A 115,343-nucleotide genomic window follows, 5' to 3' on the forward strand; every position below is an offset into this window, starting at 1 on the left:
AGGACGACAGTCCACGACCGTCTGCGCCGAGTGCCTTCGACCCGAGGGGCGACCTCCGGCTGTGCTCCCTGGCGCCAGCCCACGCACGGCGCGGCGGGAGACGGGCAGGGTGCGTGACCGCGCGGCCCAGCCGTCTCCTGGAGTGGTCGTTCCCGCCGGACGGGTCTGGGGCGCACGAGGGTGCCGGTCCCGAGCACCGCCGTCAGGCCGTCGCGCACCGAGGGCCGAGCGGTCTGCGTCAGAGGCTGCGGCGCGCCTTGCTCTGTCGGGCGGATCAGCCGATCGCGGAGGCGATGGACTCGTCGAGCATCGGCTCGAGCGTCGTCATGTACGTCTGAGTGACGTGCTGGGCCAGGTGGTAGACCAGCACGTCACCGATGACGGCGGGGCAGGTGCCGTCCTGGCAGAAGTACGGGGTCAGGTCGACGACCCCGGCGCCCGGGAACCGCTCGGCCGCTGCCACGAGCGGGTCGGGCAGGAGGCTGCGGCTCTGCGGGGTCGCGCAGCTGTCCGCACCGCTCTCGGCCACGCAGACGGGCGTGGCGTCGACGCCGCCGGCTGTGGGGTCCGGGTCGTCGCGGATCGCGATGACGCGGGTGTCCGGGCCGGCGAACCTGCTCCAGGCGTCGAGGAAGCCCTGCTCGGCGTCGCCGCGGTACTCGGTGCCGGCAAGTGCCGACGTGAAGACGTAGGTGTAGTCGGCCTTCGCCAGCTGGTCGAGCACGTTGCCCTGCCAGGTGGCACACGCGGACTTCGTCGCGCCGGTGCCCGCAGGCGGGGTGGCAGACAAGGGACAGCCCGAGCGCAGGTACGTCGTGAGCTCCCAGCCGCGTTTCGTCGCGACCGCGGCCAGCGCAGGGGTCCACTGGGCGGCGTGCGAGTCCCCGACGAGTGCCACCCTGGTCCCACCCGGTGTCCCGAACGTGCAGGTGGCCGGCTCGGTGACGACGCCGCGCAGCTGACATCCCGCGTTCTGCACGCCGAAGTCGTCGCTCTCGGCGATCACAGGGTCGGGGTGGATCGGCCCCGTCGACGCCGGTTCGCAGGGTGCCCCCGGGACCAGCGAGGCCGCACCGAGGCAGGGGTCGGGGGCGGCCAGGGTGTCCTCGAGCGACACCCACGCGGCGGCCTTCTCGGCGACGACCTGCTGCTTCATCACGAGTGCGGGGACGCAGACGAGCAGCATCGCTCCCACGACGCAGATGGCCACGGTGGACTTGCGTCGCCAGAACGAGCCGCCCGTGGGCCGGTAGCGCGCGAGGAAGGGGACCTCGACGAAGCGACGGGTCAGGTAGGCGAGCGGGAACGCGAGCGCTACGGCGACGACCCGCCCCTTCAACCCCGGTGTGGTGTGCAGGGCGTAGGGCAGCAGCACGATCAGCGGCCAGTGCCACAGGTAGAGGGCGTAGGACATGTCACCGGTGGCTTGCACGGGGGACCAGGACATGAGACCTGACGGGCTCCATCGCTCCCGCGGCAGACCCGCGGCGAGGATCAGGCAGGTGCCGACGACCGGCACGGCCGCGTGCCACCCCGGGAACGGGGTCGCGGCGTCGAACGTGAGCGCCGCGTACGCGATCAGCGCCACGCCCGCCCAGCTCGCCGCGGCGCGGACCGGGCTCGGCACGGTGAGCAGGCGGTGCACGACGAGCCAGAGCACCCCACCGGCCGCGAACTCCCAGGCCCGGGTCGTCGTCGCGAAGTACGCGGACGAGGGTTCGTGGTTCGTCGCGTAGATGGACCAGACGAGTGACGCGAGCGCGAGTGGGACCAGAACGGCCAGGTACGCGCGACGCCAGCGCGCCCACCGCACGGCGATGAGCTGGCCGAGCACGAGGAGCGCGGGCCAGGCGAGGTAGAACTGCTCCTCGGCCGAGAGCGACCAGAAGTGCTGCACTGGGCTGACACCCGCCGCAGGTGCCGAGTAGTCGGTCGCGTTGCCGGCAAGCACCCAGTTCTCGACGTAGACCGAGCTGGCGGCGATCTGCTCGGTGAACGTGGGCCACAGGGTGCGGGGCACGACGAGCCACGTGGCGACGAGCGTGAAGAGCAGGACGAGCATGGCCGCGGGAAGCAGTCGGACGGCCCGGCGCGCGTAGAAGCCGCCGAACGTGAACCGCCCCTGGCGCAGCGGCCGCGCGATGTGCGCCGTGATGAGGTAGCCGGAGATGACGAAGAACACGTCGACACCGATGAAGCCGCCGGACAGGCCCTTGGGTGCGACGTGGAACGCGAGGACGAGCAGCACGGCCCCGGCGCGCAGCGCCTGGATCTCCGGGCGGATCGTGCGGGCGACCTCGGGAGCACGCAACGCCGAGGGGCTGGTGGTGACGCTCACCGGACGCCTCCCCTCGAGTCAGGGCGCAGGTGCGCCACCAAAGCCGCGCCGTGCACGAGATCGAAACGGTACAGGCGTGCGGAGCGGCTCAGGGGCGCATCGTGCAGATTTCGCCCGGTATGTCCGCCCTCGCCGCAGCCCGCGCCGCGCACGATGGACGCTGGCGTCCGGGCCCTGGCACCATGGGCCTCCCGCCGAGGACAGGAGAGCCGTGCCGTCGCTCCAGCTCTATCGCAAGGGCGCGGGGCTGTTCGCCGCTTTCCTTGCCGGCCGCGTGCCCAACCTGAGGTTCCGCCACGCCGTCTACCGCTTCCTCGGTGTGACGATCGCGAGCGATGCGGTGGTGCACTGGCGAGCAGTGTTCTTCGGACCCGCCGGCGTCGTCGTCGGCAGACGGTCGATCGTCGGGAACGACGCGTTCCTGGACGGTCGCAAGGGGCTCACGATCGGTGCCGACGTCAACATCGGCGGACACGTGCACATCTACACGATGGAGCACGACCCGCACGACGCAGGCTTCGCCGCGACCGGCGGACCCGTGGTCATCGGGGACCACGCGTACGTGGCCACCCGGTCGACGATCCTGCCCGGGGTCACGATCGGCGAGGGTGCCGTCGTCGCGGCGGGTGCCGTGGTGACGAAGGACGTCGCACCGTTCACGATCGTGGGAGGCGTCCCCGCCCGCGTGATCGGCGAACGCAGGCGCGACCTCACCTACCAGCTCGGAAGGCACATGCCGTTCCAGTGACCTGGTGCAGACAACGCCGACGGGCCCCCACGCTGCGCGTGAGGGCCCGTCGGACGTCGTGACCGATCAGATGTTGCTGCGTCCGACGATCGCGCCGTCGTCGTACGTGTTACCGCGCAGGTCGAGCGCGTAGTCCGTCGGGATGCGCACGGCGCAGCCCGCGTACTGCATGCCCCGACCGAACACGTTGTTCGCGACCGACATCCCGGCCGGCGAGCCGTACGTCGCGGCGGAGATGTTGATGGTGCACGCTCCGCCGTCGAGGTAGTTGTCCGCGATCGACAGGTTCGTGACGGGCGCGGCGCCCTGCGTGACCATGAACGCCGCGTTCTTCGCGCCGGTGATCGTCGAGTGCCGGACCGTGATGTTCGCGCCGCCCTGGATCTGCACCGAGTCGCTGTGGCTCGGGCCGCCGTTCCAGTTCGGGTCGTTGTAGTAGTGCGCGTTGTCGTGCAACCAGGAGTCCTCGACGAGGACGTTCGGGCCGTGGATGTGCACGGTGTCGATCACGTTCGAGATCTCGACGCGGCGCAGCGTGAAGTTCCAGCCCTTGACCCCGTCGACGTTCGGGCTCATGGTCTGGGCGACGAGCGTCGAGTCCTCGATGGTCACCGAGTAGGCGTCGTTCTGGACCCGGACGAGGTCGTTCGCCTCAGGGACAGCCGCACCGCGGATGTAGGAGTTGCGGATGACGACGTTCTTGGCCCTGACCGACACGTAGCCGCGGATGTCCCAGCCGTCGATGACGGTGCCGTCCGTGGTGATCGTGACGTTGCCGTCGACGACCTTGTTGATCACGGTGCCGTTCGGCACGCCGGTGTTGTCGGCGCCGGGCATCCCCACGGGCGTGGGCTGCGGCACGACGGTTCCGTCACCGGCCGCGGAGGAGGCGGACAGGACCTGGAAGTCGCTGTAGGAGGCGGTCATCGGGATCGCGGTGACGTTCGAGGCGACGTACGCGCTGAAGCCCACCGAGCCGGCGCTCTGGAGGCCTGCGGTCGAGCTGGTCCCGGTGACCATCCACGCGGCCGGCTCCGTCGTGCCGACGGCCCACGCCTTGGCGCGCACCGTGGTCGGGCTGACACCGGTCACGTTGACCCGGACGTTGAGCTTGGTGCCGGGTGTGTAGGTACCGAGCGAGGCGGAGCTGAGGGCGGTCGAGTTGTCCATCGCACCCAGGGTCGCCTTGCCGTCGGACGTGAGCTTGATGCGCGCGCCGTAGGAGTAGTTGCCGACCTTGCGGCCCCAGACGCTCAGGCTGCTGCCCGAACCCGACTGCGGCTTGTCCACGGCGACCGTGACGCGAAGGTCCGCGTCCGTCGTCGACACGTCGTGCAGCTCGCTGCTGCGGGTCGAGCCGGCCGTGGTCACGACCTGGCGCCCGACGCTGCCGGACGTCGAGTAGTTGCCCACGAGGCCCGCGTGCGTCCACGTGCCCCCGGTGATCGCGTTGCCCCAGCCGTTGGTGCGGGCCGTGGTGAACGTGTCGCTGGCGACAGTCACGATCGCCGGCGCCGGTGCCGAGGCGACGACGGTGCCGACGAACCGACCCGTCGCACCCTCGTTGTCGGTGACGATGAGGGTGACCGTGTAGGTGCCCGGCGTGGCGTAGGTGTGCGACGTCGAGACGCCCTCACCTGCGGCGCCGTCACCGAACGTCCAGGCGTACCCGACGAGGGACCCGTCGGGGTCGCTCGAGGCGGCCGCGTCGAACGTCGCGGACAGTGCGCTGACCTTCGGTGTCATCGCAGCGGTCGGCGCCTTGTTGGGCACCCGGACCGTCACGGCTGTCGTGGTCGAGTGCTTCGCGCCCTCGTTGTCGGTGACCGTGAGCGTCACGTTGAACGTGCCGGCCGCGGCGTAGGTGTGCTGCGCGTTCGCGCCGGTGCCGGTCGTACCGTCGCCGAAGGTCCAGGCGTAGGACGCCAGGGTGCCGTCGGGGTCGGTCGAGGTCGAGCCGTCCGCGCTGAGCGCCAGGCCGTTCGCGCTGGACGTGAACCGCGCGGTCGGCGCCTTGTTGGGCTCCTTCGCGGTGACGGAGGTGGTCGACGAGGCGGTGGCGCCCTCGTTGTCGGTGACCGTCAGGGCGACCGTGTAGGTGCCGGCCTTGGCGTAGTAGTGGGTCGGCTTCGCGCCGGTGCCGGTGGTGCCGTCGCCGAAGGTCCAGGCGTAGGAGGCCACGGTCCCGTCGGAGTCCGTCGAGGTCGTGCCGTCCAGGACGGCCTTCAGGTCGGTCGTGGACGCGACGATCGCCGCGGTCGGCGCCTTGTTGGGCTCCTTGACCGTGACCGAGGTGGTCGACGAGGCGGTGGCGCCCTCGTTGTCGGTGACCGTCAGGCCGACCGTGTAGGTCCCGGCCTTGGTGTAGCTGTGGGTCGGCTTCGCGCCGGTGCCGGTGGTGCCGTCGCCGAAGGTCCAGGCGTAGGACGCCACGGTCCCGTCGGAGTCCGTCGACGTCGTGCCGTCGAGGACGGCCTTGAGGTCGGCCGTGCTCGCGACGATCGCCGCGGTCGGCGCCTTGTTGGGCTCCGTCACGACGACCTTGGACGTCGTGGTGCTCGACGCGCCCTTGTCGTCGGTGACCGTCAGGGTCACGTCCTTGGTCCCTGCCGTCGCGTACGTGTGCGAGGTCTTCGCACCCGTGCCGGTGGCTCCGTCGCCGAAGCTCCAGGCCCACGACGCGATCGTGCCGTCGACGTCGGTCGACGCACTGGCGTCGAGAGCGGCGCGCAGATCCGTGACCGCTGCCGTGAACTGGCCCGTCGGCACGAAGTTGCCGACCTGCTCGGGCCTGGTCGTCGTGACCGCGAAGTCGTCGAACGTGTACGTGATCGGCGCGTTGGTGACAGAGCCGGTCAGGTACGCGGAGACGCCCACGGTGCCGGCCTGCGTCCCGGTGCTGGTGCTCGTCCCCTCGAGCATCCAGTCGGTCGGCTCGGGCGTACCCGCGATCCAGGCCTTGGTGCGCAGCGTCGTCGGCGCGGTCCCGGTCACCTGCGTGCGCACCATCAGCTTGGTACCGACGCCGATCGTGCCCGGCACCTTCACCAGACCGATGCTCTGAGCGCCGTCCAGCAGTGAGACGGAGGCTGTCGAGTCGGCAGTGAGGCGGACCTTCGTGCCGACATCGACAGTTCCGACGCGACGGCCGACGACGGACAGGTAGCTGCCCGAGCCGGTCTGGAGCTTGTCGGCGGAGACCGAGACCGTGACGTCGGTGTCGGTCGAGGCCACGCCGTCGAGGTAGGACTTGAGCGTCGAGCCGGCCTTCGCGACCGTGATCGTCCCGGCGGAGCCGTTGACCTGGTAGTTGGTCAGTGCCCCGGCGTGCGTCCACGTGCCTCCCGCGTCCGCCGTGCCCCAGCCCGCCGTCGACGTCCGGGTGAAGGCGTCCGCCGCCACCTGGGGCCACTCGTCGTGGTAGACGACCGGCGGCTGCGTGGCTGCGGTCGCGCACAGGGGTGCAAGGACGACGGTTCCGACGGCGACGGCTGACACGAGCGTGCTCGTGAGCGATCGACGGAAGGTTCGAGGCATGTGGAAGCTCCGTAGTGGGGGGACATCGGTCGAGTTGGGCGAACTCGTCGCCCTTGGGTGGTTCTGTCGTCCTCATCGGCAGCTCGTCCCGTTTTCGGATGGGCCGAAGGTCCTGGTTCTTGTCGGTTGCCCGGCGGTGCCCTCAGCGACAGACGGAGCCGCAGGTCACGCGCCGGAACTCTCGCCGATGTGACGTGGGCGACTTCGTGGGGTGAATATCGCTTCCGACGGGCTCTGGCCGGCGGATCGGCGACTAACCTCCAGGTGGACTGGTGACAAATCGGGCGCGTCGGCGTGGCCGGCGTGCACGACGCACGGGCGAGAAGCTCGTGCACAGGAGGGGGCCGTCATGTCGGAGCGAGGAGCTCTCTCGATCGCGATGGTGGGCACGCGCGGCGTGCCTGCCAGGTACGGCGGGTTCGAGACCGCCGTCGAGGAGGTCGGCCGACGACTCGCGGACCGCGGCCACGACGTCGTCGTCTACTGCCGTGCTGCGGACGGGTCGGACCTGGCCAAGGACGCGCCGTACCTGGGCATGCGTCGGGTCAGCCTTCCCGCCATGCGCAAGCGCTCGCTGGAGACCCTCAGCCACACCGCGCTGTCGGTCGGGCACCTGCTCGGGCACCGGGTCGACGCGGCGTTCGTCTTCAACGCAGCCAACGCGCCGCTCCTGCCGGTCCTGCGCGCAGCCCGGATCCCCGTCGCGACGCACGTCGACGGTCTGGAGTGGAAGCGAGCGAAGTGGGGCGGCGGGGGTCGTCGCTACTACCGCGGTGCGGAGTCGGCGGCCGTGCGGTGGTCGGACGCGCTCATCGCGGACGCGCCGGGGATCGCCGCCTACTACACGGACGAGTTCGGCGCCGAGACGCGGCAGATCGCCTACGGTGCCCCGATCATCGAGCAGATCGGCTCCGACAAGCTCGCCGAGGTCGGGGTCCGGTCAGGCGCCTTCCACCTGGTCGTCGCGCGGTTCGAGCCCGAGAACCACGTGGACGTGATCGTCGACGGCTACGTCGCCTCCGGTGCCACCCTCCCGCTCGTGGTGGTCGGCGCGGCTCCGTACGCGCAGGAGTACACGGATCGGATCCGTTCCGTCGCGGCCGGGGACCCCCGCGTGCACCTCGTCGGCAGCGTCTGGGAGCCCGAGCTGCTCGACCAGCTGTACGCGCATGCGCTCACCTACGTGCACGGGCACAGCGTCGGCGGCACCAACCCCTCGTTGCTGCGTGCCATCGGGGCGGGGACCGCGACGATCGCCTTCGACGTCGCCTTCAACCGTGACGTGCTCGGGGACCTCGGCCGCTACTTCACCGACCCTGCGGACGTGGCACGCGAGATCGCCGACATAGAGCGCACGCCCGCCCTGGCGCTCGAGGTCGGCACCCAGCTGCGAGAGCGCGCGCGCTCGTACGACTGGGACGAGGTCGCCGGCGGGTACGAGGCGCTCGCTCGTGACCTCGTCGCCCGGAACGTGCCTGGTCGCCAACGCGGTCGACGTCGCCGGACCTCCACGCCGCCCGCTGCCGAACCGACAAGGAGCCTCGTTCCGTGACCGAGCGAACGGCACAACGGGCGGCTCGCCCCGACGAGTCCTACCGAGAGACGGTCGGCCGGCTCGCGGCCGCGCAGAAGGTCGCGGCCCGCGGTGCGCCCGCCTACTCCCGTTACGTCAACCGCCGGCTCGGCAAGTACCTCGCGGCGTGGGCCTACCGTCGGGGGATCTCGCCGAACGGCGTCACGGGTCTGAGCGCTCTCGCCACCTTCACGGGCATCGCGCTGCTGCTCTTCGTGGCGCCCGGTGCCCTGCTCGGCATCCTCGTCGCGGCGCTCCTGGTGCTCGGCTACGCCCTCGACTCGGCCGACGGGCAGGTGGCGCGTCTCACCGGGACGGGCAGCCCGGCGGGGGAGTGGCTCGACCACGTCGTCGACGCCACCAAGATCGTCTGCCTCCCGCTGGCCCTCCTGGTCGGGCTGTACCGCTTCGAGACGGTCAGCGTGCCCTGGCTCGTGGTGCCTCTGGTGCATGCCGTCGTGTGGTCGGTCCTGTTCTTCATGATGATCCTGACGGAGCAGCTGCGCCGGGCGCGCGGAACCCAGAGCGTCGCCGACACGAGCGGCCGCCTTCCGTGGCTGCGGTCCGTTCTTGTGGTACCCACGGACTACGGCCTGCTCTGCCTGGTGTTTGTGCTGATGGCAGCCCCGACGGTCTTCTTCGCGGCCTACACGGTGATCGTCGCGTGCACGGCGCTGTTCCTCCTGGCGGCCTCCGTCCGGTGGTTCCGGGAGATCTCCGCCTAAGCACATCGCGGCATAGAGGACAACTCGGGCTCCGCCGATCGAGTGTGACGGACGTCACATCGGGCCGCCCGCCGTGACCTGTTCGTGATGTAAACCTGCAGATAGCGGACCCTTTCGCGCGATACGCACCCTTCGGCCGGTACCGCCCGTTTCCTGCGCCCGATCTGGTCAAGTGTTCACTCCATCGGGCGTCACCCATAGGCTCCCCACAAGCAAGGCGGCGGAGCCCCCCCTCCGCCGGTCCGACTCAGACGATCGTGCTGACGCCGAGCAGGAGCCACGACATGACGCCTCGACCCCCCCGCCGCAACCTCTTCATCGCAACCGGGCTGGCTGCCGGGATGATCGGTGCCACGCTGGGCGGCATCGTCGCGCCACTCGCGTCGAGTGCCGCGTCCACCACCGCGAACGTCGTGGTCCTCGACCACAAGGTCATCAAGCCGGGTGGCTCGTACGTCGTCCCGCTCCCGGTCAGCGCCGACGCGACGAGCGTCCGCATGGTCGTGGCGGCCCAGCTCGCCTGGCGTCCCACGAAGGTGTCGGTCTGCGCCGGGTCCACCGTCACCGCCGCCTGCAAGGCATCGCCCGTCCTGACCACCCCCGTCACCAAGGCGGCGTTCGCCAACGTCAAGCTCGGCATCGTCGGTGCGGACCGCAAGGTGGTCGTCTACAACTCAGCGGCGAGCGCCAGCATCACGATCCGCCTGGTCGACTACGTGCACGGTCCCGCGCCGCAGCCCACGACGACCCCGCCGCCCGTGACGGTGACGCCGAAGCCCGCGCCCGCCCCGGCCCCGGCCCCGGCGCCCAAGCCGACCCCGACGGCGACTGCGCCCGCCCCTGCTCCCGCGCCGGCGCCGGTTCCCGCGCCGACCTCTGCTCCGGCACCCGCCCCGGCTCCGGCACCCGCCCCGGCTCCGGCACCCGCCCCGGCGCCTGCTCCCGCACCCGCCCCGGCACCCGCTCCGGCCCCGGCACCGGCCCCCGTCCCCGCGCCGGCCCCGCCGGCTGGCGGCCGCCCGGGCGCTGGGAACACCGGTGTCCCCCGTGGCACGCCGCTCACGCTGATCGACGGTGACCTGACCGTGCAGACGCCCGGCCAGGTGATCGACAGCGCGGAGATCCGCGGCATCCTCCGGATCGAGGCGCCGGGCGTCGTCGTCAAGCGCACCCTCATCACGGGTCGGCCCCTCACCGCCAGCATGGGTCTCATCTACATCGCCCCCGGTGGCTCCGTCACGGTCGAGGACTCCGAGCTCTACGCCAAGGACCCGTCCCCGAACGTCCGCGGCATCATCGGAGCGAACTTCACGCTGACCCGCGTGAACATCCACGACGTCACCGACCAGCTGATGATCACGGGGGACAACGTGCGGGTCCAGGACTCCTGGATGCACGCCAACCTGTACTACGCGCAGGATCCCAACTGGGGTGGCAAGCCCACGCACGACGACAACGTGCAGATCTCCCACGGCACCAACCTGATCTTCACCAACAACACGTTCGAGGGCTCGCACAACGCGGCCTTCCAGGTGGCTCAGAGCGGCGGCCAGGTGTCCGGAATGACGATCTCGGGCAACTCGCTCGGCAACGGTGCCTGCTCGGTGAACCTCGCGGAAGCGGGACTCGGCGTGCTGAAGGGCATCACCATCAAGGACAACGTGTTCCAGCCGACGCAGACGTTCAAGAACTGCGCCATCGTCTCGGACCCGACGTCGATCTCGTCGCTGGTGCTGAAGAACAACGTGTGGGCCAGCGGCGCTGCCGTGGCGGTCACCTCGCGGGTCGGCTCCTGAGCGACTCGAGGATCGTCACGATCTGGTTGGCGTAGCGCTCGCGGCTGAAGCGAGCGCTCGCGTCGACCAGACCGTGGCGGGCGAGGTCTGCGGCCAGCCCCGGGTCGTCGTCGAGCCGGGCCACCGCAGACGCCAGTGCGTGCACGTCGCCCGGCGGGACGAGCAGCCCGTTGTCGCCGTCGCGCACGATCTCGGCCAGGCCCTGGGTGTTGCTCGCGACCACGGGGCGGCCCGCGAGCAGCGCCTCCACGGCGGTGTTGCCGAACGGCTCCACGAGCGAGGGCACCAGGACGACGTCCGCGTCGGCCAGCTCGGGCCACGTCGGGTGCACGAAGCCGAGCAGCTCGACCCGGTCCTCCAGGTGGTCGCGGACGATCTGCTCGCGCAGCTGCTCGCGGAACCACTCGTAGCCCTCGAACACGTCACCCGCCAGGCGCAGGACGACGTCGTGGCCCCGGTCCACCAGCTCGGCGACAGCGGACACGGCGACGTCCGAGCCCTTGCGGGGGGAGAGCCGGCCGACGAGGACGAGGCGCAGCGGAGCCCCCGGCACGCGTGATCGCACAACCGGCGGCTCGGGCGGTCCCGGCACGCCGTTGTGCACCACGGTGGTGCGGCGGCCGAGGGCGTCGATCGCCCGACCCGTGGCGCGACGCGACGCCTCGCTGTTGGCGATGATCCGGTGGGCGAGCAGCAGGGGTGCGGTCAGGCCGGCCGTGATGACGGTGGACTGGTCCTCCTCCGCCTCGTGGACGTGGCAGACGACGGGCACCCGGGCCGCGCGGGCCGCCACGATCCAGGACGGGATCGTCAGCGTGTTCACGTAGACGGCGTCGACGTGGGACCGACGCAGCCACCGCGCCGTCTGCCATGTGGACCTCGCCATCGTGACGCTCAGCGCGGCCAGACCGCGCGGTGTGAGCAGCGACTTGCGCAGGACGGGGAACGGCGCGAGCCGGACCGTCGCGCCGGCCGCTGTGAGCCGCTCGGCGAGCGGACCGTCTCCCGGCAGGACCGCAAGGACCTCCCAGCCGGCCCCGACCGCGGCAGCGACGGACTCCACGAGCTGCAGGTCGGACCCGTACAGCTCCGTCGACGGGTGCGCGACGACGAGGCGGCGCGTCACGCGTTCGCCCACGGCGCGCGCCGGCGGGCGGCGTACCACGCGCCTGAGGCAGTTCCGCGAGCCGCGGCGATGAGGGGCCCGGGTCCGCTCAGCAGCTGGCGCCGACCGCCGCGCTTGACCACGCGCCAGCCGTAGCGTGGCGACCCGACGATCCACCGGGCCCGCGCGGGGGCCGGGAGGTGGTGGGCAGCGAACACGAGCCGTCCCCGGCAGTTCTGCGCGTAGTACAGGTCGGACTTGCGACGTGCACCCGCGTGCTCCTGCGTACCACCGACGTCGTGGACGGCCTCGACATGCGGATGCACGACGAGCACCAGACCTTCCATCAGGGCACGCCAGGACAGGTCGACGTCCTCCCAGTACAGGAAGAACCGCGTGTCGAACCCGCCGAGCAGAGTCCACGCCTCGAGAGAGACGGCGAGGCAGGCTCCGGTCAACCAGTCCACCCGGCCGTCGTCCGCAGGAGTCGAGCGTGTGACGCCTCGTGCCAGGTCGATCGTGCCGCCGCGCGACCACACGGACCCGTCGGGCCGCCGGACCACGGGGGCGACGAGGGAGCGAGGGTCCGCGAACGCGGCGTCGAGGAGCGCCTGGGCCGCCTCCGGGGTGATCGACAGGTCGGGGTTCACGATCAGGACTGCGTCCGCACCGAGCTCTCGGGCGCGTTCCACCCCGCGGTTCACGCCGGCGCCGAAGCCGTCGTTCGGGCAGGTGACCAGGTCCCAGCCGTTCCGTTCGGTCACCGCGCGGGCCGCGTCGGTGGCGGCCGTCGTCGAGGAGTTGTCGACGACCACGACGTGTGCGTCGAGGCCCTCCACGGTCGCCCGCAGGTACACGTCGAGGAGCTCTGCCGAACCGTGGTTCACGACGACGAGCGCGGTCTGAGGGGCCATTCCGTACCTCCAGGAGCAAGGGATGAAAACCGCACGGATGGCGAGGTCAGGACTGCACGGATGGTAGCCCAGCGGGTACTGTCCGGACCGGGACAAACCGGGTGAACACTTTCTGAGGGGCGGCGTGTGACGGCAGGGCGAGACGAGCGGGACGGGGCCCAGGTTCGCGTGCTGCAGTCGTTCCGTGAGCCGCGCACCACGACCAACCCGTACCTCGTCCAGCTCCGGGAGTCGCTCGACCCGCTCGTCGAGGTCGAGACGTTCTCCTGGCCGCGGGCTCTGCGTGGTCGCTACGACGTGCTGCACGTGCACTGGCCCGATGCGCTCGTCGCGCGGAACAACCGGCTCCGGCACTGGGTTGCCACGGCGGCGTTCGCGGCCACGGTGCTCCAGGCCTCGAGACGGGGCCGCGTGCTCGTCCGCACGGCCCACAACCGTGTGCCGCACGCCGACGTCGACCGGCCCACGAGGTGGGTCATGGCGTTGTGCGACCGCCGGACGGCGGCATGGATCCGCCTCAACGACCACACGCCCACGCGGCCGGGCGTGCTGGCGCACACCGTCCTGCACGGCGACTACACGGCGTGGTTCGCCTCCGTGCCCCGGAGCGAGGCGGTCCCCGGACGACTTGTGCATGTCGGCCTGATCAAGCCGTACAAGGGTGCTGAAGAGCTGTTGAGCGCCTTCGCTGACCTCGGCGACCCAGGTGCCAGCCTCGTCGTGGCTGGTCGGCCGACCTCACCGGCTCTCCGCGACGCCGTCGAGTCGCTCGCCGCGACCGACCCGCGGGTGCACATCGAGCTGAAGCACATCGACGACGCAGACCTCGTCGCGTGGGTGACGTCGGCGGAGCTCGTCGCGCTGCCGTACCGGTCCATGCACAACTCCGGCGCCGTGCTGCTGGCGCTCTCGCTCGGGCGTCCCGTGCTGGTGCCGGACAACGAGGTCAACGCGGACCTCGCCGCCGAGGTGGGGCAGGTGTGGGTGCGCCGGTACGACGGCCCGCTGACCACCGAGGTGCTCGCTGCGGCGCTCGAGGACCTGCGGGCACACCCCGCAGTCGGCGCACCCGACCTGTCCGCACGACAGTGGCCGGCCCTGGGCGTCCAGACCGTCGGTGTCTACGAGGAGGCGCTCGCGCGCGCCGCCGGACGTGCTCCGGCCGCGGAGGTGGCGCGATGAGTGCTGTCGTCGTCGCGATGCTCACCTACCGTCGCCCGCGGGACCTGGCGGTGGCCGTGCCGGCGTTCCTCGCCGAGGCGAGGCTGCACGGCGGCTCCGTGCTGATCGTGGACAACGACCCGGACGCGAGCGCCCGCGACTACGTCACCGGTCTGGGGGAGCCCGACGTGCGGTACGTGCACGAGCCTCGACCGGGCATCGCCGCTGGGCGCAACCGGGCGCTCGACGAGATGAGCGACGAGCTGCTCGTCTTCGTCGACGACGACGAGCGCCCGGTAGACGGCTGGCTGAAGGCGCTGCTCGACTGCCGCACGGCCACGGGCGCGGCAGTGGTCGTCGGCGCCGTGGTGTCCGAGTTCGAGGTACCTCCCCCCGACTGGGTGGTTGCCGGCGGGTTCTTCGACCGGCGACGCCTGCCGACCGGCACGAGCGTGGACGTGGCGGCGACGAACAACCTGCTGCTCGACATGGCTCGCGTGGGCCCGACCGGGACGCGGTTCGACGAGGCGTTCGGGCTGAGCGGGGGCAGCGACACACTGTTCAGCCGGACGCTGGTGCGCCACGGGCTGGCGATGGTCTGGTGTGACGAGGCGGTCGTGATCGACATGGTGCCTGCGACGCGCATGACGCGCGAGTGGGTCCTTGCCCGTGCCCGCCGCAGCGGCAACTCGGCGAGCAGGGCGGAGCTCGAGCTCGCGACCTCCACGGGCACCCAGCTCGGCGTGCGCGGGCGCTACGTGGCCCGCGGTCTGGTCCGGATAGCGGGTGGCTCCGTCCGGATCGTGCTCGGCGCCCTGCGGCGCCAGGACGTCACGCAGCTCACCGGTCGACGCAACGTGCAGCGCGGGCGCGGCATGATCTCCGGCGCCCTCGGCCACGTCGTCTACGAGTACAAGAGACCCAGCTCAACCGCGGCGTAGCGCGGCCTTGCCTGCCCTTCGCAGCACCGCGACGTCCCGCCGCATGGGGGGAAGCACCAGGACCACCATCGCGACGGCCGCGAGGCCCGCGAGCCCACCGGCGCAGACCTGCCACCACGGGCTCTCGTCACGCAGTGCCCAGGACGCGGCTGCGGACGCGGTCCCGGCCACCAGTCCGACGACGAGGATCCGGGCGGCCCCGCTGTACAGCGCGCCGACCTTCAGCCGGGTGGAGCGGCTCAGCCACCACAGCGACAGGGGCCACGCGAGCGCGGGCGCCAGCGCGTAGCCGGCGGCGACGCCGACGACACCCCAGGTGCTGCCGCCGATCACGCACGCGATCCGGATGGCCGCCGACATCAGCGTGTACTGCAGGAGCTCACGGGTGAGCCCGCGCGCGAGGTACACCCAGTACCCGACGTAGGCGAGCGTCTGGAAGATCCCCGCGATGGCGAGCAGTCGCAGGATGGGCGGCACCTGCTGCCACTGCGGGCCCAGCATGATGGCCACCGTCGGTTCCGCGACGCCGGCCAGCAGCGCGAGCCCGATCGTGATCGGGTAGCCGAGCACGAGCTGCCCGTTCCACACGATCGAGTCGAACTGCGGCGTGTCGCTGGCCCGGCTGAGCACGGGCAGCGCGACCGTCGTGCTGGGCGCCCGGACCTGGTTCAGCGGGTTCATCAGGAGCTGGAACGCGCGGTTGTAGAGACCGAGCGGCGTCGCGCCGAACCGGTGCCCGATCGTGAGCGAGTCGACGTTGTTGGCGACGTAGCCGATGATCTGCGAGCCCAGCAGGCTCCCCCCGTACGTGTAGAGGCGTCGCATCGGTGCCGTGCGGTCGATCCGCTGCGGCAGCCAGTGCGCGATGAACGCCGTCCCGACCAGCGCGGTGAGCGCCATCACGATCTGCTGCGAGACCAGGGCCCAGTACCCCGCGCCGGCGATCGCCAGCACGACCGCGACCACGAGCGCCGCCGCAGGAGCGACGACGTCGATCGTCGCGACGACCTTGAACCGCATGGCCCTGACCAGGTCGGCGCGGTACTGCGTCGACATGCCGTTGAGCAGGAACGTCACCGCGACGGTGCGGGCGATCGGCACCAGCGCCGGCTCGTCGTAGAAGTTCGAGATCGGTACGGCGAGCGCGAACATGACGATCCCGAGCAGGAACCCGATCGCCGTGTTGGTCCAGAACAGGTTGGACCGCTGCGCGAACGAGAGCTCCTTCGCCTGGATGGCGGCGGAGCTCAGACCGAAGTCGCGCAGGATGTCGCCGATGCCCGCGATCGCCAGGACCATCGCGACGAGCCCGTAGTCGCGCGGGGCGAGCAGGCGCGAGAGCACGACGACGGTGCTGAGCTGGATGACCAGCCGGATGATGAGCCCGACGCCGGTCGAGAGCGCACCGCGCGCTGCGCGGCCTCCGAGATCGGTCGTGGTCATGAGCGGTGGGCTGCGCCCCCTCGGACGCGGCGGAACGTTCCGCGGGCGGTCCGGACACTGTCGCGTGCCCTGCTCACCGCGAGCCGGACCAGCCCGAACCCGCGGTACCTCGGAAGCCGCGCACCGGCCAGCCGGGCGCCGAGGAGCCGACCGGCCAGGGTGCTGCGGCGGTTGCGCTGCAGCGGCTGGACCCCGGCGACCTCGTCGGCCGAGATCTCCCGTACCTCGATCACCCCGGCTGCGATCGCGCGCCGGACCACGTCCAGCCCGCGCGGCGTACGGGCGATGAGGGCGCTGAAACCGTCGGTCTCCGTGAACACCGGGTACCCGCGCTCGTCGCTGCGCCAGAAGTCGCCTGCGGTGATGTCGCTGCTCTCGCCGATCCCGTCGGGGCAGATCTTGCACCGCCACTGGACGGTCGGCCCGAGGGTGCCGCCCCAGGACTCGTCGTACGAGGCGGAGACCTCGCGGCCCCCGGTCTGCGCCGTGAACCGCCCGGGCCAGCCCCGGCCCCGGTACCAGAGAGCGTCCACCGTCTCGTCGGCACCGACACCGAGCTGGTCGAGCATCGCGTCGGTCGCCAGGGCCGACGGTGTCCCGGCGCAGAAGAACGACATGATCAGCGGGGCGGGCTCCTCACCTGCCAGCGAGCGCAACGCGGCTGCCTCGCACGGCTTCCCGACCGTCACGCCGTCGGGGTCGAGCGCCCGCGGGTGCGAGGCGACCGCGACGGGTGCGTACCTCGAGCCGGCAGCGTTCAAGGCCTCGTCTCGGGACTGGATGGTGACGGGCACGGTGCGCCGGGGCTCATCGGTGTCTGCGGACGCGCCGACCGCACGGACCGCCTCGCCGCTCTCGACCAGCCATGCGGACAGTGCGGTGAGCACGCCACCACTGCTCCCACGGTGCCGGGTCGTCGGATCGGTCGCGGCCGCCTCCCAGCACCCCGCCACGGGCCCGAGGACCGGGTGGTAGGCGGACCCCTGCGGTCGCTGCGCACGGACGATGCGTCCGGGGCAGGCGCGGCCGAACTCGCGGGCCGCGTGAGGAGCGGCGGTCGAGGCGCCCACCCGCTCCGGACGCAGGTAGCCCTCCTCCGAGAGGCGCATGGCGAGACCCTCGTCCAGCAGCGTGCACGCCCCGCACCCGGTGCACCGACCGGTCTGCACGACCTGCCGGACCTGCTCGTCGAGGGTCACTCCACTCATCTGAGCGTCCGCAGGGCCGCGACGGCAGGCTCGAGCAGCGCGTCCGCCGTGGCGAGCAGCTCGGCGACGTCGGCGGTGAGGTCGGCCTTGACCAGGGCGAGCGTCTCCTCCGCAGGTGCCGACGAGGTCCGCAGGTCCACGGTGTGCGACCAGCCGAGGTCGCGCAGCAGCGGGTCGAACTTGCGTGAGTACGCCAGCGGCACGGCGGGTGTGCCCGTGGAGAGTGCGTTGAGGCAGGCGTGCATCCGGGATCCGACGACGACCGCGGCCGACGCCGTGACCTCGCGCACCTCGTCGAGGCTCTGCGGCAGGACCACCTCGACGTCGCCGCCGAGGTCCGCGGCCAGCTCGCGGATCGCGGGCACGTCGTTGTCGGCGACGGGGGAGTCGATCACGTGGGCGAGGAGCGCGAGCGAGCGTCCCTCGTCGGCGAGGCCCTGGCACAGGTCACGGACCGTTCGGCGGTAAGCCGCGTGGTCGACGTGCGGGTTGGGCGTCCAGAGCAGTCCCGAGACGTTGAGCACGACGTCCCGGGTCCCGGTGCGCACGGGCCGGGGGAGTGCGAAGACCACATCTGTCGTGCGCACGTCGACCGGATGACCGAGCGACTCGGCGAACTCGGCACTCACGTGGTCGCGAGCCATGACGACCTTGGCGGTCCGCATCGACCATCGTGCGAGTGCGCGGCCGCGGCGGCTCGAGAAGGGCCCGATCGTCTGCGGACCCATGGCCACCGGTGTCCCGGCGGACCGCGCGAGGTAGGCGAGCACGCTCTGGTTGAGCAGGCGCGAGCGTCCGTAGATGTCCGCGAACGAGTCCCCCGCGCGCATGTCCAGCACGAGGTCGAAGCCGGCGAGCCAGGTCCGCAGCGGGTCGTTCCGGGTGACTCGCGCACGCAGCAGCCGACGCGTGTCGCCGACCCGCGCGGGCAGCCCCTTCGTGCCGTAGCTCGCGAAGGACACCTCGCAGCCGGGGTAGGCACTCTCGGCGAGTGCCGCCGCACCGCGTGCGAGCGCGCGAACACCGAGGTTGGACGACTGGTCGTCTGCATAGAGCACGAGCACCCGCACGGAGCCTCCAGGTGAGTGACGGACCGGGCTCGCTCGTGGCGCAGCGCACCGGCTCCGCGGAAGTTTAGGCGGCGCGGGACCCCGTTCGGGTGGCTCTGAGCAGGAGATCACCCGAGTGCGTTCTGTCACGTTCGTCCCGGTCTGGGTTAGCGTCGGAGCCTGCCTGCGGTCTGCCCCGGGCATCCGTCGTGAGCGAGGAGTGTGTGTGGACGCCGATCCCGGCACTGCTGTGGGCGCTCCCACCCGCACCATCGGCCCGACGGGAGACGTCCTCGCCGACCCCTCTCCGCGGCCCGAGCCCGCGCCCGTCTCGCCGTCGCTCGCGCCGCCGCCCGCCCGCGCACGGATGGAGTGGATGGACACGCTGCGCGGCGCTGCGATCCTGCTCATGCTCACCTGGCACGCCACGTCGGTGCCCTCGCTGCTGCACGGTGAGTACGTGCCGGCGTGGCTCACGGCCACGAACAACGCGCTGCTGCCCTACCGCATGCCCTGCCTGATGTTCCTCTCCGGCCTGCTGCTCCCTCGGTCGATGAGCAAGCCGCTGGTCCACTACTACCGCGGCAAGCTCGCGCTCATCGCCTACCCGTACGTGCTGTGGGTGATCGTCTTCTGCCTGACCATGGGTGCGGACCGCCCCTACTGGGACCCCAGGCTCTACATCGCCAAGGGGTACCTCTGGTACCTCTTCTACATCGCGGTGTTCTACCTCGTCGCACCGCTCCTGCGCCGCGTCCCGCCGTACCTGCCGCCGCTGGTGTTCCTCGTGGCGGGAACCGTGGTGCACTCCCAGATCCCGCACCGGATGCTCTTCTTCGCCGTGTTCTTCTTCGCGGGGTCGTGGGCCGCGCAGCGCGTGGGTGACATCCCGTCGCGGCTTCGCAACCCGTGGCTGATCGCGGCGCTCCTGGTCCCCACCATCGGGTTCGCGATCGTCTCGGCGACGCACAAGGTCAACTACCAGCCGCTGCTGGCACCGTTCTCGTTCGCGGGGATCTGCGTCGCGATCGCCGCCGCGTCCTCTCTGAGCTCCGAGCGCACGGCGAAGCTGCGCTTCGTCGGCCGCAACTCGATCGTGTACTACTGCGTGCACTTCCCGGCGATGGTGGCTGTGCTCGCCGTGCTCGTCACGGTGGGTGCGCCCTGGTGGGTGACGATCCCCACGCTGATACTGGTCGGCGTCGGGGTCGGAACGCTCGCGGCGGTCCTGCGTGACCGCCCTCCGGTGAGGTGGCTGTTCGAGGCGCCCTTCCTGGGCAACGCCCCCAAGCCCGCCCCAGCGGCCGCCGGACGAGGGTGAACCGGGCGGAGCCGACCGCGGTCATGGTCGGCGTGGCCATACTGTCAGCCCACGTCCGTGAACCAGCTGGAGGTACCGCGAGATGACTAACGGCGAGCCCACAGGCGCCCCCGTCGACCCCGTCGACCCGGACGCCACGAGCAGCCGCAGGCGCCTCGCGCTCCTGATCGGAGGCGGCGTCCTCGCCATCGCAGGCGGGGTCCTCGTCGTCGCGATCGTGCTCGCCGCGACCCAGGGATCGGGTGAGGACACGGTCGCGCAGAGCCCGTCGGCGTCCCTCACGTCCTCGTCCGACGCCGAGCCGTCGACACCGGCACCCGAGTCGCCGACGTCGAGCGCGTCCGGACCCGCGGAACCCGCGAACCCGACCGCGGCGCCGGTCCCCACCGCCGTGCCGTCGCCCGTGCCCGTCCCGCCGATCGACTCCCGCCCGCCCGTCGTGGTGCCGCCGGACGAGGTCGCGGTGACGGGTGACGTGCAGGTCGAGATGACCGGGTTCACGTCCGTCACGAACAAGGGCGAAGGCCCGGGCGAGATCTCCGGCCCTGGTGTCGAGGTCGCCATCTCGGTCAAGAACACCGGGACCTCGAGCGTCGACCTCGCCGCTCTCACCGTGAACGTCTACCAGGGTGCCGAGGGCATCCCGCTGGCCACCGTCACCTCTGACCCGGGCAACCGTCCGACTCCGGCGACCGTCAAGCCGGGGGAGACCGTCAGCGGCACGTACCGGTACTCCACGACCGGTTCGGCCGACGAGGTGTATGCGGTCAGCATCGACGTCGCCCCGGACCTGCCCCCGGTGATCTACCAAGGCGTTCACCCTTCTTGACGAGCGTCCGGGTGAATCCCCGGGCGCCCGTGGGTGAAGTCCCCGCACCCTAGGTCTGCGCTGGTCGTTTAGCGGTTAATGTCCGCTTTGGCCAACTATGACCAGCCGCGACCGACGCGGCCGAAGGGTGAGGGGACACATGTCCAGGACCAAGCTCATCTCCCGACGCCTCGTTGCCATCGTGGCCGCGGCGGGACTGCTCAGCATCGGGCTCGGGACGGCGGCGTCGGCTGACACGGCACCCACCGACCCGGCCGACCCGGCCTCCCCGCCGACCGCGGCCGCGGACGTGCTGCCGGCGCCCCAGATCAACGGTGTCGTCTGGTCCCAGACGGTCGTCGGCGACACGGTGTACGTCGCGGGCAAGTTCACCAACGCGCGGCCCGCGGGGTCCGCTGCGGGTGTCAACACCGTGCCCCGGTCCAACCTCCTGGCGTTCAGCATCAGCACCGGGCAGCTGCTGCCCTGGGCGCCGGTGGCCGACGGCCAGGTCCGGTCCATCACGCGCTCGCCCGACGGGTCGCGCATCTACATCACGGGTGACTTCAACCGGATCGACGGCGTCTACCACGTGCGCATCGCGGCGTTCGACACCGCGACCAACGCGATCGTCGCCGGGTTCAAGCCGACCCTGGCCTCTGCGGGTCTGGCGATCGCGGCGTCGAACACCACCGTGTACGCGGGCGGCAACTTCCTCACCGCCGCGAGCACGACGGGCGGAACGCTGGTCCCGCGCGCTCACGTCGCGGCGTTCAGCGCGGCGACGGGTGCCCTGACCCCGTTCGTCGCGGACACCAACGACGCCGTCGCGGCCCTGGCGGTCACGCCCGACGGGCAGCGGGTCGTCGTCGGTGGTCGGTTCACGAGCCTGAGCGGGAGCCCGTTCTACGGCCTCGGCTCGGTGAACCCGACGACGGGTGCCCCGGTCTCGTTCCCTGCGAACGACCAGATCCGCAACGCGGGTGCCGAGTCGGGCATCACGAGCCTGTACGCGGACGCGACGGGGATCTACGGCACCGGCTACCACTTCGGTGGCGGTGGCAACGACGAGGGCCCGTTCCGGATCAACGCGACGACCGGTGAGCTGACCTGGGTTGCGGACTGCCACGGTGACAGCTACTCCTCGTTCCCCATCGGGGGCGTGGTCTACGTCGCAAGCCACGAGCACTACTGCGGCAACATGGGCGGCTTCCCGCAGACGGAGCCGTGGAGCGTCTACCACGCGACCGCGTTCACCAAGGTGGCCACCGGGGTGAACACGCCGGACATCTACGGCTACCCGGACCACGACGGCGAGCCGTCCCCGACGCTGCTCAACTTCTTCCCGACCTTCTACACCGGCACGTTCACCGGGCAGGGGCAGGCGGGCTGGAGCGTCACCGGCAACAGCGACTACGTCGTGTACGGCGGTGAGTTCCCCGGCGTCAACGGGGGAGCCCAGCAGGGGCTCGTGCGGTTCGCCGTCTCGAGCAAGGCACCCAACAAGCAGGGGCCGATGCTGTCCGGCACGGGCTGGTCGCCGACCGTCACCTCGCGCGTCCAGGGTCAGGTCAGGATCTCCTACGCGACCAACTGGGACCGGGACAACGAGACGCTCACCTACCGCCTGTACCGCGGTACGGAGAACTCGACGCCGCTGCAGGTCGTGACCATCAAGACGCCGTTCTGGAAGCCTCAGACGACGCTCTTCACGGACAAGACCGCACCCGCGGGTTCGACGCAGCAGTACCGCGTGACCGCGACCGACCCGTTCAACAACGTGTCCAAGAGCCCCTGGGTCTCGGTGACCGTGAACTCGACGGATGCGCTCAGCCCGTACGCCACGAAGGTCCTCGACGACGGAGCGGCGTCGTACTGGCGGCTCGGTGAGACCTCGGGAGCCACTGTCGAGGACTGGGCCGGCGGTGCGACCGCCGTGGCCAGTGCAGGGGTGACCCGTGGCACGACCGGCGCGATCGGCTCCGACACCAACAAGGCGTCGACGTTCTCGGGCAACAACGACGGCCTCGTGGCGACGCAGACCCCGATCGAGGGGCCGCAGACGTTCAGCGTCGAGGCGTGGTTCAAGACGACCACCACCGGCGGCGGCAAGATCGTCGGCTTCGGCAACGCGAACACGGGCAACAGCTCGAACTACGACCGCCACGTCTACATGGAGAACTCGGGACAGGTGACGTTCGGCGTCTACCCGGGAACCTCCCGGACCGTGACGTCGTCCCAGGCGTACAACGACGGCACCTGGCACCACGTCGTCGGGACGCTGAGCTCGACCGGCCAGAAGCTCTACATCGACGGTGCACGGGTCGCGCAGCGGACGGACACCACTTCGGCGCAGCCGTACTCGGGCTACTGGCGGATCGGTGGCGACTCGCCATGGGGCGGCAACGCGTACTTCGCCGGCTCGATCGATGACGTCGCGGTCTACCCGACCGCACTGGACTCGGCTCAGGTCGACGCGCACTGGGTGAGCGCCGGGCACGCGACGACGCTCGTCACGCCTCCGGCCGACGCCTACGGCGCCGCGGTGTTCGGGCTCGCGCCCGACATCTACTGGCGTCTCGGCGAGGCGTCGGGCTCGACGGCCAAGGACTCCGGTCCCTCGAAGGCTGACGGCACCTACGTCAACACGGTGGGGCGCGGGGTGACCGGTGCTCTCGCGGGCGTCGCGAACAAGGCGGTGTCGTTCTCCGGCTCGTCGGACAACCTGGTCGTATCGAACGGGACGTACTCGAACCCGACGGTCTACAGCGAGGAGCTGTGGTTCAAGACGACGACCACGAACGGCGGGAAGCTGATCGGCTTCGGCAGCTCGAACAGCGGGACGTCGGGCGGCTACGACCGGCACGTGTACATGGAGAACGACGGGCGCCTCACGTTCGGCACCTGGACCGGCTTCACCAACACGATCACCACGCCCCTGTCGTACAACAACGGCGCGTGGCACCAGCTCGTCGCGACGCAGTCCGCCGACGGCATGAAGCTGTACGTCGACGGTGTGCTGCGTGGCACCAACGCGCAGACCCAGGCGCAGGACTACACGGGCTACTGGCGGGTGGGTGGTGACACGACCTGGGGACCGCAGCCGTGGTTCCAGGGCTCGATCGACGAGGTCGCGATCTACTCCAGCGCGATGTCGGGTGCCGACGTGATGCAGCACTTCCAGCTGGGCACCAACACGATCCCCAACATCGACCCGGTCGCTGCGTTCGCGATGACCGTGACCGACCTGACCGCCGACGTCGACGGCTCCACGTCGACCGACTCCGACGGCCACGTCGAGGACTACGCGTGGTCCTTCGACGACGGGACGACGCTGACGGGTCCGACTGCGCACCACGTCTTCACCACGCCGGGTGACCACACGGTGACCCTCACGGTGACCGACGACGACGGTGCGACGGCGACGACCACCAAGACGGCGACGTTCACGGCTCCGAACGTCGCCCCGACGGCGGCGTTCACCGTGGCGCACACCAACCTGACGGCTCAGCTCGACGCCACGGGCTCCGCGGACACGGACGGCACGATCGCGTCCTACACGTGGACCTTCGGCGACGGGGCGACCCTGACCGGTGCGAACGCGACACCGTCGCACCTCTACACCGCGGCCGGCACCTACCCGGTGACGCTCGTGGTCACCGACAACGACGGGGCGACCTCCTCGACGGTGACGCACGACGTCACGGTCACCCAGCCGCCGAACGTGCTGCCGACGGCGTCCTTCACCTCGTCGGTGGCGGCCAACGGTCGCACCGTGAACGTGAACGCTGGGGCGTCCGCCGACCCGGACGGCACCATCACGTCGTACGCCTGGACGTTCGGCCCGAGCGGCACCGGTACCGGCGTGACCTCGTCGTACACGTTCCCGGCGGACGGGACGTACACGATCGGTCTCACGGTCACCGACAACCGCGGTGGTACGGCGACCACGAGTGCGTCGGTCACCGTCGCGGCCCCCGTCAACACACCGCCCAACGCGGTGTTCTCGGCGGCGGTGCAGGCGGACGGTCGCACGGTCAACGTGACCGGCGCGGCGTCGAACGACCCGAACGGGTCGATCACCGGGTACGCCTGGAAGTTCGGGCCGTCCGGCACGGGCACCGGTGTGACCTCGTCGTACACGTTCCCGGCAGACGGGACGTACACGATCGAGCTGACGGTCACCGACAACGGTGGTGCGACCGGGACGGCGAGCGCGCAGGTCACGGTGGCTGCACCGGTCGGTCCGCCGATCCTCGCGACGGACACCTTCACGCGGACCTCGGCCAGCGGGTGGGGTGCCGCCGACCTCGGTGGGACGTGGGCACTGACCGGTTCGGCGTCCCTGTTCTCCGTGCAGGCGGGCGTCGGCAGGCTGAGCGTGGCACCGGGCTCGACGCCGCGGGCACGGCTGCCGATCGTTCAGCAGGACGTCGACGTGACCACCGGTCTGACGCTCGACCACCTGTCCGACGTGGGCATCGCCCGCTCGTTCCTGGCGGTGCGCTCCACGGCGGCCACGACGGACTACTACCTGATGGTCAGGCACGCCACGACGGGTGCCGTGTCGCTGCAGCTCCAGCGCAGGATCGCTGGGGTCGAGACGACGCTCGGGACCGCCTCGGTTGCCGGGACGACCGCCACCGCGGGCCAGCGGCTGAACGTTCGTCTGCAGGCGCAGGGCGTCTCGCCGACGACCTTGCGGGCGCGGGTGTGGCTCGCGGGACAGCCGGAGCCGACCACCTGGCAGCTCACGGCCACCGACTCGGCGCCTGAGCTCCAGGTGCCCGGTGGCATCGGGATCGGCGGCTACTCGCCGGCGGCGACCGGCAACGGCCCGATCGTCTTCAGCTGGGACGACATCAGCGCTCGCGGAATCGCCTAGTCCGCACGCACGTCGTACGGCCCCTCGTCTCCTGAGGCCGAGGGGCCGTACGCACCACCACCGGAACCCACTGGGTGAACTCCGGACCCGCACCGCCTCAGATGGACCGATATGCGACTAATGTCCCGTTTTGGCTGGACGTTGACCGCCCCCCACAGCGCCGCCGGAAAGTAGGGACTCAATGTCCAGGACCAGTCACATCACCCGACGCCTCGTGGCCGTCGTGGCCGCGGCGGGGCTGATCGGCGTCGGCCTCGGCACCGCAGCCTCCGCCGACACGGCCCCGACGGACCCCTCGGACCCGGCGTCCCCGACGACCGTGTCGGCCGATGCGTTGCCGACCCCGCAGATCGACGGCGTGGTGTGGTCCCAGACCACGGTCGGCGACACCGTCTACGTGGCGGGGAGCTTCACGACCGCACGTCCGGCGGGAGCCGCGGCGGGCGTCGACACGGTGCCCCGGTCCAACCTCCTGGCGTTCAGCATCAGCACGGGGCAGCTGCTGCCGTGGGCGCCGGTGGCCGACGGCCAGGTCCGCTCGATCACGCGCTCGCCCGACGGGTCCCGGATCTACGTGACGGGTGACTTCAGCAAGATCGACGGCGTCTACCACGTGCGCATCGCGGCGTTCGACACCGCGACCAACGCGATCGTCGCCGGGTTCAAGCCGACCCTCGCGGCGAGCGGGCTCGCCATCGCCGCGTCGAACACGACCGTCTACGTCGGCGGCAACTTCAAGTCCGTCGCGAGCACGACGGGCGGCACCCTGGTCCCGCGCCTGTACCTCGCGGCGTTCAGCGCCTCGACGGGTGCCATGACGCCGTTCGTCGCCGACACCAACGACGCGGTGACCGCCCTGGCGGTCACGCCCGACGGGCAGCGGGTCGCGGTCGGCGGCCGGTTCACGAGCCTGAGCGGGAGCCCGTTCTACGGCCTCGGCTCGGTCGACCCCACGACGGGCGCACCGGTGTCGTTCCCGGCGAACAACCAGATCCGCAACGCCGGCGCCAGCTCGGGCATCACCAGCCTCTACGCCGACGAGTCGGGCATCTACGGCACGGGCTACCACTTCGGCTCAGGCGGAAACGACGAGGGCCCGTTCCGGATCGACGCCACGACGGGCGAGCTCATCTGGGTCGCGGACTGCCACGGCGACAGCTACTCCTCCTTCCCGGTCGGCGGCGTCGTCTACGTGGTCAGCCACGAGCACTACTGCGGCAACATGGGTGGCTTCCCGCAGACGGACCCGTGGTCCACCTACCGCTTCACCGCCTTCAGCAAGGCCGCGACCGGGGTGAACACGCCGGACATCTACGGCTACCCGGACCACGACGGCGAGCCGTCCCCGACGCTGCTCAACTTCTACCCGGACTTCTACACCGGCACGTACACCGGGCAGGGGCAGGCCGGCTGGAGCGTCACGGGCAACAACGACTACGTGGTCTACGGCGGGGAGTTCCCGGGTGTGAACGGTGCACCCCAGCAGGGCCTGACGCGGTTCGCCGTCTCGAGCAAGGCGCCGAACAAGCAGGGTGCGCGGGTCTCGAGCACCGACTGGGCGCTGTCCGTGACGTCGCAGGCGATCGGCAAGGTCCGGATCTCGTACCCGACCAACTGGGACCGCGACAACGAGACGCTGACGTACAAGCTCTACCGCGGAGCGGACAACACGACGCCGCTGCAGACCGTGACGATCAAGACGCCGTTCTGGAAGCCGCAGATGACGTTCTTCACGGACACCACCGCGCCCCCGGGCAGCGCGCAGCAGTACCGCGTCACGGCGACCGACCCGTTCAACAACGTCACCAAGAGCGCGTGGGTCCCCGTGACCGTCAGCTCCGACCCGCTGAGCTCGTACGCGTCCGCCGTCCTGAACGACGGCGCCTCCTCCTACTGGCGGCTCGGTGAGCCGTCGGGGACCACGATGGTCGACGACTGGGCCGGCGGGGCGTACGCCATCGCCGGTGACGGTGTGACCCGTGGAGCGACCGGCGCGATCGGGTCCGACCCCAACGCGGCGTCGACCTTCTCCGGGACCACCACCGGGCTCGTCGCCACGCAGACCCCGGTCGAGGGCCCGCAGACGTTCAGCATCGAAGCGTGGTTCAAGACGACCACGACCGCGGGCGGCAAGATCGTCGGGTTCGGCAACAAGAACACCGGCAACAGCGGCTCCTACGACCGGCACATCTACATGGAGACCTCTGGCCAGGTGACGTTCGGCGTCTACCCGGGCCAGAAGCGGACCCTGACGTCGTCCAAGACGTACAACGACGGCTCTTGGCACCACGTGGTCGGCACGCTCGGCCCGACGGGCGAGAAGCTCTACGTCGACGGCGCGCGGATCGGTCAGCGCACCGACACCACCGGGGCGCAGGCGATCCCGGCCGGCTACTGGCGGATCGGTGGCGACTCGGCGTGGGCCGGTGCGCCGTACTTCAACGGCTCGATCGACGACGTCGCGATCTACCCCACGGCTCTCACCGCCCAGAAGGTCGACGCTCACTGGGTGAGCTCCGGACGCAGCTCCACGTTCCCGGCGACGCCGGCCGACGCGTACGGCGCAGCGGTCCTGGGGCAGAGCGGCGAAGCGCCGGAGTACTACTGGCGTCTCGGTGAGGCCGTCGGTACCACCGCTGCAAGTGCGGGGCCGTGGGCGTCTGACGGCTCCTACGTGGGCACGGTGACCAAGAACGTCGCCGGTGCGCTCACCGGCGTCTCGAACACCGCGGTCTCGTTCTCGGGCACGTCGAACAACTTCGTCGTCGCGAAGTCGAGCATCTCGAGCCCGGCGGTCTACAGCGAGGAGCTGTGGTTCAAGACGACGACCACCACCGGGGGGAAGCTGATCGGCTTCGGCAACCGGAACACGGGAACGTCCACCAGCTATGACCGGCACGTGTACATGGAGAACAACGGGCGCCTCACCTTCGGCGTCCGCACCGGCGGGTCGAGCACGACCACGATCACCACGCCGAGCTCCTACAACAACGGGCAGTGGCACCACATGGTCGCCACGCAGGCGTCCGAGGGCATGAGGCTCTACGTCGACGGCGTCCTGCAGGCCTCGAGCCCGCAGGCGGGGGCGCAGGTGTACACGGGCTACTGGCGCGTCGGTGGCGACACCACGTGGGGTCCGCAGGCCTGGTTCAAGGGCTCCATCGACGAGGCCGCGGTGTACTCCACGGCCCTGCCGGCCGGCGTCGTGCTGCAGCACTTCCAGATCGGCACGAACACCGTGCCGAACCTCGTGCCGGTCGCGGCGTTCACCAAGACCGTCACCGACCTGTCGATCCACCTCGACGGCTCGACGTCGAGCGACCCTGACGGGACGATCGCGTCCTACTCGTGGGCGTTCGACGACGGCACCACGCTGACCGGCGCGGTCGTTGACCACGCCTACACGACACCGGGCGACCACACGGTCACCCTCACGGTGACGGACAACCGTGGTGCTACGGCGATGCTCGCTGCCACGGACACCTTCACCAGCCCGAACGGGCCGCCGACCGCAGCCTTCTCGTGGTCGAACACCGACCTGACGGCGCAGCTCGACGCCGCGGGCTCCGCGGACTCCGACGGCACGATCGCGTCGTACACGTGGACGTTCGGCGACGGGGCCACCGTGACCGGTGCGAACGCGAGCCTGACGCACCCGTACACCACGGCCGGCACCTACCCGGTGACGCTCGTGGTCACGGATGACGACGGTGCGACGTCGGCGCCCGTGACCCAGGACGTGACGGTCACCGACCCGCCGAACGTCCTCCCGACGGCGGCGTTCACCACGGTGGTCGCCGCGGACGGTCTCACGGTGAACGTGAACGCGTCCGGGTCTGCCGACCCGGACGGCACGATCGCCTCGTACGCCTGGACGTTCGGGCCGAGCGGCACGGGCACCGGGAAGACGTCGTCCTACACGTTCCCGGCCGACGGGACGTACACGATCGGGCTCACCGTCACCGACAACCGTGGTGGCACCGCGACGACGAGCGTGCCCGTCACGGTTGCCATGCCGGCGAACGTGCCGCCCAGCGCGGTCATGTCGGCGGCGGTCCAGCCGGACGGTCGCACGGTGAACGTGAGCGCGTCAGGGTCTGCCGACCCGGACGGGTCGATCGTGTCGTACGCGTGGGCGTTCGGGCCCTCGGGTACGGGTACGGGTGTGACGTCGTCGTACACGTTCCCCGCGGACGGGACGTACACGATCGGCTTGACCGTGACGGACAACCGTGGGGGCACGGCGACGTCGAGCACGTCGATCACGGTGGCGGCGCCGACGGGTCCGCCGATCTTCGCGACGGACACGTTCAGCCGGACCTCGGCGTCCGGTTGGGGTGCTGCGGACTTCGGCGGGACGTGGGCGCTGACGGGTTCTGCATCGCTGTTCACGGTGCAGGGCGGCGTGGGCAGGCTCAGCGTCGCGGCAGGGTCGACACCGCGTGCTCGGTTGCCGATCGTGCAGCAGGACGTGGATGCGACGGCGTCGGTCACGCTGGACCACCTGTCGGACACGGGGGTCGCGCGCTCGTTCGTGGCGGTCCGGTCGGTGGCCTCGACGACGGACTACTACCTGAACATCAAGTACGCGGTCACCGGTGGCGTCTCGTTGCAGCTGCAACGCCGCGTGGCGGGCGTGGAGACGACGTTGGGCTCGGCGACGGCCGCCCAGACGGGTGCGACCGTCGCGGGGGGTCAGAAGCTGAACGTGCGGGTCCAGGCGCAGGGCGTCTCGCCGACGACAGTGCGGGCCAGGGTGTGGATCGCCGGTCAGCCGGAGCCGACGACGTGGCAGGTGACCGGGACGGACTCGGCGCCTGAGCTGCAGGTTCCGGCCGGTATCGGGATCGGCGGTTACACGCCGTCCTCGACCGGCAACGGCGCGATCGTCTTCAGCTGGGACGACGTGAGCGCCCGCGGCATCGCCTAGTAGCCCGGGGCTGCACGTCGAACGACGTGCAGCCCCAGGGCTCCTCGACACCCTCAGGGCCGTACGTCACACTGACCCCTTCCGTGTCCGGCCGTGGTGAGGAGATCGTCGATGCCTGCGGCGGGTGAGATCGACTCCATGGCGTTCATGCTCGTCCTCGCCGCGCTCGGCCTGACGCTCGCGGTGGCGGTCCGCGCGCGCCCGCAGTGGGGTCTCCTGGCGTTCGTGGTGATGCTCTGCTTCGTCCCCCCGTGGCTCGGCGTCACGCTGAAGGTCTTCCTCACGCCGCTGACGCTGGTCGCCATCGTGATGGTCGTCGCACTGTGGCGCGGTGAGCGGATCCCGCTGCGCGTGTACGACGGCGTGATGGCGCTGGTGCTCGGGCTCATCGCCGTCTGCTTCATCGTCGGCTACGTCGACCTGGTGCAGACGTACGGCGCGATCATCGGCTGGGGCATCCCGTACCTGGCCGGACGCGTGGCGGGCGCCCGGATCGACGCCCGGTTCGTGGCCACGTGCATCGCGCTGTTCTTCGGCGTGGTCTCCGTGCTGGCGATCGTCGAGTTCGTCACCGCCAACAACCTCTTCTCCCAGCTGCACTCGAGCAACCCCGCCTATGCGCGGTGGAGCGGGATCCGCATCCGTGGCGGGGTCCCGCGGGTCGAGGGCGCGTTCGGCAACTCGATCGCCCTGGGGGGCGCGCTGGCGATGTCGGTGCCGTTCGCCTGGACGAGCCGGCTGCACGCGGGTCTCAAGGCGCTGATCCTGGTCCTGATCGGTACCGCGTCGGTCCTGACGTTCAGCCGCATCGGCATGGGCTGCACGGCATTCGCCGTCGTCCTGTGCATGACCGTCCTGCGGGGGGAGGTGTCCAAGAGCTTCCGGGCCTGGACGGCCGTCGCCGCGGTCATCGGCGTCGGCATCGCGATCTCGTTCGCGAGCGGCATCTTCTCCAGCGCGGGTCAGGAGGCGGAGGGCAGCGCCGAGTACCGCAGCGACCTGACCTCGCTGATCCCCGCGATGAGCTGGATCGGGCAGTCGGCATCGACGTCTCGCGACTCGGCGGGGACCACCTCGTACGGCGACTTCGAGTCGATCGACAGCGCCATGATCCTGGTCGGGCTGAACTACGGGATCCTCCCGCTCGTCGTGCTGCTGGTCAGCGCCGTGGTCTCCATCGTCGCCCTCCTGCGGGGGTACCGGAGCGCCTCGCTGGTCAGCGTCGTCGCACTCATCCCCGGTCTGACGAGCGTGGCCTTCATCACACAGTTCACGACGTTCTTCTGGTTCGTGGTGGGTATGGCGGTAGCGCAGACTGCTCGCACCGGACCTTCCGCCGAGGTCAGAGCCGAAGAACCACCCGCTCGTCACGCCGAGCTGAGCGGCGTCGGGGCGTTCCGGAGTGATTCAATCGATGGTCTGCCGCGCGTCGAGAGGAGTTCAGGTGTCACTGGTCGACTTCCTGACCGCCGCGCGTAAGCACTGGTTCTGGGTCCTGATGCCCGTGCTGCTGCTCGGGGGGATGGTCGGTTACCTCTCGTCCAACGCGACGCCGGTCTACCGCGCGTCAGCGAGCATGTACGTCGCGCTGACCGCCGGTGACTCCGCGTCCGACCTCAACCAGGGGTCGAGCTACACCCAGGGGCAGATGCTCTCGTTCGCCCGGCTGACGACGCTCCCGATCGTCCTGACGCCGGTGATCGAGGAGCTCGGGCTCGACACGTCGGCCAAGCGTCTCGGTCACCGGATCGTCGCCGCGACACCGCAGAACACCTCGATCCTGACGGTCTCGGCAACGGGTACCGACCCGGAGGCCACGGCCGCGCTCGCCAACTCCGTCGCGGCGAACACCGCGGACGTGATCGAGAGCCTGGCCCCGGCCAACGAGAGCGGCGAGGCCACCGTCAAGGTCACCATCGTCGACGAGGCCGACCCGCCCCAGAACCCGATCGCGCCGAACACGAAGCGCAACGTGATGGCGGCACTGTTCGCGGGCCTTCTGCTCGGCCTGATCGCCGCCTACCTGCGCGAGGTCCTGGACACGCGCGTGCGCCGCCCTGAGGACGTCGAGCAGGCGATCGACGTCCCGGTGGTCGGAACGCTGCGTGCCGACAAGCACGCGGTCCGCACGGGGCCCATCGAGGCCGTGCTCGCGGGCGGTCCGCAGGCCGAGGAGATCCGCCGCATCCGCACCAACCTCCAGATGATCGGACGCGTCGGCGTCCCGAAGTCGTTCGTCTTCTCCTCCGCCATCGCCGGTGAGGGCAAGTCGTACACCTCCGCCCGGGTCGCCGCGTCGTTCGCCGCTGCCGGTGACCGGGTCCTGCTGATCGACGCGGACCTGCGACGGCCGACCATCGCACGTCAGCTGGGGCTCGAGGAGGCCGTGGGCCTGACCGAGGTGCTCGTGGGCCGGGCGACCGTCCAGGAGGTCTACCAGCCCGTCGGCACGAGCCTGGTCGTCCTGGCGTCCGGCGCGGTGCCGCCCAACCCGAGCGAGCTGCTCGCGTCCCGTGACTTCGAGGAGCTGCTCGACTGGGCGTCCAAGGAGTTCGACACGGTGATCATCGACGCGCCTCCGCTGCTCCCGGTGGCTGACGCCGTCGTGATCTCGCGCATGACCACCGGCCTCCTGCTCGTGATGGACGCGTCGAAGGTCCGGCGGGCCCAGCTGCGCAAGGCGGTCGCGTCGGTGCGCCTCGGCGGCGGGCGGATCGTGGGGTCGGTCCTCAACAGGGCGAAGGTCGCAGCGTCGGACAGCTACGCGTACGAGCAGCGGGCGTCGCGTCCGAAGCGGTACCGCAAGGACAAGGACGGGGCTCGCGACATCACGCCCGAGACGGCGTGGATCGAGTGGCCGCGCACTCCTGAGGATGTGGCGCTCGCCGCTCGCGAGGAAGGCGAGCTGTCGGCGGCACCTGGCGAAGCCAAGCCGTCGCTGACACCTGACGACGCCGAGCCGTCGGTGGGTCGTGACGACGTGAAGCCGGCGCCTGACGACGGTAAGACGTCGGCTGCAGCCGACGATGCCACGCAGTCGGTGGCACCTGACGACGTGAAGCCGTCGGTCGCGCCCGGCGAGGTGCCGCAGTCCGGTGCGCCACGGGCCGGTGAGCCGGTGGCCGCCACGACGCCGCCAGACGCGTCCCTGCCCCCTGCGACGCCTCAGCCGGCGGTCGCCGATGCGCGCACGGCCGAGCTGCGCTCCGAGCCGGTGCCCGGCGGGGGAGGCCTCGACGAGGAGCTCGCCCTGTCGGGCGGGGACCCGCTGGGACTCGTCGACCAGGCCCGCGAGCGCCCGACGGACCCGCCCGAGCCGTCGAAGGACCAGCTCTCGCTCCCCACCGTTCGCCCGTAAGGGGCCGGTTCGCGCACTTCTGTCCGGCCGAGCGGGTGAACCTGCACCGTGGCCGCACTATTTCGCCCGGTCGGCCATGTCTGATCTGAGGGGTTCTGTCCTACATTGATCCCGGTGCGCGACCCCGCGCACCAGCGGTCCCTCACTGGCGCGGGCACCCGGACTGCGAACCTCGGGAGGTCACGTGTCGCGGATCGTCGGCTACGCGCCTGGTGCGTACGACCTGTTCCATGTCGGACACCTGAACATCCTTCGGCACGCGAAGGACCACTGCGACTACCTCATCGCCGGTGTGGTCGACGACGCGGTGCTCGAGGTGACCAAGGGCCGGCGTCCCGTGATCCCGCTGCACGAGCGCATGGAGATCGTCAGCCACATCTCCTACGTCGACCAGGTTCACGCGGAGACCCTCCTGGACAAGCTCGACACCTGGAGAGAGCTTCCCTTCGACGTCTTCTTCAAGGGCGACGACTGGCGCGGCACCCCGAAGGGCATCGACCTGGAGAAGCGGTTCGCCGAGGTCGGGGTCGAGGTCGTGTACTTCCCGTACACGGTGCACACCTCCAGCACCGCCCTGCGCCGCGCGCTGCTGACCCTTGACGGGGTCCAGGGCGACGGAGCCACGCGCGACTTCGCGAGCGAGCTGGCCTGACCGTTCGCCTCCCTTTCAGGGAGCGGCGCGGCGGACGCGACGAAGAGCACGGCGGGCCGCCACGCGAGCCAGTCGGGGAACGTCGCCGACGGTTCGCCTGGGGCTGTGGGCGCGCTGCTGCTCGGTCATGGCCGCCAGGACCGTCTGACCGTCGTCACGGTTCGCGACGAGCCCGCGGTCGGCCCAGAGGTCGGCGAGCATGGCGCGGGCGTCGTCGTCGAGACGCGGGAGCGCGTTGCGGTGCACCGAGAAGAACGGAGAACGGCCGGTGCGCGCGGCATCGATGGTCCGTGCCACGCGTTCGGCTGTCGCGCCGCCGGGCCACACGACCGGTGACGCAGCACCGGAGAGGTCGTAGCGCTCCTCCAGCGTCCCGTCCTTGAGCTGCCAACCCGCGTACAGGAAGAACTCCGTGAGGTCGTTGCGTGCGAACTCGTCGGCGAACGTGCGCGTGGTGCTGAGGCCGTCGAGGAGGGAGAGGACGACCCTCGTGTCGAGGAGGTACGGAGTCACGGTCGCCGGGAAGTGGCTGACGTGCGGCTCCGGGTCCAGGCCCAGGTAGGTCAGGACGTGCCGCAGCGACGGCTGCAACGGGTGGGTGGCGTAGCTGTACGACGTGACGAGCGCGCGGCCGTCGGCAGCCTCGAAGAAGTCCGGGCGGGCGGGCGCGATGAGGTGGTTCTTGGCGTCGAGCGCGACGTAGCGCGACGACGTGATCCGCCGCGCGACCTCGAGCTTCAGGATCTGCTGCGTCCGCCACCCGGCAGCCGACGGCAACGGGGCGACGTCCCCCGCACGGACCACCTCGACGCGGTCGGCGAGTGCGCCGTACGCGGGGAGCAGCCGGTCGACGAACGCGGGCGCGAGCCCCGACCGCGAGTTGTCGAGGAGCAGCACGGAGGTGACGTGCTCCGGGTCGAGGTACAGCCCGAGCGAACGTGCCTGCAGCTCGACCATCTGGAGCTCGGCTTCGAAGCAGACGGTCACGACGGTGACAGGTTCCACTGTGTGTCTTCTCCAGGGCGGTCCGGTGGCTGGCCGAGCGTTGTCCGAGGTTAGCCCGTCGGTGGGGGCTCGTAGACTGGTCGGCACCCCGGGTTCGATGGATCTGGGGCCTGTTCTGCTGCCCTCCAGCCCGTACCCGAAGGACCTCATGGACCTCTCTGGTCTGCTTCCCGCCCTGCTTGCTGATCCTGCTGCCGCCGAGGCGCTCGACTCGGTCCGAGCCCGTGGGGAGCTCGACGTGGTCGGTCCCGCAGGGATCCGCCCACCGCTCCTGGCGGCTCTCGCCCAGCAGCGTCCGCTGGTCGTGGTCACCGCGACCGGGCGCGACGCCGACGAGCTGGCCGCAGCGGTGCGCTGCTACCTGCCGGCGGACGACGTCGCGGTCCTGCCCGCGTGGGAGACGCTGCCGCACGAGCGACTCTCGCCGCGCAGCGACACGGTGGCCCGGCGGCTCGCGGTCTTCCGGCGGCTGGCGCACCCCGAGGGTCAGGGCTACGCAGGGCCGGTCCGCGTGCTCGTCGTCCCGGTGCGGGCACTGCTGCAGCCGGTCGTCGAGGGCCTGGGCGACCTCGAGCCGGTGGCGATCAGCACCGGGGACCGCGTGGACCTGGGAGCGCTCGCGGAGAGACTGGCGGCCGCGGCCTACACGCGGGTCGACATGGTGGAGCGGCGCGGCGAGTTCGCGGTGCGCGGCGGCATCGTCGACATCTTCCCGCCGACGGAGGACCACCCGCTCCGGGTGGAGCTCTGGGGTGAGGACGTCGAGGAGATCCGCTGGTTCTCGGTGGCGGACCAGCGCAGCCTCGAGGTGGCCGAGCACGGCGTCTGGGCGCCGCCGTGCCGGGAGATCCTCCTGACGGACGCGGTGCGTGCGCGGGCGCTCGAGCTCATCCCGCAGCTGCCCGCCGCGACCGACATGCTCGACCGGCTCGGCCAGGGGATCGCGGTCGAGGGCATGGAGTCGCTCGCGCCGGTGCTGGTCGACCGGATGGTCCCGGTGCTGGACCTCGTCCGCGACGAGAGCCTGGTCGTGATGGTCGACCCCGAGCGCGTGCGGCGACGTGCGCACGATCTCGTCGCGACCACGCAGGAGTTCCTCGCGGCCGCGTGGACGTCGGCGGCGGCAGGTGCAGCGACGCCCCTGGACCTGTCGGCGGCGAGCTTCGCGTCGTTCGCCGAGGTGCGCGCCCTCTCGGCCGTGCGCGGGCTGGGGTGGTGGACGCTGAGCCCTTTCACGCTGGACGTCGACGCCGCGCAGGATGCGTCGCCCGAGACCGAGGACTTCTCCGAACGGTCCACCACGGGCACGGGGCACACCGCCGCCCGCAACCAGGCGCCCGCCGAGCTCGCCGGCATCGCCGACGACCTGGCGGGGACGGCGCGGACCGTCGTGGTCGCCGCGCGTGACGTCGAGCGGTACCGCGGCGAGGTCGACAGGGCCGTCGCCGACGTCCGCCAGCTCCAGCAGGCGGGGTGGCGGCTGGTGCTGGCGACCGAGGGCCACGGGCCGGCGCAACGCATGGTCGAGCAGCTGCGCGCCGCCGATGTCCCCGCGAGGCTCGTGGCGTCGATCGAGACGCAGCCCGAGGGCGGCGTCGTTCTCGTGGTGCCGGCGCCCGTGGGTACGGGGTTCGTGGCCGAACCTCTGCACCTGGCGGTGCTCTCCGAGGCGGACCTGACGGGGCGCGCGGGGACCAGCACCCGGGACATGCGGCGGATGCCGAGCCGGCGGCGCAACGTCGTCGACCCCCTGCAGCTGCGCCCGGGCGACCACGTCGTCCACGAGCAGCACGGCGTCGGCCGGTTCGTGGAGCTCGTGCAGCGCACCATCGGCTCCGGCTCCACCGCGACGACCCGCGAGTACCTCGTGATCGAGTACGCGAGCTCCAAGCGCGGCCAGCCGGGCGACCGCCTCTTCGTGCCCAGCGACCAGCTTGACCAGGTCACCAAGTACGTGGGCGGCGAGTCGCCGACGCTGTCGAAGATGGGCGGCGGTGACTGGGCCAAGACCAAGGGCCGCGCCAAGAAGGCCGTCAAGGAGATCGCAGCCGAGCTCATCCGCCTGTACAGCGCGCGGATGGCGACGGCCGGGCACGCCTTCGGCCCGGACACGCCGTGGCAGCGCGAGCTCGAGGACGCGTTCGCCTACGTCGAGACGCCCGACCAGGCAGCCACGATCGACGAGGTCAAGGCCGACATGGAGAAGCCGATCCCGATGGACCGGCTCGTGTGCGGCGACGTGGGCTACGGCAAGACCGAGATCGCGGTGCGTGCCGCGTTCAAGGCGGTCCAGGACGGCAAGCAGGTCGCGATCCTGGTGCCGACGACGCTGCTGGTCCAGCAGCACCTCGACACGTTCACCGAGCGGTACAGCGGGTTCCCCGTCAACGTGCGGGCGCTCAGCCGCTTCCAGACCCCCAAGGAGTCCAAGGAGATCGTCGCCGGCCTTGCCGAGGGCACGGTCGACGTCGTGATCGGCACGCACCGCCTGATCACCGGCGAGGTGCGGTTCAAGGACCTCGGGCTCGTGGTGGTCGACGAGGAGCAGCGGTTCGGCGTCGAGCACAAGGAGACCCTCAAGGCGCTGCGCACCAACGTCGACGTGCTCTCGATGAGCGCGACACCCATCCCGCGCACGCTGGAGATGGCGGTCACGGGCATCCGGGAGATGTCGACGCTGGCGACCCCTCCGGAGGAGCGGCACCCGGTGCTCACGTTCGTCGGCGCGTACGACGAGAAGCAGATCACCGCGGCCGTCCGGCGCGAGCTGCTGCGGGAGGGCCAGGTGTTCTACGTGCACAACAAGGTCGACTCGATCGAGCGGACGGCGTCGCGGCTCATGGAGCTCGTCCCGGAGGCCCGGGTCGCGGTCGCGCACGGGAAGATGAACGAGCACCAGCTCGAGCAGGTCATCGTCGACTTCTGGGAGAAGCGGTTCGACGTGCTCGTGTGCACGACGATCGTCGAGACGGGTCTGGACATCTCCAACGCGAACACCCTGATCCTCGAGCGGGCCGACCTGCTGGGTCTCTCGCAGCTCCACCAGCTGCGCGGGCGCGTGGGCCGCGGGCGCGAGCGCGCGTACTCGTACTTCCTCTACCCGCCCGAGAAGCCACTCACGGAGACGGCCCACGACCGCCTGCAGACCATCGCGGCGAACACGGACCTGGGTGCGGGGATGGCGGTCGCGATGAAGGACCTCGAGATCCGCGGCGCCGGCAACCTCCTGGGCGGCGAGCAGTCCGGCCACATCGAGGGTGTCGGCTTCGACCTGTACATCCGCATGGTCGGCGAGGCGGTGGCGAACTTCCGCGGTGACGTCGAGGAGGAGGTCCCCGACGTCACGATCGAGCTGCCAGTGGATGCGCACATCCCGCACGACTACATCGCGCACGAGCGCCTGCGGCTGGAGGCCTACCGCAAGATCGCCGCGGCGCTCGACACAGCGACCTTGGGCGACGTCCGTGCCGAGCTCGTCGACCGCTACGGCCCGGTTCCGTCCGCCGTCGACAACCTCTTCGAGGTTGCCGAGTTCCGGCTGCACGTGCGCGGCGCGGGACTGTCCGACGTCACCGCGCAGGGCAAGTTCGTGCGCTTCGCGCCGGTCGAGCTGCCCGAGTCGGCGCAGCTGCGGCTCAAGCGGCTCTACCCGGGCGCGGTGCTCAAGCCGACCGTCCGCACGGTGCTCGTGCCCTGGCCCATGACCGCCCGGATCGGCGGCAAGCCCGTGCAGGGGCGCGAGGTCATGCTGTGGGCGAGGCAGTTCATCGACGCGGTCGTGCGTGGGGACGTCTCGGCGGCGGCCGCGGTGGGGTCCAGGCGGGCCTGAGTTCCGCGCAGTGGCCCTACGATGAGGCCCGATCGACGAGCGACGACGCAGGAGGTCTCGGTGACGGTGCACGGCAGGCGCTCGGTGGTGGGTGCCCTCATGGCTCTCGTGACGGCAACGGTCCTGTCGGCCTGCGCCGGGCAGCCCGGTGCGGCGGCCGTCGTCGACGGGACCGGCATCCCCGCCTCGGACGTGCAGGTCGTCCTCGACGAGCTCGGCCCGTACGTCCAGGGTGCGTCGCCGGCGGCGATCCTGGGTGTGCTCGTCATCGAGCCCACGGTCACCGAGATGGCTGCCGAGGCGGGCGTCGCAGCATCCGACGAGGACGCCGAGGCGTTCCTCGACCAGGTCGTCCAGCAGACGACACCGGACGCGCACCCCACCTTCAGCCCAGCGTCGCTGGCGATCGCCCGGTACTTCGCCGCCGTCACCAACCTCGCGAGCCTCTCGAGCCAGGAGCAGGTGACCGCCGACATCACCGAGCGTGTCGCTGACCTCGACGTGGAGGTCAACCCGCGGTTCGCCACGCTCGGCAAGGGCAACACGATCACCGATCCCGTCCCCCCGGCCTGGGTCATCGACCCGGCGACCCAGGGCGGCGCGTCGAGCGGCGAGCCCGGTGACGGCCCGGCGCCCAGCCCGTCGGCCACGCCCTGAACGCCGCCTCCGTCCCTGACCCGGTGACCGATGCGCTGCGCGACCTCGTGCGCGTCATGGACCGTCTCCGCTCGCCGGGCGGCTGCGCGTGGGATGCCGAGCAGACGCACGAGTCCCTCGTGCCGTACGCCCTCGAGGAGGCGTACGAGCTCGCGGAGGCAATCGAGACCGGTGACCGGACCGGGTTGCGTGAGGAGCTCGGCGACGTGCTGCTGCAGGTCGTGTTCCATGCGCGCATCGCGGCAGAGGACCCGCAGGACCCGTTCGACGTCGACGACGTGGCCGCCGACCTCGTCGCGAAGCTGGTCCGCCGCCACCCGCACGTGTTCGAGACCGCGGCCGTCGAGGCGGAACGATCAAGCCCAGACCTGCACGTCCAGTGGGACAAGCTGAAGAACTCGGAGAAGTCGCGGGCCTCGGCCCTGGACGGCATCCCGATCGCCCTGGGCGCGCTGGCACGGGCGCAGAAGGTCGCGGACCGAGCGGCGCGTGCGGGCCTCGACGTGTCGGCCCCCGACGGCACCGACGGTGACCTCGGGGCGCGGCTGCTCGCACTCGTCCTGGAGGCGCGCGCCACCGGGGTGGATGCCGAGGGTGCCCTGCGCCGGACGGCGGCCGCATGGGAGCACGCCCTGCGGGCGCAGGAGCCGACGACCGCACCCTGAACGGCACGACCTCGGACGCCACCCCCGGCTTGACGACGAAGGAGCGCATCGCGATGCAGATCGGCATCCCGACGGAGAGTCGGGTGGGTGAGCGGCTCGTGGCGGCGACGCCCAAGACGGTGGCCCAGCTCGTGGGCCTCGGTTACGACGTGGTCGTCCAGCGAGGTGCCGGTGACGGCGCCACGTTCGACGCTGCGGCCTACGAGGCGGCCGGTGCGCGCACGGTCGACGCGGCCGAGGTGTGGGCCAGCGACGTCGTCGCCAAGGTGAACCCGCCCACGAGCGCCGAGGTGGAGACCCTGCGGCCCGGAGCGACCCTCGTGGCGATGCTGGCACCGGCAGCTCGACCCGAGCTGGTCGAGCAGCTGCACGAGCGCGGAGTGACGGCGCTGGCGCTGGACGCGGTGCCCCGCGTCTCCCGGGCGCAGTCTCTGGACGTGCTCAGCACGCTGTCCAACGTCGCCGGCTACCGTGCGGTCGTCGAGGCGGCTCAGGTCTACGGCGGGATGTTCACCGGTCAGGTCACGGCAGCCGGCAAGACGCCCCCGGCCCGGGTGTTCATCATCGGCGCGGGCGTCGCGGGACTCGCGGCGATCGGGGCGGCCGGCGCCATGGGGGCCCGCGTCCGCGCGTTCGACGTCCGGCCCGAGGTCGGAGAGCAGATCGAGTCGATGGGTGCGACCTTCGTCCAGGCGGAGGCGGCGCAGCAGGCCGTGAGCGCCGACGGCTACGCGAGTGCCCTGACGGCCGAGCAGGAAGAGCTCACGGCGCAGATGTACGCCGCCGAGAGCGCCGACGCGGACATCGTCATCACGACCGCGCTCGTGCGCGGGCACGCGCCGACGACGATCACTGCCGCGATGGTTGCCGGGATGCGGGCGGGAAGCGTGATCGTCGACCTGGCCGCGTCGGGCGGGGGCAACTGCGAGCTCACGGTCCCCGGACGGACCGTGGTGAGCGACAACGGCGTGACGATCGTCGGGGACACCGACCTGACGAGCCGGATGCCGCAGCACACGTCGCAGCTCTTCGGCACCAACATCGTCCACCTGCTCCAGCTGCTCACCCCGGACAAGGACGGTCAGCTCGTGCTGGACCTCGACGACCCTGTCGTGCGCGGCATGACGGTGACGCGAGCCGGTGAGGTGCTCTGGCCACCTCCGCCCGTGCAGGTGTCGGCCGCCCAGCCGGCACCGGCTGACGCTGCCGGCCCGACGCCCCAGGAGCGTGCCGCGGACGCCGCCCGGCGCAAGCAGCGCGGCTCGGTCGCCCTCGCGCTCGTCGCCGTCCTGGTGATGCTCGGGGTCTCGTTCGCCCCTGCCGCGTTCCTCGGGCACTTCACGGTGTTCGTGCTCGCGGTCATCGTCGGCTACTACGTCATCTCGAACGTCAGCCACTCCCTGCACACGCCCCTGATGGCACAGACCAACGCCATCTCCGGGATCATCCTCGTCGGCGCCCTGCTCCAGATCGGCGACGACAGCGCCCTGGTGACCACGCTCGCCGTCGTGGCCGCGTCGGTCGCGAGCATCAACGTCTTCGGGGGTTTCCTCGTCGCGAACCGCATGATCCGCATGTTCCGGAAGGACGCCTGACGTGCCTCAGTCCCTCGCCCAGGCCGTCTACCTCCTCGCCGCGGTGCTCTTCGTGCTCAGCCTCGCGGGTCTGTCCAAGCAGGAGACGGCCCGACGCGGCAACCTCTCGGGCATCGTCGGCATGGCGCTCGCGCTGGCCGCGACGGTCGCGCTCGCGCTGGACCACTCCGAGCGGCCGGTCGCGGTCACGGGCTCGCTGATCCTGCTCGTGCTCCTCGTCGGCGCGACGGTCGGGACCTGGCAGGCCCGCCGGGTCGAGATGACGCAGATGCCCGAGCTGATCGCGGTGCTGCACTCGTTCGTCGGTCTCGCGGCGGTGCTCGTCGGCTACAACTCGTTCCTCACCGAGCCTGCGGACCCGGCACACCTCGTCGAGGTGTTCCTCGGCGTCCTGATCGGCGCGGTGACGTTCACGGGCTCGATCGTCGCGTACCTCAAGCTCTCCGCACGGATGCGCTCGGCTCCGCTCTCGCTGCCCGGCCGCAACTGGCTCAACCTCGCCATGGTGGTCGTGTGCGGTGGGCTGCTGGCGTGGTTCCTGGTGACGCACGGCGTCCTCCCGCTGCTGCTCATGACTGCCGTCGCGCTGGCTCTCGGCTGGCACCTGGTGGCGTCCATCGGCGGCGGTGACATGCCCGTCGTCGTCTCGATGCTCAACTCCTACTCGGGGTGGGCAGCCGCAGCGGCGGGCTTCATGCTCGGCAACGACCTGCTCATCGTCACCGGCGCCCTGGTCGGGTCCTCCGGTGCGATCCTCAGCTGGTTCATGTGCCGGGCCATGAACCGGTCGTTCGTGAGCGTGATCCTGGGCGGGTTCGGCACCGAGGGCGGCACGGTCGTGTCCTCGGACGGCGTGGTCGGCACGCACCACGAGATCACTGCACCCGGCGTCGCCGAGCTGCTCCTGGGCGCCCGCACCGTCGTCATCACGCCGGGCTACGGCATGGCCGTCGCCAAGGCGCAGTACCCGGTGGCCGAGCTCGTGGGGAAGCTGCGCGCACGAGGGATCGAGGTGCGGTTCGGGGTGCACCCCGTCGCGGGGCGGCTCCCGGGCCACATGAACGTGCTGCTCGCGGAGGCGCGGGTGCCCTACGACATCGTGCTCGAGATGGACGAGATCAACGGTGACCTCGCCGAGACGGACGTCGTGCTCGTCATCGGCGCGAACGACACGGTGAACCCGGCGGCGGTCGACGACCCCTCCTCCCCGATCGCCGGGATGCCTGTCCTCGAGGTGTGGAAGGCCGCCCAGGTCGTCGTGTTCAAGCGGTCGATGGCCACCGGGTACGCGGGCGTCCAGAACCCGTTGTTCTTCCGGGAGAACACCTCGATGCTCTTCGGCGACGCCAAGGTCCAGGTCGAGCAGATCATGCTCGCCGTGTGAACGTTCCGGGAATGGGCGACGTCCAAGGCCGAAGGGCTCTACTCGGGGTACCACCCGGCGGCACTAGGGTGAGGTCGTAAACCCACCCGCTCGTCGAAGGAGCTCCCATGGCCAGCATCGAGGCCGTCGGCGCCCGCGAGATCTTGGACTCGCGCGGCAACCCCACTGTTGAGGTCGAGGTTGCCCTCGACGACGGCACCATTGCTCGCGCCGCTGTGCCCTCGGGCGCGTCGACCGGTGCGTTCGAGGCTGTGGAGCGCCGCGACGGCGACTCCGCCCGCTACCTGGGCAAGGGCGTCGAGGAGGCCGTGAACGCGGTCATCGACGAGATCGCCCCCGAGCTCATCGGCTTCGAGGCCACCGAGCAGCGTCTGGTCGACGCCGCGCTGATCGACCTCGACGGCACCGCGAACAAGGGAAAGCTCGGCGCCAACGCGATCCTCGGCGTCTCGCTCGCCGTGGCCAAGGCCGCCGCCGACTCCGCCAACCTGCCGCTGTTCCGCTACATCGGCGGACCCAACGCGCACGTGCTGCCCGTCCCGATGATGAACATCCTCAACGGTGGGTCGCACGCCGACTCCAACGTCGACATCCAGGAGTTCATGGTCGCGCCGATCGGTGCCACGACGTACCGCGAGGCCCTGCGCAGCGGCGTCGAGGTCTACCACTCGCTCAAGTCCGTGCTCAAGGGCAAGGGCCTGTCCACGGGCCTCGGCGACGAGGGCGGCTTCGCCCCGAACCTGGCCAGCAACCGCGAGGCGCTCGACCTGATCCTGGTCGCCATCGAGAAGGCCGGCTTCACGCCCGGCGTCGACCTGGGCCTGGCGCTCGACGTTGCCGCGACCGAGTTCTTCAAGGACGGCGCCTACCAGTTCGAGGGCAAGTCGCTGTCCAACGCGGAGATGTCGGCGTACTACGAGCAGCTCGTCGCGGACTACCCGCTGGTCTCCATCGAGGACCCGCTGTCCGAGGACGAGTGGGAGGGCTGGAGCCACCTGGTCTCGACCATCGGTGACAAGGTGCAGATCGTCGGCGACGACCTGTTCGTCACCAACCCGGAGCGCCTGCGCAAGGGCATCGAGCTCAAGTCGGCCAACTCGCTGCTGGTCAAGCTCAACCAGATCGGCACGCTCACCGAGACGCTGGACGCTGTCGAGCTCGCGCAGCGCAGCGGCTTCACGACGATGACCTCGCACCGCTCCGGCGAGACCGAGGACACCACGATCGCGGACCTGTCCGTGGCCACGAACGCCGGCCAGATCAAGACCGGTGCCCCGGCCCGTGGCGAGCGCATCAACAAGTACAACCAGCTCCTGCGCATCGAGGAGGAGCTGGACGACGCCGCGGTGTACGCGGGTCGTTCGGCGTTCCCCCGCTTCAAGGGCTGACGCGACGCGACAGGCCGGTCACCCCGCACCTTGGGGTGGCCGGCCTTCGTGATGCCACGGGCCCATCGACGCGGTTGCCGGGTCGTTCCCGGCGGTAGCCCGGTCGACGCCCTTCGGCTACATCCCGGCGCGCCCGCACGGAGCGGGGTCCGGCAGGGTCGGCCCGCGTCGGGGCAGAATCGCACCCATGTCTGCCCCTCGACGTCCGGCGTCCCCGAGCGCGCGGCCTCGGCGCACGACGCCGCGCAGGGGTACGAGCACGGCGTCCGGCGCGCCGCGCGTCGACCCGGCGCCCCCGGGAGACGGCGGTTCCCCGACGGTGGCCCCGCGCGCGTCGTCGCCGTCGCCTGGTCCGGCATCGTCGCCGACCCCACGCCTGATGGCGCCGACGCCGCCACGGCCGGCGTCGCCGAAGCCGCCGCGCGCGTCATCGCCGAAGCCGCCGCGCGGGTCCGGGCCGTCGGCCTCCCGGCCCTCGTCGGCGTCGCGACCCGCGGCGACCCGACCCGCGACCCGCGGGAACCCGACGACACCCCCGCGCGGCACCGCGCGCGCGGAGCAGGTGCAGGTCGCCGTGCCGCGGCTGTTCACGGTCCGGGCGATGGTCTTCGCGTGCGTCCTCCTCATCGCGTTCGTGCTGGTGTACCCGACCCTGAACTCCTACCTGCGGCAGAAGTCGGAGGTCGAGCAGCTGCGGGCGCAGGTCGCCGCCGCCGAGAAGCGCAACGAGGACCTGCAGGCAGACCTCGACCGGTGGAACGACCCTGCCTACGTGGCGACGCAGGCCCGCGCGCGGCTCTCGTTCGTGCTGCCCGGCGAGAAGGCGTTCCGCGTGGTCGACCCGGAGACGGTCCCGGACAGCGTCGCGGCGACCGACCAGGGACCGGCCGCGACCCTCGACGCCGGTGAGACCAGGCCGTGGTACGCGTCGGTGTGGGAGTCGGTGCAGGTGGCGGGCGAGACGCCGGTGGCCGCGACGCCGGATGCGTCCGTGCCGGGCGACAATGGGTCGTCGGCCCCGTCGTCCGGTGGCTGACGCACCCGACGGAACGGAACCCCTGTGACACGCACGCCCCTCGACGCGGTGACCGACCAGGACGTCGCGGTCCTGGCCGAGCAGCTGGGTCGCCCACCTCGCGGAGTGGTCGGGATCGCCGCCCGGTGCATCTGCGGTCGGCCCCTCGTCGTCCGCACGGCCCCGCGCCTGGACGACGGCACGCCGTTCCCGACGACGTACTACCTGACGTCTCCGCCGGCGGTCGCCGCGGTGAGCACGCGCGAGGCCACGGGTCTCATGAAGGAGCTCACCGCTCGCCTCGCTGCCGACGAGGATCTCGCCGCGGCGTACCGGCGTGCGCACGAGGCGTACCTGGCGGACCGCGAGGACCTCGGGCACGTCGAGGAGATCGCCGGCATCTCCGCGGGTGGCATGCCGACGCGCGTCAAGTGCCTGCACGTGCTGGTCGGCCACGCGCTCGCCGCGGGCCCAGGTGTCAACCCGATCGGCGACGAGGTCCTCGCCCTCATCCGCGACGAGTGGCGCCCGGACCGCTGCACCTGCTGACCCCACGCGGCGCCCACCCCGGGGATGCGAGGATGGGTCCGTGACGCGTGTGGCTGCCATCGACTGCGGGACCAACTCGATCCGGTTGCTGGTGGCGGACGTCGATCCGGTCGCCGGAACCCTGGTGGACCTGGACCGGCGGATGGAGGTCGTCCGGCTCGGTCAGGGCGTGGACCGCACCGGCCGGATCGCCCCGGAGGCCCTCGAGCGGACGCTCGACGCGGCCAGGCGCTACAACGACATCTGCACCGGGCTGGGCGTCGAGGCCGTGCGGTTCGTCGCGACGTCGGCGTCCCGTGATGCCGAGAACCGCGCGGACTTCGTCACCGGTGTGCGCGAGGCGCTCGGTGTGGAGCCCGAGGTCGTGGACGGGACCGAGGAGGCCGAGCTGTCCTTCCGGGGTGCCACGGGGGTGCTCGCCGGCAGCCACCCGGGACCGTTCCTCGTGGTCGACCTGGGCGGCGGCTCGACGGAGCTCGTCCTGGGCACGGACTCGGTCGAGGCGGCGTACTCGATGGACGTCGGGTGCGTCCGGCTGACCGAGCGGCACCTGCACACGGACCCCCCGACCAGCGCGGAGATCGCCCGGTCACGCTCCGACGTCGCGGCGGCCCTCGACACGGCGTCCGCGCACGTCCCGCTCGGCAAGGCGGTCACCCTGGTGGGCCTCGCCGGCACGGTGACCACGGTGACGGCTCATGCCCTGGGACTGGCCGCCTACGATTCGCAGGTCATCGACGGCTCGGTGCTGTCCGTCGAGGCCGTGCTGGCTGCCTGCGACGACCTGCTCTCCCGCAACCACGCGGACCGGGCTGCGCTCGGGTTCATGCACCCGGGGCGCGTCGACGTGATCGGCGCGGGCGCCCTGGTCTGGCGAGAGGTCGTGAGCAGGGTCCGCGACGAGGTGGCACGGGCCGGGGGAGCGTTGACCTCGGTGGTGACGTCGGAGCACGACATCCTCGACGGCATCGCGTGGAGCGTCGCGCAACGCTGAGCGCCAGGTCGCGGGCACCGAGCCGTCAAGGGCCGCGTCCGCGCGCCGCCGGCCGTCCACAAACGATCCGGCGGCTTTCGGTGGCGTGTCGTGGACGGTAGTGCGCAGTGTGTACTACCGTCGCGTCTGCGGGAGCTCGGAGGGGGCTCCCGCACCACACGCTCGCCGGCACCGTCGTGCCGGCGCGGGCGATACCCAGGGAGGTCGCATGGACACCACCCAGCTGCTCAAAGGAGTGCTGGATCTGGCCGTGCTCGCCGTCGTCAGCGACGAGGACGGGTACGGGTACGACGTCGTGCGGCGCCTCCGGTCGGCGGGCATCGAGGAGGTCGGGGACGCGTCGGTGTACGGGACGCTTCGCCGTCTCTACTCGTCCGGCGCACTGACCTCGTACGTCGTCCCGAGCGACGAGGGGCCGCACCGCAAGTACTACGGGATCAACGCCCAGGGGCGGGCGATGCTCGACGCGCAGAGCAAGGAGTGGCAGGAGTTCGCGGGCACGATGGGGCGCCTGCTCGGGACGGAGGCCGTGCGATGAGCATCACCACAGAGGTCTGGGACGTCGACGAGTACGCGGCAGCGGTGCGTCGCGCGCTCGTCGGGCTCGGGCCGGAGCAGATCGAGGACCTGACGGACGACCTGGAGGCGGACCTCGCCGACGCGCTCGCGGACGAGCGGCACAACGCGCACGGTCGCAGCCTGCTCGAGCAGTTCGGTCCGCCGCAGGAGTACGCGGCCGAGCTGCGGTCGGCGGCAGGGCTGGCGCCGGTGGTCGTCGAGCCGCGCCACCGCACGATGCGCGACTGGCTGGGGGCGCCCTTCGTGGCGATGAGAGCGGGCGGCGACAGGGCCCTCGCCACGCTGCGAGGACAGTCCTTCTGGCCGCCCGTCGAGTCGTTCCTCGTCGCGCTGCGGCCGTTCTGGTGGATCGCTCGCGCGTGGACCGGGTACCAGGCGGCGATGTACTTCGCAGGCGCCACGACCCTGCGCTGGCTGCCACGCGGCGTCCTCATGTGGGTGCTGCTGGGGACCGCGGTCGTGCTCAGCGTCCAGTGGGGCCGTGGCGTGTGGTTCCGTTCGGGCGCCCTCGCCTGGATCGCCCGCGCAGCCAACGTGTTCGCCGTGGTCGCGCTCCTCCCCGTGGTCGTCAGCCTGCAGGGCCAGACCCAGAGCTGGGAGTCCGCCTACAACAGCTCGGGCTACGGGCCCGTGCAGACCGAGGTCGTCTACCAGGACACACCCATGGACGGCGTCGTCGTCGACGGGATGCAGGTGAGCAACCTGTTCGCCTACGACGCCGAGGGCAACCCGCTGACCGACGTCCAGATCTTCGACGACCGTGGCCGACCCGTGCGCACGACCTTCGACAACGGCTCGGGCGAGTGGTTCTTCCCTGAGACCCAGGAGCCGTGGTCGTTCGTCAGCCGCGCCGACGAGGACGGCCGCCAGCGCTGGAACGTGTACCCGCTCAAGGGGGCGCCCACCTCGGAGTTCACGTTCGCCGACGACGGCACGCACGCGTTGACGGGCACCTCCGTACCGTCGATCCCGCCCCGGCCGTTCGCGAAGGCGCCGGCCCTCGACGCACCCGCCGACTCCTCCGTGGCTGCCGACTCGGTGGTGCCGACGACCGCTCCGACGCCCTGAGTCGCACGACGGCGCACGGGCCCGACGTGCGCCGTCTCACACTCTCTGAGCGCCCACTGTGCGCATCGTCACCGGCTGAGGTAGGGCGTCGGACGGGCCACGCCGCTACCTTTGAGGTATGCCTTCCTCATCCTCGGACCTCGCCAGCCCCCAGGCCGCCGCGGAGACGGCAGCCACGACGCAGGCCGCGCCCGCCAAGCCGCGCAAGGTGCCCCGCGTCGTCGTGCTCGGCGGCGGAACCGTGGGCCTCTACACCGCCCGCCGGTTGCACAAGCGCCTCGGCAAGCGCGAGGCGGCCATCGTCGTCGTCGACCCGCGTCCGTACATGACGTACGCCCCCTTCCTGCCCGAGGCGGCAGCCGGGTCGATCGACGCGCGCTGGGTGGTCGCGCCGCACCGTCGCGCGCTCAAGGGCGTCGACGTGCTGCAGGGCAAGGTCAGCCAGATCAACCACGCGGAGCGCACGGTCGAGATCACGCCCGAGGAGGGCGAGGCGTACTGGATCACGTACGACCACCTCGTCGTCGGCCTCGGTGCTGTTGCCCGCACGCTGCCTATCCCGGGCCTGGCGGAGGTGGGCATCGGCTTCAAGAACGTCGAAGAGGCCATCGCGCTGCGCAACCACGTGCTCAACCGCATCGACGTGGCCGCCAGCACCTGGGACCCGGACCTGCGCAAGCGCATGCTGACGTTCGTGTTCGTCGGCGGCGGGTTCGCCGGCGTCGAGGCGCTCGGTGAGGTCGAGGACATGGCGCGCGCCGCGGTGAAGTACTACAAGGCCATCGAGCAGGAGGAGCTGCGGTTCGTCCTGGTCGAGGGTTCACCGCGCATCCTGCCCGAGGTCAGCGAGGAGCTGGGCGGGTACACGCTCGAGGTCCTGCGCAAGCGCGACATCGAGATCCACCTCTCGACGTTCCTGAGCAGCTGTGTCGACGGCCACGTCGTCCTGTCGAACAAGATGGAGTTCGACGCCGAGACGATCGTCTGGACCGCCGGCGTGAAGGCCAACCCGGTGCTGCGGAACTCGGACCTGCCGCTGGACAAGATGGGCCGCCTCATCTGCAACGCGTACCTCCAGGTCGCGCAGGAGGACGGCACCGTCGTCGCGGACGCCTACGGCGCCGGTGACTGCGCCGCCGTCCCGGACCTGTACAACCCGGGCCAGTTCTGCCCGCCGAACGCCCAGCACGCGCTGCGTGAGGGGAACCACCTCGGCGACAACCTGGCGCGCGTCCTGCGTTCGGCGCCGCTGACCGAGTACAAGCACAAGAACGTCGGTGCCGTCGCCTCGCTGGGGATGTACAAGGGCGTCGCGCAGATGTTCGGGCGGATCAAGGTCAAGGGATTCTTCGCCTGGGTGCTGCACCGCACGTACCACGTCGCCGCGATGCCCACCTTCAACCGCAAGATCCGCATCGCTGCCGGCTGGACCGGGGCCCTGCTCCTGCGTCGCGAGGTCGTCGCGATGGGCAGCCTGCACGACCCGCGCGCCGAGTTCCGCGCCGCGTCCGTGCCGCCCAAGCCGCGCGCCGTCGACGTGGGCGAGGCGCTGCCGCCGCAGAAGGCCGAGCCCGGCTCGCCTGCCGAGAAGTCGACGAAGGCCGCCACGGCCTGAGACGCCACGAACGAGCCCCCGGTCCCTGTGGGCCGGGGGCTCGCTCGTTCCCTGGCAGGATTGCGGCGTCCGCCCCCGTAGCCCAACTGGCAGAGGCAGCCGGCTTAAACCCGGCACAGTCCGGGTTCGAGTCCCGGTGGGGGCACACTCGTCAGACGAGGCCTGCGGCTGCCTCGGACTGCTCGATGGTGGCGAGCCACTCGCGCTTGGTCGCACGCCAGCCCTCGTCGTCGGCACCCAGACGCCAGTAGCCGGAGACGGAGAGCTGGTCGCGCGCGACGCCGCGCTCGTTGCGCAGGTGCCGCCGCAGCTCTCGGACGGAACCGGCCTCACCGTGCACGAAGGCGCTCACGGGTTGCGGCAGCGGTGGGAGGGCGGCCACGGAGTCGATGAGACCGAGGCCGGGGACGCCGAAACCCTGGTGCACCCAGTGCACGAGCACACCCGCCGGAGCGGCGAGCGGGATCTCGTCCTCGGGCCCGTGGACCTCGACGACGGCGTGCCCGACCGCGTCGGGAGCCAGCCGTTCGAGCGCGACGGCGATCGCAGGCAGGGCGCTCGCGTCCCCGGCGAACAGGTAGGACGCCGCGGTCGGGTCGGGCGACCAGGCCCCGCCCGGGCCGACGACGAGCACCTCGTCGCCGATCGTCGCGCACTCTGCCCAGGGGCCGGCGACGCCCTCGTCACCGTGCACCACGACGTCGACCGTGAGCTCGCCGTCAGCGAACGCCCGGACGGTGTACGAGCGCTGCCGGGGCTGAGCGTCGGGGGGGAGCGCGGCGCGGACCGCGTCGAGGTCGAGGCGCCCGTCAGGTCCCAGCGGACGCGGGGTGCCTGCAGGCAGGAACATGAGCTTGACGTAGGAGTCGGCGTGGGGCGACGGCTGGAACCCGGCCAGGCCGGGTCCGCCGACCACGAGCCGGACCATCGTCTCCGAGATCTTCTCCGTACGGACCACCTCGGCGACGAACGGTGCGGGGCGGGTCTTGGCCTTCTGGGCCGGAGAGTCGGTCATCGGTGTCCTTCGTCGTGGTCCTTCGTCGGTCGAGCTCGCCCCACGCTAACCCGGGGAACGACGAAGGGGCGGTCCGCAGTCGGACCGCCCCCCGTCGGACGTGCGTCAGGCGTCGCGCTTCTTGAGCAGGACAGACGCCGCGGTGAGGGTCAGGACGATCCACAGGAGCAGAACGCCGTAGCCCTGCCATGCCGAGAGGTCGGCGCCGATGGGCGAGCTGGCCGCGGCGTCGGCGAGCTGCGCGTCGGTCTGGGTGACCTGCTGCCCGGCGACGCCGGGCAGGAACGGGAACATGTACGTGAGCGGCTTCCACGGGATCGCGGAGAACAGGATCGGCGCGACGAGCAGCAGGCCGAGCACGGTTGCCACCGCCGCGGCCGAGTGCCGCAGGAGCGCACCCAGCGCGAACGCGAACAGCGCGATCGTCGCGAGGTACAGCGCGGTGCCGCCGAGTGCTCGGAGCGTCTGCGCGTCCGACCAGTCGATGGAGAAGTCCTTGCTGTCGAAGAACAGGGCCTGCAGGACCGCCGAGACCGCCAGCGCGACGACGGCCGCGAACAGCACCGACACCATGAGCACGATGGCCTTGGACCACAGCACCGGGAGGCGCTTGGGCACGGCCGTCAGGCTCGAGCGGATCATCCCGGTGGTGTACTCGCTGGTGATGGTCAGAGCGCCAAGGACCGCCAGGGCCAGCTGGGCGAGCGTGACGGCGACGGCGAAGGGACCGAGCGCGTCCGCGGCCTGCGAGGCGGGCGGACCACCCTCTGCCTCGGACGGCGCGTTGACGAACGCGAGGCTGATCAGGACGACCAGGCTGATCGTCGCGAACAGGAAGATCCCGAGCGTCCAGATGGTCGAGCGGACGGACCAGAACTTGATCCACTCGCTGCGCAGCAGGTGCGGGAACGACAGCTTGCCCTTGGGGGCGGCGACGGCCGGGGTGGTCGTCGGGGTGGCGACTGCGGTGCTCATCGGGAACCCTCCTGCGTGAGCTCGGCGGGGACCTCGGACGAGTGGTACTCGACCGAGTCCTGCGTCAGGGACATGTAGGCCTCCTCGAGCGAGCCGGAGACCGGCGTCAGCTCGTGCAGGACCACGCGGTTGCTGGCGGCCAGCTCGCCGACCTGGATGGACGTGGCGCCGCTGACCACGAGGACACCCGGCTCATCGGACGTCACGCTCACGCCCGGGCCTTGCAGGAGGGCCGCGAGGTCGGTCGCCTGCGGCGACACCACCCGGACGGTCTCCTCGGTGGCCTGGGCGATCACCGTCGCCGTCGGACCGTCGGCGATGATCTTGCCGCGGCCGATGACGAGCAGGTGGTCGGCCGTGACGGCCATCTCGCTCATCAGGTGGGAGGACAGGAACACGGTCCTGCCCTCGGATGCGAGGTAGCGCACCAGGTTGCGTACCCACAGCACACCCTCCGGGTCGAGCCCGTTGACCGGCTCGTCGAGGATCAGAGTGCGAGGGTCGCCGACCAGGGCCGCCGCGATGCCGAGCCGCTGCCCCATGCCGAGGGAGAAGCCCCCGACGCGGCGCTTGGCGACGGCGTCGAGGCCGGTCATCTCGATGACCTCGTTGACGCGCTTGTCACCGATGCCGTGCGTCGCCGCGATCGCGCGCAGGTGGTTCCGCGCGCTGCGCCCGGTGTGGACCGCCTTGGCCTCCAGGAGCGCTCCCACCTCCGTGAGCGGTGAGTGGTGCTGCGCGTACGGCTTGCCGTTCACGACCACGGAGCCACCCGAAGGGCGGTCCAGACCCATGATCATGCGCATCGTGGTGGACTTGCCGGCGCCGTTCGGGCCCAGGAACCCGGTCACCCGGCCTGGCTGCACGGTGAACGTGATGCCGTCGACGGCGGTCTTCGGCCCATACCTCTTGGTCAGACCTTGTGCCTCGATCATTTCCAGATCCTCAAATCGTCGGGAAGCAGGTGTCGAACTGCCGAGACCGACCCTAGGTGCGGGCGGCGACAGCGTGCATCGGCCCATGGGAGGAGGGCGACACTCCGTTCGGAGGATGCGATGCGTCGCGTGGAACGATCCCGTACCCCGGACCGTTCGCTACGGTGACAGACTTGTACAAACGCGCCCGATCCGTCCAGGAGGACGCCATGGCCAACCCGATCTTCGACAACAGTCCGGTCTTCCAGGACCCGGTGCAGCGCAAGGGGCAGAAGACGCCGGCCCCGAACGGCGGCGTCACGTACGCGACGACCGGTGCAGCCGCGACGGACGCAGCCTCACTCGAGGCCCTCTACGGCTCGCCTCCGGCGACCACGCGCGAGACGGGCCGGATGACGTACGACGACGTCATCATGAAGACCGCCGGTCTGCTGACGGTGCTCGTCGTCGTCGCCGCCGCGACCTGGGCGTTCGCTCCGCAGCTCTGGTTCGTCGGCGCGATCGTCGGCCTGGTGCTGGGCCTCGTCAACGCGTTCAAGCGGGAGCCGAGCCCCGCGCTGATCCTTCTGTACGCCGCGTTCGAGGGGATGTTCCTCGGCGGCCTCAGCAAGTTCTACGAGGAGCAGTGGAACGGGATCGTCGGGCAGGCCGTGCTGGCCACCTTGTCGGTGTTCGTCGTCTCGCTCTTCCTGTTCAAGTCCGGCAAGGTGCGCGTGACGGACAAGTTCCGTCGCACGGTGCTGCTGGGCCTGGTCGGGTACTGCCTGTTCTCCCTGGTCAACGTCGTGGCGTGGTTGTTCAACCCGGGGAGCACGTTCGGCCCGCTGCGGTCGGGCTGGCTCGGCGTCGCCGTCGGTCTCGTCGCCGTCGGGCTCGCTGCGATGAGCCTGATCATCGACTTCGACTCGATCAAGCGGGGCGTCGACAAGGGTGTCCCGGCCAAGCTCGCCTGGGTGGCTGCGTTCGGCCTCGTCGTGACGCTCATCTGGCTGTACCTCGAGCTCCTGCGTCTCCTCGCGATCTTCCGCAACTAGCTCACGTCAGCACCCCCGGGCCGGCCCGGCCCGGGGGTTTGGCCTGCGTGCCGGCGTTCTCGTAGCCGGCGGCGACACGCGCAGACGCGCTGGCCGACGTCCGGCGTCGGAGTGCGCCGTGTCCCGAGATGCCCTGCCGACCACGCGGGTGCGAAGATCGCGCTCGGGGCAGTCGCGTGTCCGCTGCCCGTTCCCGGACGCATCGGAGCATCGTGAAGTACGCGCAGCACATCTCGGAGCTGGTCGGCGGCACCCCGCTCGTCAAGCTCACCACCGTCACCGACGGCCTGGCCGCGACGATCCTCGCCAAGGTCGAGTACATGAACCCCGGCGGCTCCGTGAAGGACCGGATCGCCCTCAAGATGATCGAGGCGGCGGAGGCGTCCGGCGAGCTCAAGCCCGGCGGGACCATCGTCGAGCCGACGAGCGGCAACACGGGCGTCGGGCTCGCGCTCGTGGCCCAGCGCAAGGGGTACCGCTGCGTGTTCGTGTGCCCCGACAAGGTCAGCCAGGACAAGCGCGACGTGCTGCGGGCCTACGGCGCGGAGGTCGTCGTGACGCCCACGGCCGTCGCGCCGGACCACCCCAGCTCCTACTACTCGGTGTCGGACCGCCTGGTGCAGGAGATCCCGGGCGCGTGGAAGCCGAACCAGTACGCCAACCCGAACGGGCCGGCGAGCCACTACGCGTCGACCGGACCGGAGATCTGGGCGGACACCGAGGGCCTGGTGACGCACGTCGTGGCGGGCGTCGGGACGGGTGGCACGATCACCGGGACCGGCCGCTACCTGAAGGACGTCTCCGACGGACGGGTCATGGTGATCGGCGCGGACCCCGCCGGTTCGGTGTACTCCGGTGGGGACGGTCGGCCGTACCTTGTCGAGGGTGTCGGCGAGGACTTCTGGCCGACGGCCTACGACCCCTCGGTGCCCGACGAGATCATCGCCGTCTCGGACGCGGACTCGTTCGCCATGACCCGCCGGCTGGCACGTGAGGAAGGGCTGCTGGTCGGCGGCTCGTGCGGGATGGCTGTCGAGGCGGCGCTGCGCTTCGCACGGCGGCTCACGCCGCAGGAGCAGGCCACGGCAGTCATCGTCGTGATCCTCCCCGACGGTGGCCGCGGCTACCTGTCCAAGATCTTCAACGACTCGTGGATGCGGTCCTACGGGTTCCTGGCCGCCGCCGAGGGTGCGAGCGTGGCCGACGTCCTGCGCACGAAGACGGGAGAGCTTCCCGACCTGGTGCACACGCACCCCAACGAGACGGTCCGTGACGCGATCGAGATCCTGCACGAGTACGGCGTCTCGCAGATGCCGGTCGTCGGGGCGGAGCCGCCCGTCAAGATCGGCGAGGTCGCGGGGTCCGTGAGCGAGCGTGTCCTGCTCGACGCGGTGTTCTCGGGCGAGGCCGAGCTCGCCGACCGCGTGGACCGCCACATGTCGCCAGCGTTGCCGCTGATCGGGTCGGGGGAGAGCGTGCAGTCCGCGCGTGAGGCCCTGCAGAAGGCGGACGCCCTCATGGTGGTGGACGACGGGTCGCCCGTCGGAGTCCTCACGCGGCACGACCTGCTGGGGTTCCTGGCGCGGTGACCCAGGTCGGTCTGGTCAGACGACGAGTCTGGCCAGACCCCCGACCAGTCCGTCGATGAGGAACGCGAAGCTCTCGTCGACGTCCTCGGGCATCCCGAACCCACCCGCCAGCTCGAGCACGACGAAGCCGTGCACCGCGGCACGGACGGCTCGAACGGCGTCGATCCGGTTCTCGACGGGTACCCCGAGGGCGTCGACCGCGCGGGCCAGGTCCTCGACCACTGCTGCGCCCGCCTCCTGGACAGCTCTCGCTGCCGGGTCGTCGATCCAGGTGGTGCCCTGGACCGCGTCGTACCGACCTGGCGTCGCACGCGCGTAGGCGCGCGTCGCGTGGCCGATCGCCGAGAGCGTGCCGCAGTCCTTGATCGCCGCCGCGAACTCCTGGACGCAGACGAGCGCCACCTCCCGGCGCAGGCCCGGCAGCCCTTCGACGTGCTTGTACAGGCTGGGGACCGCCACGCCCGCACGGGCCGCGACGGCCGCGAGCGTGAGGTCGGCGAAGCCTGCCGGGCCTCCGTCGTCGACCACGGCGAGAGCCAGGTCGACGACCGAGGCCCGGTCGAGGCCGGCCCTAGGCAAGTGCCTCGGCCGCGAACGCCGAGCCGGTGCGGGGCAGCGATGCGAGGAACGCGATCGTGTCGTCGACGACCACCTTCGCCGCCTGGTGCTCCGGGTGGTGTCCGACCTCGGGGATGAGGGTGACCTCGGCGTCGATCGCCGAGCGGAGCCACAGCGCCTCGGCGGCCGGGTCCTTGTAGTCGGGGTCCACGGTGCCGAGGAAGGCGATGGTCGGCGCGACGACCTCACCCAGGCGTGCCTCGACGGGTGCGTGCGTGAGCTGGAGTGCCAGGTGCCGGAAGGACCGCAGGTACCCAGGTCGCGTGAGCGACGCCTTGATGTCCGCGACGTGCTCGTCGAGCCACGGGCTCTGGGTGCCTCGCGAGAAGTAGGTGCGGTACAGGCGTGCCCAGAGGGCGGCGCCCCACGGGCGTCCCAGGGCCACGCGGACGAGGCCGTGCGTCGTGGCCGTGACCGCAGCCGATGCCGGCGGGTCCCGCAGGAGCGGACCGGTGAGGACCAGCCCGGCGACGAGGTCGGGTCGCTCGGCGGCTGCCCACGCCGCGGAGGCAGCGCCCATCGAGTTCCCCCCGACCACGGCCGGGCCGCCCAGGTGCTCGACGAGCGCGACGATGTCCTGGCCCGTGACCACGTCGCCGTGCGTCGCGAACGTCGTGTCCGAGTCGCCGTGGCCGCGCAGGTCCATGCACGCGACCCGATACCCGGCATCGGTCAAGGGCCCGGCGACGTCGCGCCATGCGGTGCGCAGGTCACCCATGCCGGGGACGAGGACGACCAGCGGCGCGTCGGGAGTGCCGTGGACCGTGTATGCGATCCGCCCCTCGGGGCGGCTGATGAACTGGACTGTGCTCATACAAGAAAGCTAATGCCATTAGCCAACGGCGTCAAGCCCTGCGATTCGGCACGTGTCAGGGTGGCGCGGCAAGATGGGCGGGCACTGTCATCCACAGAAGGAGTTGTCATGTCCGCAGCGCTGCCCGAGGTCTCGGGTTCCTTCGGCGAGAAGCCGGTCCTGACGTTCCCGGCGGGGTCCCCGTCCGGCGAGCTGGAGATCTCGGTCCTCTCCCGCGGCGACGGCGCGCTCGTCGAGGCCGGCGACGACATCGAGGTGCACTACCTCGGTCAGGCCTGGAACGGTGGCGTGTTCGACAACTCGTACGACCGCCGCTCGTCGATCAGCTTCGGCATCGGCGTCGGCCAGGTCATCGCGGGCTGGGACCAGGGTCTCGTCGGCCAGCAGGTCGGCTCGCGCGTGCTGCTCTCGATCCCGTCCCACCTGGGCTATGGCGACCGCGGCGTCCCGCAGGCCGGCATCAAGGGCGGGGACACGCTCGTCTTCGTCGTCGACATCGTGGGCACCACGCACTGAGCCGATGAACGACAGGCCCCCGCTGCGTCCGGTGGCGGGGGCCTGTCGTGTCTGAGCTCGCGATCGGGGAGTTCGCCCGCCGCTGCGGGCTGTCGCTCAAGGCGCTGCGGCTCTACGACGCGCGCGGTCTGCTGCCGCCGGTCCGTGTCGACGAGGCGACCGGCTACCGGTTCTACTCGCCCGAACAGCTCGAACGTGCGCACACGATCGCCCTCCTGCGTCGTCTCGACATGCCGCTGACCACCATCGCCGAGGTCCTCGCACAGCCGCCGGAAGGCGTCGGCGCGACGCTGCGCGGATGGTGGCGTGAGCGCCGCCGAGAGCTGTCTGAGCGCGGCCCGGAGGTCGACCTGGTCCTGACGTCGCTCGGAGCAGACGCCTCGCTCCACGCGACGGGGCGGTTCGGCGTGGACGACGTGGTCGTCACCGACCAGCCGGCCCGGTCGGTCGCGAGCCTCCAGCAGAACGTGGTCCAGGACGACCTCGTGGCGACGATCATGGCGGACGTCACCGAGCTGCGCGGTTTCCTCGGCGCCGCAGGTGCGCACTTCGGGGCCGAGTACTGGGTCCTGTTCCACGGCGCCGTCGGCTTCGACGGCGACGGTCCGGTCGAGGTCTGCGTGCCGTACGAGGGGCTCGTCGCACCCGCAGGATCCGTCCACCTCCGGCACGAGCCGTCGCACAGGCTCGCGTACGTACCGGTGACCGCCGCCGACTGCCGGTACCCCGAGATCATCGCCGCCTACGTGGCGCTCGAGACGTGGCTCGTGGGGCGCGAGACGGCAGGTGCCGTGCGGGAGGTCTACCCCGTCCCGTGGTCGGACGACGCGGTGGTCGTGCACGTCGCACAGCCGATCCGGTGACGACTGCTTGACCCTGCCCCTGGGGCAGACGCGAGGCTGGCCGCATGCCGAGCCTCGAGGACTACGCCAGCCAGAGCCCGTTCAGCGACCCCGGACCGCACGCCGGGCTCCTCGCCGGTCTGCCGACGGACACCGCGTCCGTCCAGCAGGCGGCCTGCAACGCGATCATCCACTACCGCGGCGGCGCGGAATGGCTGTTCGACGGACAGGCCGAGGACATCGACCTGCGCTGGCTGTCGGACATCCTCCGAGTGACGCAGGAACGGTCGACCTCACCGCTCACCCAGTCCCGTCCTGCGCACCAGCAGGTGGCCGGCTGCTGCCGCGACCACACGCTGTTCGCGATCTCCGTGCTGCGCCAGCACGGGATCCCCGCGCGCAGCCGCGTGGGCTTCTCGGCATACTTCCGGCCGGGGTTCCACCACGACCACGTCGTCGCAGAGCGGTGGGACGGCGGCCGCTGGGTGCGGTTCGACCCGGAGCTCTCGGACCCGGACTGGCCGTTCGACACGCACGACCTGGCGACCGGGGTCGGTGCGCCGTTCGAGACCGCGGCCGAGGTGTGGCTGGCGCACCGCTCGGGCGCTGATGTGTCGACCTACGGCGTCGACCCGTCACTCCCGCACCTGTGCGGGTCGTCATTCGTGCGCGAGTACGTGGTGGTCGAGCTCGCACACCGGCAGCGCGACGAGCTCCTGCTGTGGGACATGTGGGGTGACACGCTGCCGGACACCCCTCGCTCCGCCGCGGAGCTCGATGCGCTCGCCGACGGGATCGCCGCCCTGCTGGTGGCGGCGGACGCCGGTGACGAGACCGCCGAGAAGGAGCTCGAGGAGCGCTACACCAGCGACCCGCGCCTGCGTCCGGAGCGCGTGGTCACGACGTCGCCGAGCGGGCGGGTGGGAGACACCGATCTCGACGCGCGGGTCACGCGCTGGCGTTGACGGCGTCCACTGCGCTCGCGGCCCGACGGCGGCTGCGGTCTCACGGCGAGGTCCGTGGATGCCCCCAGGGGCCGGCTGCCGTGCGACGATCGGCCGGTGCGACCGCCAGCTGTGCTCCGGAAGGTCCGCGCGGGTCTCGTCGTGGCCGCTGCGGCGCTCCTCCTCCTTGCCGGGTGTGCGTCGGTCGCGACGTCCACCGATGACGCCACCACGCCGGGAACCGCCGGCACGCCGGGAACCGCCGGCACGCCGGCGCCCGACTGGGGGCTCTCGCAGGCGGACGTCACGGCGGTGCGTGCAGGGACGGACCCGGCCACGGTCGTGCTCAGCACCGTGCAACCGGTGGCTCAGGAGTGCGCGGGCGACCCGCAGGTCGAGGTCACCGTCGAGGACGGCCGGATGTTCGTGACGGTCGCAGCGCCCGTGTCGCCCGACACCCGGCAGATGGGCGGTCACTGTGCCGACGGCACCGCTGTCGGCGAGGTGGACCTCGAGGTGGGGCCGACGTCGTCCCGCCCTGCGGTGCTCGTGCTGAACCGTGCCGCGTGGGAACCCGACACGGCCGGTGGCTACCAGCCGTGCGACCCGAACCTCGGATGCGGGACGCCGCCGGCCGACCCGTGCGACGGGTACCTGGCCACGTTCGTGTCCGGGCTCGACGTGCCCCAGCACACCTGGCAAGGCATCGAGGCGTGCGACGGGACGTGGCTCGTCTACGCGGTGGACCCGGCGGCTGCGTTGTGCGGCCCGGCGCACTACGGGGACGCGGCGTGCGACGTCCCGTCGCAGCTGCGCTACGCGATCCTGCGTTTCGACCCGTCCGCCCGCGCCTGGCAGCTGCAGGACTGGGTGAGCGCCGAGCACACGTGTGCGCAGGTCCGCCAGACCCTGACGGAGCTCCCCGACGCGATGTGCGTCGACGTCGAGCAGCCCTGACCCTCCACCGGGCCACGGCCGGCGGAGGGCGGGTCAGTCCTGCAGGACGTGCCGGTCCAGGAACGCGTTCCGGAACACGCCGTCCGGGTCGGTCCGGGCGACCAGGGACCGGAAGTCGTCCCAACGCGGGTAGAGGCGCGCGAGAGACCGGTCGTCGTCGGCGAAGAGCTTGCCCCAGTGGGGGCGGGCCTCGAAGGGGGCCAGCGCCGCCTCGATCGTCGGGAGCAGGGCGGCCACCAGGGTCTCCTTGGGGTGCCAGGTGAAGTGGATGCCGACGCGGTCGCCGCCGGACGCCGTGGAGAGCCAGAGGTCGTCGCCGGCGATCGTGCGGATCTCGCTGACCTGCAGCAGCGGTGCGATCTGATCGGAGAGGGCGCGGACCGCCTGGAGCGCGTCGACGGCGCTGGAGCGGGGCACCAGGTACTCGGACTGCAGCTCGGCTCCGTTGCTCGGCGTGAAGTCGAGCCGGAAGTGCGGCAGGCGCTCGTGCCACGGGCCGGCCGACGCGAGCTGCGCGGTCGTGTGCACGGGGTCGATGCCCGGCAGCGGATGTCTCTGGGCGGTGGCCGGGGTCGCTCCGTGGAAGTCGGCGCGCGGCTCGAACGACGGCGACACCCGGGTCTTGCGCCAGACCTGCTGGATGCTCGACCCACGCCAGTCGGTGAACAGGCTCACGGAGCCGGCGCTCGAGGTCACCTCGTCCAGGTTGGCCAGGGCGGCCTCCCAGGGCAGCTCCTCGTGCACCTCTTGCGCGACCTCGTACGTGTGCTCGATGTCGAGGGTGACCTCCACCGCGATCCCGAGCGCGCCGAGTGCGACGACCGACCCGGCGAAGTCGTCGTCGCCGCGGACGACGGACCGCAGGGACCCGTCGGGCGAGACGAGCCGCAGACCGCAGACCGCGGCCGCCAGGTTCTGCGACCGGTCGCCAGAGCCGTGCGTGGCCGTCGCGATCGCACCCGCGACAGAGATGTGCGGCAGCGACGCCAGGTTGCCGAGCGCCCAGCCGGACTCGTGGAGCTCTTCGGCGAGCGTGCCGTACCGGGTTCCGGCCGACACCGTGACGGTCCGCGCGTCCGGGTCGATCCGGACCGACGACGGCAGCCCGTCCAGGGCGACGAGCGTGCCCGGTCCGTCGGCAAGGTCGTTGAAGCAGTGACGTGTCCCGAGCGCCCGGACCTGCGGCGACGACGCCACGATCTGCGACAGCTCCTCGACGCTGCGCGGATGCTGCACGACGGGCGCGAGGTAGGCGTAGTTGCCGGCCCAGTTGGTGAGGGTCACGGACTCACCGTAGGCGCCGTGACGAAGATGTCGAACAGGGCGGCATCGTGCGCGTGCACCAGGACCATGAACACGAACAGGTCGAACAGGAGGTGCACGCAGACCACGTAGGTCAGCGACGTGGTCCGTCGGAAGATCCAGCCCTGGACCAGTGCGAACGGGATGGTCAGCACGGGGCCCCAGGACCGGTAGCCGAGCTCCCAGAGGAAGGACACGAACACGGTTGCCTGCAGGAGGTTGGCGAGCCAGAACGGGAAGTGGGTCCGCAGGAGCGCCAGCACGATGCAGATGAAGAACAGCTCGTCCCAGATCCCGACGGCGTTCACGCCGACGAACAGCCGGGCGACGTCGCCAGGACCGTCCAGGGGCGGCCAGTTCCGCCAGACGCCCGAGCCCAGGAAGTAGACCGGCAGGATCAGGTAGGCGAAGACCGCGACGGCGACCAGGTACACCGCCTGCCACCGGTCCCAGCGGCGACCGGTGCGGACCGGGAAGTGGATGGCGTCGTCGTGGAACGCTCGGCGCGAGAGCAGCACCGGCACCAGCACCGCGAGGCCGAGTGCCACGGTGAACCGCAGCATCCCGGCGTTCGACAGGTCCGCGTGCAGCGAGATCGAGCTGACGATCGTGATGCCGAGTGCGACCAGCCCGAGGTCGCGCCCCAGCCGACGGTCGACCAGGAGCGCCAGGGCGACCCCGAGCACCAGCGGGACGTACCCGGCCGGGCGGACGTGCACCGCGAAGATCAGGATCGCGGACCCGCAGACGAGGGCCGCGGCGGGCAGGCGCAGCGCCGCGCTCCCGCTCGCCCGTCCGCTCACCTCGGACAGTCTGGTGCCCGACCGGCCCTGCCCGCCGGACGAGCCGGCGGGACGCGACGTGTCGCCGCCTGGACCGTGGTCCAACGCCGCGTGGACCGACGTGGACCGACGACCGGCGCGCTCGGTAGGTTCACCACGGACCGGTTGGCGTCAGCGTCGACGCCCTCCGGCCGACAGAGCCAGCTGGCAGGCGGCCGGTCACCCGCCGAGGGGGAACCGCACCGGCCCCGCGTCGGGTGGACGGCCGACCGCGGGGGCGAGTCGGCTGTCCACCCGATGGGCTCAGGCGCCGGTGGGACGCGGGCAGCTGGCACCCGTCGCGTGCACCGGGCAGTACCCGGCGGGGTTCTTGTCCAGGTACTGCTGGTGGTAGCCCTCGGCGTAGTAGAACGGGCCGGCATCGTCGGCGGAGCGGATCTCCGTCGTGATGGCTCCGAAGCCCCGCTCGGTCAGGCGCGGCTGGAAGTCTGCGAGCGTGCTGCGCGCGGCCAGCTCCTGCTCGGGCGTGGTGGTGTAGATCGCGGAGCGGTACTGCGTACCGGCGTCGTTGCCCTGCCGGTAGCCCTGCGTCGGGTCGTGGTTCTCCCAGAACGTGCGGATCACGTCACCGGCGGACACGGCGGCCGGGTCGTACGCGACCAGGACGATCTCGGTGTGCCCCGTCTGACCGGTGCAGGTCTCCTCGTAGGTCGGGTAGGGCGTGAAGCCGCCCTGGTAGCCGACGGCGGTCGTCACGACGCCCGGCAGGTTCCAGAAGGTCTTCTCCGCGCCCCAGAAACAGCCCATCGCGAGGTAGATGACCTCGGTGCCCTCGGGCCACGGGCCCTGCAGGGGGGTGCCGAGGACGGTATGGGTGGTGGGGATCGTGTACGCATACGCGTCGCGGCCCTTGAGCGCCCGCTCAGGGGTCACCATCGTGGTCTTGAGGGCGGATCCGAACAGCCAGTTCATGGTCTTGGTCCTCTCCGGGAGCCGGTGGTCACCTGTGCTCCCGGCGTGTGCAACGGTGCAGGTGCGGCCCGTGTTCCCGCGCTCGGCTCGCCGCGTCGGCAGGACCGCCTAGCCTGGTGGACGTGACGAACGACGCTCCGCCCCACGAGGACGACTGGACCACGGCAGGCTTCTCGACGAGGGCCATCCACGCAGGTCAGGAACCCGATCCACTGACCGGCGCGGTGGTGCCGCCCATCTACGCGACCTCCACCTACAAGCAGGACGGGGTGGGGGGGCTGCGCGGCGGCTACGAGTACTCGCGCTCGGCAAACCCGACCCGCACCGCACTCGAGTCGGCGCTCGCGGCCGCGGAGGGTGGTGCCGCCGGGTTCGCGTTCGCGTCGGGTCTCGCCGCCGAGGACACCCTGCTGCGCGCGGTCCTGCGACCGGGTGACCACGTGGTGGTCCCGAACGACGCCTACGGGGGCACGTACCGGCTGATCGCGCGCGTGTTCGGCCCGTGGGGGATCGACCACACCGCGGTCGACCTGTCGGACCCGGACGCCGTGCTCGCGGCGATCGAGCCCGGTCGTACCAAGGTCGTCTGGGTCGAGACGCCGACGAACCCGCTGCTCGGAATCGCCGACATCTCGGCGTTGTCCGCGCACGCGCGCTCCGTCGGTGCGCTGCTGGTCGTGGACAACACCTTCGCGACTCCCTACCTGCAGCAACCGCTCGCCCTGGGCGCCGACGTCGTCGTGCACTCGACCACCAAGTACGTCGGCGGGCACTCGGACGTCGTCGGCGGTGCGCTCGTGGTCGGGGACGGCGCGATGCTGCCCGTCGGTCTGGAGGGCCCGCTGGCCGACGCGGTCCGGTTCCACCAGAACGCGTCCGGTGCCGTCGCCGGCCCGTTCGACGCGTGGCTGACGCTGCGAGGGCTCAAGACGCTCGCGGTGCGGATGGACCGGCACTGCGCCAACGCCGCCGCGATCGCCGACTTCCTCGAGGGGCACGACGCCGTCACGTCCGTCATCTACCCGGGGCTGGCCACGCACCCCGACCACGAGGTGGCTGCGAAGCAGATGAGCGGCTTCGGCGGGATGATCTCGTTCCGCACGGGTTCGGAGGCCTCGGCGCTCGCCGTGTGCGCCGCGACGCGGGTGTTCACCCTTGCGGAGTCCCTGGGCGGGGTCGAGTCGCTGATCGAGCACCCGCACAAGATGACGCACGGCTCGGTCGCGGGCACCGATCTGGAGGTCCCCGACGACCTCGTGCGTCTCTCCGTCGGCATCGAGGACGTCGCCGACCTGATCGCGGACCTCACCGCCGCGCTGGCCGTCGGGCGTGCTGCATGACCGAGGCACGGGCGCCCAGGCGTGAGCCCGTCCCGCCGTCCGTCCAGGCGGCGGCGAGCTGGTCGTGGCGTCTCCTGCTCATCGGAGCCGCGCTCGCGGTGCTCCTCTGGCTCCTCAACGAGCTCAAGGTCGTGGTGGTGCCGATCGCGGTCGCCCTCCTGCTGAGCGTGCTGCTCGCGCCGTTCGTCAACTGGCTCGACCGACACACGCGCCTGCCGCGGGTCGCCGCGACGGCGATCGCGGTCGTCGGCATGGTGGTGCTCGTCGCGGCCCTCGTCACGTTGGCCACACGGTCGATCGTCAAGGGCATCGGCGAGCTCTGGGACCAGGCCGCCCAGGGCATCGACCAGCTCACCACGTGGCTCTCGGACGGGCCGCTCGGGCTGACGACCTCCGAGATCAACACGTACGTGGAGAGCATCCAGAAGTCCGCGAGCGGCGGCAGCTCCGAGCTGGTGTCAGGCGCGCTGCACGCGACGACCACCGTCGGCCACGTCGCCGCAGGGATCCTGATCGCCCTCTTCTGCCTCTTCTTCTTCCTGCTGGACGGGCGAAGGATCTGGTCGTGGGTGATCGGTCTTCTCCCGCGAGGCTCCCGCGAGCACGTCCACCAGGCCGGTCGACGCGGCGTGGTGACGCTCGGCGCCTACACGCGCACCCAGATCCTGGTCGCCGGGGTCGACGCCCTGGGCATCGGCATCGGTGCCGCGATCCTCGGGGTGCCGCTCGCTCTTCCGCTGGCCGTCCTGGTGTTCCTCGGTTCGTTCGTGCCCATCGTCGGTGCGGTCGTCACGGGGTCCGTCGCCGTGCTGGTCGCGCTCGTCGCGAACGGGCCCGTCAACGCCCTGCTGATGCTCGCGGTCGTGCTCGTGGTGCAGCAGATCGAGGGCCACGGGCTGCAGCCGTTCCTCATGGGGCACGCGGTGTCGTTGCACCCCGTCGCCGTGCTGCTGTCGGTGGCGGCAGGGTCGTTCGTCGCGGGCATCATCGGCGCGCTGTTGGCAGTGCCGATCGTCGCCACGCTCAACACGGTCGTCCTGTACCTGCACGGTCACGACAAGTTCCCCCAGCTCGGGCGCGACGACCATGTGCCCGTCCGGGGCCGCGGCCATCCGGTGCTCGACCGAGCGATCGCTCAGGTCGCCGAGGCCGAGATGGAGCAGGAGGCGACACAGGCCGAGGACGAGGAGCTCGACGTCATGTCCCCGATCGTCGACGACGCTGCCGGGCCGGCGTCGGACGAGACCACCCCAGGCTCGCGATGATCGGTCTGGCGGAGGTACGTACCGCCGCCGACCTGCTGGAGGGCATCACCGACCGGACGCCTGTGCAGCTCAGCCGCGCCCTGTCGCACCTCGTCGGCGGCGAGGTCTGGCTCAAGTGCGAGAACCTCCAGCGTGCCGGGTCGTTCAAGCTGCGCGGCGCGTACGTGCGGATGGCACGGCTCACCGCGCAGGAGCAGTCACGAGGCGTCGTCGCTGCCAGTGCCGGCAACCACGCGCAGGGTGTCGCGCTCGCCGCTCGGATGCTCGGCATCGAGTCGGTCGTGTTCATGCCCGTCGACGCCGCTCTGCCCAAGGTCGCCGCGACCCGCGAGTACGGCGCGCGCATCGAGGCGGTCGGTTCCAGCGTCGACGAGGCTCTGCGTCACGCGCGGGAGTACGCCGACCGGACGGGTGCGGTCCTCATCCACCCGTTCGACCACGAGGACGTGGTGGCGGGGCAGGGCACCATCGCTCTGGAGATCGTCGAGCAGGTGCCGGACGTCGCGACCGTGGTCGTGCCGGTGGGCGGGGGCGGGCTCGCCGCGGGAGTCGTCGCTGCGCTCGCGGAGCTCCGCCCGTCCGTCAGGGTGATCGGGGTGCAGGCCGAGCGTGCGGCCGCATACCCGGCGTCGCTGGCGGCGGGCCACCCGGTGCAGGCGCCCGAGCTGCGCACGATGGCCGACGGCATCGCGGTCGGTGTGCCGGGAACGGTGCCGTTCCACATCCTGTCCGCGCACGGCGTCCGCGTCCGGACCGTGTCGGAGGAGGACCTGTCCCGCGCGCTCCTGCTCGTGGCAGAGCGGGCCAAGATGCTCGTCGAGCCCTCGGGTGCCGCGGCGGTCGCGTCGTTGATGGCGGAGCCGAGAGGTCTCGAGGGGCCCGTGGTCGCGATCCTGTCCGGGGGCAACATCGACCCGTTGGTCCTCATGCGGGTGGTCCGGCACGGGCTCGCGTCCGCGGGTCGGTTCCTCCAGCTGCGGGTCCGCCTGGACGACACTCCCGGCGCCCTGGCGTCGCTCCTTCGCGACATTGCGGCGACCGGGGCGAACGTCATGGACGTCTCCCATGCGCGCACGGGGGTCGAGCTCGCGATCGACGAGGTCGCGATCGAGGTCCAGGTCGAGGCCAAGGGTCCGGACCACTGCGCTCACGTGGTCGAAGCCCTCACCGTCGCGGGGTACCGCCTGTCCGGCGCCTGAGACGGGCACGGAGACGGCACGGGGCGGAGACGGCTGAGGCGCCGACCCCCGAAGGGGCGGCGCCTCAGCAGCGTGCAGCTAGGTCAGCCGGTGAACGGCTTCGCGTCGGTGATCGAGACCGCGATCTCCCGGCCGTTCGGCGCGAGGTAGCTGGTCGAGTCGCCGACCTTCGTGCCGTTGATCGCGGCGCCGAGCGGAGAGGTGGGCGAGTACACGTCGATGTCCGACGTCCCCGCGATCTCGCGAGAGCCGAGCAGGAACACCATCTCGTCGCCGGCCACGACGGCCGTCACGACCATGCCGGGCTCGACGATCCCGTCGTCGGGCGGCGTGCCGATGTGCACGTTGCGCAGCTTCTCCTTGAGCTCGCGGATCCGGGCCTCCTGCTTGCCCTGCTCCTCGCGAGCGGCGTGGTAGCCGCCGTTCTCCTTGAGGTCGCCCTCGTCGCGGGCTGCCGAGATGCGCGCGACGACCTCGTCGCGGCCCGGCCCCTCGAGGTGGGCGAGCTCGGCCGTGAGCCGGTCGTAGGCCTCCTGCGTCAGCCAGGTGGCTGCATTCGTTTCGGTCACGATCGCTCCTTTCACGTGCTTGGTCGATGCCGCGGGTACAGCGATGCTCAGACGAACAGCGATGCCCCAGGAGATGCCGTTCCCTCTCGGTCGCGTCGACGAGCGGTGACGCCGGACCGGGGCGGCGTAGAAACGACAAGGATAGCAAGACAGGCGACCAGTTGCCGGTCTCAGGGGGTGACGTCACACCTGTCGACGGTGCCGCTGACGGCCAGCTCGGTGGTCTGCACGGTGGCCGTCACGCGCTGCGTTCCCTCGTCGGCAGGGCCGACCGTCACCGCGCGGACGCCCACCTCGGCGTAGGACTCCGACAGGGCGCGGACCGTGCACACGACGGTGTCGGCGCGCGGCTTGGTCACGTCGAACGTCACCTGGATCGCCTCAGGACCCTGCACGTGAAACCCGACGTCCTTCCAGGACACGGGCTGGCTCGCGACGTTCAGGGCGACCCCGAGCGCGACGGCGAGACCTGCCACGGCTGTGACGATCAGCCCGACCCGTCGTCGACGACGGGTTCGTGGGGTCGACGGCGGACCGTAGCGGCCGGGGGGCGGCTGCAGGACGGTCACGACGATCCTCCGGGGTCCGAACGGGTGGCGCGACGAATCCGCCGCGTAGGCGATCATTGTCTCTCGTCCAACCACGCGCCCACGCCGAGCCCCGGCGGGCGGACCCAGGGGAGGCCCGACGGTGACTGGAGAGCGGCTGCGCCTGATGGCGGTGCACGCCCACCCCGACGACGAGTCGAGCAAGGGCGCGGCCACCACCGCGAAGTACGCCGCCGAGGGTGTCGACGTCCTGGTCGTCTCCTGCACGGGCGGCGAGCGCGGAGACGTGCTGAACCCGAGCTATGGCGAGGTCCCTGGCGGGATCGAGGGGATGCAGGCGCTTCGGCGTGAGGAGATGGCCGCCGCTGCTGAGGCGCTCGGCGTCCGGCACCACTGGCTCGGCTTCGTCGACTCCGGTCTGCCGGAGGGTGACCCGTTGCCTCCGCTGCCTGAGGGCTGCTTCGCGCTGGTGCCGCTCGAGGAGGCTGCGGCGCCGCTCGTCGAGCTGGTGCGCTCGTTCAAGCCGCACGTGATGACCACGTACGACGAGAACGGCGGTTACCCGCACCCCGACCACATCATGTGCCACAAGGTCTCCGTCGAGGCGTTCGAAGCGGCCGGTGACCCTGAGCGCTACGTCGGCCAGGGGGAACCCTGGAACCCGTTGAAGCTCTACTACAACGGCGGTTTCTCGCTCGTGCGCATGCGCGCGGTCCACGAGGCCCTGCTCGACGCGGGCCGTGAGTCACCGTTCGGCGAGTGGATCGACTCGCGCGAGGCCCGCGGGGTTCCCGAGCGCGAGATCACGACCCGGATCGAGGCCGGTGCCTACTTCGAGCAGCGCGACGCGGCGCTGCGGGCGCACGCCACCCAGATCGACCCGGAGGGCTTCTTCTTCGCGATGCCGCGCGAGGTCGAGCTCGCCCGCTGGTCCACCGAGGAGTACGAGCTCGCGCAGTCACGGGTGCCCACGAATCTCCCGGAGGACGACCTGTTCGCAGGGCTGCGGGACGGCGCCTCGTGATCCACCTGCTGGTCGAGCCCAGCCCGTCACCGACGGACGTGTCGATCGACCCGACCCAGGCGGGCTCGCCCGGGTTCCTCGGCTTCGTGTTCACGTTCCTGGTGGCGATCGCGGCCGTGTTCTTGTTCCTGTCGCTGACCAAGCAGATGCGCCGGGTCGACCGCCGCGCCAAGCAGCTCGGCCTCGACGAGGAGGAGGGCGACCCGTTCGACGGCGGTCCGCACCTCGACGTCGGGCTGATCGACGCAGGCGCGGCCGGACCCGACTCGGAGGTCGACGCGGACGTCCCCGTGGTGTTCGACGACCCCGACGGCGAGCAGCCGAGGCCGTCGCGATGACCGCGGGACGGTCCCGGTGAGCACGCCTCCTGAGCGGCCCGCCGTGCGCGTCACGATCGCGCAGCTCGAGGTCAGCGCGGACCACGGGACCAACCGCGAGATCGTCGGCGACGCGTTCAAGCTCGCGGCCGGCCGTCGCTCCGACCTGCTCGTGCTGCCGGAGTACGCCTCGGGGTTCGACCCGCGGGGTGTGGGTCCCGAGCACGCGGAGCCGCTGTCGGGGCAGTTCGTGACGATGCTGCGCGAGCGTGCGGCCAAGACCGGGGTCGCGGTGCTCGCCGGGACGACGCTCCCGGGTCCTGACCCGCAGCACGGCGTGAACGCGGTCGTGGCGGTCGACGGCTCGGGTGAGCTCGTCGGGCTGTACCGCAAGGTCCACCTCTACGACGCGTTCGGCCAGCGGGAATCGGACCGCCTCACGGCCGGACCCGCAGACGCGCCACCGCTGGTGCTCGAGGTGGGCGGCCTGTCGTTCGGGGTGATGACCTGCTACGACCTCCGGTTCCCGGAGTCGGCACGACGCCTGGTCGACGCGGGCGCGCAGGTCATCGTGGTCCCCGCGGCGTGGGCCGACGGGGAGCTCAAGGCGATGCACTGGCGTGCGCTCGCGGTGGCTCGCGCGATCGAGAACACCGCGACCGTCGTCGGCGTCGGTCAGGCCGGGCGCGGGGTGGTGGGGCGGTCGCTCGTCGTAGGTCCCGACGGCGTCGTGGGGCTCGAGTTCGACGACCAACCCACCGTGCGCACCGTGGACATCGACGGTGAGGCCATGCTCTCGGTCCGTCGGCAGAACCCGTCCCTGGCGAACCGCCGGTACACCGTCGTACCCGTCGACCAGGCCGGGGCCTGAGGGCCGTCAGGACGAGTACGAGGCCATCGACACCGCGATGTAGTGGCTTCCGTAGCCGACGACCGTCAGCACGTGGAACACCTCGTGGAAACCGAACCACCGGGGGCTCGGGTTCGGCCGCTTCATGCCGTACACCACCGCTCCGAGCGTGTACGCGAGCCCGCCGAAGGCGATCCAGAACACGATCCACGGTCCGCCCGAGCGGTAGAACGACGGGAAGAACCAGACGGCCACCCAGCCGAGCGCGACGTACACCGGGACGTAGACCCAGCGCGGCGCACCGAGCCAGAAGACCCGCGCGAGCAGACCGACGAGCGCACCGGACCAGACGACGATCAGCAGGACGCGGGCGGTCGTGGCCGGCAGGAGCAGGATCGACAGCGGCGTGTAGGTCCCGGCGATGATCAGGAAGATGTTGGTGTGGTCGAGCCGCCGGAGGACCGCGGCCGTCCTCGGTGACCAGCGGCCCCGGTGGTAGAGGGCGCTCGTGCCGAAGAGCATGATCGCCGTGACCCCGAAGACGGCGCAGGACCACTTGGCGCTGGCCGTCGGGGAGAGCACCACCAGGACGATCGACGCGACGACCACGAGCGGAGTGACGCCGAGGTGGATCCAGCCGCGCAGGTGGGGCTTGATCTGGTCGGCGACGGACTCGGTCAGCGGTACGGACTGCAGTGCGTCGGACGAGCCCGAGGTGGGTGCGGGGGAGGAGCTCATGGAGCGGTTCTCGTTTCGTCAGACGTAACTTACGACTGCGTAGGTTACGGCACCGTAGGTTGCGGTGTCGACCGACCCTGATCATCCCTCCGAATGGCCCGGGACGACGACGTTTCGAGCGAGTAGCGTGTGCGGGTCCGGCCCTGACGATGCACGGCCGACGACCGCCGAACCTGAACGCAACGAAGGAGCGCGCGTGCGCCTGCCCCACCCGCTCTACGGGTTGTACGAGCGCCGGCTGGCAGCCTCGCTCCCGGCGGAGGGCATCCCGCGGCACGTCGGGGTCATCCTCGACGGGAACCGGCGCTGGGCGCGCAGCGTCGGCGGGTCGACCGCGCACGGGCACCGAGCGGGCGGCGACAAGATCTCCGACCTGCTCGAGTGGAGCGAGGACATCGGCGTCGAGGTGGTCACGCTCTGGCTCCTGTCGACGGACAACCTGGAGCGAGCGTCCGACGAGCTCGAACCCCTGCTGGCGATCATCGAGGACGTCGTCGGCGAGCTTGCGGCCACCGGACGATGGCGTGTCCAGGCCGTCGGCGCGCTCGACATGCTGCCGGACCACACCTCGAAGGCGCTCGTCGCCGCCCAGGACGCGACCGCAGGTGTGGTCGGTCTGCACGTGAACGTCGCGGTGGGGTACGGCGGGCGGCGCGAGATCGCCGACGCCGTCCGCGCGTTCCTGCGCGAGCACGCGGACGCGGGGTCGAGCCTGGACGAGCTGGCCGAGGACTTCGACATGGGGCACATCGCCGACCGGCTGTACACGAAGGGCCAGCCGGACCCTGAGCTCGTGATCCGCACGTCGGGCGAGCAGCGGCTCGGCGGGTTCCTGCTGTGGCAGAGCGCGCACTCGGAGTTCTACTTCTGCGAGGCCTACTGGCCGGACTTCAGACGCGTCGACTTCCTGCGCGCCGTCCGGGCGTACGCGGCCCGAGAGCGCCGGATGGGTCGCTAGGGCGGCACCGGGGCGAACCGCAGGACGACAGGTCCGACGTGAACACCGTGTGACATTGTCGCGTGTCGGGCTGGACACGGGCGTTCGCGGGGTAGTTTCCGCCGTAGAGGACAGCGACCGTTGTCCCGGGAGGTCAGCCCATGGAGCACTCGCTCCGGGAGGAGGGCCGGATCCGGCCCACCCTCTCCGGAGGGGCCGACCGCCCCCATCCCGTCGCCGTACATCGGTCCTGCTCGTGTCCCGGGTCCCCTCCCGGACGCAGGAACTCCGGTGTCCGGTGCTCGTCTCGGCGCACCTAGCGCCAGAGGGAGCCTGCCGTGGTGAACAAGGTGCACAACACCCCCGAGTCCGTCGAGGAGACGGATGGCCGCAGGATGCACGTGCTCGACACCTCGGTCCTCCTGTCGGACCCGCGGGCGATCCTGCGGTTCGCGGAGCACGACGTGGTCCTCCCCGTCGTCGTCATCACGGAGCTCGAAGCCAAACGCCACCACGCGGAGCTCGGCTACTTCGCCCGGTCGGCACTGCGCATGCTCGACGACCTGCGCGTCGAGCACGGCCGCCTCGACGTCCCGATCCCGATCAGCGACGAGGGCGGCACGCTCACCGTCGAGCTGAACCACACCGACCTCACCGTCCTGCCGGCAGGCTTCCGGCTCAGCGACAACGACACGAAGATCCTCGCGGTGGCGGCCAACCTCGCCACGGAGGGTCACGACGTCACGGTCGTCTCCAAGGACCTGCCGATGCGCGTCAAGGCGTCGGCGTGCGGCCTGCGGGCGGAGGAGTACCGCGCCGAGCTGGCCGTGGACTCGGGCTGGACCGGGATGGACTCGCTCGACCTCGCCGAAGGCCAGATGTCGGCGCTCTGGGAGCACGAGTCGGTCGCGCTCGCGGACGTGGCCACCGGGTTCGCGCCCACGTCGATGGCCAGCACCAACCCGAACGACCTGCCCTGCCACACAGGGTTGGTGCTGCACAGCCCGCGCGGGTCGGCGCTCGGTCGCGTCACCGCAGACAAGCACGTGCAGCTCGTGCGCGGGGACCGTGACGTGTTCGGTCTGCACGGTCGCAGTGCCGAGCAGCGCATCGCGATCGACCTGCTCCTCGACGAGGAGATCGGCATCGTCTCCCTCGGCGGCAGCGCCGGGACGGGGAAGTCCGCCCTCGCCCTGTGCGCCGGCCTCGAGGCCGTGCTGGAGCGCCGTCAGCACCGCAAGGTCATGGTCTTCAGGCCGCTGTACGCGGTGGGTGGGCAGGACCTCGGCTACCTGCCCGGTGGCGCCGACGAGAAGATGAACCCGTGGGCTCAGGCGGTCTTCGACACGCTCGGGGCGCTGGTCAGCAAGGAGGTCGTCGAGGAGATCATGGACCGCGACATCCTCGAGGTCCTGCCGCTGACCCACATCCGGGGCCGCTCGCTGCACGACGCGTTCGTGATCGTCGACGAGGCTCAGTCGCTCGAGCGCAACGTGCTGCTGACGGTCCTGTCCCGCATCGGCCAGAGCTCACGGGTCGTCATGACGCACGACGTCGCTCAGCGCGACAACCTGCGCGTCGGCCGGCACGACGGTGTCGCCGCAGTGATCGAGGCGCTCAAGGGCCACCCGCTGTTCGCCCACGTGACGCTCACGCGCTCGGAGCGGTCGCCCGTCGCCGCCCTGGTCACCGAGCTGTTGGAGGGCATCGAGGTCTGAGATCCGCCGCACGACGCCCGGGCACCCTCAGGGGCCCGGGCGTTGTTGCGTCGACCCGTCTTCCCGTGGTTATATTCCGACTGGAATAGTCGAACGGGAGGATCTGGAGATGGCGATCGGTGCGCTCTCGGCAGTCGCCGTGCTGATCCTGGCGCTGCTCAACGAGCGACCCATGCACCCCTACCAGGTGCACCAGAACCTGGTGGAGCGCGGGGACACGCGGCTCGTCCGCGTCAACGCCGGCGCGGTCTACCACGGCATCGAGAAGCTCGAAAAGGAGGGGCTCGTCGAGGTCGCCGGGACCGAGCGCTCGGGCAACCGGCCCGAGCGGACGAGCTACCGGATCACGGACGCGGGTCGATCGGCGCTGGTCGCGCGCATCTCCTCGTTCCTCGGTGACGACCACCCGTCCTACCCGCTCTTCTCCGTCGGGATCGCAGAGGCCCACGAGGTCCCCGCGGAGACCGTGATCGAGCAACTCACGCGTCGCCGCACCCGTGAGTCGGAGCGAGCGACGCTGCTGCGGACGGCGTACGACCAGGTGACGTCGCTCGGGCTCCCTCGTCGCTACCTCCTGGACATCGAGCACGACATCGCGATTCTGGGAGCGCAGATCGCGTGGCTGGACCGCACGCTCGACGAGCTGCGTGCCGACGCGCTCGAGTGGGACCAGCCGTTCCCCCAGGGGTTCGCGGAGGCTCGCCACCAGCTGACCGTCTGTCAGACCCCTACGACATAGTCGAACCGGCGACCGCCCTTTCGTCCACACCTCGCACTGCCACCACCAAGGACACCCCCATGACCACTGAGTCCCCGACGGCACTCGTCGACCTGCACGGGCGCAGCCCGTGGAGCATCCTGCCCGCGCTCTGCCTCGGCTTCTTCATGATCATGGTGGACACCACGATCGTGAACATCGCCATCCCGTCGTTGATCACCGCGTTCGACGCGGACCTCACAGCGGTCGGCTGGGTCAACAGCGCCTACCTCCTCACGTTCGCCACCCTGCTGCTGGTGACCGGCCGGCTCGGCGACCGGTTCGGCCCGCGTCCCGTCTTCATGCTCGGGCTGGTCGTGTTCACGCTGGCATCGCTCGCGTGCGGCCTCTCGGGCACCATCGGCCTGCTGATCGCGGCACGTGCCGTCCAGGGCATCGGCGCGGCGCTCATGACCCCGCAGACCATGTCGATGATCACCCGCGTCTTCCCGCCGCAGAAGCGCGGTGCCGCCCTGGGCGTCTGGGGCGCCGTCGCGGGTGTCGCGACGATCGCGGGCCCGGTGCTGGGCGGCATCCTCGTCCAGTCGGCGGGCTGGGAGTGGATCTTCTACATCAACATCCCGGTCGCCGTCGTGGCGCTGTGGTTCGCCAGCACGCGCCTGCCCACCTTGCCGACAGCCAACCGGACCTTCGACCTCCTCGGCGTGCTGCTCTCCGTGGGAGGCATGTTCCTGCTCGTCTTCGGCATCCAGGAGGGCGCAACCTACGACTGGGGCACCATCACGGGCCCGATCACGGTCTGGAGCGTGATCGGCGCCGGCGTCGTGGTGCTCGTCGGGTTCGTGCTGTGGCAGCGCCACCTCAAGGCCGACGCGCTCCTGCCGCTGTCCCTGTTCCACAGCCGCAACTTCTCGCTGTCCAACGTAGCGGGCGCCGCGGTCACCTTCGGGCTCACCGGCATCTTCTTCCCGCTGACGCTCTTCCTGCAGGAGGTCCTCGGCCTCAGCCCGCTGCACGCCGCCCTCGTCGGACTGCCCGGATCGCTCGTGTCTGGGGTCGTCGCGCCGTTCGCAGGTCGGCTCTCCGACCGGATCGCCGCCAAGTGGGTCGTCGCCACCGGGTTCCTCCTCGTCGCGATCTCCGTGTTCTTCATCGCGATCGCGATCGAGCCCGGCGTGCCGATCTGGCACATCGTGCTGCCCAACGTGCTGTTCGGCGTCGGCATCGGCTGCCTCTTCTCCCCGCTGGCGTCGCTGGCGACGTCGGGCCTGGACCAGCGGACCGCGGGTGCCGGGGCTGGCGCCTTCAACACGACGCGGCAGATCGGTGGCGTCATCGGCTCGGCCGTCATCGTCGCGCTGCTGACCTCGCGCCTTGCCGTCACCATCCCGGCCGCGGCGCGGGACCAGGCAGCCAACCTCCCCGAGGACGTCAGGCAGACCTTCGTCGACGGGTTCGCGAACGCGGGCGGGGCGTTCGCCAACGGTTCGGCGGGCGGTATGAAGCTCCCCGACTCGGTGCCGGCAGACGTCGCGGCGCAGATCCAGGCGGCTGCGACGGCGGCGGTGCACTCCGGGTTCGCCACCGCCGCATCGCAGACGATCCTCGCCACGGTCGTCGTGCTCATCCTCGGGTTCGTCGCCAGCATCGCGATGAAGGGCGGCCGGACCCACCACGAGGCACCCGTCGCCGCAGCGGTTCCCGTTCCGGAGGCTTCCGTCCAGGCGTAGAGCGTCGTCCAGACGACAGGGCCCGGTCCTCCCACGCGGAGACGGGGCCCTGTGGTCTGTGCGCGCCGCACATCAGCGGCGTCGACGCTGGCTCAGCTGGGCGGGCGCGTCATGCTGAGCACGTCGAGGGCGGAGTCCAGCTGCTCCTCGGTGACCTCGCCCCGCTCGACGAAGCCGAGCTCGATGACGGCCTGGCGGACGGTGATGCCCTGCTTGACGGCGTGCTTGGCGATCTTCGCAGCCGCCTCGTAGCCGATCACGCGGTTGAGCGGCGTCACGATCGACGGCGAGGACTCCGCGAGCTCGCGGGCGCGGTCGACGTTGGCCACCAGACCCGTCACGGTCTTGTCGGCCAGGAGCCGGGACGCGTTCGTGAGCAGGCGGATGGACTCGAGCACGCCCGCCGCGATCACCGGGATCTGCACGTTCAGCTCGAACGAACCGCTCGCGCCGGCCCACGCGACGGTGGCGTCGTTGCCGATGACGCGTGCGGCGACCATCAGGACCGCCTCGGGGATCACGGGGTTGACCTTGCCCGGCATGATCGACGAGCCGGGCTGCAGGTCGGGGATCGCCAGCTCACCGAGGCCCGTGTTCGGGCCGGAGCCCATCCAGCGCAGGTCGTTGCAGATCTTGGTGAGGCTGACCGCGATGGTCCGCAACGCACCGGACAGCTCGACCAGCCCGTCCCGACCGCTCTGCGCCTCGAAGTGGTCGCGCGCCTCGGTCAACGGGAGGCCGGTGTCCTGCCGGAGCAGCTCGATGACACGCTGCGGGAAGCCGGCCGGGGTGTTGATGCCCGTGCCGACCGCGGTCCCACCGAGCGGTACCTCCGCAGCCCGGGGGAGTGCCGACTCGAGCCGCTCGATGCCGTACCGGACGGCAGCCGCGTAGCCGCCGAACTCCTGGCCCAGGGTGACCGGGGTCGCGTCCATGAGGTGCGTGCGCCCGGACTTGACCACCTCCGCCCACTCCACGGACTTGGACTCCAAGGCCTCCGCCAGGTGCGCGAGCGCGGGAACGAGATCGCGGACGACCCCGGCGGTCGCGGCGACGTGCACGGAGGTCGGGAACACGTCGTTCGAGGACTGCGACGCGTTGACGTGGTCGTTGGGGTGCACGTCGCGGCCCAGCCGCCGGGTGGCCAGCGTCGCCAGGACCTCGTTGGTGTTCATGTTCGAGCTCGTGCCCGAGCCGGTCTGGTAGACGTCGATCGGGAAGTCGCCGTCGTACTCGCCGGAGGCCACGTTATCGGCGGCGGCCATGATCGCCTCGGCGACGTCCTCGTCCAGGACGCCGAGCTCGGCGTTGGCGCGGGCGGCCGCCTTCTTGATGCGGGCGAGCGCCTCGATGTGACCACGCTCGAGCCGGTTGCCGGAGATCGGGAAGTTCTCGACGGCGCGCTGCGTCTGCGCTCGGTACAGGGCGTCGACCGGGACGCGGACCTCACCCATGGTGTCGTGCTCGATGCGGTACTCAGCAGTCATGCGTCCCATCCTGCCGCACCTGCGCGTTGCGCCGAGACGACTGTGACGAACCTCGGAGGCGGGTCCGACCACCGCTTGGCACCATCAAGGAGTGGACGACACGTGCCCCGCCGAACGATTCCTCGACCACGGCCGCTGGGTCCGGGCTCCGCGGCGGACTGCGGACCGGGAGCTCGTGCTCGAGCACCTGGCGGCGCGCGTGCTCGCCCCCGGCGAGTGGCTCACGGAGAGCGAGGTCACCGGCCGGATCGCGCAGGTGTCCGACGACCCGGTCCGGCTGCGCAGGGACCTCGTCGAGGCCGGGCTCCTCGGTCGTCGGGCGGACGGCTCGACCTACTGGCGCGAGAGGCAGACCGTCCACGACGACGAGCCGGGCGCGTTGCCGCGGCCGGACGACGTGTGGTGGCCCTAGGCGCAGCCACGGTCGGGCGCCGAACCCGGACGTAGCCGGGCTCAGACCGCGCCGACCGCCTCCGTCAGGTGGACCGTGCCGTCGGCGAGCGTGTACTCGACTCCGACGATCGCCACCCGGCCCGACGTGACGGACTCGGCGAGCGAACGCGAGTACCCCTGGAGCATCTGCACCGTGTGGCGGACGTGCTCGTGGCCGAGCACCGCCGGGTCCAGCGACCCGAGCGCACCAGGCCCGCCGCCGCCGAGGTTGACGATGCTCGGGATGACGCGGTCGACGATCGCCCGCACGAAGCCGGTCGGCAGCTCGCCCGTGGTCAGCGCGTTCGTGGCGGCCGCGACCGCTCCGCAGCTGTCGTGCCCGAGCACCACGACCAGCGAGGCCCCGAGCACGTCGACCCCGTACTCGATCGACCCGATCACCGTGGTGTCGAGCACGTGGCCGGCGGTGCGGACCACGAACACGTCGCCGAGGCCCTGGTCGAAGATGATCTCGGCTGCGACGCGTGAGTCCGAGCAGCCGAAGATCACCGCGAACGGATGCTGAGCCACGCTGACCTCCGCCCGGTGGTCGACTCCCTGGGACGGGTGCTGCATCTCACCGCGGACGAATCGTTCGTTGCCTGCGCGGAGGGCGGACCAGGCTTCTGCGGGGGTGGTGGGTCGGGTCACGGCGACATCGTCGCAGGTCCGGCACGCGCGGCGCACGCAGGAATCGGACACTTCGGGTGGCGGTGGGCTGGCCGCAGGGGTATCCAAGGAGGTGAGGCGACGCGGCCTCAGTTCGGAGGACTCTCGTGAGACGACGTTCTCGGGCTCTCGCTCTCGTCGTGGGCCTGGCCGTTGTGGCTCCGCTCGCGGCGTGTGCCGGTGAGGGTTCCGGCACCCCGAAGCTCATCTGGTACATCAACCCGGACGACGGCGGACAGGCGGCCATCGCCAAGGAGTGCACCGAGCAAGCAGGCGGCGCCTACAAGCTCGAGGTCTCGGTCCTTCCCCGTGACGCCAGTGCGCAGCGTGAGCAGCTCGCGCGGCGGCTCGCGGCGGCGGACTCGTCCATCGACATCATGAGTCTCGACCCACCGTTCATCCCGGAGATGGCGGAGCCCGGGTTCCTGGCGCCGGTGCCGGACGATGTCGCGGAGCGGGTCAGCAAGGACGTCGTCGCGGGCGCCCTCGCGGGTGCGACGTGGAACGACAAGCTCGTCACGGTCCCGTTCTGGGCGAACACGCAGCTGCTCTGGTACCGCAAGAGCGTCGCTGCGGCGGCCGGCCTGGACCCGTCGAAGACCCCGGTGACGTGGGACCAGATCATGACGGCCGCCAAGGACCAGGACAAGTACCTCGCGGTCCAGGGCACCAAGGCCGAGTCCCTGACGGTGTGGATCAACGCGCTCGTGGCCTCGGCGGGCGGGCAGATCATCGAGAACCCGGAGGCACCGGCTGACGAGATCACGCTGGGCCTCGACAGCCCGGCGGGAGAGGCCGCCGCGACGATCATCGGCACGATCGGCAAGGAGAACCTCGGCGGTCCGGGCCTTCCGACGGAGGACGAGGGAGCCTCGCTCTCCGTCTTCCAGGGTGACAAGGGCTCCTTCATGGTCAACTGGCCGTTCGTCTGGTCGGCCACGAAGGCCGGCGTCGAGGACGGAACGTTCCCCCAGGCTCTGCTCGACGACTTCGGCTGGGCGCTGTACCCGCAGGTGACCGCGGACCAGGAGTCGGCGCCGCCCTACGGAGGCATCAACCTCGGCATCGGTGCCTACAGCAAGCACGTCGACCTCGCCTTCCAGGCCGCGGAGTGCATCGTCACCCCCGAGCACCAGGCGACGTACTTCGCGACGAACGGGAACCCGCCCTCCAACACCACGGCGTACGACGACCCGGCGGTCAAGGAGGCGTTCCCCATGGCGGACGTCATCCGTGAGTCGCTCGAGCTCGCGGCGCCGCGACCGCAGACCCCGTATTACAACGAGGTGTCCACGGGACTGCAGCAGACCTGGCACCCGCCGAGCTCGGTGAACCCGGGCACGACGCCCAAGGAGTCGACCGATCTGATCACTGCCGTGCTTCGAGGGGAGCAGCTGCTATGAGCACAGCGTCGGCCGGAGCCGGGGCGGTCCGGGCTCAGGTGCCCTCAGGCGCGCCGCCTGACCTGCGCGACGCGGCGGCCAAGGCCGGGCGCAGCGACCGGGCCAAGTCCGAGGCCCGCCTCGGCTGGCTGCTCGCCGGACCAGCGTTCGTGGTCATGCTGTCCGTCACCCTCTACCCGATCATCCAGGCCTTCTTCGACTCGCTGTACCACTACCGGCTCACGGCGCCGGACGACAAGCGATGGGCCGGCCTGAGCAACTACGCGGTCGTGCTGACGGACCCGATCTTCTGGCAGGCCCTCGGCGTCACCCTGTTCATCACGGTCATCACGGTGGTGTGCGAGCTGATCCTCGGCTTCGCGCTCGCGCTGGTGATGCACGGGGCGATCAAGAGCCTGCGAGGACTGCTCCGCACAGCGATCCTCGTGCCGTACGGGATCATCACGGTCGTCTCCGCGTTCGCGTGGTTCTACGCGTTCGACATCAACTCAGGGTTCATCAACCACTGGTTCGCCTGGGTGCCCGGAATCAGCGAGGACCTCAACTGGTTCGCGTCCCAGGGGACCAGCCTGGTCGTCATCATCATGTCCGAGATCTGGAAGACGACTCCGTTCATCTCGCTCCTCCTGCTGGCCGGCCTCTCGCAGGTGCCGACCGAGCTCGAGGAGGCCGCCGAGGTCGACGGGGCCACGTGGTGGCAGCGTCTGACGCGGGTCGTCCTGCCGAACATGAAGGCCGCGATCATGGTCGCCGTGCTGTTCCGCACGCTGGACGCGTTCCGCATCTTCGACAACGTGTTCATCATGACGAACGGCGCGAACGGCACCGAGGTGCTGTCGCTCCTGACCTACCGCACCTCCATCGGGCGCCTCGAGATCGGGCTCGGCTCGGCGCTCTCCGTGCTCCTGTTCCTCTGCGTGATCCTGATCTGCTGGATTGCGATCAAGCTGTTCAAGGTCGATCTAGCAGGCGGCGCGAGGGGAGCGAGCTGATGAGGCAGCTGTCGACGCGGGCCAAGTGGGGCTGGGGCCTCATCACGGTCTTCGTGATCACGTACGCGCTCTTCCCGGTCGTCTCGATCTTCGCGACGTCGTTCAAGCTGCCCAGCCAGCTGAACCTGGGGACGTTCTGGCCGAAGACCTGGTCGACGACGAACTACGAGCAGATCCTCGCCCCGGACGGGTCGGCGCAGACGCTGTTCCTCTCGTCCCTGCGCAACTCGGTCGGCATCTGCCTGATCGCCACGGGCATCGCCGTCGTCCTTGCCACCCTGGCGGCCTACGCGATCGCGAGGCTCGACTTCCCGGGCAAGCGGGTCGTCCTGCTCACGGCACTGGGCGTCTCGATCTTCCCCGTGATCTCGATCGTCACGCCGCTGTTCAACCTCTGGCGCCAGATCGGCCTGTACGACACCTGGCTCGGCCTGATCATCCCGTACCTGTCGCTGACGCTGCCGATCTCGATCTGGACGCTGGCCGCGTTCTTCCGGCAGATCCCGTGGGAGCTCGAGCAGGCGGCGCAGGTGGACGGCGCCACCACGTGGCAGGCCTTCCGCAAGGCGATCATTCCGCTCGCCGCACCGGGTGTGTTCACCACGGCGCTGATCGCCTTCTTCATCGCGTGGAACGACTTCGTGTACGGCATCTCGCTCACCTCGACCGACCGGGCCCGTCCCGTCCCGGCCGCGCTGGCCTTCTTCACCGGTGCCTCGCAGTTCGAGGAGCCGACAGGGGCGATCTCTGCCGCGGCCATCGTCGTGACCATCCCGGTGGTCATCCTCGTCCTGCTCTTCCAGCGCCAGATCGTGTCCGGCCTGACCCAGGGCGCCGTCAAGGGCTGACGCCCGAGGACGCAGCCCGACCCACGAAGGAGATCCGATGGCCGCCATCACCCTCAAGGACATCGTCAAGCAGTACGGCGACGGCTTCCTCGCCGTCAAAGGTGTGAGCCTCGACATCGCCGACGGCGAGTTCGTCATCCTCGTCGGGCCGTCAGGCTGCGGGAAGTCGACGCTCCTGCGCATGATCGTCGGCCTCGAGGACATCACCGCGGGTGACCTGACGATCGGCGGCAAGCGCGTCAACGAGAAGGCACCCCGGGACCGCAAGCTCGCGATGGTGTTCCAGAACTACGCGCTCTACCCGCACCTGACCGTGTTCGAGAACATCGCCTTCCCTCTGCGGCTGCAGAAGGGCAAGTTCACCGAGGCGCAGATCAAGGAGAAGGTCGAGTTCGCGGCGCGCACGCTCGAGCTGCAGGACCACCTGGACCGCAAGCCGGCGAACCTTTCCGGCGGCCAACGGCAGCGCGTGGCCATGGGCCGTGCCATCGTGCGGGACGCCGACGCCTTCCTCTTCGACGAGCCGCTGTCCAACCTCGACGCCAAGCTCCGCGGCCAGATGCGTACCGAGATCGCCCGCATGCAACGCAAGATGGGCACGACCACCGTCTACGTCACGCACGACCAGACCGAGGCCATGACGCTCGGTGACCGGGTGGCCGTCCTGCGCAAGGGTGAGCTGCAGCAGGTCGCCAGCCCGCGCGGCCTGTACGAGCAGCCGAAGAACCTGTTCGTCGCAGGGTTCATCGGCTCACCTCCGATGAACTTCCTGCCGGGCGAGGTGGTCGACGGGCGGGCCCTTCGACTGCCGTTCGCCGACATCCCGCTGACGCCGGAGCTGTCCGGGAAGCTCCGTGGCAAGAACCTCGTGATCGTCGGTCTACGTCCTGAGCACTTCGAGGACGCGTCCCTGCTCGAGGCGACCAAGCGCACGCAGGGCGTCCAGTTCACCGCACCGGTCGACGTCACGGAGTGGCTGGGGTCCGAGCTCTACGCCTACATCCCGTTCGACACGAACCCCGAGGTGGCCGGCAAGCTCGAGGAGCTCGACCGCGACCTCGACGGTGAGGGCCTGCGCACGCAGCTCATCGTCGCCCTCGACTCGGAGAGCAAGATCCGGGACGGCGACCAGGCCGGCCTCTGGTTCGACCCCGCGCGCGCGATGATCTTCGACCCTGAATCCGGCGAGAACCTCACCTGGAGTGCCGACGACGCGCGTCGGATCGACGAGGAGAACGAGGCGGACCGCAAGGCCTCGCTGGAACGCGCCCACGCCCGCGAGGCCGCGAGCGCGTAGCTGATCAGAGGAGCTCGTCGGCGCCGGGCGGGTTGGCACCGGCACGGGAGACCGTGATCGCGGCGATCCTTGCGCAGCGCTCGAGCACGCCCTGAAGGACCGCCGTGTCGGCGTCGGCGAGCGCCTGCCGGTTCGCGGCGCCGAGCAGACCGGCGGTCCAGAGGCCGTCGATCAGACCGCCCATGAACGAGTCACCTGCACCGACGGTGTCCGCGACCTGGACCTTGGGCGCGACCACCTGCAGGCGTGCTCCCGCCGATGTGCACGCGAACGCACCCTCGCCGCCGTGCGTGACGACGACGAGCGACGGCCCGGACTGGCTCCACTGCTCGGCGATCTCCGCCGGTGCGACGCCCGGGTGCAGCCACGCCAGGTCCTCGTCGCTGACCTTGACCACGTCGGCCAGCCGCACGAGCGCGTCGACGTAGGGCAGGGCGTGCGACGGCGAGCCCATGAGCACCGGGCGCAGGTTCGGGTCGTAGGTGATGGTCGACCGGGGGCGGCTGTCGGCGACGAGCCGTTCGACGGCGGCGCCGCCCGGCTGCAGCACCGTGGCGATCGAGCCCGTGTGGACGACGAGCGGGTCACCCTCGGCGTCGTCCCACGAGCTCGGCAGGTCCCACTCGAGGTCGAACTCGTAGCTCGCGACACCGCCCGCATCGATCTTCGCGGTGGCCACCGGCGTCCGGGTCGCCGATCGGTCACCCGTCAGCACGTTCACCTTCGAGCTGCCGAGGTGGCGGCGCACCAGGTCGCCGTCCGAGTCTTCGCCGAGCCAGGTGAGCAGGTCAACCGCGCGGCCCAGGCGGCCCAGGCCGATCGCCACGTTGGCCGGGCTGCCCCCGGGGTGCCGCTCGCGGCTCCCGTCGGGTCGTACGACCTCGTCGATCAGGGCCTCGCCGACGACCAGTGCGCGGTCCTGTGCTGCGGGTGTCATGCCTGCTCCTCGATGTCGTCGGGGGTGATCTCGTCAGGATCGACGTCGGTGTCCGGGTCGTCGCTCTGCGGACCGGCCTTCGCCCGAACGGCGGTGAGCCGCTGCCGGGCGCCGTCCAACCATTCCTGGCAGCGCGCGGCGAGCGCCTCACCACGCTCCCAGAGCGCTAGTGACTCCTCGAGCGTCTGCGCACCGGCCTCGAGCCGCGCGACGACGGAGACCAGCTCGTCGCGGGCCTGCTCGTAACCGAGCGCGCTCACGTCGGCGTTGGGGTTGTCGGGGGTGGTGGGGGACGCCTTCGGCACGGGGACAGTCAACCAGCAGAGGCCCACACGGCCAGCATGCGGCCCGTACGGGCGCCTACCGCGGCAGGTACTTCTCGACGGCCGCCAGGTAGGCCTCGCCATCGAAGTCCGGAACGATCGACGCCTGCAGGACGTAGCCCTGGACGGTCGCGATGAACAGGGGGACCTGTTCGACCGCGAGCCGGTCGGCCTCGTCGGCCGGGGTCCCGTGCGTGCGGCGGTGCCACAGCGAGACGTACTGGGTCAGCGCCGAGCGCAGCCGTTCGACCACGTCGGTGGCGAGCAGACCGACCTCCGGGTCGGTCATCCCCTCGCCCCAGAGCTGCACCATGATCGCCGGGCTGCCGACGGCTTTGAGCATCCCGAGGGCCAGCATCCGGGGGATCGCGGGCGGTGCCAGCATCGGCGTCAGCTCGGAGAGCCGCTCGATGTCGTGCACGCGGGCGTCCACGACGCGGGCCGCGACCTCGACGACGATGGCGCTCTTGCTCGGGTAGTGCCCGTAGATGGCACCGGCTGACAACCCTGACTCCGCGATGATCTCGGCCATCGACGTGGCCTGGAAGCCCTTGCGGCGGAACGCGCGCAGCGCGGCGTCGGCGATCTCGTCGCGACGAGCGACGCGGTACTCCTCGGTGACCTTGGGCACATCCCACTATAAAAACGAACGATCGTTCTTGACAAGTCGCGGTCTCAGGTCGATGCTTTAAAGAACGAACATTCGGTTTTAGAGAGGAACTGCCATGTCGACCGCAACCCTTCGGCCGCACACCCCGTGGCGCCGCCTCGTCGGCCTCGCCTCAGCCCTTGCGGCGATCGTCACGCTCGTCACCCTCGCTTTCCTGTGGCCGACGGTCACCGCCGAGGCCAAGGACCTGCCGCTCGCGGTCGCCGGCCCGGCCACTGCGACCGCATCGTTCGAGCAGGGCCTGTCCCAACGGGCACCCGGCGTCTTCGACGTGGTCCGGGCCGCCGACCGCGCCGCCGTGGTCGACCTCATCGAGACCCGCGACGTCTACGGCGCGGTCGTCCTGGGTGCGTCGCCCGAGATCCTCACCTCGACGGCCGGGAGCTCGGTCGTCGCCCAGCAGCTCGCCGCCCTGTCGCCCGTGCTGGCCGAGCAGATCGGGGTGCCGGTGCCCGTCACCGACGTCGTCCCGCTCGGCTCCGGCGACCCGCGCGGCGCGGTCCTCGGGCTGGTCACGCTGCCGCTCGTCATCGGCGGCATGATCGGCGGCATCCTCGTCTCGGTCCTGGTCGTCGGCGTCTGGCGTCGCGCCACGGCGGTCGCGGCCTACTCCGTCTTCGGCGGCCTCGCCGTCGCCGGGGTGCTCCAGGGATGGTTCGGCGCCATCGGGGGCAGCTACTGGGTGAACGCAGGGATCATCTGTCTGGCGATCTTCGGGATCGCCGCCACGATCGTCGGCTTCGTGTCGGTGGTCGGTCGTCCGGGGATCGCCATCGGACCCGTGGTGTTCCTGCTCATCGCCAACCCGCTCGCCGCAGCGGCCCAGCCATGGCAGATGCTCCCGGTGCCCTTCGGAGCGATCGGCCAGTGGATGCCACCCGGCGCCGCCGCCGCACTGCTTCGCGACGCGTCGTACTTCCCCCGCGCAGACACCACGCATCTCTGGCTCGCCCTCGCGTCGTGGGCTGCCCTCGGCCTGGTCCTGTCGGTCGTCGGGCACTTCAAGGACACGGGAGCCGCTTCCCGTGCCGCGCTCAAGGAAGCCGAGGCGACCTCCGAGCACGACGCGCACCATCCGCACGTCGCGGTCGGCGTCTGACGCGCTCCGGAGTGCTCGGGTGCCCGATCGGTATCTGAGCACTCTGGGTCAGGGGGACGTGACGCTCGCCGTCAGCTGCCCGTGGGCGACGCGGAGGCGTAGCCCGTCCCCCGTGGCGACCTCGGAGGGGTCGCGCACCACATGACCGTCCGTCGTCTGCACGACCGCGTACCCCCGGTCCAGGGTGGCGGCGGGGGACAGGGCCCGCACCTGCGCCGAGAGGCCGGCGACCTCCGCGAACCCGTGCACGAGGCTCGTGTGGAGCGCGCGTCGCCCGCTCTGCCGCAGGACCTCGACGCGGTGCTCCTGCTGGTCCACCAAGGTCGTCGGGTTGCTGAGCACGGGCCGGCTGCGGAGCTGGTCGAGGCCCGACTGCTCCCTCTGCAACCGTCCGGTCAGGGCCGCCCTTGCCCGCAGGCGCGCCTGGGTGATCCGGGAGCGCTCCTCGCTGACATCGGGAACGATCCGCTTGGCTGCGTCGGTGGGCGTGGAGGCGCGGAAGTCCGCGACGAGGTCGAGCAGCGGCGTGTCCAGCTGGTGCCCGATCGCGCTCACGAGCGGGGTGCGGCAGGCGGCGGCGACCCGCACCAGCGCCTCGTTGCTGAACGGGAGCAGGTCCTCGAACGACCCACCGCCGCGCGCGACGACGATCACGTCGACCCGGGGATCGGCGTCGAGCTCGGTGATGGCCGCGCTGACCTCGGGGACGGCCCGGGGCCCCTGGACAGTCACGCGCCGGATCTCGAACTCGACAGCGGCCCAGCGGGCGCGCGCGTTCGACACGACGTCGTGCTCCGCATCCCCCTGCTGAGCGACGATCAGCCCGACCGTGCGCGGAAGGAAGGGAAGCGGGCGCTTGCGGCTCTGCTCGAAGAGCCCTTCGGCGCCGAGGATCCCCTTCAGGTGCTCGATCCGTGCGAGCAGCTCGCCCAGGCCGACCAGGCGGACGTCGTCGGCGGCGAACGTCAGCGTGCCCTTCTTGGCATGGAACTGCGGTCGCGCGTGGACCACCAGGTGCGCACCGTCGGAGACCTTGTCCGCCAGCGGGCGCATCGAGGCGGCCGGTATCGTCACGGACAACGACATGTCCAGGTCGGTGTCCCGCAACGTCAGGAAATACAAGGTGTTCCACCGCTTGAGGTTGAGCACCTGCCCCTCCACCCAGACAGGCGGCATCTTCGCGATGTAGTCGGCGATCTTGGGCGCGAGGTGACGCACCGGCCAGGGCCGCTCCGGTGTCGTGTCCGCGGCCCTCAACGGCCGCGGCCCTGCGCTCGCGGGTGCGACGCTCGCGGGTGCGGCACTGCGGCCGGGCTCGATGCTCACGCGCCCAGCCTGCCTCATCGGACCCACATCCCCGCGATGGTGGTCCGGAGGGGACGACGTGCACATGACGTGCCGATCCGTGGCTCTGCAGCGAGATCGGGCGGTCGCGCGCGGTCGCCGAACTAGACTCGCCCGGTGACCACCTCGACGTCCGACACCTCCAAGCGCGTTCTCCTGGCGGCGCCACGCGGGTACTGCGCCGGCGTCGACCGGGCTGTCGTGGCCGTCGAGAAGGCCCTCGAGCACTACGGGGCTCCCGTGTACGTGCGCAAGGAGATCGTCCACAACAAGTACGTGGTCGAGACCTTGGCGGCGCGTGGCGCCATCTTCGTGAACGAGACCGACGAGGTGCCCGAGGGTGCGCGGGTCGTGTTCTCCGCGCACGGTGTCTCCCCGGCGGTCCATGCGGCGGCCGAGGCGCGGTCGTTGCAGACGATCGACGCCACCTGCCCGCTCGTCACCAAGGTGCACAAGGAAGCCGTGCGGTTCGCCTCGGAGGACTACGACATCCTGCTGATCGGTCACGAGGGCCACGAAGAGGTCGAGGGCACCTACGGCGAGGCTCCCGAGCACATCCAGGTCGTCGGCTCCCCGGACGCCGTGGCGGACCTCGAGGTGCGTGACCCGGACCGCCTCATCTGGATCTCGCAGACGACCCTCTCGGTCGACGAGACGATGGAGACCGTTCGCCGGCTCCGTGAGCGGTTCCCCAACCTGCAGGACCCGCCCAGCGACGACATCTGCTACGCGACGCAGAACCGTCAGGTCGCGGTGAAGAAGCTGGCCCCGGAGTGCGACGTCGTGATCACGGTCGGCTCCGCCAACTCGTCCAACTCGGTCCGCCTGGTCGAGGTCGCCCTCGACGCGGGAGCGCGCAGCTCCTACCGGGTGGACAACGCTGCCGAGATCGACCCGTCGTGGTTCGACGGTGCGTCCACGGTCGGCGTCACGTCGGGCGCGTCCGTCCCGGAGATCCTGGTCCGGGACGTGCTCGAGCTGCTCGCGCAGCACGGCTTCGGTGACGTCCAGGAGGTCCGCACGGCGACGGAGGACCTGATGTTCTCGCTCCCGCGTGAGCTGCGTGCCGACCTGAAGGCGTCGGGCAGCCTGCCCCAGGCTCCGCGCCGTGACGGCCGCCGGTCCCTGGACGTCCAGCCCGCCTGAGTCGTCGGTCCGCCGCACGGCGGTGGTCAGGTGCGGCGGTGCTCACGCGCTCGAGGCGTCCGCCGACCCGGCTCCGTCGGCGTCGTTCGCGGCCCGCTCCGCACGAAGTGCGCGCTCGTCCCGTTCCGCCCGGCCGTCGAACAGCACCACGTGCTCGTCCGCAGAAGCCACCAGCTCGGGTGCACTGACGCTCGAGAGGCGAGGGTTGGCGGGCTCAGGCATGGGCAGGTCGCCGTCGACCACGTTCAGGTCCGCGAACCGTCGTGCACTCACCAGGACCCGGCTCTCCAGCGACGACACCGTCTGGTTGTACGCCCCGGCGGCCGAGTCGATCGCACGGCCGAGGCGGCTCAGGTGCGCGCCCATCGTCGCGAGCCTCCCGTGCAGCTCCTTGCCGAGGGTCAGCACGGCCTGGGCGTTGGCAGCGAGGGCGTCCTGACGCCACGCGTAGGCGATGGTGCGCAGCAGCGCGAGCAACGTCATGGGCGTCGCGATGACGACGTTGCGCTCGAACGCGTACTCCATCAGCAGGGGGTCCTGCTCGGCGGCGGCGCCGAGGAACGACTCGGCCGGCACGAACATCACCACGAACTCCGGCGCAGGTGCGAACTGGTCCCAGTAGCGCTTGCTGGCGAGGTCGTCCACGTGTGAGCGCACGTGGCGGGCGTGCGCGGCGAGCCGGTCCGCCCGGACGGACTCGTCGGCCGACTGTGCGGCGTCGAGGAACCCCAGGAACGCAACCTTGGCGTCGACCACGACGTTCTTCCCGCCCGCGAGCCGCACGACCATGTCGGGCCGCAGCAGCCCTTCGTCCGTGCGCACCTGCGCTTGCTCCACGAAGTCCACGTGCGGCAGCATCCCGGCGGCCTCGACCACCCGCCGCAGCTGCACCTCGCCCCACCGGCCCCGCACCTGCGACGACCGCAGCGCAGTGACCAGGCGCGACGTCTCGTCACGCAGATGCTCTGAGGCGACGTGCATCGCCCGGACCTGCTCACCGAGCGCCGCGTTCCCCGCCGCGCGCGCCTGCTCCGCCGACGACAGCTGGGCCCGCACCGCGTCGAGCGTGCTGGACAGTGGTTCCACCATCGCCCGGACGGCCGCCTCGCGCTGGGCGAGCTCGCCGGCCTGAGTCTGGTGGTCGGCTGCGAGCTGCTGGTGGGCCAGTGCGAGGAACTGGTCGGTGCTCGTCGCGAGAGCCTCCGCGGCCAACGCCCGGAACTGGTCGGCCTGCCGGTCGGTGTCAGCCAGACGCTCCTGGCCGGCGCGACGCTCGGCCTCGAGCGTGGCGGTCGCACGAGCCGCCGCGACGGTGCCCCGCCACGAGGCGAGCACGGCGCCCAGCACGCCGCCGATCAGCAGCCCGACGAGCAGTGAGGTGTCCATGTGAGGACCCTCCCAGGAGCTACCGACATCCACCCTCTGGCGGAGGGTGCTCGGCGTTGCCGGACCGTACTGTGGTCCGATGCCTGAGGAGCTGACACCCGCACTCGAGCTGAGGGGACTGTGGCGCAGGTTCGGCCAGAAGATCGCGGTCGCCGGGATCGATCTGGTCGTCCCCGCGGGCTCGTTCTACGGCCTCGTCGGACCGAACGGCGCCGGCAAGACGACGTCGTTGTCCATGTCGACGGGCCTGCTCAAGCCCGACTTCGGGACCGTGCTGGTGCACGGGCAGGACCTGTGGGCCAACCCCCTCGAGGTCAAGCGGATGCTCGGTGTCCTGCCTGACGGCGTCCGCCTGTTCGACCGCCTCACCGGCGAGCAGCTCATCACCTACGCGGGCCTGTTGCACGGCCTGGACCGCGCCACGGTGGCGCACCGTGCACGAGACCTGCTCGTCGCGCTCGACCTCACCGGGGATGCCGGGACCCTCGTCGTCGAGTACTCGGCCGGCATGACCAAGAAGGTCGCGCTCGCGTGCGCGATGGTGCACGCTCCGCGGCTGCTCGTCCTGGACGAGCCGTTCGAGGCGGTCGACCCGGTCTCCGCCGCGAACATCCGCGACATCCTGGCGTCGTACGTCGCCTCGGGCGGGACCGTGATCGTCTCGTCGCACGTCATGGACCTGGTCCAGCGCATGTGCGACCACGTCGCGGTGATCGCCGCCGGGCACGTGCTGGCGGCCGGGACGGTGGACGACGTGCGCGGTGGGCAGAGCCTGGAGGACCGGTTCGTCGAGCTCGTCGGCGGCCGCGGGACGGGTGAGGGGCTCGCGTGGTTGCGCACCTCGTCCAGCTGAAGCTTGCGCTCGTGCGCAACGGGCTGCGACGCAGTCCGTGGCAGGTGGTCGGGCTGGCGTTCGCGGGTCTGTACGGGCTGTTCGCGATCGTGCTGGTCGTCGGTTCGCTGGCGGCAGTCAGCGTGCAGACACCCGACATCCGCGGACTCGTCACGGTGCTGCTCGGTTCCGTCATCGTGCTCGGCTGGTGGGTGGTGCCGCTCGTGTCGTTCGGGGTCGACGCAACCGTGGACCCCGCACGGTTCGTCACGTTCACCATCCCGCGCCGCAGCATGCTCCTCGGCCTCGCGATCGGCGCGGTGCTCGGGATCCCGGGCGTGGTCACCGTCGTCTCGGCCCTCGCGATCGGCGGGGTCTGGTGGCGGACGCCGACGGCCCTCCTCGTGGCGCCGGCATGTGCGCTGCTGGGGGTCGCGACGTGCATCGTCGGCAGCCGTGCGACCACGTCGGCGTCGTCGCACCTGATGAGCAAGCGGCGGGTGCGCGAGCTCATGGCGGCGGTCACGCTGGTGCCGCTGGTGCTGATCGGACCGTTGATCGGTCGGACCTCGGCCTCGAGCGCACACCTCACCCGGGAGGCCCTCGAGCAGGTTGCCGCAGTGCTCGGCTGGACCCCGCTCGGTGCGGTGTGGGCCGTCCCGTGGGAGGTCGCCGCCGGTGACGTGGCCGGCGCGGCCGGGCGCCTCGGCGTCGCCGTCGGGACACTGGTCGCCCTGACGGTGGTCTGGGACCGCGCGCTGGCCCACGCCCTGGTGAACCCGCTGCACGAGGTCGCGTCGACACGGGCTCGCGGCCTCGGCTGGTTCGGCAGGCTGCCCGCGACGCCCCTCGGAGCAGCGACCGCGCGGAGCCTCACGTACTGGGTCCGCGACCCGCGTTACGCACTGGCCATCGCCATCGTCCCGCTGCTCCCGGTGTTGCTGTGGATCCTGAACCCGGGCGGCAGCTCGCTGCTCTTCCTCGGCCCGAGCGCGGCGTTCTTCTTCGGCTGGGGGGTCTCCGCGGACGTCGCCTACGACGGCTCCGCCTTCTGGACGCACCTGGCCGCACCCATCACCGGGCTCACCGACCGGCTCGGCCGCGTCATCGGGGCAGCAGCGCTCGCGGTCCCCGTCGTCGCCGTCTACTCGGTCGGGTCGGCGCTCCTGACAGGGCGGCCCGACGCGATCCCAGCGCTGCTCGGCGTCTCGTACGGCGTGCTCTGGACCGCGTTCAGCGGCGCGAGCATCGTCTCCGCGCTGGTGGTCTACCCGGTTCAGCAACCTGGGGAGAACCCGTTCCAGACCCGGCAGGGCGCGTCGATGGTCGCGGTGGTCTCGCAGCTCGTCGGCTGGTCCGCGGTGCTTGCGCTGAGCCTGCCCGTCGCAGGGCTCGCGCTGTACGCGATCACCGAGCACAGCTCCGCGCTGGGGTGGTTGGCGTTCGTCGTCGGGCCGCTGCTCGGTGGTCTGCTCCTGTTCCTCGGGGTCTGCATCGGCGGCCGCCTGATCGAGCGGAACGGCACCGACCTGTTGCAACGGATCCAGTCCTTCGCCTGAGGCCCCGTAGACTCGTCCGACGTGGCACTCACCATCGGCATCGTCGGCCTGCCCAACGTCGGCAAGTCCACCCTCTTCAACGCGCTGACGCGTGCGTCGGTCCTCGCGGCGAACTACCCGTTCGCCACGATCGAGCCGAACGTCGGAGTGGTCCCGCTGCCCGACCCGCGCCTGAACAAGCTCGCCGAGGTGTTCGGATCCGAGCGCATCCTGCCCGCCACCGTGTCGTTCGTGGACATCGCCGGCATCGTCAAGGGCGCGAGCGAGGGTGAGGGCCTGGGCAACAAGTTCCTCGCCAACATCCGCGAGGCCGACGCGATCTGCCAGGTCACGCGGGCCTTCGCCGACCCCGACGTCGTGCACGTCTCCGGCACGGTCGACCCCAAGGACGACATCGAGGTCATCAACACCGAGCTGATCCTGGCCGACCTGCAGACCCTCGAGAAGGCGATCCCCCGCCTCGAGAAGGAGGTCCGCGCCAAGAAGGCCGACGCCGGCCTGCTCGCCGCCGCCCAGGAGGCCTTCGCCATCCTCGAGACCGGCCAGACCCTGGCCCAGAGCGGCAAGAAGATCGAGCACCTCGACGAGCTGCAGCTCATGACGAGCAAGCCGTTCATCTACGTCTTCAACACCGACGACGCCGGGCTGGCCGACACCGCGTTCCAGGACGAGATGCGTGCGCTCGTCGCCCCGGCCGACGCCATCTTCCTCGACGCGCAGTTCGAGTCGGAGCTGGTCGAGCTCGACCCCGACGAGGCCCGCGAGATGCTCGCCGACAACGGGCAGGAAGAGGCCGGCCTCGATCAGCTCGCCCGCGTCGGCTTCCACACCCTCGGCCTCCAGTCCTACCTGACCGCCGGCCCCAAGGAGTCCCGAGCCTGGACCATCCACCAGGGCTGGACCGCTCCGCAGGCCGCCGGCGTGATCCACACGGACTTCCAGAAGGGCTTCATCAAGGCGGAGGTCATCTCCTTTGACGACCTCGTCGCCGCCGGCTCGGTCGCCGCGGCCCGCGCAGCCGGCAAGGCCCGCATCGAGGGCAAGGACTACGTCATGGCCGACGGCGACGTGGTGGAGTTCCGCTTCAACGTGTAGTGGGAGCGCCGACTGCAGCCGGACTGAGTGCGTGAACGCAGTCGCACGGCGCAATCGCGTGCGCAGCAGCCTGCAGCACAACGAAGGACGTCAGCACCTCCTACCTCGTCGCGTGCGTTTGGCGTTGCCGCCCGTGGCCCGTCGTCACGCGTGTGCCCTCGGTCGAGCCTCAGGGCACGAGGGCTCGACGCCGCAGCCGCAGCACGGAGAGGATCAGCGAGGTCAGCAGCAGCCCGGTGTACACGTCGTTCTCGAACCATCCGAAGGTGGTCTGCTGCTCGAGCGTGAAGGTCGTCGGGTAGTAGAAGACCGACACCCCCAGGATCACGACGAGGTAGCCGAGCACGGTCATCTGTGCGGCGCGGGAGTCGCGACGGGCCAGCGCGGCTGCCCCGAACGCGACCAGGTAGAAGACCCAGGTGAGCGGACTGGTCACGGTGAAGTCCGGATCCTCCAAGCCAGAGAGCCTCGCGTAGACCGTGTGGATCACCGAGAGGCTGAAGGCCGCGACGAGCAAGGCCGACACCGCCACGCCGTAGCGGGTGCGGGCCGCCGGCTCGATCGCGTGAGGGATGGTGAGGGGCTGCGCGCTGGCGGACATGTCTTCCTCCTGTGGATGTGGAGCTCGGGCGGTTGGGCCGGTGTCGTCAGGTACCAGCCTCCAGAGGCCGCGGTGGACGCGACACCCACAGCACGACCACAGTTGAGCCACGCCGAGGCCTGCGGGCGACTACCGTCCGTTCGGTGGGTGACAGCTTCGCGACACTGCTGCGGGCCTTCCGTGACGAGCGGTCCCTGACCCAGGAGGAGCTGGCCGACAAGGCCGGCATCACGGTGAAGGCCGTCGGTGCTTTGGAGCGCGGCGAGCGTCGCCGCCCCTATCCGCACACCGTGCGCGCGCTCGCGGACGCGCTGAACCTGGACGCGGGCCATCGGGCTCGCCTCATCGGAGCCGTCCCGGACCGGACCCGTACCGTGGCTGGTCCGTCGTCGGCTCCCCAGGTGGACGCTGCTGCGCCGACGGTTCTGCCGAGCGCGACGGTCGACCTGGTCGGTAGGTCTACCGCGCTCGAGAGCCTCACAGAGCTGCTGACCGAAGCAACGACCCGCGTGGTGACGCTGACGGGCCCGGGAGGCGTCGGGAAGTCAGCGCTCGCGCTCGCGGCGGCCCGAGCGGCGTCGCACGCGTTTCCCGGAGGTGTGACGCTCGTCGAGCTGGCCGGCATCACCGAGCCCGAGGTGGTCATCCCGGTGATCGCGGCCGCTCTTGGGGTGCCCGAGGCCGGGCACCGAGGGACCGTCGTCGGCCTGTCGCCCTTCCTTGCCGGTCGCCGGATGCTGCTGCTGCTCGACAATCTCGAACAGGTCCTCGCGGCGGCGCCGTCGCTCGCGGACCTGTCGGCACACTGCCCGGGGCTGGTGATTCTCGGAACGAGCCGGGCTCCGTTGCGGATCCGGGCCGAGCGCACCCTCCGCGTCGAGCCGCTCGACCAGGGCGCGTGCGTCCGGCTGTTCCGCGAGCGTGCCGACGCGGCAGGCGGGCGGCTGACGCGATCCGCTGACGAGGACGAGGCCGTCGCCGAGATCTGCCGACGGCTCGACGGCCTTCCACTCGCGGTCGAGCTCGCGGCCGCCGCGACGGCGCTCCTGCGCCCGGCGGAGCTGCTCGCTCGGCTGGACTCCGTGCTCATCGACGGTCCGCGGGACCTGCCTGAGCGTCAGCGGTCGATGGCGGCGACGCTCGACTGGAGCTACGACCTTCTCGGCGAGCGCGAGCGAGCGCTGCTGGCGAGGCTCGCGGTGCTCCCGGGGACCTTCTCGCTGGCCGGGGCCGAGGCGGTCGCGGGCCAGGACGTGCTGCGCGAGCTGCGCGTGCTCCTCGACCACTCGCTGGTCAGCCGCGGCGCCGACGTGCAGGGCACCGAGAGGTTCCGGCTGCTTCGACCGGTTCGTCAGTACGCCGCGCTCCGGCTCGCCCCGGCCGATCGCGCGGTCGCCACAGGGCGCCTGGCCGACTGCGTGCTCGCCCTCGCTCGAGACCTGGAGGCCGACCTTCGAGGAGCAGCGCTGGTGGCCGGCCTCGACCTCGCGGAGGCCGACCTGCCCGCGATCAGGGCGGGTCTGATGCACCTGATCGAGGCCGGGCGTCTGGACGACGCCGCCGAGGCGATCTGGAGGTTGTGGCCGTTCCTGGCGCTGCGGGGGGTCGGGCAAGAAGGCCTGGCGCTGGTGGCCCTGCTCCGCCGCGGGCCGATGACCGACGTGGTGAAGGCCCAGCTGCTGGTCGCCGCAGCCGGGATGAGCTATGTGCTCGGTGAGATCCCGGCCCTGCGTGCCGATGCCGACGCCGCGCTCGCCCTCGCGCAACGGCTCGACCGTCCAGGACTGCTCGCCGAGGCTGCCGTGCTCGCCGGGTCGGGAGCGTTGTTCGCCGGAGATCTCGACGAGGCGTCGGCGCGCCTGGCCGTGGTGCGCACGAGGGCGGCCGATGACGACGAGACGTGGGCGGTCCTGCACTGCCGGATAGCCCACGCCCAGGTGGCGCTGCTGGCCGGCTCGCTGCACGAGTCGGAGCAGCTCCTCCTGGGCTGCGAGCACAGCGCTCGCGGGCTGGGCAACCCGTTCACGCTCGCCACGGTGCTCAACCTGCGCGCCACGCTGACCCAGCTCCGCGACGAGCACAGCGAGACCGCACGGCTGCTGGCCGAGTCGGCCGAGATCTCCATGACTGCCCGGATCAGCTGGACGTTCGCCTACACGCTTCCGGCGCTCGCCAGCGTGGCAGTCAGGTCGGGGGACCATGAGCTGGGGGCGACGCTGTTCGGTGCCGCCGCGTCGTGGTCGGCGGACCACGCGGTGGACGCCGGTTTCCCGGCGTCAGAGGCGCTGGCGCACCACGACCTCGCCCTGGCGCGTGAGGCGCTGGGCGAGGTGCGGTTCCGTCCCGCCTGGGACGCAGGACGGGACACCACCGCGCCTGAGGTCGTCGAGCTGGCGCGCGAGCTCAGCCGGCGCGCACGCGGCTGACGTAGCGGCGGTACTGCCACCGGCCGAGGGTGCTGAGGAGCACCCGGACCGGGACAGGTAGCTTTGCGAGCATCATCGACCGTTCGACGTCGTCCGCCTCCTCGAGGACCGCCCCGAACATCAGGGGAAGCTGGCTCCGCGTCATCACCTCGACGCCGTGGTCGCCCATGGAGTCCCATTCCTTCGCGGTGACGTGGCGTGCGGCGACGGGAAGGATCGCGCGTTCCTCCAGGTCCAGGTGCTCAAGGAGCGCCGCACGGAAGTCCTCGACGAGCCGCGCGAGCTGCTCGCCGCGGACGGCCGACGCCGTCGTGCGCCAGTCGGCGCTGAGGGGACCTATCTGGTCGGCGTACTCGTCGACGGCGTGGTGCTGCGCCTCCATCGTCGCGATCAGGTCGCCCGATGGTGTGGCTCGCTCGAGGAGCAGCGGCCACAGGACCACGTCCTCGCCGGTGTGGTGCATGTGGAGGCCCGCAAGGACGAGGTCGAGGTGGGCGGCGACGACCTCGGCGCGCGCGACGTCGCCGGAGATGACGTCGCGGATCAGGTGGGGCAGCAGCCCGAACTCGCGCCGGAACGCGCGGTGGACGACGTACATGTCGCGGACGTCGGCCAGGGGTTCCGCGGGGATCGTGGTGGACATCAGATGCTCCTCTCAGTTGGTGCACCGAGCCTCGCTGCCCTTGCTGGAGCCGGACCAGCCACGGCACTCCCACGCCGCCCCCACAGTCCGGCCCAGACGCCCAGCCCTGGCCACGTCGCTTCGCCCCCGCGCGAGTGCTCGTCCGACGAGGATCCGCCACATGTTGATCGGCCGCGCCGTGTGGTGGAGTTCCGGTTCAACGTCTGATCGCTGGACAGAAGTGAGGCCTGCGCCGAACATTTGTTCGGTGTGGTCGCGACCGATCGAGGAGGGCCGTGCCTCGCCATCAGGCCTCGCGCACGAGCTCGAGGACAGCCAGGACACGTCGGTTGCGGTGCTCGTCGGGTGGGATGTCCAGCTTGGTAAAGATGGTGTTCATGTGCTTCTCCACGGCGCTCTGGCTGACGAAGAGCTGAGCCGCCACCGAAGCGTTGCTGTACCCCTGCGCGACCAGCGAGAGCACCGCCAGCTCGCGTCCTGACAGCTGCGACAGGCGCGAACGCCGTGGTGCGTCGGCGCGGACGAGCTGCCGAACCACCTCCTGGTCGAACGCCGTGCCACCGTGTCCGACCCGGTCGACGGCGTCGAGGAACCCGGCGATGTCGGAGACCCGGTCCTTGAGCAGGTACCCGACGCCGCCGCCCTCACCGGCGAGGAGCTCCGCGGCATGGCGGCGCTCCACGTGCTGCGAGAGGACCAGCACGGCGACGTGCGGCCACCGGTGACGGATCTCAAGCGCAGCTCGGATCCCCTCGTCGACGAAGTCGGGGGGCATCCGCACGTCGACGAGCACGAGGTCGGGCTGGTCGCGGGCGACCGAGTACCGAAGCTCGGTGGCATTCCCTACGGCGTCGACGACGGTGTGCCCCTCGGCGACGAGCAGCTGCACGAGGCCCTCGCGGAGCAGCGTGGAGTCCTCGGCGACGGTTATGCGCACGGGAGGTCCACCTCGAGCGTCGTCGGGCCGCCGCGGGGGCTCGTCAGGTGGAAGGCCCCGTCAGCCGCCGCGACTCTCGCGGCGATGCCCGACAGGCCGGGGCCGGAAGGGTCGGCGCCTCCGACGCCGTCGTCCTCGACCACGACCCGCAAGAGCCCGTCGTCGTCGTCGACGCTGACCGTTGCGGTGCTGGCGGCGGCATGCTTCATGACGTTGGTGATGGCCTCGCTCACGACGAAGTACGCAGCCGCCTCGACCGAAGCCGGGAACCTGGCTGTCGTCGGGACGCGCAGGTCGACGGGCAGCGACGTGCGGTCGCGCAACGCCTCCAGGGCGACACCCAGACCGTCACGCTCGAGTGCCGTCGGATGGATGCGCCACGACACGTCCCGCAGGTCGTCGAGGACGTGCTGCGTCTCGGCGCGCGCCCGGCGACGCAGCTCCTGCGATTCGGCGAGGTCCGTCGCACGGTCGGCGCGAGCGAGCAGGATCGACAGCGCCACCACCCGCTGCTGGACGCCGTCATGGATGTCGCGCTCGATACGCCGACGCTCGGCATCCACGGCCGTGACGACATCGGCGAGCGTGACCGTCAGGCGCGAGACGGTTGCCTCGAGCTCGTCCGCTCCCGGTCGGGCGAACGTCTGCCAGGCCGCGACGTCGAGCCGAGCGATTCCGGCAAGTCCGCTCCCTGCGAGGAACAGCAGGACCACTCCCGGAAGCACGAACCAGCCGATCGTCGCGAACGACACCTGACCGGGCTCGGCGTCGAAGGCCGAGACGGGGCCTCCGGTCGTCGCGCCGACCACCACGCTGCATGCCACGACGAGCCCTAGCGCTATGAGGCAGAGCACCGCGCCCGCGAGCAGCCCCAGGCCCGCCCGGACGCCGACGAACCCGAGCGCCTGCCCTCCACGGGGTGCGTCCGGACGTCGCGCGCCGTCGACCCACGTGAGCCTTCGGGCCTCCCAGCCGACGACCGTGCGCGTCGGGCGCGACGTGAGGGGTGCAGCGACCACCGCCAGGACGTACGCAGGGACGAGCAGTGCACCCAGCATCGAACCGCCCAACCCGCGTGCACCGACCCGGGCCAGAGAGCGTGAGCGGGACGCGGCGTCTGTTCCGGTGGGGTCGACGATCACCGTTCCATCCTGCCTCGCCGATCAGCGGTGGCCGCACGGCGTGCCCCCAGACGTCGGCGGGTCCGCACGAGGACCAAGCCGACGACGGACCCGACGACGGCGACGACGACGACGGCCTGCAGCACGTCGCCGTAACGTTCGACCTTGTGCCAGCTCTCGCCCAGCACGTACCCGGCGAGCACGAAGGCGGTGTTCCAGACGGCGCTGCCGATGGTCGTCAGGACCAGGAACTTCCCGATGGGCATGCGTTCGATCCCGGCCGGGATCGAGATCAGGCTGCGGAAGATCGGGACCATTCGTCCGAGCAGCACCGCCGTGGCGCCGTGGCGCGCGAACCACGCCTCCGAGCGGTCGACGTCGCTGATCTGGACAAGGGGCACGTACGCGACGAGCCGCCGCATGCGGTCCCTACCGAGTGCAGCGCCGACGCCATAGAGCGCGAGCGCGCCGACGACAGAGCCGACGGTCGCCCATAGCAGCACCTCGAGGAGCCCGAACGAGCCGAGACTTGCGGTGAAGCCCGCGAGCGGGAGCACCACCTCGCTGGGTAGGGGTGGAAAGAGGTTCTCCATCGCGATGGCAACGCCCACGCCGGGTGCGCCGAGACGTTCCATGAGGTCGACCGCCCAGGTCGCGACGGTGCCCAGGTCTTCCGAGTACGTGATCATGACGTCGAACGTAGGAACTCACGCCGATACCGGTCTCTGGGGCGATCCGCCCGACCGGGTGGGGTAATCCACAGCGTCGGGAGACCACCCGGATGTCAGACCAGCGCGTGCGCCTGTCGCCTCGGGCGTCGAGGTGAAGTTCCGGAGTCGGGATGGTCAAGGCGACGCCATGGGGTAGATGCTTGACGTTGATTCGGGTCAAAGCCGACAAATCGGCGGCCGGACCAGCTCCCGGGGGGGACCACTTCAATGATGAAGCGCATCGCAGTCGTCAGCTTGTTTGCCCTCGTCGCAGCATCGGTCACGGTGGTCACCGCGACCCCTGCGATGGCCGCGACCATCACGGTGACCACGACGGTTGACGTCGTCGACGGCGCCGACGGCCTCGTCTCACTTCGCGAGGCGGTCAACGAGGCCAATGCGTCCGCCGAAGACACCGTCATCGACCTCGCCTACGGGGTGACGTACCCGTTGAGCTTGTGCGGTGGCGACGAGGACGCGAATGTCGGAGGCGACCTCGACTACACGGGGACGACTTCACTCCAGGTGAACGGGTACGGCGCCACGATCGACCAGACCTGCCCGGGCGAACGGCTGTTCGACATGCTCGACGACGCGCCAGTGTTCTGGATCGGCGACATCACGCTCACCGGCGGCGAAGGTAACGACGGTGCTGCGATGCGGTTCAACAGCGGCGTCGTCATGACCGACGTTGCGGTTTTGGGCAACGACGCGGGTACGGGCACTGTGCTGAACAGCGGCGAGTTCGGCAGCGGCGCGAACATCGGACTGATCGACTCGACGGTCGGGCCTAACACGGGCACCGGAGTCCGGGTCTCGTTCGGCTCGATCTCGGTCGACGGGTCGGACATCACCCAGAACACCGGCCGAGGGATCGGTGCGATCGACGGAGCGCTCAGCATCTTGAACTCGACGATCAGCAACAACGGTCAGGGAGGCGTCTCGACCACCGGCCAGGGCGACGGGGAGCTCACGTTCCTCAACTCCGCGGCCGTCGACAACGGTGGACCCGGGGTGTCCTGCTCCGCGTGCGGCGACCTCGTGGTGACCAATTCCACGATCACCGGGAACCACCCGGCCGGCTCGACTGTCGGCGGCGGCATCGCGTGGGCCGTCGACCAGGACCAGCCGACCGACGCGCGGACCGCCACGATCACCGACTCGACGGTGGCCGGCAACACGCGCAACGGCCCGGGTGGCGGGATGGTCGTCTCGATCGTCGAGCTGTCGGAGGACCCGCCACCGGCGCAGGTCGTCATCACCCGCTCGACCTTCAGCGGAAACTCGGCCACCGGCGTCGAAGGGCGTGGCGGCGGCATCTACGCGGCCACCGGGGAGGTGCGCGCCAGCAACTCCACGTTCTCGGACAACACCGCGGCGGTGTCGGGTGGCGGGGTCTACACCGCCACAGGGGACGTGTTCCTGCAGCACGTGACCGTGGCGGGCAACAGCGCACCGACCGGAGCGAACATCGGAACAGGTGCAGACCTCGACAGCTTCGGCTCGATCGTCGCGGCGCCAGCGGGCGGGGGAACCGACTGTGCGATCGCCGGCACCACCATCTCGTCGGGGTTCAACGTCGGCGGCGACACGTCGTGCGCGTTCGGGGGAGGTACCGGCGACCAGACGAACGTCGGGGACCCGCAGCTCGCGCCCCTGGCCGACAACGGCGGGCCGACCCTGACCAGGCTCCCGCTCGGTACCAGCCCCGCCGCGGGCGCAGTCCCCGCCGCGTCGTGCACGGTCGTCGAAACGGACCAGCGCAACGTCGAGCGGCCGGCGGGGATCGACTGCGAGGCGGGCTCGGTCGAGATCGCGGAACCCGTGTCGGAGGTGTGCACCAAGACCGGGACTCCCGGACGGGATGTGCTGATCGGTGGCGCCGGGGATGACGTGGTCTGCGGCCTCGGTGGTGCCGACGTGCTGATCGGTGGGGCTGGTGCGGACCACCTGATCGGTGGGGACGGCGCGGACCTGTTGCTCGGGGGGTTCGGGAACGACGAGCTGGACGGCGACGCCGGGAAGGACCTGCTGTTCGGTGGTGCCGGCGTGGACGACCTGGACGGCGGGGCCGGGGTTGACCTGTGCGTGGATGCGGACGGGGCGAAGCCCACGTTGTGCTGATGCGCCCTGCCAGACGTAGCCGCACTCGACCCGCTGGGGGCGCAGCTGGGTTGACGTCGGGTATTCGCCGGTCTTCAGGGTGAGGAAGGCGAAGGGACCTTTCCTGTCTTGCTTCGGCATGGCCTCGTAGCCAAACTACCGAGGACCGGTCGCTGGAAGTTCGTGGACGACGGGGCAGAGCACGCGGAATGGCCGACGTTGTGGAGTTCCGTCAATCAAAGACCTTTGGAGCATCCATGCCGCGCCCGCTGTCGTCAGATGAGCGGCAGTTGCTGCTGCAAATTGTGGAGGTCGTGCCCCACTCGGCCAACCTCCTGAACCAGATCGAATCGGCGCAGTACGACGAAGCGTGGTTCGACGGCTCGCAGAGCTTCTCCATCCTGGTCTCAGCGGCCGTGCCCCCCTACTCTTTGGGCGGCGTCGTGAAGGCGGGGAGGCAGGTTGGGCCCGGCGCCACGGTCCACGAGGACGGTTCACGACCCACGAACGACAACTTCGTCGGTGAGGTCTTCCTCTGGCTCATTGATGGCAGGATCGCTGATCTCGAGTACTGCTGGGTGACAGACGACATGCCCGATCGCCTTCCCCGCCTCGACCAGTTGGTTCGCTGATGAAGCGCCACATGGTGGAGTTCCGCTTGAAGGTCTGACCTCGTGACGCGAGGCAGTCGGCGATTCTGGCGTCAGTGTCACGCCACAGAGGCCCGCGCGGGTGGTCGGTCAGGTGGGCTGAGGTCCGAGCGAGCCGACGCCGTGTCTCCCGGCTCCGTCGGACGGGTCGGGCTCCTTCAGCTCGATGAACAGGGCGTGCGTCGGGGTGCTCCCGATGTTCTCGCCGCAGTGTTCCTGAGCGGGCAGCCACCCCACGAACCCGGATGACATCTCGACGTCGCGCTCCCTGTCGCCCGCGACGAGCCGTCTGCGGAAGCCGCTCATCGTGTACATGACGCTGTCCGGATGCTCATGCGGGGTGGTCTTCTCGCCGGGCTGGTCGACGTACTCGAGCACTCGCACCCGGTCGTTCTCGAAGAGGACCGTGTAGTGCTCCGGGTTGCTCTCCACAGGGTCGAGGCTCATTTCTGCAGGATGGCAGAGCGCGTGATCCGGGAACAGCACGCCGAGTGCGAACCGGTCCGCGAGCGAGGGGCCGCACTCCGCACGCCGACGTGAGGCGGGCCCCGATCGACGTGATCGGGGCCCGCGGACACATCAGATCAGCCGGTGATCGAGCGGCGACCACCGACGCGGATCCAGATCAGCAGCACGATGATGGCGCCGATGATCGAGCCGATGAGCCCGGCGGGCTGCAGGAAGCCGTCATCGGCGTCCTTGTGGAACAGCAGGTAGCCGAGGAACCCGCCGACGAACGACCCGATGATCCCGATGACGATCGTCATGCCGATCGACAGGTTCTGCTTGCCCGGGACGATGAGGCGCGCGAGGAGGCCGGCGATGAGCCCGACGACGATGATGGTGATGATGAGTCCCAGCATGGTGGTGCCTTTCTTAGGGGGTACGTTCCCTCGACTTCACCACCCCTAGGGCTGGTGCACTACACCCCTAGGGGGGTCTACGGTCGAGCAGTGCCCCAGTCTGCTGGACCAATCACAGTTGCGCTCGTCGACGACTACGACGTGGTGGTCATGGGCGTCGCCAAGATCCTCGATCAGTACCGCGACCGCGTCGTCGTCGCCGAGATCGACACGAACGAGCCGGTCGACGACGTGGTCGACATCGTCTTGTACGACTCGTTCGCGCAGCCCGAGTCCGACCAGCACGAGATCGGCGTCCTGGTGAAGAACCCGAACGCTCGCCGCGTGGTGGTCTACACCTGGAACTTCCACCCGGACCTGGTCGCGAGTGCGCGCGCGCAGGGGGTGAGCGGCTACCTGTCCAAGGCGCTGCCTGCCCGGGAGCTCGTCGCTGCGCTCGAGGCCGTCCACGCCGGCGAGGTCGTCATCAGCGAGGTCCCCGGCCGAGCCCGACCTGCCAACGGTCTGGACTGGCCAGGACGCGGCGAAGGTCTGACGGACCGCGAGTCGGAGATCCTCGCGCTCATCACGCAGGGACTGAGCAACGCGGAGGTGGCCTCGCTCACCTATCTGAGCCCCAACACGGTGAAGTCCTACATCAGAACGGCCTACGGCAAGATCGGCGCGGAGAGCCGGACGCAGGCCGTGCTCTGGGGCGTCGAGCACGGCTTCCTGCCCGACCACCACCGGATCGACCACTGGCGCGGCGGCCCGTAGAGCGTGCCACCGTCCGACGTAGCCCGGCACGTCGGCCCTCAGCCGATCCTGCGCGGGATAGTGCGCGCCGCGGTCAGGAGCGTCGCACCGACTGCGGTGACCATGACGGCACCGCTCAGGACCAGGTAGGTCTGCGTGTCGACGACGGGGATCGACCAGCCCAGCAGTCCTACGGATACCCCCAGGACCGCGGGAAGGACGGCGACGGTCCCGATCAGCCACGCGAGCACCCCCGTCAGCAGGGACTCGACGGTCAGCACGCTCAGCAGCTGCCGGCGTGTGGTGCCCGTCCGGTGGAGCAGCCGGAACTCAGCGCGCCGCCCCGCGGTCGTGAGCACCAGCGCGTTCGCGGCGCCGAGCCCGACGAAGACGAGCAGGAGCAGGACGAGGACCGACGAGAGGTGCTGCGCCGCAGCGTCAGGGTCGGTGGAGGTGGCAGCGTACTGCTCGGCCGTCTCCACGGTGAGGCCCGAGGCCCGCAGCCGGCTCGTGACCGAGGCGGGATCCGTCGTCCCAACGAGCACGGTGTCGGCGGACGGCCGCGCACCGAACCCCGCGGCGGTCTGCGGGGTGACGAGGTAGTCGCCCAGACCCAGCCCGCGGTCGAAGACTGCGACGACGCGAACCTGGTGCTCAGTCGTGTCGTACCGCAGGTCGACCGTGTCGCCCGTCCCGATGCCTGTGGCGAATGCCGCATCCGTGCTGATCGCGACTGTTCCGGGGTCGGCGAGCGCGGCCAGCGAACCGTGGGTGACGCCGGGGTCCACCATGGTGCGTGGGACGTCGGCGGGCACGGTCCGCAGCGCCGTCCGCTCCCAGACGAGCCTGTCCGGCATGTCTTCCTCGTCGGTACGGACCTCGACGGGCACGACCGACAGGGGCACTGCCGTGGCCACGCCCGGCACGTCGGCGACCTGCGCGAGCTGGTCGTCACCGCCGGTGCCGGTCACGACGAGGTCGCTGCCCAGCGCGGCACGGATCTGCACCTCGGCTGCCCTCGCTACTGCATGGTCGACGCTGGTCTGGACGGTTCCGATGGCCAGGGCGACCGCGAGCGGAACGACCACGCCGGTCAGCCGTCGAGAGAACCCGCGCACGTTGTGCAGCGCCAGAACGGTCGGGGCGCCGCGTCGTCGGCCGGGCATCCGCGAGGTCCGGCCGAAGGCCCAGGTGACGAGCGACGGTCCGGCAAGCGCTGCAGCGCCCACGAGGAGGAAGGCCGACATCGCCGCGCTGGCGCTCCCGATCGTGCCGGGGACGACAAGTGGGCTCCCCGCGGTGGCGACTCCCGCGACCGCGCAGGCGATGGCCAGACCTCGACGGACCGTCCCGATGCTCGGTGGCTCGACCGCGCTCGTGCGGACGGCGTCGAGCGGCTCCATCCGGAGCGTCTCACGTGTGGCGAGCCGTCCGGCGAGCAGCGCCACGGGCAGCACGAGGCCCAGGGCGACGGCGACGGGGAGCGGTGACCATGCCAGTCCGGATCCGGGTCTGACCATGCCGGCGTCGACAAGAATCGGTCGAAGCAACGTGGCTGACGCCAGCCCGAGGAGGGCGCCGACCGGCACGGCGACGAGGGCGACGAGCAGGACCTCGCGCGCTACCTGGCCACGCACCTGCCCCCGGGTCGCGCCGATCGTGCGCACGAGTGCGAGCTCGCGATGGCGCCCGCGCAGTGCGAGCGACACGGTCGCTGCGACGACGAACAGGACGACCACCAGCGCGGTGCCCGCGTAGGACGACGCGAGCGCCGTGAGATCGAAGCCGGCGTCGCCCGCGCGGACACCTGTCTCCATGAGCACTCCGACGGTGGCGATGACTCCGCCTGCCGCGGCCAGGACGAGGGCGGTGCCCGCGAAGGTGACCCGGTGCGCGTAGGTGGCGGACGCGGCGAGCTTCCACTGCGCGCTCATCGTCCGAGCTCCAGCATGCACGCTGTGACCTGCTCGACGGTGGGTGCGGCTATCTCATCGGCCACCACCCCGTCGGCAAGGAACACGACCCGTTCCGCTGCAGCGGCGACGACGCTGTCGTGCGTGACCAGGATGACGGTCTGGCCGAGGCGCCGGGCGGTGTCGCGGAACAAGGCGAGCACCTGAGCGCCGGTGCGCGAGTCCAGGGCGCCGGTCGGTTCGTCGGCGAAGACGACGGTGGGCCGGGTGACCAGCGCGCGGGCGATGGCTACCCGCTGTGCCTGACCACCGGAGAGCTCACCGGGCAACCGGTTCTCGAACCCGGTGAGGCCCAGGGTTTCGGTCAGGTGAGCCAGCCAGGTGCGGTCGACCTCGTGGCCTCCGAGGATGAGCGGGAGCTCGATGTTGGTGCGGACGTCGAGGTGCCCGACGAGGTTGTAGGACTGGAACACGAAGCCCACCTGTTCCCGCCGGAACCGTGTGAGCTGGTCGGGGGACAGGCCGGCGATCGCGTGGCCGCCGACGACGACCTGGCCCCGGTTGGGCACGTCGAGGCCGGCCGCCACGTGGAGCAGGGTGGACTTGCCGGAGCCGGACTGTCCCATGACGGCCGTGAGGGATCCGCGCGCGAAGCCGAGGGACACGCCGCGCAGGGCGTGGACCGGTGTCGGGCCGGCGTAGGTCTTGTGGACGTCGACGAGCTGCACGGCTGTCTCGGCGACGGTGCGAGGGAGGGTGACGGTGTCGGTCTGGTTCATGTCTTCGACGCTAGGGAGCGCCGGGAGCCGTCACGAGCCCCGCAGGGACGCACTTGGCGCCTTGCATCCTTCGGAGGAGGGACGGTTCAGCGCGCCGTGTCGACGACACCGTTCTGGTACGCCCACACCGCGGCGTGGAGGCGCGACCGCACTCCGAGCTTCGGCATCATGCGCGCCAGGTGAGACTTCACGGTCGACACCTCGACGACCAGCTCGCGAGCGATCTCGTCGTTCGACATGCCCTGCGCCAGGAGCAGCAGGATGTCGAGCTCGCGCGGGGTGAGCAGCTCCTGGGCCCGTGCGGCAGTCACGGGTTGGGTCTGCCGGCGTGTGACGAGCTCGCGCAGCACCCGTTTGGTGAGGCCTTCGGCCAGGGTGCCGTTGCCACCCGCCACCGAGCGCACGGCCGCGACGACCTCGTCGGGTTCGGCGTCCTTGAGCAGGAAGCCCGAGGCGCCGGCCTCGAAGGCGCCGAACAGGTACTTGTCGTCGTCGAAGGTCGTGAGGATGAGCACCGGGATCGGGTCGGGCACGTCCGGACCGCACAGCGCCCGGGTCGCGGTGATCCCGTCCGTCCCGGGCATGCGGATGTCGAGGCACGCGACGTCGGGCCGCAGGCGCCGGGCTTCCTCGACCGCCGCCCTGCCGTCGGCGACCGCGGCGACCACCTCGAGGTCGGGCTCACCACCGAGGAGCGTGGTCAGGCCGGCGCGGACGAGCGGCTGGTCGTCGGCCACCAGCACGCGGATCATCGGCTCTCCCCAGGTGTCTCGGCGTCGTCGGAGGTGGGTATCGAGAGAGTCACGAGCCATCCGCCGTCCGGGGTAGGACCGACCTCGAGCTCGGCACCGGTCAGCTCGGCCCGCTCCCGCATGCCGATGAGGCCGAATCCTCCACCGTCGGCCACCGGGCTCGTCGGGTTGGAGGGTGCGGCGTTCCGGACCGTGACCACCGTTCTCGCCCGGTCCCGGGCGTCGACGACGACCTCGCAGCGGGCGCCGGGGGCGTGCCGCGTCGCGTTGGCGAGCGCCTCCTGAACGGTGCGGTACGCGGAGAGCTGGGCGAGCGGCCCGGTGCGTGCGCCCGGCGGTGGGCCGTCGGGGCGGTCGTAGGCGGTCAGGGTGACGTCGCTCCCGGCCCGGCGCGCGGTCTCGACGAGTCCGGCGATGCCGCCCAGGGACTCCTCGCGGAACACTCCCGCCTCGGCAGCCGCGCCCGTGGACAGCCCGGCGGGCTCCTCACGCAGGAGGCCGACGAGCGCGCGGAGGTCGCCCAACATCTCCCGGCTCTGCTGGCGCACCTCCTGGACGGCACGCTTCGCGCCTTCCGGGTCGACGTCGATCTGACGACCGATGGCACCGGTCATCACCGCGATCCCCGACAGGTGGTGAGCCGCGATGTCGTGCAGCTCGCGAGCCATCGCGGTGCGCTCCTTGGCGACGGCGACCTCGACCAGCGCCTCGTGCTCGCGCACCAGGGCGCTGGCGCGTTCCTCTCGTGCCGTGCGGGCGTCGCGCCGGGACCGCACGACGAGGCCGACGAGGGCGGCCACGCCCACCGTCCCGACGCCCTGCACGATGCCGCTGAGCACGGAGGTCCCGAGGTCGTAGCCCGTGTCGAGCTGTTCCCACGTCTCACCGAGCGCAACCAGCGCCGCGGCGTACGCGAGCACCGGCCAGAGCCGCTCCGCGCTCTCGGACAGCACCGCCAGGAACGTGGCGACGATGATGGCGACCGACGTGATCCCCAGAGCGGACTGCAGGCCGAGCGCGGCTCCGACCGGAGCACCGGCGGCGACCAGGACCACAGTGGCTCGCGGCGCGGTGCGTTGCCGGGCGAGCAGGGCGGCCTGAACCGTCACGACCGCCAGGCCGCACCACCAGGCCACGTCACCGAACGACGGCACGTCGGGGACGTCGGCCGCGTCGACCGTGGCGGCGAGCGGCACCGCCACCAGGATCCCGACGGCAGCACACCAGCACACGAACGCCAACCTCAGCCGCACCGCGACACCTTCTCACGCGGCCGAGGCGAACCGGGCGTGAAGATGGCCGGAGCTGCTCGGTCTAGCGCGGTCGCCCGAAGGCGAACGTGCCGTCGGGACCGATGTGCGCCGGGACCACGTCGACCACCCACGCGGGATCGATGGGTCCGTAGATGTGCGGGTAGAGCTCCCCGTTGCCACCGTCCTCGTACCGGACCTCGGTCCCCGCGGCGATGATCGTGTCGGTCTCCAGGAGCAGGACGCACAGCTCCTCGTCGCCGTCGGCGAAGACGGCCGACGCGACCGCCGGCAGCTGCGCGCGCGACGAGGCATGGATGAATCCGACGTCCTCGAAGGTGCGACCCTTCGTCGACCAGCGGTACGTGCCGGCAACCTGTGCCGCTTCCCAGTCCGGTCGCTGCGTGACGTGCAGGATCTCCACTGCTGGGACGTTACCCGTAGGTGCCGCCCTACCGGCCGTAGATGCGGGCTCGATGTGCCGCGAACTGTCGTCTGCCGACCGTCCGCCACAGCAGCCTGGCCGGGGCGGGCAGGTTCGCACGGAGCCAGTCCGGGCGCTGGTCGGCGGGGATGACATCGAGAATCCAGCCCAGCTGCACGAGCAGCTTGCGTGGTGGGATCGACGCCATCCCGTGCTCGTGCATGAGCCCCCACTCGCGTTGCGACATCACGGTCGCGGCGGTGGGCAGGATCTGGCTCTCCTCCTGTCCGAGGTGCGCGAGCAGGGTGGTCCGGATCTCGTCGAGCAGCTCGGCGAGGGCGTCTCGCGCCACGGCGTCGGCCGCGACCTCCCAGGCGGGGAGAAGGGTGTCGAGCCTCTCGAGCTGTGCGGCGGTCGCAGCGTGCTGGCTCCGCATGAGGCCGACGTGCAGGGCGCAGGCGGGTGCGCGCTTCTCCAAGGTGTCCCAGAGGAACTGGTCCTCGCCCTCGTGGTGGTTGTGCAGGGCGGCCGCGACCTCGCGGGTGTGCTGTGCGATGGGCCGCATCCGCTCGCGGTCTGCTTCCGGCACGGCGCGGACGAGCCCGGGGAGGTCGCTGAACGCCCTGCGGAACAAGGCATGGATGTGCAGCATGTCGGAGGTGTCGCAGCCGAGCGTGTCGTTGGTCGTCGTCGTCATCGCACTCTCGTTCGTCGTGTCCGGGCGTCACCACTGAACGCGGTACGCTGGTGACGACTATCGTGCGGTCAGCACCCGACGTCAAGGGTGCTTCCACGAGACGAGGGGTGAACCCGTTCCTACCGATCCGCTGCTGGAGTGGGTCACGCTCGGCTCCGAGCCGGGCGTCGCACCCGACGGGCTCGAGCGCGTCCGCGCCCTCCTGAACACCGACGACAGGTTCCACCGCGTCGAACGGATGGCTGGCGGACCGGCACCGCTGCTCGCCGTGCGGGACGCGCTGCGGGCCTACCTCCTCGACGGCGACTCGTCATCCCTGAGGAGGATCGCTGCTGCGAACCCGCTCGTCCTGATGTTCGACGACGGCATCTCGAGGCTCGAGCCCGCGGGCGGCGACGCGACCGTGGCCGCGCTGCTCGCCGACGTCCACCGCGCGCAGGCGTCGGGGGAGTGGGCGCGCCTCAAGGCGTGCGCCAACCCGGACTGCCAGTGGGTCTACTACGACAGCTCGCGCAACAGGTCAGGCCGGTGGTGCTCGATGAACGAGTGCGGCGAGGTCATGAAGGCCCGCGCCTACCGGGAGCGCGCCCGCACGGGCCGAGGTCCCTCGGCGTCGTAACGGAAGCGCCTGCCGGTCAGGGAGCGAGCGGGGCGAGGCGGAAGACGCGGAGCTCGCGGTCGACGGCTCGCTCGGCGTAGGACTCGTACGCGGGCCAGACCTCCAGGAGCGCGGGGAGCAGCCGGGCTCGTTCGTCGTCCGACGCGAGCGTCGCGGTGACCGGGGTGGTCACGCCGGCGATGGTGACGAGGGCGGACGGGTTCGCGAGGAGGTTGCCCGACCAGGCCGGATGGTGTCCTTGGCCCCAGTTCGAGCCGATCAGCACCCAGCCGCCCCCGTCGACCGCGTACAGGAGCAGAGCCTCGCGAGGCTCGCCACTCTTGCGACCCGTCGTCGTCAGGATGAGGTGGGGGAGCGTCGGTCTGCCGAGGATGCTCAAGCGCCCGCGGGTCAGCTTCTGCAGTCGCCGGTCGAGTCCCGAGGTGGCCTTGCCGGCTCGCGCGAACCAGAGGCCATGACCCAGCCGTCGGGTGAGGGAGTGCGCGCTCATCGCACGATTGTCCCTGCTCAGCGGGCTGCTCCGGACCTGCGGGAGTACGGTGCGAGAGGAAGTCCCGGCCGTGCCGGGGCTTCACGGCGTTACCCCCTGTTTGACCGCCGCCATAGCAGATTCGAGATGCGGCGTCCCGGATTTAGCCTCGGCGACACTCGTCCGGGCTAGGTTCGGACAGGTAACAGCGGTGTTTCCGCGGTGTATCGATCTCACATCGTGGACGTACCGGTCAGTATCAATCACGTAACGATCATCAGCGGCACCGTCGCCTGCCCGATTTGTCCCTTCGCGCGACACTAACGTGTCGGCAACCCCGGAGGGCTCTGTACTCCTGTGCGTCGCAATCGTTCGGCGCCCGCGTGACTCGGCAGACCCACCACCGTTTCAGGAGGAACATTGAAGATCACACGGAAGGCCGCGACCGCTGCGGTCGCCTCGCTGAGCCTTCTCGCGCTTGCTGCGTGCAGCAGCGGCGACAGCGACACGTCCGATGACGACGCGGGTATCAACCAGAGCACCGCGGTCAACGTCGCGTGGGAGTCCGGGCTCACGTCCGTCAACACCGACGAGTTCAACGTGGGTAACGCGACGCAGAACGCGATCGTCACGTACCTGACGAACGCGCAGTTCAACTACTACGACCCGGACCTGAAGCTCCTCAAGGACGAGAGCTTCGGCAAGTACGAGAAGGTCTCCGAGGACCCGCTGACGATCAAGTACACGATCTCGGACGACGCGACCTGGTCCGACGGCACGCCCGTCACCGCGACCGACAGCCTCCTCGAGTGGGCAGCCACCTCCGGCAACCTCAACACGATCGAGGGCACGTTCGACCCGGAGTCCGGGGAGGACCAGACCGACTACACGGCTGGCGTGTTCTTCAACGGTGTGACCCCCGGGGCCCCGTTCGTGACGAAGACCCCTGAGGTCTCCGACGACAACAAGTCGATCACCTACGTCTACGACAAGCCGTTCGGTGACTGGGAGCTCGAGTTCCAGGGCCCGACCGTCCCTGCGCACGTCGTGGCCATGCACGCTCTCGGTATCGACGACCCGACCGAGGCGAGCGACGCCCTGGTCAAGGCGATCCAGGACAACGACGTCGAGAAGCTCAAGCCGATCGCCGAGTTCTGGAACCACGGGTTCAACTTCACCAAGCTCCCGGACGACGCGTCCCTGCTCGTCTCGGACGGCCCGTTCATCATCAGCGAGTACGTCGAGGGCCAGTACCTGACTGTCGTGCGCAACGACAAGTACAAGGGCGACCGCACCACCGGTCCCGACACCTTCACCTTCCGCTACATCGACGACCCGATGGGCCAGGTGCAGGCGCTGCAGAACGGTGAGGTCGACATCATCGGCCCGCAGGCCACGGCCGACGTCCTGTCGGCGCTCCAGGCGCTGGACACCGTGACGGTCGAGAACGCCGACGAGGGCACCTACGAGCACATCGACCTGCAGTTCACCAACGGTGGGCCGTTCGACCCGAACACCTACGGTGGCGACGCCGCCAAGGCGCTGGCCGTCCGCCAGGCGTTCCTGACGGCGCTGCCGCGGCAGGCGATCATCGACAACCTCATCAAGCCGCTCAACCCCAAGGCTGAGGTGCGCAACTCGTTCACCGTCATCCCGGGTGCGCCGAACTACGACGAGGTCGTCGCGAACAACGGCTCGGACGCCTACCCGCTGGCCGGGGACCCCGACAAGGCCAAGTCCATCCTGGCCGCCGCCGGCGTCACCGGTCCGATCAACGTGCGGCTCGTCTTCAACGGCGACAACACGCGACGTGTCAACGAGTTCGCGCTGATCACGGATGCCGAGGCAGCGATCGGCATCACGATGGTGGACGCCTCGGCGCCCGCCACGGACTGGGTCAACAAGATCAACACGGCGCCGAACGACTGGGACGCGTCGATGTTCGGCTGGCAGTCCACCTCTACCGCGGTGACCGCCTCTGACCCCACCTTCCGTACCGGTGGGAGCCAGAACAAGCAGGGGTACAGCAACGCCACGGTCGACAGCCTGTACGACGAGCTGTCGGTCGCGATCGACCCCGACGAGCAGACGCGGATCATCACGGACATCGAGAAGCAGCTGTGGGCCGACGCGTTCGGTACCACCATCTTCCAGTTCCCTGGAATCCACGCCTGGAGCAAGAAGCTCAGCGGTCCTGAGCCGGTCTCCATCAGCCCGACGATCATGTACGGGTTCTGGGACTGGAAGATCGAAGGGTCCGGCGCGACGGACGAGGCGACAAGCTGATCCGCAGCACCGCCTGACGGACACAACGGCTGGGGGCGGCGGGACCTACGGGTTCCGCCGCCCTCACCGTGCGTCGAGGTAGGACTACCGTCCTGCGTACGCTCTGCCCGCCCGGGCGCCGATGCCCTGGCGGTTCTGCTCCGCCGCGTGCACCACGCTCGAGCACCCTTGCGCCGTAGACTCGAGCATTCGGGTCTGCAACGCCCTCAACTGCGAGGTAACGCATTTCATGATCTCGTTCCTGTGGCGACGTCTGCTCGCCGGACTAGCGACGCTCCTGGTCTCGACCTTCGTGATGTACATCCTCGCGTCGGCGTCCATGGACCCGTTCGGAGACCTCGGCCAGTCGACGGCTGCCAACAAAGAGGCGCTCATCGCCCAGCGGATCCAGCTGCTCGACCTGGACACCCCGGTCGTCATCCGCTACTTCAAGTGGCTCGGGAACTTCGTGCAAGGCGACCTGGGCACCGCCTGGGTCAGCGACCAGCCGGTCTCCAGCGTGCTGCACGGCGCGATCCTGTCCACGATCCAGCTCGTCACCGCGGCGACGGTCATCGCGATCATCTTCGGTGTCGCCGTCGGCATCGTCAGCGCGTTGCGCCAGTACAGCTCGTTCGACTACCTCATGATCTTCGTGTCGTTCCTCCTCTACTCGCTGCCGGCCTTCTGGGTCGCGGTGCTGCTCAAGCAGTGGGGCGCGATCGGCTTCAACGACTTCCTCGCGGACCCCGTGATCTCGTGGGTCGCCATCACGGTCGTCTCG

99 protein-coding genes and 1 tRNA gene (1 of these 100 cut by a window edge) are annotated in these 115,343 nt (G+C 70.8%); 59 read left to right on the forward strand and 41 right to left on the reverse strand.

Going from position 1 to position 115,343, the window contains the following annotated elements:
* Positions 1–274: 274 nt before the first annotated feature.
* The gene (locus N553_RS23055) at positions 275–2,338 is read right to left on the reverse strand and encodes an acyltransferase family protein (protein WP_051640245.1); all 2,064 of its coding nucleotides are present in this window, start codon (positions 2,336–2,338) and stop codon (positions 275–277) included.
* Positions 2,339–2,549: 211 nt separating this feature from the next.
* Here N553_RS23055 and N553_RS25870 point away from each other — a divergent pair, with 211 nt between their 5' ends.
* The gene (locus N553_RS25870; RefSeq protein WP_051640246.1) at positions 2,550–3,086 is read left to right on the forward strand and encodes a DapH/DapD/GlmU-related protein; all 537 of its coding nucleotides are present in this window, start codon (positions 2,550–2,552) and stop codon (positions 3,084–3,086) included.
* Positions 3,087–3,152: 66 nt separating this feature from the next.
* Here the strand turns inward: N553_RS25870 and N553_RS24425 are convergent, their stop codons facing one another.
* Complete coding sequence (locus N553_RS24425) at positions 3,153–6,623, reverse strand: PKD domain-containing protein (RefSeq protein ID WP_028047327.1); 3,471 nt, start codon at positions 6,621–6,623, stop codon at positions 3,153–3,155.
* A gap of 349 nt (positions 6,624–6,972) precedes the next feature.
* On the opposite strand from N553_RS24425, the gene N553_RS23070 reads away from it, so the two are divergent.
* The 3 genes from N553_RS23070 (at position 6,973) to N553_RS25145 (ending at position 10,717) form a co-directional block, all read left to right on the forward strand.
* Positions 6,973–8,175, forward strand: coding sequence for a DUF1972 domain-containing protein (locus N553_RS23070; RefSeq protein WP_034622861.1), 1,203 nt, complete (start codon positions 6,973–6,975; stop codon positions 8,173–8,175).
* Complete coding sequence (locus N553_RS0115745) at positions 8,172–8,921, forward strand: CDP-alcohol phosphatidyltransferase family protein (RefSeq protein ID WP_028047328.1); 750 nt, start codon at positions 8,172–8,174, stop codon at positions 8,919–8,921. Before N553_RS23070 ends, N553_RS0115745 begins: the two co-directional genes overlap by 4 nt.
* Positions 8,922–9,205: 284 nt before the next feature.
* Positions 9,206–10,717: a hypothetical protein gene (locus N553_RS25145; protein WP_028047329.1), complete on the forward strand. Its 1,512-nt coding sequence runs from the start codon at positions 9,206–9,208 to the stop codon at positions 10,715–10,717.
* Here the strand turns inward: N553_RS25145 and N553_RS0115755 are convergent.
* Together N553_RS0115755 and N553_RS25150 are read right to left on the reverse strand one after the other, a co-directional pair.
* Entirely contained in the window at positions 10,695–11,843 is a 1,149-nt protein-coding gene (locus N553_RS0115755; protein WP_034623028.1) for a glycosyltransferase family 4 protein, read from the reverse strand. The genes N553_RS25145 and N553_RS0115755 overlap by 23 nt on opposite strands.
* Positions 11,840–12,736 carry a glycosyltransferase gene (locus tag N553_RS25150; protein ID WP_051640247.1) on the reverse strand — a complete coding sequence of 299 codons (897 nt, stop codon included), beginning with the start codon at positions 12,734–12,736 and terminating at the stop codon, positions 11,840–11,842. Before N553_RS25150 ends, N553_RS0115755 begins: the two co-directional genes overlap by 4 nt.
* A gap of 126 nt (positions 12,737–12,862) precedes the next feature.
* On the opposite strand from N553_RS25150, the gene N553_RS23080 reads away from it, so the two are divergent.
* Both N553_RS23080 and N553_RS0115770 read left to right on the forward strand, forming a co-directional pair.
* Positions 12,863–13,918 (forward strand): glycosyltransferase, encoded by a 1,056-nt coding sequence (locus N553_RS23080; RefSeq protein WP_156043867.1) that lies wholly within the window; start codon positions 12,863–12,865, stop codon positions 13,916–13,918.
* Complete coding sequence (locus N553_RS0115770) at positions 13,915–14,838, forward strand: glycosyltransferase family 2 protein (protein ID WP_028047331.1); 924 nt, start codon at positions 13,915–13,917, stop codon at positions 14,836–14,838. The genes N553_RS23080 and N553_RS0115770 overlap by 4 nt, the downstream gene beginning before the upstream one ends.
* On the opposite strand, the gene N553_RS0115775 is transcribed toward N553_RS0115770, so the two are convergent.
* From N553_RS0115775 to N553_RS0115785, 3 genes are read right to left on the reverse strand one after another with little or no spacing between them, the layout of a single operon-like run.
* On the reverse strand, positions 14,824–16,281 hold the full coding sequence (locus N553_RS0115775) for a lipopolysaccharide biosynthesis protein (protein ID WP_028047332.1): 1,458 nt from the start codon (positions 16,279–16,281) through the stop codon (positions 14,824–14,826). The two genes, N553_RS0115770 and N553_RS0115775, sit on opposite strands and share 15 nt — an antisense overlap.
* Complete coding sequence (locus tag N553_RS0115780) at positions 16,278–17,489, reverse strand: Coenzyme F420 hydrogenase/dehydrogenase, beta subunit C-terminal domain (protein WP_034622864.1); 1,212 nt, start codon at positions 17,487–17,489, stop codon at positions 16,278–16,280. Before N553_RS0115780 ends, N553_RS0115775 begins: the two co-directional genes overlap by 4 nt.
* A complete protein-coding gene (locus N553_RS0115785) occupies positions 17,486–18,559 on the reverse strand; it encodes a polysaccharide pyruvyl transferase family protein (RefSeq protein WP_028047334.1) in 1,074 nt (357 codons plus the stop codon). The genes N553_RS0115780 and N553_RS0115785 overlap by 4 nt, the downstream gene beginning before the upstream one ends.
* Positions 18,560–18,764: 205 nt before the next feature.
* On the opposite strand from N553_RS0115785, the gene N553_RS0115790 reads away from it, so the two are divergent.
* The 7 genes from N553_RS0115790 (at position 18,765) to N553_RS23090 (ending at position 34,492) form a co-directional block, all read left to right on the forward strand.
* A complete protein-coding gene (locus tag N553_RS0115790) occupies positions 18,765–19,859 on the forward strand; it encodes an acyltransferase (RefSeq protein ID WP_156043868.1) in 1,095 nt (364 codons plus the stop codon).
* Positions 19,860–19,941: 82 nt separating this feature from the next.
* Positions 19,942–20,688 (forward strand): hypothetical protein, encoded by a 747-nt coding sequence (locus N553_RS0115795; protein WP_028047336.1) that lies wholly within the window; start codon positions 19,942–19,944, stop codon positions 20,686–20,688.
* A gap of 139 nt (positions 20,689–20,827) precedes the next feature.
* Positions 20,828–25,552, forward strand: coding sequence for a LamG domain-containing protein (locus N553_RS0115800; RefSeq protein ID WP_028047337.1), 4,725 nt, complete (start codon positions 20,828–20,830; stop codon positions 25,550–25,552).
* A 181-nt stretch (positions 25,553–25,733) separates the two neighbouring features.
* Complete coding sequence (locus N553_RS0115805) at positions 25,734–30,482, forward strand: LamG domain-containing protein (RefSeq protein ID WP_028047338.1); 4,749 nt, start codon at positions 25,734–25,736, stop codon at positions 30,480–30,482.
* 111 nt (positions 30,483–30,593) lie between these two features.
* Positions 30,594–31,961, forward strand: a complete 1,368-nt coding sequence (locus N553_RS0115810) for a hypothetical protein (RefSeq protein ID WP_028047339.1) — start codon at positions 30,594–30,596, stop codon at positions 31,959–31,961.
* A complete protein-coding gene (locus N553_RS23085; protein ID WP_051640249.1) occupies positions 31,927–33,840 on the forward strand; it encodes a polysaccharide biosynthesis tyrosine autokinase in 1,914 nt (637 codons plus the stop codon). Before N553_RS0115810 ends, N553_RS23085 begins: the two co-directional genes overlap by 35 nt.
* A 184-nt stretch (positions 33,841–34,024) precedes the next feature.
* Positions 34,025–34,492 carry an adenylyltransferase/cytidyltransferase family protein gene (locus N553_RS23090; protein ID WP_051640250.1) on the forward strand — a complete coding sequence of 156 codons (468 nt, stop codon included), beginning with the start codon at positions 34,025–34,027 and terminating at the stop codon, positions 34,490–34,492.
* 15 nt (positions 34,493–34,507) lie between these two features.
* Here N553_RS23090 and N553_RS0115825 read toward each other — a convergent pair whose 3' ends face one another.
* Positions 34,508–35,497 (reverse strand): DUF6492 family protein, encoded by a 990-nt coding sequence (locus N553_RS0115825; protein WP_028047340.1) that lies wholly within the window; start codon positions 35,495–35,497, stop codon positions 34,508–34,510.
* Between the two features lie 148 nt (positions 35,498–35,645).
* Between N553_RS0115825 and mfd the strand changes: the two genes are divergently transcribed.
* The 6 genes from mfd (at position 35,646) to eno (ending at position 45,015) form a co-directional block, all read left to right on the forward strand.
* The gene (gene mfd / locus N553_RS0115830; protein ID WP_028047341.1) at positions 35,646–39,326 is read left to right on the forward strand and encodes a transcription-repair coupling factor; all 3,681 of its coding nucleotides are present in this window, start codon (positions 35,646–35,648) and stop codon (positions 39,324–39,326) included.
* Positions 39,327–39,386: 60 nt separating this feature from the next.
* Positions 39,387–39,983, forward strand: a complete 597-nt coding sequence (locus tag N553_RS0115835; protein ID WP_028047342.1) for a hypothetical protein — start codon at positions 39,387–39,389, stop codon at positions 39,981–39,983.
* A gap of 23 nt (positions 39,984–40,006) precedes the next feature.
* A complete protein-coding gene (locus tag N553_RS0115840; protein WP_028047343.1) occupies positions 40,007–40,648 on the forward strand; it encodes a MazG family protein in 642 nt (213 codons plus the stop codon).
* 53 nt (positions 40,649–40,701) lie between these two features.
* The gene (locus N553_RS0115845; RefSeq protein WP_028047344.1) at positions 40,702–42,243 is read left to right on the forward strand and encodes a Re/Si-specific NAD(P)(+) transhydrogenase subunit alpha; all 1,542 of its coding nucleotides are present in this window, start codon (positions 40,702–40,704) and stop codon (positions 42,241–42,243) included.
* A 1-nt stretch (position 42,244) separates the two neighbouring features.
* Positions 42,245–43,627, forward strand: coding sequence for a Re/Si-specific NAD(P)(+) transhydrogenase subunit beta (gene pntB, locus N553_RS0115850; protein WP_028047345.1), 1,383 nt, complete (start codon positions 42,245–42,247; stop codon positions 43,625–43,627).
* Positions 43,628–43,734: 107 nt separating this feature from the next.
* Positions 43,735–45,015 (forward strand): phosphopyruvate hydratase, encoded by a 1,281-nt coding sequence (eno, locus tag N553_RS0115855; RefSeq protein ID WP_028047346.1) that lies wholly within the window; start codon positions 43,735–43,737, stop codon positions 45,013–45,015.
* 117 nt (positions 45,016–45,132) lie between these two features.
* Here the strand turns inward: eno and N553_RS0115860 are convergent, their stop codons facing one another.
* Positions 45,133–45,642 carry a hypothetical protein gene (locus N553_RS0115860; protein ID WP_197030104.1) on the reverse strand — a complete coding sequence of 170 codons (510 nt, stop codon included), beginning with the start codon at positions 45,640–45,642 and terminating at the stop codon, positions 45,133–45,135.
* On the opposite strand from N553_RS0115860, the gene N553_RS23095 reads away from it, so the two are divergent.
* The 7 genes from N553_RS23095 to N553_RS0115895 all read left to right on the forward strand — a co-directional run bounded on the left by N553_RS23095 (position 45,617) and on the right by N553_RS0115895 (position 50,980).
* Positions 45,617–46,051 (forward strand): septum formation initiator family protein, encoded by a 435-nt coding sequence (locus N553_RS23095; protein ID WP_034623043.1) that lies wholly within the window; start codon positions 45,617–45,619, stop codon positions 46,049–46,051. The genes N553_RS0115860 and N553_RS23095 overlap by 26 nt on opposite strands.
* A gap of 24 nt (positions 46,052–46,075) precedes the next feature.
* Positions 46,076–46,579 carry a DUF501 domain-containing protein gene (locus tag N553_RS0115870; protein WP_028047348.1) on the forward strand — a complete coding sequence of 168 codons (504 nt, stop codon included), beginning with the start codon at positions 46,076–46,078 and terminating at the stop codon, positions 46,577–46,579.
* Positions 46,580–46,619: 40 nt separating this feature from the next.
* Positions 46,620–47,573 (forward strand): Ppx/GppA phosphatase family protein, encoded by a 954-nt coding sequence (locus N553_RS0115875; RefSeq protein WP_028047349.1) that lies wholly within the window; start codon positions 46,620–46,622, stop codon positions 47,571–47,573.
* A 208-nt stretch (positions 47,574–47,781) separates the two neighbouring features.
* Positions 47,782–48,111: a PadR family transcriptional regulator gene (locus tag N553_RS0115880; RefSeq protein WP_028047350.1), complete on the forward strand. Its 330-nt coding sequence runs from the start codon at positions 47,782–47,784 to the stop codon at positions 48,109–48,111.
* Positions 48,108–49,220 (forward strand): hypothetical protein, encoded by a 1,113-nt coding sequence (locus tag N553_RS0115885; RefSeq protein ID WP_028047351.1) that lies wholly within the window; start codon positions 48,108–48,110, stop codon positions 49,218–49,220. The genes N553_RS0115880 and N553_RS0115885 overlap by 4 nt, the downstream gene beginning before the upstream one ends.
* A gap of 118 nt (positions 49,221–49,338) precedes the next feature.
* Positions 49,339–50,835, forward strand: coding sequence for an NAD(P)/FAD-dependent oxidoreductase (locus N553_RS0115890; protein ID WP_028047352.1), 1,497 nt, complete (start codon positions 49,339–49,341; stop codon positions 50,833–50,835).
* Between the two features lie 71 nt (positions 50,836–50,906).
* A tRNA-Leu gene (locus N553_RS0115895) sits at positions 50,907–50,980 on the forward strand.
* Between the two features lie 6 nt (positions 50,981–50,986).
* Here the strand turns inward: N553_RS0115895 and N553_RS0115900 are convergent.
* The 3 genes from N553_RS0115900 to N553_RS0115910 all read right to left on the reverse strand — a co-directional run bounded on the left by N553_RS0115900 (position 50,987) and on the right by N553_RS0115910 (position 53,760).
* Positions 50,987–51,850 (reverse strand): siderophore-interacting protein, encoded by an 864-nt coding sequence (locus N553_RS0115900; protein ID WP_028047353.1) that lies wholly within the window; start codon positions 51,848–51,850, stop codon positions 50,987–50,989.
* A 105-nt stretch (positions 51,851–51,955) separates the two neighbouring features.
* Positions 51,956–52,825, reverse strand: coding sequence for an ABC transporter permease subunit (locus N553_RS0115905; RefSeq protein ID WP_028047354.1), 870 nt, complete (start codon positions 52,823–52,825; stop codon positions 51,956–51,958).
* A complete protein-coding gene (locus N553_RS0115910; RefSeq protein WP_028047355.1) occupies positions 52,822–53,760 on the reverse strand; it encodes an ABC transporter ATP-binding protein in 939 nt (312 codons plus the stop codon). The genes N553_RS0115905 and N553_RS0115910 overlap by 4 nt, the downstream gene beginning before the upstream one ends.
* A gap of 209 nt (positions 53,761–53,969) precedes the next feature.
* Here N553_RS0115910 and N553_RS0115915 point away from each other — a divergent pair, with 209 nt between their 5' ends.
* Positions 53,970–54,794 carry a Bax inhibitor-1/YccA family protein gene (locus N553_RS0115915; RefSeq protein WP_028047356.1) on the forward strand — a complete coding sequence of 275 codons (825 nt, stop codon included), beginning with the start codon at positions 53,970–53,972 and terminating at the stop codon, positions 54,792–54,794.
* A 212-nt stretch (positions 54,795–55,006) separates the two neighbouring features.
* On the forward strand, positions 55,007–56,383 hold the full coding sequence (locus N553_RS0115920) for a cystathionine beta-synthase (RefSeq protein WP_028047357.1): 1,377 nt from the start codon (positions 55,007–55,009) through the stop codon (positions 56,381–56,383).
* A 15-nt stretch (positions 56,384–56,398) separates the two neighbouring features.
* Here the strand turns inward: N553_RS0115920 and N553_RS23100 are convergent, their stop codons facing one another.
* Positions 56,399–56,962 carry a TetR-like C-terminal domain-containing protein gene (locus N553_RS23100; protein ID WP_028047358.1) on the reverse strand — a complete coding sequence of 188 codons (564 nt, stop codon included), beginning with the start codon at positions 56,960–56,962 and terminating at the stop codon, positions 56,399–56,401.
* A complete protein-coding gene (locus tag N553_RS0115930) occupies positions 56,955–57,815 on the reverse strand; it encodes an alpha/beta fold hydrolase (RefSeq protein ID WP_028047359.1) in 861 nt (286 codons plus the stop codon). The genes N553_RS23100 and N553_RS0115930 overlap by 8 nt, the downstream gene beginning before the upstream one ends.
* A 108-nt stretch (positions 57,816–57,923) precedes the next feature.
* On the opposite strand from N553_RS0115930, the gene N553_RS0115935 reads away from it, so the two are divergent.
* From N553_RS0115935 to N553_RS0115950, 4 genes are all read left to right on the forward strand, one after another.
* Positions 57,924–58,331: an FKBP-type peptidyl-prolyl cis-trans isomerase gene (locus N553_RS0115935; RefSeq protein ID WP_028047360.1), complete on the forward strand. Its 408-nt coding sequence runs from the start codon at positions 57,924–57,926 to the stop codon at positions 58,329–58,331.
* A 47-nt stretch (positions 58,332–58,378) separates the two neighbouring features.
* Positions 58,379–59,194 carry a MerR family transcriptional regulator gene (locus N553_RS23105; RefSeq protein ID WP_034622872.1) on the forward strand — a complete coding sequence of 272 codons (816 nt, stop codon included), beginning with the start codon at positions 58,379–58,381 and terminating at the stop codon, positions 59,192–59,194.
* Positions 59,195–59,238: 44 nt separating this feature from the next.
* Positions 59,239–60,138 (forward strand): transglutaminase-like domain-containing protein, encoded by a 900-nt coding sequence (locus N553_RS23110; RefSeq protein ID WP_034622878.1) that lies wholly within the window; start codon positions 59,239–59,241, stop codon positions 60,136–60,138.
* A 96-nt stretch (positions 60,139–60,234) separates the two neighbouring features.
* Positions 60,235–61,074 (forward strand): hypothetical protein, encoded by an 840-nt coding sequence (locus N553_RS0115950; protein WP_156043869.1) that lies wholly within the window; start codon positions 60,235–60,237, stop codon positions 61,072–61,074.
* A 33-nt stretch (positions 61,075–61,107) separates the two neighbouring features.
* Here N553_RS0115950 and N553_RS0115955 read toward each other — a convergent pair whose 3' ends face one another.
* From N553_RS0115955 to msrA, 3 genes are all read right to left on the reverse strand, one after another.
* Positions 61,108–62,358 carry a D-arabinono-1,4-lactone oxidase gene (locus N553_RS0115955; protein WP_028047362.1) on the reverse strand — a complete coding sequence of 417 codons (1,251 nt, stop codon included), beginning with the start codon at positions 62,356–62,358 and terminating at the stop codon, positions 61,108–61,110.
* Positions 62,355–63,179, reverse strand: coding sequence for a CPBP family intramembrane glutamic endopeptidase (locus N553_RS23115; RefSeq protein ID WP_034623050.1), 825 nt, complete (start codon positions 63,177–63,179; stop codon positions 62,355–62,357). The genes N553_RS0115955 and N553_RS23115 overlap by 4 nt, the downstream gene beginning before the upstream one ends.
* Positions 63,180–63,461: 282 nt before the next feature.
* Positions 63,462–64,130 carry a peptide-methionine (S)-S-oxide reductase MsrA gene (gene msrA, locus N553_RS0115965; RefSeq protein WP_028047363.1) on the reverse strand — a complete coding sequence of 223 codons (669 nt, stop codon included), beginning with the start codon at positions 64,128–64,130 and terminating at the stop codon, positions 63,462–63,464.
* Positions 64,131–64,252: 122 nt separating this feature from the next.
* Here msrA and N553_RS0115970 point away from each other — a divergent pair, with 122 nt between their 5' ends.
* From N553_RS0115970 to ilvA, 3 genes are read left to right on the forward strand one after another with little or no spacing between them, the layout of a single operon-like run.
* Positions 64,253–65,470, forward strand: coding sequence for a cystathionine gamma-synthase (locus N553_RS0115970; RefSeq protein WP_028047364.1), 1,218 nt, complete (start codon positions 64,253–64,255; stop codon positions 65,468–65,470).
* The gene (locus tag N553_RS23120; RefSeq protein ID WP_081844691.1) at positions 65,467–66,735 is read left to right on the forward strand and encodes an AI-2E family transporter; all 1,269 of its coding nucleotides are present in this window, start codon (positions 65,467–65,469) and stop codon (positions 66,733–66,735) included. The genes N553_RS0115970 and N553_RS23120 overlap by 4 nt, the downstream gene beginning before the upstream one ends.
* Entirely contained in the window at positions 66,732–67,934 is a 1,203-nt protein-coding gene (ilvA, locus tag N553_RS0115980; RefSeq protein ID WP_028047365.1) for a threonine ammonia-lyase, read from the forward strand. The genes N553_RS23120 and ilvA overlap by 4 nt, the downstream gene beginning before the upstream one ends.
* An 83-nt stretch (positions 67,935–68,017) precedes the next feature.
* Here the strand turns inward: ilvA and greA are convergent, their stop codons facing one another.
* Positions 68,018–68,503, reverse strand: coding sequence for a transcription elongation factor GreA (gene greA, locus N553_RS0115985; protein WP_028047366.1), 486 nt, complete (start codon positions 68,501–68,503; stop codon positions 68,018–68,020).
* Between the two features lie 170 nt (positions 68,504–68,673).
* Entirely contained in the window at positions 68,674–69,129 is a 456-nt protein-coding gene (locus N553_RS0115990; RefSeq protein WP_081844693.1) for a DUF4307 domain-containing protein, read from the reverse strand.
* Between the two features lie 88 nt (positions 69,130–69,217).
* Between N553_RS0115990 and mca the strand changes: the two genes are divergently transcribed.
* The 3 genes from mca to N553_RS0116005 are packed head-to-tail and all read left to right on the forward strand — an operon-like array spanning position 69,218 to position 71,263.
* On the forward strand, positions 69,218–70,075 hold the full coding sequence (gene mca / locus N553_RS0115995) for a mycothiol conjugate amidase Mca (protein ID WP_081844695.1): 858 nt from the start codon (positions 69,218–69,220) through the stop codon (positions 70,073–70,075).
* Complete coding sequence (locus N553_RS23125; RefSeq protein WP_034622883.1) at positions 70,072–70,413, forward strand: hypothetical protein; 342 nt, start codon at positions 70,072–70,074, stop codon at positions 70,411–70,413. The genes mca and N553_RS23125 overlap by 4 nt, the downstream gene beginning before the upstream one ends.
* Before the next feature lie 16 nt (positions 70,414–70,429).
* The gene (locus N553_RS0116005) at positions 70,430–71,263 is read left to right on the forward strand and encodes a carbon-nitrogen hydrolase family protein (protein ID WP_028047369.1); all 834 of its coding nucleotides are present in this window, start codon (positions 70,430–70,432) and stop codon (positions 71,261–71,263) included.
* 6 nt (positions 71,264–71,269) lie between these two features.
* Here the strand turns inward: N553_RS0116005 and N553_RS0116010 are convergent, their stop codons facing one another.
* The gene (locus tag N553_RS0116010; protein ID WP_028047370.1) at positions 71,270–71,980 is read right to left on the reverse strand and encodes a hemolysin III family protein; all 711 of its coding nucleotides are present in this window, start codon (positions 71,978–71,980) and stop codon (positions 71,270–71,272) included.
* A 196-nt stretch (positions 71,981–72,176) separates the two neighbouring features.
* Between N553_RS0116010 and N553_RS0116015 the strand changes: the two genes are divergently transcribed.
* The 4 genes from N553_RS0116015 (at position 72,177) to N553_RS0116030 (ending at position 77,083) form a co-directional block, all read left to right on the forward strand.
* Complete coding sequence (locus N553_RS0116015; RefSeq protein WP_028047371.1) at positions 72,177–72,938, forward strand: isoprenyl transferase; 762 nt, start codon at positions 72,177–72,179, stop codon at positions 72,936–72,938.
* A 374-nt stretch (positions 72,939–73,312) separates the two neighbouring features.
* Positions 73,313–74,635 (forward strand): PhoH family protein, encoded by a 1,323-nt coding sequence (locus N553_RS0116020; protein WP_081844721.1) that lies wholly within the window; start codon positions 73,313–73,315, stop codon positions 74,633–74,635.
* Between the two features lie 109 nt (positions 74,636–74,744).
* Positions 74,745–75,374, forward strand: coding sequence for a PadR family transcriptional regulator (locus N553_RS23130; RefSeq protein WP_034622895.1), 630 nt, complete (start codon positions 74,745–74,747; stop codon positions 75,372–75,374).
* Between the two features lie 59 nt (positions 75,375–75,433).
* On the forward strand, positions 75,434–77,083 hold the full coding sequence (locus N553_RS0116030; RefSeq protein WP_028047373.1) for a DHA2 family efflux MFS transporter permease subunit: 1,650 nt from the start codon (positions 75,434–75,436) through the stop codon (positions 77,081–77,083).
* Positions 77,084–77,175: 92 nt separating this feature from the next.
* Here N553_RS0116030 and N553_RS0116035 read toward each other — a convergent pair whose 3' ends face one another.
* Positions 77,176–78,570, reverse strand: a complete 1,395-nt coding sequence (locus N553_RS0116035; protein WP_081844696.1) for a class II fumarate hydratase — start codon at positions 78,568–78,570, stop codon at positions 77,176–77,178.
* Positions 78,571–78,661: 91 nt separating this feature from the next.
* Here N553_RS0116035 and N553_RS0116040 point away from each other — a divergent pair, with 91 nt between their 5' ends.
* On the forward strand, positions 78,662–78,982 hold the full coding sequence (locus tag N553_RS0116040; protein WP_028047375.1) for a DUF2087 domain-containing protein: 321 nt from the start codon (positions 78,662–78,664) through the stop codon (positions 78,980–78,982).
* A gap of 41 nt (positions 78,983–79,023) precedes the next feature.
* Here N553_RS0116040 and N553_RS0116045 read toward each other — a convergent pair whose 3' ends face one another.
* Positions 79,024–79,653 carry a carbonic anhydrase gene (locus N553_RS0116045; RefSeq protein ID WP_028047376.1) on the reverse strand — a complete coding sequence of 210 codons (630 nt, stop codon included), beginning with the start codon at positions 79,651–79,653 and terminating at the stop codon, positions 79,024–79,026.
* Positions 79,654–79,778: 125 nt separating this feature from the next.
* Here N553_RS0116045 and N553_RS0116050 point away from each other — a divergent pair, with 125 nt between their 5' ends.
* The 4 genes from N553_RS0116050 to N553_RS0116065 are packed head-to-tail and all read left to right on the forward strand — an operon-like array spanning position 79,779 to position 84,211.
* Positions 79,779–81,074: an extracellular solute-binding protein gene (locus N553_RS0116050; RefSeq protein WP_028047377.1), complete on the forward strand. Its 1,296-nt coding sequence runs from the start codon at positions 79,779–79,781 to the stop codon at positions 81,072–81,074.
* Positions 81,071–82,066 (forward strand): carbohydrate ABC transporter permease, encoded by a 996-nt coding sequence (locus N553_RS0116055; RefSeq protein WP_081844698.1) that lies wholly within the window; start codon positions 81,071–81,073, stop codon positions 82,064–82,066. The genes N553_RS0116050 and N553_RS0116055 overlap by 4 nt, the downstream gene beginning before the upstream one ends.
* The gene (locus tag N553_RS0116060) at positions 82,066–82,914 is read left to right on the forward strand and encodes a carbohydrate ABC transporter permease (RefSeq protein WP_028047379.1); all 849 of its coding nucleotides are present in this window, start codon (positions 82,066–82,068) and stop codon (positions 82,912–82,914) included. The genes N553_RS0116055 and N553_RS0116060 overlap by 1 nt, the downstream gene beginning before the upstream one ends.
* A 37-nt stretch (positions 82,915–82,951) precedes the next feature.
* Positions 82,952–84,211, forward strand: coding sequence for an ABC transporter ATP-binding protein (locus tag N553_RS0116065; protein ID WP_028047380.1), 1,260 nt, complete (start codon positions 82,952–82,954; stop codon positions 84,209–84,211).
* Positions 84,212–84,215: 4 nt separating this feature from the next.
* On the opposite strand, the gene N553_RS0116070 is transcribed toward N553_RS0116065, so the two are convergent.
* Genes N553_RS0116070 through N553_RS24430 form a run of 3 tightly spaced genes read right to left on the reverse strand, consistent with a single transcriptional unit; the run spans position 84,216 to position 86,102 of the window.
* The gene (locus tag N553_RS0116070; RefSeq protein ID WP_028047381.1) at positions 84,216–85,148 is read right to left on the reverse strand and encodes a carbohydrate kinase; all 933 of its coding nucleotides are present in this window, start codon (positions 85,146–85,148) and stop codon (positions 84,216–84,218) included.
* Positions 85,145–85,453 (reverse strand): exodeoxyribonuclease VII small subunit, encoded by a 309-nt coding sequence (locus N553_RS23135; protein WP_051640252.1) that lies wholly within the window; start codon positions 85,451–85,453, stop codon positions 85,145–85,147. The genes N553_RS0116070 and N553_RS23135 overlap by 4 nt, the downstream gene beginning before the upstream one ends.
* A 55-nt stretch (positions 85,454–85,508) precedes the next feature.
* The gene (locus N553_RS24430; RefSeq protein WP_051640253.1) at positions 85,509–86,102 is read right to left on the reverse strand and encodes a TetR/AcrR family transcriptional regulator; all 594 of its coding nucleotides are present in this window, start codon (positions 86,100–86,102) and stop codon (positions 85,509–85,511) included.
* A gap of 94 nt (positions 86,103–86,196) precedes the next feature.
* Between N553_RS24430 and N553_RS23145 the strand changes: the two genes are divergently transcribed.
* A complete protein-coding gene (locus tag N553_RS23145) occupies positions 86,197–87,240 on the forward strand; it encodes a hypothetical protein (RefSeq protein ID WP_051640254.1) in 1,044 nt (347 codons plus the stop codon).
* 48 nt (positions 87,241–87,288) lie between these two features.
* Here N553_RS23145 and xseA read toward each other — a convergent pair whose 3' ends face one another.
* On the reverse strand, positions 87,289–88,584 hold the full coding sequence (gene xseA, locus N553_RS23150) for an exodeoxyribonuclease VII large subunit (protein ID WP_156043870.1): 1,296 nt from the start codon (positions 88,582–88,584) through the stop codon (positions 87,289–87,291).
* 117 nt (positions 88,585–88,701) lie between these two features.
* On the opposite strand from xseA, the gene N553_RS0116095 reads away from it, so the two are divergent.
* Positions 88,702–89,730 carry a 4-hydroxy-3-methylbut-2-enyl diphosphate reductase gene (locus tag N553_RS0116095; protein ID WP_028047382.1) on the forward strand — a complete coding sequence of 343 codons (1,029 nt, stop codon included), beginning with the start codon at positions 88,702–88,704 and terminating at the stop codon, positions 89,728–89,730.
* A 42-nt stretch (positions 89,731–89,772) separates the two neighbouring features.
* Here the strand turns inward: N553_RS0116095 and N553_RS0116100 are convergent, their stop codons facing one another.
* Positions 89,773–91,116 (reverse strand): DNA recombination protein RmuC, encoded by a 1,344-nt coding sequence (locus tag N553_RS0116100; RefSeq protein ID WP_028047383.1) that lies wholly within the window; start codon positions 91,114–91,116, stop codon positions 89,773–89,775.
* 79 nt (positions 91,117–91,195) lie between these two features.
* Here N553_RS0116100 and N553_RS0116105 point away from each other — a divergent pair, with 79 nt between their 5' ends.
* The 3 genes from N553_RS0116105 to ychF are packed head-to-tail and all read left to right on the forward strand — an operon-like array spanning position 91,196 to position 94,602.
* Complete coding sequence (locus N553_RS0116105; RefSeq protein WP_051640255.1) at positions 91,196–91,969, forward strand: ABC transporter ATP-binding protein; 774 nt, start codon at positions 91,196–91,198, stop codon at positions 91,967–91,969.
* Positions 91,945–93,507: a hypothetical protein gene (locus N553_RS0116110; RefSeq protein WP_028047385.1), complete on the forward strand. Its 1,563-nt coding sequence runs from the start codon at positions 91,945–91,947 to the stop codon at positions 93,505–93,507. The genes N553_RS0116105 and N553_RS0116110 overlap by 25 nt, the downstream gene beginning before the upstream one ends.
* Positions 93,508–93,528: 21 nt before the next feature.
* On the forward strand, positions 93,529–94,602 hold the full coding sequence (gene ychF, locus N553_RS0116115) for a redox-regulated ATPase YchF (protein WP_028047386.1): 1,074 nt from the start codon (positions 93,529–93,531) through the stop codon (positions 94,600–94,602).
* A gap of 169 nt (positions 94,603–94,771) precedes the next feature.
* On the opposite strand, the gene N553_RS0116120 is transcribed toward ychF, so the two are convergent.
* Positions 94,772–95,203, reverse strand: a complete 432-nt coding sequence (locus N553_RS0116120) for a hypothetical protein (RefSeq protein WP_028047387.1) — start codon at positions 95,201–95,203, stop codon at positions 94,772–94,774.
* Positions 95,204–95,346: 143 nt separating this feature from the next.
* Here N553_RS0116120 and N553_RS23155 point away from each other — a divergent pair, with 143 nt between their 5' ends.
* Positions 95,347–97,629: a helix-turn-helix domain-containing protein gene (locus tag N553_RS23155; protein ID WP_051640256.1), complete on the forward strand. Its 2,283-nt coding sequence runs from the start codon at positions 95,347–95,349 to the stop codon at positions 97,627–97,629.
* Here the strand turns inward: N553_RS23155 and N553_RS0116130 are convergent.
* The 4 genes from N553_RS0116130 to N553_RS0116145 form a co-directional block, all read right to left on the reverse strand.
* Positions 97,607–98,272 carry a hemerythrin domain-containing protein gene (locus N553_RS0116130; protein ID WP_028047388.1) on the reverse strand — a complete coding sequence of 222 codons (666 nt, stop codon included), beginning with the start codon at positions 98,270–98,272 and terminating at the stop codon, positions 97,607–97,609. The genes N553_RS23155 and N553_RS0116130 overlap by 23 nt on opposite strands.
* A gap of 286 nt (positions 98,273–98,558) precedes the next feature.
* On the reverse strand, positions 98,559–99,209 hold the full coding sequence (locus tag N553_RS0116135) for a response regulator transcription factor (protein ID WP_028047389.1): 651 nt from the start codon (positions 99,207–99,209) through the stop codon (positions 98,559–98,561).
* Positions 99,200–100,351 (reverse strand): sensor histidine kinase, encoded by a 1,152-nt coding sequence (locus N553_RS0116140; protein WP_051640257.1) that lies wholly within the window; start codon positions 100,349–100,351, stop codon positions 99,200–99,202. Before N553_RS0116140 ends, N553_RS0116135 begins: the two co-directional genes overlap by 10 nt.
* Complete coding sequence (locus tag N553_RS0116145) at positions 100,348–101,019, reverse strand: DedA family protein (protein WP_034622908.1); 672 nt, start codon at positions 101,017–101,019, stop codon at positions 100,348–100,350. The genes N553_RS0116140 and N553_RS0116145 overlap by 4 nt, the downstream gene beginning before the upstream one ends.
* A gap of 249 nt (positions 101,020–101,268) precedes the next feature.
* Here N553_RS0116145 and N553_RS25705 point away from each other — a divergent pair, with 249 nt between their 5' ends.
* Together N553_RS25705 and N553_RS0116155 are read left to right on the forward strand one after the other, a co-directional pair.
* The gene (locus N553_RS25705; protein WP_028047392.1) at positions 101,269–103,164 is read left to right on the forward strand and encodes a choice-of-anchor Q domain-containing protein; all 1,896 of its coding nucleotides are present in this window, start codon (positions 101,269–101,271) and stop codon (positions 103,162–103,164) included.
* A gap of 188 nt (positions 103,165–103,352) precedes the next feature.
* Entirely contained in the window at positions 103,353–103,775 is a 423-nt protein-coding gene (locus tag N553_RS0116155) for a hypothetical protein (RefSeq protein ID WP_028047393.1), read from the forward strand.
* A 108-nt stretch (positions 103,776–103,883) separates the two neighbouring features.
* Here N553_RS0116155 and N553_RS0116160 read toward each other — a convergent pair whose 3' ends face one another.
* A complete protein-coding gene (locus N553_RS0116160) occupies positions 103,884–104,240 on the reverse strand; it encodes a hypothetical protein (RefSeq protein ID WP_028047394.1) in 357 nt (118 codons plus the stop codon).
* A gap of 137 nt (positions 104,241–104,377) precedes the next feature.
* Entirely contained in the window at positions 104,378–104,656 is a 279-nt protein-coding gene (locus N553_RS0116165) for a GlsB/YeaQ/YmgE family stress response membrane protein (protein WP_028047395.1), read from the reverse strand.
* A gap of 150 nt (positions 104,657–104,806) precedes the next feature.
* Between N553_RS0116165 and N553_RS0116170 the strand changes: the two genes are divergently transcribed.
* Positions 104,807–105,412 (forward strand): DNA-binding response regulator, encoded by a 606-nt coding sequence (locus tag N553_RS0116170; RefSeq protein ID WP_156043877.1) that lies wholly within the window; start codon positions 104,807–104,809, stop codon positions 105,410–105,412.
* Between the two features lie 38 nt (positions 105,413–105,450).
* Here the strand turns inward: N553_RS0116170 and N553_RS0116175 are convergent, their stop codons facing one another.
* The 6 genes from N553_RS0116175 to N553_RS0116200 all read right to left on the reverse strand — a co-directional run bounded on the left by N553_RS0116175 (position 105,451) and on the right by N553_RS0116200 (position 111,206).
* The gene (locus N553_RS0116175) at positions 105,451–107,325 is read right to left on the reverse strand and encodes an FtsX-like permease family protein (protein WP_028047397.1); all 1,875 of its coding nucleotides are present in this window, start codon (positions 107,323–107,325) and stop codon (positions 105,451–105,453) included.
* Positions 107,322–108,083 carry an ABC transporter ATP-binding protein gene (locus N553_RS0116180; protein ID WP_028047398.1) on the reverse strand — a complete coding sequence of 254 codons (762 nt, stop codon included), beginning with the start codon at positions 108,081–108,083 and terminating at the stop codon, positions 107,322–107,324. The genes N553_RS0116175 and N553_RS0116180 overlap by 4 nt, the downstream gene beginning before the upstream one ends.
* Before the next feature lie 86 nt (positions 108,084–108,169).
* Positions 108,170–108,835, reverse strand: a complete 666-nt coding sequence (locus tag N553_RS0116185) for a response regulator transcription factor (protein ID WP_028047399.1) — start codon at positions 108,833–108,835, stop codon at positions 108,170–108,172.
* Positions 108,832–110,088: a sensor histidine kinase gene (locus N553_RS23160; RefSeq protein WP_156043871.1), complete on the reverse strand. Its 1,257-nt coding sequence runs from the start codon at positions 110,086–110,088 to the stop codon at positions 108,832–108,834. The genes N553_RS0116185 and N553_RS23160 overlap by 4 nt, the downstream gene beginning before the upstream one ends.
* A gap of 61 nt (positions 110,089–110,149) precedes the next feature.
* Positions 110,150–110,509, reverse strand: coding sequence for a DUF952 domain-containing protein (locus N553_RS0116195; RefSeq protein ID WP_028047400.1), 360 nt, complete (start codon positions 110,507–110,509; stop codon positions 110,150–110,152).
* 28 nt (positions 110,510–110,537) lie between these two features.
* Positions 110,538–111,206, reverse strand: coding sequence for a hemerythrin domain-containing protein (locus N553_RS0116200; protein WP_028047401.1), 669 nt, complete (start codon positions 111,204–111,206; stop codon positions 110,538–110,540).
* Positions 111,207–111,444: 238 nt separating this feature from the next.
* Between N553_RS0116200 and N553_RS23165 the strand changes: the two genes are divergently transcribed.
* Positions 111,445–111,825: a CGNR zinc finger domain-containing protein gene (locus N553_RS23165; RefSeq protein WP_051640259.1), complete on the forward strand. Its 381-nt coding sequence runs from the start codon at positions 111,445–111,447 to the stop codon at positions 111,823–111,825.
* A gap of 16 nt (positions 111,826–111,841) precedes the next feature.
* Here the strand turns inward: N553_RS23165 and N553_RS0116210 are convergent, their stop codons facing one another.
* Positions 111,842–112,315, reverse strand: coding sequence for a nitroreductase family deazaflavin-dependent oxidoreductase (locus N553_RS0116210; RefSeq protein WP_028047402.1), 474 nt, complete (start codon positions 112,313–112,315; stop codon positions 111,842–111,844).
* 399 nt (positions 112,316–112,714) lie between these two features.
* Between N553_RS0116210 and N553_RS0116215 the strand changes: the two genes are divergently transcribed.
* Positions 112,715–114,580, forward strand: a complete 1,866-nt coding sequence (locus N553_RS0116215) for an ABC transporter family substrate-binding protein (RefSeq protein WP_028047403.1) — start codon at positions 112,715–112,717, stop codon at positions 114,578–114,580.
* A gap of 229 nt (positions 114,581–114,809) precedes the next feature.
* On the forward strand, positions 114,810–115,343 hold the start of the coding sequence (locus tag N553_RS0116225) for an ABC transporter permease (protein WP_028047404.1). Its footprint extends 993 nt past the window's final position; the window shows 534 of its 1,527 coding nt (coding positions 1–534); the start codon lies at positions 114,810–114,812; its stop codon lies beyond the right edge, outside the window.

It is taken from the genome of Cellulomonas sp. URHE0023 (assembly GCF_000688475.1).
GTDB lineage: Bacteria > Actinomycetota > Actinomycetes > Actinomycetales > Cellulomonadaceae > Cellulomonas.

Coding starts and splice junctions, on each gene's coding strand:
- N553_RS23110 (WP_034622878.1), top strand. CDS start 59,239: ATGCCGAGCCTCGAGGACTACGCCAGCCAGAGCCCGTTCAGCGACCCC.
- N553_RS0115935 (WP_028047360.1), top strand. CDS start 57,924: ATGTCCGCAGCGCTGCCCGAGGTCTCGGGTTCCTTCGGCGAGAAGCCG.
- mca (WP_081844695.1), top strand. CDS start 69,218: ATGGCGGTGCACGCCCACCCCGACGACGAGTCGAGCAAGGGCGCGGCC.
- N553_RS0115885 (WP_028047351.1), top strand. CDS start 48,108: ATGAGCATCACCACAGAGGTCTGGGACGTCGACGAGTACGCGGCAGCG.
- N553_RS0115805 (WP_028047338.1), top strand. CDS start 25,734: ATGTCCAGGACCAGTCACATCACCCGACGCCTCGTGGCCGTCGTGGCC.
- N553_RS0115880 (WP_028047350.1), top strand. CDS start 47,782: ATGGACACCACCCAGCTGCTCAAAGGAGTGCTGGATCTGGCCGTGCTC.
- N553_RS25145 (WP_028047329.1), top strand. CDS start 9,206: ATGACGCCTCGACCCCCCCGCCGCAACCTCTTCATCGCAACCGGGCTG.
- N553_RS0115810 (WP_028047339.1), top strand. CDS start 30,594: ATGCCTGCGGCGGGTGAGATCGACTCCATGGCGTTCATGCTCGTCCTC.
- N553_RS23095 (WP_034623043.1), top strand. CDS start 45,617: ATGGTCTTCGCGTGCGTCCTCCTCATCGCGTTCGTGCTGGTGTACCCG.
- N553_RS0115845 (WP_028047344.1), top strand. CDS start 40,702: ATGCAGATCGGCATCCCGACGGAGAGTCGGGTGGGTGAGCGGCTCGTG.
- N553_RS25705 (WP_028047392.1), top strand. CDS start 101,269: ATGATGAAGCGCATCGCAGTCGTCAGCTTGTTTGCCCTCGTCGCAGCA.
- eno (WP_028047346.1), top strand. CDS start 43,735: ATGGCCAGCATCGAGGCCGTCGGCGCCCGCGAGATCTTGGACTCGCGC.
- N553_RS23165 (WP_051640259.1), top strand. CDS start 111,445: ATGGCTGGCGGACCGGCACCGCTGCTCGCCGTGCGGGACGCGCTGCGG.
- N553_RS0116165 (WP_028047395.1), bottom strand. CDS start 104,656: ATGCTGGGACTCATCATCACCATCATCGTCGTCGGGCTCATCGCCGGC.
- N553_RS0116185 (WP_028047399.1), bottom strand. CDS start 108,835: ATGATCCGCGTGCTGGTGGCCGACGACCAGCCGCTCGTCCGCGCCGGC.
- N553_RS0116200 (WP_028047401.1), bottom strand. CDS start 111,206: ATGACGACGACGACCAACGACACGCTCGGCTGCGACACCTCCGACATG.
- N553_RS0116055 (WP_081844698.1), top strand. CDS start 81,071: ATGAGCACAGCGTCGGCCGGAGCCGGGGCGGTCCGGGCTCAGGTGCCC.
- mfd (WP_028047341.1), top strand. CDS start 35,646: ATGGACCTCTCTGGTCTGCTTCCCGCCCTGCTTGCTGATCCTGCTGCC.
- N553_RS25150 (WP_051640247.1), bottom strand. CDS start 12,736: ATGGCCCCTCAGACCGCGCTCGTCGTCGTGAACCACGGTTCGGCAGAG.
- N553_RS0116130 (WP_028047388.1), bottom strand. CDS start 98,272: ATGTCCACCACGATCCCCGCGGAACCCCTGGCCGACGTCCGCGACATG.
- N553_RS0116155 (WP_028047393.1), top strand. CDS start 103,353: ATGGCCGACGTTGTGGAGTTCCGTCAATCAAAGACCTTTGGAGCATCC.
- N553_RS0115910 (WP_028047355.1), bottom strand. CDS start 53,760: ATGATCGAGGCACAAGGTCTGACCAAGAGGTATGGGCCGAAGACCGCC.
- N553_RS0115930 (WP_028047359.1), bottom strand. CDS start 57,815: ATGAGCACAGTCCAGTTCATCAGCCGCCCCGAGGGGCGGATCGCATAC.
- N553_RS0115800 (WP_028047337.1), top strand. CDS start 20,828: ATGTCCAGGACCAAGCTCATCTCCCGACGCCTCGTTGCCATCGTGGCC.
- N553_RS23145 (WP_051640254.1), top strand. CDS start 86,197: ATGTCGACCGCAACCCTTCGGCCGCACACCCCGTGGCGCCGCCTCGTC.
- N553_RS0116030 (WP_028047373.1), top strand. CDS start 75,434: ATGACCACTGAGTCCCCGACGGCACTCGTCGACCTGCACGGGCGCAGC.
- N553_RS23070 (WP_034622861.1), top strand. CDS start 6,973: ATGTCGGAGCGAGGAGCTCTCTCGATCGCGATGGTGGGCACGCGCGGC.
- N553_RS0116100 (WP_028047383.1), bottom strand. CDS start 91,116: ATGGACACCTCACTGCTCGTCGGGCTGCTGATCGGCGGCGTGCTGGGC.
- N553_RS0116035 (WP_081844696.1), bottom strand. CDS start 78,570: ATGACTGCTGAGTACCGCATCGAGCACGACACCATGGGTGAGGTCCGC.
- N553_RS0116180 (WP_028047398.1), bottom strand. CDS start 108,083: ATGAACCAGACCGACACCGTCACCCTCCCTCGCACCGTCGCCGAGACA.
- N553_RS0116175 (WP_028047397.1), bottom strand. CDS start 107,325: ATGAGCGCGCAGTGGAAGCTCGCCGCGTCCGCCACCTACGCGCACCGG.
- xseA (WP_156043870.1), bottom strand. CDS start 88,584: ATGAGGCAGGCTGGGCGCGTGAGCATCGAGCCCGGCCGCAGTGCCGCA.
- N553_RS0115780 (WP_034622864.1), bottom strand. CDS start 17,489: ATGAGTGGAGTGACCCTCGACGAGCAGGTCCGGCAGGTCGTGCAGACC.
- N553_RS0116010 (WP_028047370.1), bottom strand. CDS start 71,980: ATGAGCTCCTCCCCCGCACCCACCTCGGGCTCGTCCGACGCACTGCAG.
- N553_RS0115900 (WP_028047353.1), bottom strand. CDS start 51,850: ATGACCGACTCTCCGGCCCAGAAGGCCAAGACCCGCCCCGCACCGTTC.
- N553_RS0116170 (WP_156043877.1), top strand. CDS start 104,807: ATGGGCGTCGCCAAGATCCTCGATCAGTACCGCGACCGCGTCGTCGTC.
- N553_RS0116120 (WP_028047387.1), bottom strand. CDS start 95,203: ATGTCCGCCAGCGCGCAGCCCCTCACCATCCCTCACGCGATCGAGCCG.
- N553_RS0115990 (WP_081844693.1), bottom strand. CDS start 69,129: ATGATCGCCTACGCGGCGGATTCGTCGCGCCACCCGTTCGGACCCCGG.
- N553_RS0115890 (WP_028047352.1), top strand. CDS start 49,339: ATGCCTTCCTCATCCTCGGACCTCGCCAGCCCCCAGGCCGCCGCGGAG.
- N553_RS0116105 (WP_051640255.1), top strand. CDS start 91,196: ATGCCTGAGGAGCTGACACCCGCACTCGAGCTGAGGGGACTGTGGCGC.
- N553_RS0115915 (WP_028047356.1), top strand. CDS start 53,970: ATGGCCAACCCGATCTTCGACAACAGTCCGGTCTTCCAGGACCCGGTG.
- N553_RS23120 (WP_081844691.1), top strand. CDS start 65,467: ATGACCGAGGCACGGGCGCCCAGGCGTGAGCCCGTCCCGCCGTCCGTC.
- N553_RS0116060 (WP_028047379.1), top strand. CDS start 82,066: ATGAGGCAGCTGTCGACGCGGGCCAAGTGGGGCTGGGGCCTCATCACG.
- N553_RS0115860 (WP_197030104.1), bottom strand. CDS start 45,642: ATGAGGAGGACGCACGCGAAGACCATCGCCCGGACCGTGAACAGCCGC.
- N553_RS0115775 (WP_028047332.1), bottom strand. CDS start 16,281: ATGACCACGACCGATCTCGGAGGCCGCGCAGCGCGCGGTGCGCTCTCG.
- N553_RS0116065 (WP_028047380.1), top strand. CDS start 82,952: ATGGCCGCCATCACCCTCAAGGACATCGTCAAGCAGTACGGCGACGGC.
- ilvA (WP_028047365.1), top strand. CDS start 66,732: ATGATCGGTCTGGCGGAGGTACGTACCGCCGCCGACCTGCTGGAGGGC.
- N553_RS0115770 (WP_028047331.1), top strand. CDS start 13,915: ATGAGTGCTGTCGTCGTCGCGATGCTCACCTACCGTCGCCCGCGGGAC.
- msrA (WP_028047363.1), bottom strand. CDS start 64,130: ATGAACTGGCTGTTCGGATCCGCCCTCAAGACCACGATGGTGACCCCT.
- N553_RS23130 (WP_034622895.1), top strand. CDS start 74,745: ATGGCGATCGGTGCGCTCTCGGCAGTCGCCGTGCTGATCCTGGCGCTG.
- N553_RS0116145 (WP_034622908.1), bottom strand. CDS start 101,019: ATGATCACGTACTCGGAAGACCTGGGCACCGTCGCGACCTGGGCGGTC.
- N553_RS0116160 (WP_028047394.1), bottom strand. CDS start 104,240: ATGAGCCTCGACCCTGTGGAGAGCAACCCGGAGCACTACACGGTCCTC.
- N553_RS0115795 (WP_028047336.1), top strand. CDS start 19,942: ATGACTAACGGCGAGCCCACAGGCGCCCCCGTCGACCCCGTCGACCCG.
- N553_RS0116020 (WP_081844721.1), top strand. CDS start 73,313: ATGCACGTGCTCGACACCTCGGTCCTCCTGTCGGACCCGCGGGCGATC.
- N553_RS0116070 (WP_028047381.1), bottom strand. CDS start 85,148: ATGACACCCGCAGCACAGGACCGCGCACTGGTCGTCGGCGAGGCCCTG.
- N553_RS0115905 (WP_028047354.1), bottom strand. CDS start 52,825: ATGAGCACCGCAGTCGCCACCCCGACGACCACCCCGGCCGTCGCCGCC.
- N553_RS0116210 (WP_028047402.1), bottom strand. CDS start 112,315: ATGAGCGCGCACTCCCTCACCCGACGGCTGGGTCATGGCCTCTGGTTC.
- N553_RS24425 (WP_028047327.1), bottom strand. CDS start 6,623: ATGCCTCGAACCTTCCGTCGATCGCTCACGAGCACGCTCGTGTCAGCC.